At 69.0% G+C, this 114,234-nt stretch carries 105 protein-coding genes, 3 tRNA genes and 1 riboswitch (2 of these 109 running past the window's edge); of the genes, 50 read left to right on the forward strand and 58 right to left on the reverse strand.

What is annotated here, in order from left to right; all coding sequences use genetic code 11:
- The 7 genes from ACGFNV_RS32645 to ACGFNV_RS32675 all read right to left on the reverse strand — a co-directional run.
- Positions 1-991 carry the 5' portion of an FAD/NAD(P)-binding protein gene (locus ACGFNV_RS32645; protein ID WP_393627436.1) on the reverse strand. 977 nt of this gene lie to the left of the window's left edge, so the window shows 991 of its 1,968 coding nt (coding positions 1-991); it begins with the start codon at positions 989-991; its stop codon lies beyond the left edge, outside the window.
- 204 nt (positions 992-1,195) lie between these two features.
- Entirely contained in the window at positions 1,196-2,092 is an 897-nt protein-coding gene (locus ACGFNV_RS32650) for a prephenate dehydrogenase (protein ID WP_393627438.1), read from the reverse strand.
- Positions 2,092-3,009, reverse strand: a complete 918-nt coding sequence (locus tag ACGFNV_RS32655; protein ID WP_393627439.1) for a phytanoyl-CoA dioxygenase family protein — start codon at positions 3,007-3,009, stop codon at positions 2,092-2,094. The genes ACGFNV_RS32650 and ACGFNV_RS32655 overlap by 1 nt, the downstream gene beginning before the upstream one ends.
- A gap of 73 nt (positions 3,010-3,082) precedes the next feature.
- Positions 3,083-4,147, reverse strand: coding sequence for a 4-hydroxyphenylpyruvate dioxygenase (gene hppD, locus ACGFNV_RS32660; protein ID WP_393627441.1), 1,065 nt, complete (start codon positions 4,145-4,147; stop codon positions 3,083-3,085).
- Positions 4,144-5,427, reverse strand: coding sequence for a beta-ketoacyl-[acyl-carrier-protein] synthase family protein (locus ACGFNV_RS32665; RefSeq protein WP_393627443.1), 1,284 nt, complete (start codon positions 5,425-5,427; stop codon positions 4,144-4,146). Before ACGFNV_RS32665 ends, hppD begins: the two co-directional genes overlap by 4 nt.
- Entirely contained in the window at positions 5,424-7,073 is a 1,650-nt protein-coding gene (locus tag ACGFNV_RS32670; protein WP_393627445.1) for a class I adenylate-forming enzyme family protein, read from the reverse strand. Before ACGFNV_RS32670 ends, ACGFNV_RS32665 begins: the two co-directional genes overlap by 4 nt.
- Before the next feature lie 422 nt (positions 7,074-7,495).
- Positions 7,496-7,762: an acyl carrier protein gene (locus tag ACGFNV_RS32675; protein WP_133928072.1), complete on the reverse strand. Its 267-nt coding sequence runs from the start codon at positions 7,760-7,762 to the stop codon at positions 7,496-7,498.
- 18 nt (positions 7,763-7,780) lie between these two features.
- On the opposite strand from ACGFNV_RS32675, the gene ACGFNV_RS32680 reads away from it, so the two are divergent.
- The gene (locus tag ACGFNV_RS32680; protein WP_393627447.1) at positions 7,781-8,449 is read left to right on the forward strand and encodes a 4'-phosphopantetheinyl transferase family protein; all 669 of its coding nucleotides are present in this window, start codon (positions 7,781-7,783) and stop codon (positions 8,447-8,449) included.
- On the opposite strand, the gene ACGFNV_RS32685 is transcribed toward ACGFNV_RS32680, so the two are convergent.
- On the reverse strand, positions 8,390-9,877 hold the full coding sequence (locus tag ACGFNV_RS32685) for a class I adenylate-forming enzyme family protein (protein ID WP_393627449.1): 1,488 nt from the start codon (positions 9,875-9,877) through the stop codon (positions 8,390-8,392). The genes ACGFNV_RS32680 and ACGFNV_RS32685 overlap by 60 nt on opposite strands.
- Positions 9,878-10,090: 213 nt before the next feature.
- Positions 10,091-11,191 (reverse strand): alpha-hydroxy acid oxidase, encoded by a 1,101-nt coding sequence (locus ACGFNV_RS32690; protein ID WP_393627450.1) that lies wholly within the window; start codon positions 11,189-11,191, stop codon positions 10,091-10,093.
- A gap of 159 nt (positions 11,192-11,350) precedes the next feature.
- On the opposite strand from ACGFNV_RS32690, the gene ACGFNV_RS32695 reads away from it, so the two are divergent.
- The 9 genes from ACGFNV_RS32695 to ACGFNV_RS32735 all read left to right on the forward strand — a co-directional run bounded on the left by ACGFNV_RS32695 (position 11,351) and on the right by ACGFNV_RS32735 (position 18,732).
- Entirely contained in the window at positions 11,351-12,049 is a 699-nt protein-coding gene (locus ACGFNV_RS32695; protein ID WP_393627451.1) for a TetR/AcrR family transcriptional regulator, read from the forward strand.
- The gene (locus ACGFNV_RS32700; protein WP_393627453.1) at positions 12,039-12,989 is read left to right on the forward strand and encodes an alpha/beta hydrolase; all 951 of its coding nucleotides are present in this window, start codon (positions 12,039-12,041) and stop codon (positions 12,987-12,989) included. Before ACGFNV_RS32695 ends, ACGFNV_RS32700 begins: the two co-directional genes overlap by 11 nt.
- Positions 12,990-12,992: 3 nt before the next feature.
- The gene (locus tag ACGFNV_RS32705; protein WP_393627455.1) at positions 12,993-14,327 is read left to right on the forward strand and encodes a PLP-dependent aminotransferase family protein; all 1,335 of its coding nucleotides are present in this window, start codon (positions 12,993-12,995) and stop codon (positions 14,325-14,327) included.
- Between the two features lie 128 nt (positions 14,328-14,455).
- Complete coding sequence (locus ACGFNV_RS32710) at positions 14,456-15,058, forward strand: TIGR03086 family metal-binding protein (protein WP_393627457.1); 603 nt, start codon at positions 14,456-14,458, stop codon at positions 15,056-15,058.
- 25 nt (positions 15,059-15,083) lie between these two features.
- Positions 15,084-15,344, forward strand: coding sequence for a hypothetical protein (locus ACGFNV_RS32715; RefSeq protein WP_133928066.1), 261 nt, complete (start codon positions 15,084-15,086; stop codon positions 15,342-15,344).
- 59 nt (positions 15,345-15,403) lie between these two features.
- A complete protein-coding gene (locus tag ACGFNV_RS32720) occupies positions 15,404-16,378 on the forward strand; it encodes a hypothetical protein (RefSeq protein ID WP_393627459.1) in 975 nt (324 codons plus the stop codon).
- Positions 16,368-16,721 (forward strand): holo-ACP synthase, encoded by a 354-nt coding sequence (locus ACGFNV_RS32725; protein WP_393627461.1) that lies wholly within the window; start codon positions 16,368-16,370, stop codon positions 16,719-16,721. The genes ACGFNV_RS32720 and ACGFNV_RS32725 overlap by 11 nt, the downstream gene beginning before the upstream one ends.
- A complete protein-coding gene (locus tag ACGFNV_RS32730) occupies positions 16,718-17,143 on the forward strand; it encodes an acyl-CoA thioesterase (RefSeq protein ID WP_393627463.1) in 426 nt (141 codons plus the stop codon). Before ACGFNV_RS32725 ends, ACGFNV_RS32730 begins: the two co-directional genes overlap by 4 nt.
- On the forward strand, positions 17,140-18,732 hold the full coding sequence (locus tag ACGFNV_RS32735; protein ID WP_393627465.1) for an AMP-binding protein: 1,593 nt from the start codon (positions 17,140-17,142) through the stop codon (positions 18,730-18,732). Before ACGFNV_RS32730 ends, ACGFNV_RS32735 begins: the two co-directional genes overlap by 4 nt.
- A gap of 95 nt (positions 18,733-18,827) precedes the next feature.
- Here the strand turns inward: ACGFNV_RS32735 and ACGFNV_RS32740 are convergent.
- Positions 18,828-18,914: transfer RNA gene (locus ACGFNV_RS32740), tRNA-Leu, on the reverse strand.
- Positions 18,915-19,370: 456 nt separating this feature from the next.
- On the opposite strand from ACGFNV_RS32740, the gene ACGFNV_RS32745 reads away from it, so the two are divergent.
- The 6 genes from ACGFNV_RS32745 (at position 19,371) to pknB (ending at position 27,533) form a co-directional block, all read left to right on the forward strand.
- On the forward strand, positions 19,371-20,231 hold the full coding sequence (locus ACGFNV_RS32745; protein WP_393627467.1) for an FhaA domain-containing protein: 861 nt from the start codon (positions 19,371-19,373) through the stop codon (positions 20,229-20,231).
- A 10-nt stretch (positions 20,232-20,241) separates the two neighbouring features.
- Positions 20,242-20,754: an FHA domain-containing protein gene (locus tag ACGFNV_RS32750; protein WP_133928060.1), complete on the forward strand. Its 513-nt coding sequence runs from the start codon at positions 20,242-20,244 to the stop codon at positions 20,752-20,754.
- A 140-nt stretch (positions 20,755-20,894) separates the two neighbouring features.
- Positions 20,895-22,427, forward strand: a complete 1,533-nt coding sequence (locus tag ACGFNV_RS32755; RefSeq protein WP_393627469.1) for a Stp1/IreP family PP2C-type Ser/Thr phosphatase — start codon at positions 20,895-20,897, stop codon at positions 22,425-22,427.
- Positions 22,428-22,454: 27 nt separating this feature from the next.
- Entirely contained in the window at positions 22,455-23,894 is a 1,440-nt protein-coding gene (locus ACGFNV_RS32760; protein ID WP_393627470.1) for an FtsW/RodA/SpoVE family cell cycle protein, read from the forward strand.
- A complete protein-coding gene (locus ACGFNV_RS32765) occupies positions 23,891-25,366 on the forward strand; it encodes a penicillin-binding transpeptidase domain-containing protein (protein ID WP_393627472.1) in 1,476 nt (491 codons plus the stop codon). Before ACGFNV_RS32760 ends, ACGFNV_RS32765 begins: the two co-directional genes overlap by 4 nt.
- A gap of 169 nt (positions 25,367-25,535) precedes the next feature.
- Positions 25,536-27,533, forward strand: a complete 1,998-nt coding sequence (gene pknB, locus ACGFNV_RS32770) for a Stk1 family PASTA domain-containing Ser/Thr kinase (protein ID WP_393627474.1) — start codon at positions 25,536-25,538, stop codon at positions 27,531-27,533.
- 90 nt (positions 27,534-27,623) lie between these two features.
- On the opposite strand, the gene ACGFNV_RS32775 is transcribed toward pknB, so the two are convergent.
- The 6 genes from ACGFNV_RS32775 to ACGFNV_RS32800 are packed head-to-tail and all read right to left on the reverse strand — an operon-like array spanning position 27,624 to position 31,759.
- Entirely contained in the window at positions 27,624-28,367 is a 744-nt protein-coding gene (locus ACGFNV_RS32775) for a class E sortase (protein WP_393627475.1), read from the reverse strand.
- A 13-nt stretch (positions 28,368-28,380) separates the two neighbouring features.
- Entirely contained in the window at positions 28,381-29,424 is a 1,044-nt protein-coding gene (locus tag ACGFNV_RS32780) for a class E sortase (RefSeq protein ID WP_393627476.1), read from the reverse strand.
- Entirely contained in the window at positions 29,421-30,059 is a 639-nt protein-coding gene (locus ACGFNV_RS32785) for an aminodeoxychorismate/anthranilate synthase component II (RefSeq protein ID WP_393627478.1), read from the reverse strand. The genes ACGFNV_RS32780 and ACGFNV_RS32785 overlap by 4 nt, the downstream gene beginning before the upstream one ends.
- The gene (locus ACGFNV_RS32790) at positions 30,056-30,217 is read right to left on the reverse strand and encodes a hypothetical protein (RefSeq protein WP_393627480.1); all 162 of its coding nucleotides are present in this window, start codon (positions 30,215-30,217) and stop codon (positions 30,056-30,058) included. Before ACGFNV_RS32790 ends, ACGFNV_RS32785 begins: the two co-directional genes overlap by 4 nt.
- 52 nt (positions 30,218-30,269) lie before the next feature.
- Positions 30,270-30,959, reverse strand: a complete 690-nt coding sequence (locus tag ACGFNV_RS32795; protein WP_393627482.1) for a class E sortase — start codon at positions 30,957-30,959, stop codon at positions 30,270-30,272.
- A 20-nt stretch (positions 30,960-30,979) separates the two neighbouring features.
- A complete protein-coding gene (locus ACGFNV_RS32800; protein ID WP_393627484.1) occupies positions 30,980-31,759 on the reverse strand; it encodes a DUF881 domain-containing protein in 780 nt (259 codons plus the stop codon).
- A gap of 141 nt (positions 31,760-31,900) precedes the next feature.
- On the opposite strand from ACGFNV_RS32800, the gene crgA reads away from it, so the two are divergent.
- Positions 31,901-32,155: a cell division protein CrgA gene (gene crgA, locus ACGFNV_RS32805; RefSeq protein WP_133928049.1), complete on the forward strand. Its 255-nt coding sequence runs from the start codon at positions 31,901-31,903 to the stop codon at positions 32,153-32,155.
- A gap of 268 nt (positions 32,156-32,423) precedes the next feature.
- On the opposite strand, the gene ACGFNV_RS32810 is transcribed toward crgA, so the two are convergent.
- Positions 32,424-33,332: a rhomboid family intramembrane serine protease gene (locus tag ACGFNV_RS32810; protein WP_393627486.1), complete on the reverse strand. Its 909-nt coding sequence runs from the start codon at positions 33,330-33,332 to the stop codon at positions 32,424-32,426.
- Between the two features lie 107 nt (positions 33,333-33,439).
- A complete protein-coding gene (locus tag ACGFNV_RS32815; protein WP_133928047.1) occupies positions 33,440-33,973 on the reverse strand; it encodes a peptidylprolyl isomerase in 534 nt (177 codons plus the stop codon).
- Positions 33,974-34,287: 314 nt separating this feature from the next.
- Between ACGFNV_RS32815 and ACGFNV_RS32820 the strand changes: the two genes are divergently transcribed.
- On the forward strand, positions 34,288-34,992 hold the full coding sequence (locus ACGFNV_RS32820; protein ID WP_393627488.1) for a DUF5324 family protein: 705 nt from the start codon (positions 34,288-34,290) through the stop codon (positions 34,990-34,992).
- Between the two features lie 295 nt (positions 34,993-35,287).
- On the opposite strand, the gene ACGFNV_RS32825 is transcribed toward ACGFNV_RS32820, so the two are convergent.
- A tRNA-Ala gene (locus tag ACGFNV_RS32825) sits at positions 35,288-35,360 on the reverse strand.
- Between the two features lie 178 nt (positions 35,361-35,538).
- Here ACGFNV_RS32825 and ACGFNV_RS32830 point away from each other — a divergent pair.
- Together ACGFNV_RS32830 and ACGFNV_RS32835 are read left to right on the forward strand one after the other, a co-directional pair.
- Positions 35,539-36,087, forward strand: coding sequence for a helix-turn-helix domain-containing protein (locus ACGFNV_RS32830; RefSeq protein ID WP_393627490.1), 549 nt, complete (start codon positions 35,539-35,541; stop codon positions 36,085-36,087).
- A 193-nt stretch (positions 36,088-36,280) separates the two neighbouring features.
- Positions 36,281-37,795, forward strand: coding sequence for a protein kinase (locus ACGFNV_RS32835; protein ID WP_393627492.1), 1,515 nt, complete (start codon positions 36,281-36,283; stop codon positions 37,793-37,795).
- On the opposite strand, the gene ACGFNV_RS32840 is transcribed toward ACGFNV_RS32835, so the two are convergent.
- A complete protein-coding gene (locus tag ACGFNV_RS32840; protein ID WP_393627493.1) occupies positions 37,759-39,213 on the reverse strand; it encodes a hypothetical protein in 1,455 nt (484 codons plus the stop codon). The two genes, ACGFNV_RS32835 and ACGFNV_RS32840, sit on opposite strands and share 37 nt — an antisense overlap.
- 128 nt (positions 39,214-39,341) lie before the next feature.
- Positions 39,342-39,470, reverse strand: coding sequence for a DLW-39 family protein (locus ACGFNV_RS32845; RefSeq protein ID WP_003999697.1), 129 nt, complete (start codon positions 39,468-39,470; stop codon positions 39,342-39,344).
- 314 nt (positions 39,471-39,784) lie between these two features.
- On the opposite strand from ACGFNV_RS32845, the gene ACGFNV_RS32850 reads away from it, so the two are divergent.
- Together ACGFNV_RS32850 and ACGFNV_RS32855 are read left to right on the forward strand one after the other, a co-directional pair.
- Entirely contained in the window at positions 39,785-40,147 is a 363-nt protein-coding gene (locus ACGFNV_RS32850) for a DUF6344 domain-containing protein (protein WP_393627495.1), read from the forward strand.
- A gap of 90 nt (positions 40,148-40,237) precedes the next feature.
- The gene (locus ACGFNV_RS32855) at positions 40,238-40,459 is read left to right on the forward strand and encodes a hypothetical protein (RefSeq protein ID WP_393627497.1); all 222 of its coding nucleotides are present in this window, start codon (positions 40,238-40,240) and stop codon (positions 40,457-40,459) included.
- A gap of 119 nt (positions 40,460-40,578) precedes the next feature.
- On the opposite strand, the gene ACGFNV_RS32860 is transcribed toward ACGFNV_RS32855, so the two are convergent.
- The 9 genes from ACGFNV_RS32860 to dnaA all read right to left on the reverse strand — a co-directional run bounded on the left by ACGFNV_RS32860 (position 40,579) and on the right by dnaA (position 53,723).
- Positions 40,579-40,655 (reverse strand) — tRNA-Ile (locus tag ACGFNV_RS32860).
- 100 nt (positions 40,656-40,755) lie between these two features.
- Positions 40,756-41,553: a DUF3566 domain-containing protein gene (locus ACGFNV_RS32865; protein ID WP_393627498.1), complete on the reverse strand. Its 798-nt coding sequence runs from the start codon at positions 41,551-41,553 to the stop codon at positions 40,756-40,758.
- Between the two features lie 18 nt (positions 41,554-41,571).
- A complete protein-coding gene (gene gyrA, locus ACGFNV_RS32870) occupies positions 41,572-44,166 on the reverse strand; it encodes a DNA gyrase subunit A (protein WP_393627500.1) in 2,595 nt (864 codons plus the stop codon).
- Positions 44,167-44,208: 42 nt separating this feature from the next.
- Positions 44,209-46,269 (reverse strand): DNA topoisomerase (ATP-hydrolyzing) subunit B, encoded by a 2,061-nt coding sequence (gyrB, locus tag ACGFNV_RS32875; RefSeq protein ID WP_393627502.1) that lies wholly within the window; start codon positions 46,267-46,269, stop codon positions 44,209-44,211.
- A 409-nt stretch (positions 46,270-46,678) separates the two neighbouring features.
- Entirely contained in the window at positions 46,679-47,260 is a 582-nt protein-coding gene (locus ACGFNV_RS32880) for a DUF721 domain-containing protein (RefSeq protein WP_393627504.1), read from the reverse strand.
- On the reverse strand, positions 47,257-48,378 hold the full coding sequence (gene recF / locus ACGFNV_RS32885) for a DNA replication/repair protein RecF (RefSeq protein WP_393627506.1): 1,122 nt from the start codon (positions 48,376-48,378) through the stop codon (positions 47,257-47,259). The genes ACGFNV_RS32880 and recF overlap by 4 nt, the downstream gene beginning before the upstream one ends.
- A 70-nt stretch (positions 48,379-48,448) precedes the next feature.
- Positions 48,449-49,324, reverse strand: a complete 876-nt coding sequence (gene gnd, locus ACGFNV_RS32890; RefSeq protein ID WP_393627508.1) for a phosphogluconate dehydrogenase (NAD(+)-dependent, decarboxylating) — start codon at positions 49,322-49,324, stop codon at positions 48,449-48,451.
- 178 nt (positions 49,325-49,502) lie between these two features.
- Entirely contained in the window at positions 49,503-50,633 is a 1,131-nt protein-coding gene (dnaN, locus tag ACGFNV_RS32895; RefSeq protein ID WP_133928034.1) for a DNA polymerase III subunit beta, read from the reverse strand.
- 906 nt (positions 50,634-51,539) lie between these two features.
- Positions 51,540-53,723, reverse strand: coding sequence for a chromosomal replication initiator protein DnaA (dnaA, locus tag ACGFNV_RS32900; RefSeq protein WP_393627510.1), 2,184 nt, complete (start codon positions 53,721-53,723; stop codon positions 51,540-51,542).
- Positions 53,724-53,993: 270 nt separating this feature from the next.
- Here dnaA and rpmH point away from each other — a divergent pair, with 270 nt between their 5' ends.
- From rpmH to ACGFNV_RS32945, 9 genes are all read left to right on the forward strand, one after another.
- Complete coding sequence (gene rpmH, locus ACGFNV_RS32905) at positions 53,994-54,131, forward strand: 50S ribosomal protein L34 (protein ID WP_005482975.1); 138 nt, start codon at positions 53,994-53,996, stop codon at positions 54,129-54,131.
- Positions 54,132-54,151: 20 nt separating this feature from the next.
- Positions 54,152-54,523 (forward strand): ribonuclease P protein component, encoded by a 372-nt coding sequence (gene rnpA / locus ACGFNV_RS32910; RefSeq protein ID WP_389428374.1) that lies wholly within the window; start codon positions 54,152-54,154, stop codon positions 54,521-54,523.
- Positions 54,520-54,873 (forward strand): membrane protein insertion efficiency factor YidD, encoded by a 354-nt coding sequence (gene yidD, locus ACGFNV_RS32915; protein WP_133928030.1) that lies wholly within the window; start codon positions 54,520-54,522, stop codon positions 54,871-54,873. Before rnpA ends, yidD begins: the two co-directional genes overlap by 4 nt.
- 3 nt (positions 54,874-54,876) lie before the next feature.
- Complete coding sequence (gene yidC, locus ACGFNV_RS32920; RefSeq protein ID WP_393627513.1) at positions 54,877-56,163, forward strand: membrane protein insertase YidC; 1,287 nt, start codon at positions 54,877-54,879, stop codon at positions 56,161-56,163.
- 15 nt (positions 56,164-56,178) lie between these two features.
- Positions 56,179-56,691, forward strand: a complete 513-nt coding sequence (locus tag ACGFNV_RS32925) for a protein jag (protein WP_393627515.1) — start codon at positions 56,179-56,181, stop codon at positions 56,689-56,691.
- Between the two features lie 118 nt (positions 56,692-56,809).
- Entirely contained in the window at positions 56,810-57,526 is a 717-nt protein-coding gene (gene rsmG, locus ACGFNV_RS32930) for a 16S rRNA (guanine(527)-N(7))-methyltransferase RsmG (RefSeq protein ID WP_393627517.1), read from the forward strand.
- 265 nt (positions 57,527-57,791) lie between these two features.
- The gene (locus ACGFNV_RS32935) at positions 57,792-58,865 is read left to right on the forward strand and encodes a ParA family protein (RefSeq protein WP_393627776.1); all 1,074 of its coding nucleotides are present in this window, start codon (positions 57,792-57,794) and stop codon (positions 58,863-58,865) included.
- The gene (locus tag ACGFNV_RS32940; protein ID WP_393627519.1) at positions 58,862-59,962 is read left to right on the forward strand and encodes a ParB/RepB/Spo0J family partition protein; all 1,101 of its coding nucleotides are present in this window, start codon (positions 58,862-58,864) and stop codon (positions 59,960-59,962) included. Before ACGFNV_RS32935 ends, ACGFNV_RS32940 begins: the two co-directional genes overlap by 4 nt.
- Positions 59,963-60,285: 323 nt before the next feature.
- Positions 60,286-60,903 (forward strand): GNAT family N-acetyltransferase, encoded by a 618-nt coding sequence (locus tag ACGFNV_RS32945; protein ID WP_393627521.1) that lies wholly within the window; start codon positions 60,286-60,288, stop codon positions 60,901-60,903.
- 95 nt (positions 60,904-60,998) lie between these two features.
- On the opposite strand, the gene trxA is transcribed toward ACGFNV_RS32945, so the two are convergent.
- From trxA to ACGFNV_RS32980, 7 genes are all read right to left on the reverse strand, one after another.
- On the reverse strand, positions 60,999-61,331 hold the full coding sequence (gene trxA / locus ACGFNV_RS32950) for a thioredoxin (protein WP_393627522.1): 333 nt from the start codon (positions 61,329-61,331) through the stop codon (positions 60,999-61,001).
- 40 nt (positions 61,332-61,371) lie between these two features.
- A complete protein-coding gene (gene trxB, locus ACGFNV_RS32955; RefSeq protein ID WP_393627524.1) occupies positions 61,372-62,340 on the reverse strand; it encodes a thioredoxin-disulfide reductase in 969 nt (322 codons plus the stop codon).
- A gap of 167 nt (positions 62,341-62,507) precedes the next feature.
- Positions 62,508-63,446, reverse strand: a complete 939-nt coding sequence (locus tag ACGFNV_RS32960) for a hypothetical protein (RefSeq protein WP_393627526.1) — start codon at positions 63,444-63,446, stop codon at positions 62,508-62,510.
- Complete coding sequence (gene sigM, locus ACGFNV_RS32965; RefSeq protein WP_393627527.1) at positions 63,443-64,168, reverse strand: RNA polymerase sigma factor SigM; 726 nt, start codon at positions 64,166-64,168, stop codon at positions 63,443-63,445. The genes ACGFNV_RS32960 and sigM overlap by 4 nt, the downstream gene beginning before the upstream one ends.
- Positions 64,169-64,195: 27 nt before the next feature.
- Positions 64,196-65,914 (reverse strand): serine/threonine protein kinase, encoded by a 1,719-nt coding sequence (locus ACGFNV_RS32970; RefSeq protein ID WP_393627529.1) that lies wholly within the window; start codon positions 65,912-65,914, stop codon positions 64,196-64,198.
- A gap of 138 nt (positions 65,915-66,052) precedes the next feature.
- A complete protein-coding gene (gene murJ / locus ACGFNV_RS32975; protein WP_393627531.1) occupies positions 66,053-68,350 on the reverse strand; it encodes a murein biosynthesis integral membrane protein MurJ in 2,298 nt (765 codons plus the stop codon).
- Positions 68,351-68,395: 45 nt separating this feature from the next.
- Positions 68,396-70,783 carry a DUF6049 family protein gene (locus ACGFNV_RS32980; protein WP_393627533.1) on the reverse strand — a complete coding sequence of 796 codons (2,388 nt, stop codon included), beginning with the start codon at positions 70,781-70,783 and terminating at the stop codon, positions 68,396-68,398.
- Between the two features lie 277 nt (positions 70,784-71,060).
- Between ACGFNV_RS32980 and ACGFNV_RS32985 the strand changes: the two genes are divergently transcribed.
- On the forward strand, positions 71,061-72,524 hold the full coding sequence (locus ACGFNV_RS32985) for a CCA tRNA nucleotidyltransferase (RefSeq protein WP_393627535.1): 1,464 nt from the start codon (positions 71,061-71,063) through the stop codon (positions 72,522-72,524).
- A 111-nt stretch (positions 72,525-72,635) separates the two neighbouring features.
- Here the strand turns inward: ACGFNV_RS32985 and ACGFNV_RS32990 are convergent, their stop codons facing one another.
- The 4 genes from ACGFNV_RS32990 to ACGFNV_RS33005 all read right to left on the reverse strand — a co-directional run bounded on the left by ACGFNV_RS32990 (position 72,636) and on the right by ACGFNV_RS33005 (position 76,468).
- The gene (locus tag ACGFNV_RS32990) at positions 72,636-73,145 is read right to left on the reverse strand and encodes a hypothetical protein (RefSeq protein ID WP_393627537.1); all 510 of its coding nucleotides are present in this window, start codon (positions 73,143-73,145) and stop codon (positions 72,636-72,638) included.
- A 134-nt stretch (positions 73,146-73,279) separates the two neighbouring features.
- A complete protein-coding gene (locus ACGFNV_RS32995) occupies positions 73,280-74,542 on the reverse strand; it encodes an MFS transporter (protein WP_393627539.1) in 1,263 nt (420 codons plus the stop codon).
- A gap of 118 nt (positions 74,543-74,660) precedes the next feature.
- Complete coding sequence (locus ACGFNV_RS33000; protein ID WP_393627541.1) at positions 74,661-75,743, reverse strand: inositol-3-phosphate synthase; 1,083 nt, start codon at positions 75,741-75,743, stop codon at positions 74,661-74,663.
- A gap of 44 nt (positions 75,744-75,787) precedes the next feature.
- Positions 75,788-76,468, reverse strand: coding sequence for a PadR family transcriptional regulator (locus tag ACGFNV_RS33005; RefSeq protein ID WP_133928013.1), 681 nt, complete (start codon positions 76,466-76,468; stop codon positions 75,788-75,790).
- A gap of 372 nt (positions 76,469-76,840) precedes the next feature.
- Here ACGFNV_RS33005 and ACGFNV_RS33010 point away from each other — a divergent pair, with 372 nt between their 5' ends.
- Positions 76,841-79,546: a transglycosylase domain-containing protein gene (locus ACGFNV_RS33010; RefSeq protein WP_393627543.1), complete on the forward strand. Its 2,706-nt coding sequence runs from the start codon at positions 76,841-76,843 to the stop codon at positions 79,544-79,546.
- Positions 79,547-79,676: 130 nt separating this feature from the next.
- Positions 79,677-81,185 carry a glycosyltransferase family 87 protein gene (locus ACGFNV_RS33015; RefSeq protein WP_393627545.1) on the forward strand — a complete coding sequence of 503 codons (1,509 nt, stop codon included), beginning with the start codon at positions 79,677-79,679 and terminating at the stop codon, positions 81,183-81,185.
- A gap of 109 nt (positions 81,186-81,294) precedes the next feature.
- On the opposite strand, the gene ACGFNV_RS33020 is transcribed toward ACGFNV_RS33015, so the two are convergent.
- From ACGFNV_RS33020 to ACGFNV_RS33030, 3 genes are all read right to left on the reverse strand, one after another.
- On the reverse strand, positions 81,295-82,326 hold the full coding sequence (locus ACGFNV_RS33020) for an alanine racemase (protein WP_393627547.1): 1,032 nt from the start codon (positions 82,324-82,326) through the stop codon (positions 81,295-81,297).
- A gap of 73 nt (positions 82,327-82,399) precedes the next feature.
- On the reverse strand, positions 82,400-83,518 hold the full coding sequence (gene femX, locus ACGFNV_RS33025) for a peptidoglycan bridge formation glycyltransferase FemX (RefSeq protein ID WP_133928009.1): 1,119 nt from the start codon (positions 83,516-83,518) through the stop codon (positions 82,400-82,402).
- Between the two features lie 178 nt (positions 83,519-83,696).
- Entirely contained in the window at positions 83,697-84,011 is a 315-nt protein-coding gene (locus ACGFNV_RS33030) for a hypothetical protein (RefSeq protein ID WP_393627549.1), read from the reverse strand.
- A 287-nt stretch (positions 84,012-84,298) separates the two neighbouring features.
- Here ACGFNV_RS33030 and rpsF point away from each other — a divergent pair, with 287 nt between their 5' ends.
- The 4 genes from rpsF (at position 84,299) to rplI (ending at position 86,029) form a co-directional block, all read left to right on the forward strand.
- Positions 84,299-84,589, forward strand: coding sequence for a 30S ribosomal protein S6 (gene rpsF, locus ACGFNV_RS33035; RefSeq protein ID WP_004950685.1), 291 nt, complete (start codon positions 84,299-84,301; stop codon positions 84,587-84,589).
- A 69-nt stretch (positions 84,590-84,658) separates the two neighbouring features.
- Entirely contained in the window at positions 84,659-85,249 is a 591-nt protein-coding gene (locus ACGFNV_RS33040; protein ID WP_393627551.1) for a single-stranded DNA-binding protein, read from the forward strand.
- Between the two features lie 78 nt (positions 85,250-85,327).
- Entirely contained in the window at positions 85,328-85,564 is a 237-nt protein-coding gene (gene rpsR / locus ACGFNV_RS33045) for a 30S ribosomal protein S18 (protein ID WP_003949403.1), read from the forward strand.
- Positions 85,565-85,582: 18 nt separating this feature from the next.
- Positions 85,583-86,029 carry a 50S ribosomal protein L9 gene (gene rplI, locus ACGFNV_RS33050; protein WP_393627552.1) on the forward strand — a complete coding sequence of 149 codons (447 nt, stop codon included), beginning with the start codon at positions 85,583-85,585 and terminating at the stop codon, positions 86,027-86,029.
- Positions 86,030-86,133: 104 nt separating this feature from the next.
- On the opposite strand, the gene ACGFNV_RS33055 is transcribed toward rplI, so the two are convergent.
- The gene (locus ACGFNV_RS33055) at positions 86,134-87,471 is read right to left on the reverse strand and encodes an MATE family efflux transporter (RefSeq protein ID WP_393627554.1); all 1,338 of its coding nucleotides are present in this window, start codon (positions 87,469-87,471) and stop codon (positions 86,134-86,136) included.
- Between the two features lie 460 nt (positions 87,472-87,931).
- On the opposite strand from ACGFNV_RS33055, the gene dnaB reads away from it, so the two are divergent.
- Positions 87,932-89,410: a replicative DNA helicase gene (dnaB, locus tag ACGFNV_RS33060; protein ID WP_133928005.1), complete on the forward strand. Its 1,479-nt coding sequence runs from the start codon at positions 87,932-87,934 to the stop codon at positions 89,408-89,410.
- A gap of 11 nt (positions 89,411-89,421) precedes the next feature.
- Here the strand turns inward: dnaB and ACGFNV_RS33065 are convergent, their stop codons facing one another.
- Positions 89,422-90,744, reverse strand: a complete 1,323-nt coding sequence (locus ACGFNV_RS33065) for a phosphatase PAP2 family protein (RefSeq protein ID WP_393627777.1) — start codon at positions 90,742-90,744, stop codon at positions 89,422-89,424.
- 175 nt (positions 90,745-90,919) lie between these two features.
- Between ACGFNV_RS33065 and ACGFNV_RS33070 the strand changes: the two genes are divergently transcribed.
- Positions 90,920-92,305 carry a serine hydrolase domain-containing protein gene (locus tag ACGFNV_RS33070; RefSeq protein WP_393627556.1) on the forward strand — a complete coding sequence of 462 codons (1,386 nt, stop codon included), beginning with the start codon at positions 90,920-90,922 and terminating at the stop codon, positions 92,303-92,305.
- 71 nt (positions 92,306-92,376) lie between these two features.
- Here ACGFNV_RS33070 and ACGFNV_RS33075 read toward each other — a convergent pair whose 3' ends face one another.
- Together ACGFNV_RS33075 and ACGFNV_RS33080 are read right to left on the reverse strand one after the other, a co-directional pair.
- Positions 92,377-92,829, reverse strand: a complete 453-nt coding sequence (locus tag ACGFNV_RS33075; protein ID WP_393627558.1) for a GNAT family N-acetyltransferase — start codon at positions 92,827-92,829, stop codon at positions 92,377-92,379.
- A gap of 9 nt (positions 92,830-92,838) precedes the next feature.
- A complete protein-coding gene (locus ACGFNV_RS33080; protein WP_393627559.1) occupies positions 92,839-93,297 on the reverse strand; it encodes a MarR family winged helix-turn-helix transcriptional regulator in 459 nt (152 codons plus the stop codon).
- Between the two features lie 142 nt (positions 93,298-93,439).
- Between ACGFNV_RS33080 and ACGFNV_RS33085 the strand changes: the two genes are divergently transcribed.
- Positions 93,440-94,648 carry an MFS transporter gene (locus tag ACGFNV_RS33085; protein WP_393627561.1) on the forward strand — a complete coding sequence of 403 codons (1,209 nt, stop codon included), beginning with the start codon at positions 93,440-93,442 and terminating at the stop codon, positions 94,646-94,648.
- A gap of 78 nt (positions 94,649-94,726) precedes the next feature.
- Here ACGFNV_RS33085 and ACGFNV_RS33090 read toward each other — a convergent pair whose 3' ends face one another.
- Positions 94,727-95,593: a GNAT family N-acetyltransferase gene (locus tag ACGFNV_RS33090; RefSeq protein WP_393627563.1), complete on the reverse strand. Its 867-nt coding sequence runs from the start codon at positions 95,591-95,593 to the stop codon at positions 94,727-94,729.
- A gap of 185 nt (positions 95,594-95,778) precedes the next feature.
- On the opposite strand from ACGFNV_RS33090, the gene ACGFNV_RS33095 reads away from it, so the two are divergent.
- Together ACGFNV_RS33095 and ACGFNV_RS33100 are read left to right on the forward strand one after the other, a co-directional pair.
- Complete coding sequence (locus ACGFNV_RS33095) at positions 95,779-96,411, forward strand: HAD family hydrolase (protein ID WP_393627565.1); 633 nt, start codon at positions 95,779-95,781, stop codon at positions 96,409-96,411.
- A 407-nt stretch (positions 96,412-96,818) separates the two neighbouring features.
- The gene (locus ACGFNV_RS33100; protein ID WP_393627567.1) at positions 96,819-98,369 is read left to right on the forward strand and encodes a globin domain-containing protein; all 1,551 of its coding nucleotides are present in this window, start codon (positions 96,819-96,821) and stop codon (positions 98,367-98,369) included.
- A gap of 8 nt (positions 98,370-98,377) precedes the next feature.
- On the opposite strand, the gene ACGFNV_RS33105 is transcribed toward ACGFNV_RS33100, so the two are convergent.
- The 5 genes from ACGFNV_RS33105 to ACGFNV_RS33125 all read right to left on the reverse strand — a co-directional run bounded on the left by ACGFNV_RS33105 (position 98,378) and on the right by ACGFNV_RS33125 (position 102,186).
- Positions 98,378-98,860 carry an NUDIX hydrolase gene (locus ACGFNV_RS33105; protein WP_133927997.1) on the reverse strand — a complete coding sequence of 161 codons (483 nt, stop codon included), beginning with the start codon at positions 98,858-98,860 and terminating at the stop codon, positions 98,378-98,380.
- A 110-nt stretch (positions 98,861-98,970) separates the two neighbouring features.
- On the reverse strand, positions 98,971-99,876 hold the full coding sequence (locus tag ACGFNV_RS33110; protein ID WP_393627569.1) for a LysR family transcriptional regulator: 906 nt from the start codon (positions 99,874-99,876) through the stop codon (positions 98,971-98,973).
- 225 nt (positions 99,877-100,101) lie between these two features.
- Positions 100,102-101,313 (reverse strand): cystathionine gamma-lyase, encoded by a 1,212-nt coding sequence (locus tag ACGFNV_RS33115; RefSeq protein WP_393627571.1) that lies wholly within the window; start codon positions 101,311-101,313, stop codon positions 100,102-100,104.
- On the reverse strand, positions 101,310-101,801 hold the full coding sequence (locus tag ACGFNV_RS33120) for a low molecular weight protein-tyrosine-phosphatase (RefSeq protein WP_393627572.1): 492 nt from the start codon (positions 101,799-101,801) through the stop codon (positions 101,310-101,312). Before ACGFNV_RS33120 ends, ACGFNV_RS33115 begins: the two co-directional genes overlap by 4 nt.
- 7 nt (positions 101,802-101,808) lie before the next feature.
- A complete protein-coding gene (locus ACGFNV_RS33125; protein WP_393627573.1) occupies positions 101,809-102,186 on the reverse strand; it encodes a phage holin family protein in 378 nt (125 codons plus the stop codon).
- 48 nt (positions 102,187-102,234) lie between these two features.
- On the opposite strand from ACGFNV_RS33125, the gene ACGFNV_RS33130 reads away from it, so the two are divergent.
- From ACGFNV_RS33130 to ACGFNV_RS33145, 4 genes are all read left to right on the forward strand, one after another.
- Positions 102,235-102,552, forward strand: a complete 318-nt coding sequence (locus tag ACGFNV_RS33130) for a cupin domain-containing protein (protein ID WP_393627575.1) — start codon at positions 102,235-102,237, stop codon at positions 102,550-102,552.
- Between the two features lie 154 nt (positions 102,553-102,706).
- The gene (locus ACGFNV_RS33135) at positions 102,707-102,919 is read left to right on the forward strand and encodes a DUF5326 family protein (RefSeq protein WP_020271174.1); all 213 of its coding nucleotides are present in this window, start codon (positions 102,707-102,709) and stop codon (positions 102,917-102,919) included.
- Positions 102,920-103,116: 197 nt separating this feature from the next.
- Positions 103,117-103,980 carry an IclR family transcriptional regulator gene (locus ACGFNV_RS33140; protein ID WP_393627576.1) on the forward strand — a complete coding sequence of 288 codons (864 nt, stop codon included), beginning with the start codon at positions 103,117-103,119 and terminating at the stop codon, positions 103,978-103,980.
- Positions 103,981-104,079: 99 nt separating this feature from the next.
- Positions 104,080-104,517 carry an SsgA family sporulation/cell division regulator gene (locus ACGFNV_RS33145; RefSeq protein WP_037674817.1) on the forward strand — a complete coding sequence of 146 codons (438 nt, stop codon included), beginning with the start codon at positions 104,080-104,082 and terminating at the stop codon, positions 104,515-104,517.
- A 184-nt stretch (positions 104,518-104,701) separates the two neighbouring features.
- Here ACGFNV_RS33145 and ACGFNV_RS33150 read toward each other — a convergent pair whose 3' ends face one another.
- Positions 104,702-106,414 (reverse strand): YibE/F family protein, encoded by a 1,713-nt coding sequence (locus ACGFNV_RS33150; protein WP_393627577.1) that lies wholly within the window; start codon positions 106,412-106,414, stop codon positions 104,702-104,704.
- Positions 106,415-106,485: 71 nt separating this feature from the next.
- A riboswitch (TPP riboswitch) is annotated at positions 106,486-106,664 on the forward strand.
- Between ACGFNV_RS33150 and thiC the strand changes: the two genes are divergently transcribed.
- A complete protein-coding gene (gene thiC, locus ACGFNV_RS33155; RefSeq protein WP_393627578.1) occupies positions 106,657-108,441 on the forward strand; it encodes a phosphomethylpyrimidine synthase ThiC in 1,785 nt (594 codons plus the stop codon). Its footprint overlaps the riboswitch before it by 8 nt.
- A 69-nt stretch (positions 108,442-108,510) precedes the next feature.
- Here the strand turns inward: thiC and ACGFNV_RS33160 are convergent, their stop codons facing one another.
- The 3 genes from ACGFNV_RS33160 to ACGFNV_RS33170 all read right to left on the reverse strand — a co-directional run bounded on the left by ACGFNV_RS33160 (position 108,511) and on the right by ACGFNV_RS33170 (position 111,999).
- On the reverse strand, positions 108,511-109,383 hold the full coding sequence (locus ACGFNV_RS33160) for a hypothetical protein (RefSeq protein ID WP_393627580.1): 873 nt from the start codon (positions 109,381-109,383) through the stop codon (positions 108,511-108,513).
- Positions 109,384-109,576: 193 nt separating this feature from the next.
- Positions 109,577-110,662, reverse strand: a complete 1,086-nt coding sequence (locus ACGFNV_RS33165; protein ID WP_393627582.1) for a metallophosphoesterase — start codon at positions 110,660-110,662, stop codon at positions 109,577-109,579.
- Positions 110,663-110,886: 224 nt separating this feature from the next.
- Positions 110,887-111,999: a LacI family DNA-binding transcriptional regulator gene (locus tag ACGFNV_RS33170; RefSeq protein WP_393627584.1), complete on the reverse strand. Its 1,113-nt coding sequence runs from the start codon at positions 111,997-111,999 to the stop codon at positions 110,887-110,889.
- Between the two features lie 398 nt (positions 112,000-112,397).
- On the opposite strand from ACGFNV_RS33170, the gene hisC reads away from it, so the two are divergent.
- Together hisC and ACGFNV_RS33180 are read left to right on the forward strand one after the other, a co-directional pair.
- Positions 112,398-113,477 carry a histidinol-phosphate transaminase gene (hisC, locus tag ACGFNV_RS33175; RefSeq protein WP_393627586.1) on the forward strand — a complete coding sequence of 360 codons (1,080 nt, stop codon included), beginning with the start codon at positions 112,398-112,400 and terminating at the stop codon, positions 113,475-113,477.
- A gap of 177 nt (positions 113,478-113,654) precedes the next feature.
- Positions 113,655-114,234, forward strand: the start of a protein-coding gene (locus tag ACGFNV_RS33180; RefSeq protein ID WP_393627588.1) for a cytochrome ubiquinol oxidase subunit I. It continues 929 nt past the right edge of the window; the window shows 580 of its 1,509 coding nt (coding positions 1-580); its start codon is at positions 113,655-113,657; the stop codon falls past the right edge of the window.

A 114,234-nucleotide genomic window follows, 5' to 3' on the forward strand; every position in this document is an offset into this window, starting at 1 on the left:
CGCGGAAGTCGATCCCGCCCCGCCGCCGGGACCGCGCCCGCAGCTCCTCGATCGTCTCGGCGGTCAGCACGGCCGGTTCGTGCCGCCCGTGCGCGCCCTTCTGGTTCTCGCCCCGCGCGTGGAACGGCAGCCCCCGTCGGGAGCCGGCGACCATCCGGGGCTCACGACCGGACGGCACATAGACCAGCCGACCGCCCTGCCCCTCGCCCCGCCGCTCGAAGCGCCCGCCCCGCCCGAGCGTGAACAGCGCCATGTAGTCGAAGAAGTTGAGCCCGAGCCCGATCAGCGCGACCGTCTCGCCCGCCGCCACCTTCGTCAGGTCCACGTCCGCCGGATTGGCGGGCGGGACATGACCGAGCCCGCACCCCGCGGCGAAGGCGCCCAGCTCGCGCTGGCGTCGGGAGTGCCGTACCGGCAGGTGCCCCTGGGCGAGGACGACGACGTCGAGGCCCTTCACGGACGTGCCGTCGTCGAGCCGCACGCACTGGGTGCCGTCGGCCTCGTCGTCGAGCGCGACGGCGCGGGCGCGGTGCACGACGGTCGTCAGGCCGCTCGGCGCGGTCTTCGTGACCCGCTGGAAGACCCACTCCAGGTAGTGGCCGTAGAAGGACCGGGTGGGGTAGGAGTCGGGGCCGAGCGCGCGTGCCTCGCCGAGGACGCGTTCGTCGTGCTGCCGACCGTCCATGGGACCGATGAGGGTGAGGAAGCGCGCCCACTCGTACAGGCTCGGCCCGGGGACGAGTGCCCCCTCGATGCGCACGCTGTCGTCGGTGAACATCGTGACCTGGGAGGCCACCGTGTTCATCAGCAGGTGCTCGGACTGGTCGGTGCGCCACACCTGCCCGGCGCCCGGCGGATACGGGTCGACCACGTGCACGGTGATCGTGGTGTCGTCCGGGTCCGCCGCGGCGTTCGCACACAGCCGTTCGAGGACCGAGAGGCCGCGGGGCCCGGCACCGATCACGCAGACGTCGAGCCGTCGGCTGGTCATAGTCACTCTCTCCACTGGTTCGGAAGTCGTCGTGGGCCCGGTCGGCCGCCCGCCCGGTGACGGCCAGGGTCTTTCGTGCGGCTCAGGCTGGATCAGGGTGCGGGGTCGGGGCCCGGTCGCGTGCCGGGGCCCGCGAGCCCGGCATGCTCCGAACGAGAGGCGCTGAGGCACCGGCGCCTCAAGTCCCGGGGCCGCACCGGCGCCTCATGTCCCCGCGCCCGCACCGCTCAGGCTCAGGCCCTCGGGAGCCCGCCCCTGGATCAACCCGCGCCCGCGCACTCCGCGGGCCAGGGCGTCGTTGAGGTGGGCCCGGCCGGCGGGGCCGTGGGCCGACGGTGCCTCGGCCAGCTCCTTCAGCGCGTCCACGGCCGCGCCCAGCTCCAGCGCCAGATCCGTCAGCACCTCCGCGACCGCGGCCGCGTTGGAGCTGAGGATGTCCGTCCACAGGTCGGCGTCGCCCGCGGCGATCCGGGTGGCGTCGCGCAGGCCCTGCCCGGCGAGCTGGAGGTGGTCCTCGTCGCCGTGCAGCAGCCGGGCCGCGAGAAGACTCGCGACCAGGTGCGGGGTGTGCGAGACGAGGGCCACCGCCCGGTCGTGCTGGGAGGGTTCCATGACCACCGGCCGCGCCCCGCAGAGCTCGGCGAGTGCCGTGGCCCGGCCGACCGCCCGCTCACCGGCGCTCCCCGCCGGGGTCAGCACCCAGGGCCGGCCGTGGAACAGGTCGGCCTGGGCCGCGAGCGGGCCGGACTGCTCCCGGCCCGCCATCGGGTGCCCGCCCACGAAGCGGGCCAGGTCACAGCCCAGCTCCGCCGCCTCGGCCTGCGGTCGCACCTTGACGCTGGAGACGTCGGTGAAGTCGTGGGCGAGCCCCCGCACCTGCTGCTGGTGCAGGGACGTCGCCACATGCTGCGGTGGTACGGCGAGAACGGCCAGGTCCACCGGTGTGCGGGGCGCCCCCACCACCCCCGCGCCGAGGTCGGCCGCGGTGTGCGCCGCCTCGGGGTTCTCGTCGAGGAGGTAGGGGGTGATACCCCGGTCGCGCAGGGACAGGGCGATCGACGTACCGATCAGCCCCGTTCCGACCACCGCGACACTGCGCATCAGCGGGTGCGCCACAGCACGGGGAGAAACTCGGGGTCCGCGTAGTCCGGCATCCCCTGGGCGGTCTTGCGCACCACGACGTCGTGGTTGTACGACACCTCGGTGCCGTCGGAGCGGCGGAAGGGACGGTAGCGGTTCTCGCCGTCCTGGAGGTGGAAGGAGATGGCGCGGCGCGGCCGGTCGCTCACGTTGGCGCCGCTGCCGTGATAGGTGCGGCAGTGGTGGAAGCTGACGTGACCCTTGGGGATCTCCATCGGGATCTTGCGCACCTCGACACCGTTGTACGCGGCGTTCTCCTCCAGCATCTGGTCGAGTTCACTGCGGTCGCGCTCGGCGAAGTGCAGGGAGGTCGCGTCGTTGACGGCGGTCTCCTTCCAACGGTGGCTGCCGTCCACCATCGTGATGGTGCCCATCTCCTCACCGCAGTCGTGGAAGGGGATGAACGCGGTCAGCATCCGCTCGGAGGTGGAGGTGGCCCAGTAGTGCCGGTCGAAGTGCCAGGGCACGATGTTCGACTGTTCCCCGGCCACCGGCGGCTTGTAGATCAGGGTGGACTGGAACACCCGTATCTCCTCGGCCTCGGCGAGCCGCGCCGCCACCGCGCCGAGCAGCGGCTTGCGCAGGATCCGGCCGATGGTGTCGTCCTCGTAGTGGATGTAGTCGTTGTGCCGCTGCACCTTGCCGTGCCCGGGCTCCCAGTAGGCGAGCTTCGGCGGGCGCACCGGCAGGGTCCGGTCGCGGTGACCCGCGTAGAAACGCTCGCTGGCCGACTCCAGGAGGTCGACCTCCTCGTCGGTGAACAGCTTCTTGGACAGGTACCAGCCGTGCTCGAGGTAGAAGTCGACTTCCTCGTCGGTGGGCAGGAGCGCGCGCTCCTCGTCGGTCAGCGTGAACGGTGTGGTGTCCTGAACAGTCACGGTCTTCCTCAACTACTGCGTTCGCGGGCAGGAAAGGGCGGGGGTGCGAAGGCGTGGGATGCCGGCCCCGGCGTCAGGCCATCGCCTTCTCGCGGGCCACGGCCTCGTAGAGGGCCTTGATGTTGCCGCTGCCGAAGGTGCGGGCGCCGTGCCGGTCGATGACCTCCCAGAAGAAGGTCTTCCGCACGTGCATGGACTGGGTGAAGATCTGGAAGACCTGGCCCCAGTGGTCCTGGTCGACCAGGACGTTGGTGCGCCGCAGGTCCTCCATGCGCAGGTCGGGCTTGTCCAGACGCTCCGCCAGCTCGTCGTAGTAGGCGCCCGGCGTGTCCAGGAAGGTGACGCCGCGCTCCTCCATGGCCGGGACGGTGGCCACGATGTCGTCGGTGAGCAGGGCGAGATGCTGCACGCCGGCACCGCCGTGACGGGCCAGGAAGGTGTCGATCTGGCCGGGCTGACGGTCGGTCACGGGCTCGATCAGCGTGAAGGTGACCTTGCCGGACGGGCTCTGCACCACCTTGGAGTCCATGGCCTGCTCGCCGACCTCGATGAACTCCTCGAAGATCTGGTTGAACCCGAAGACCTTCTCGTAGAAGGCGACCGTCGGCCGCAGCTCGCCGGCCGGCAGGCAGATCGCCGCGTGGTCGACGGTGTGGAGCAGCTGCTCGCTCTCCTCGGGGTCGGCGGCGAAGATGTCCATCGTGCCGGGCAGGAAGTCGTCCCGGTCTCCGGTGCGCTGCACGAACCGGTGGGCGACGTCGCCGAAGCCGAGCACGGCGGCGGTGACGACCTCGGTGCCGCACCGGCTGTGCACGACGGGCTCCTCCACGGCGGTCGCGCCCCGCTCGACCGCCGTCTCGAACGCCTTGGCGGCGTCGGACACCTCGAAGGCGATGTTGGCCACGCCGTCGCCGTGCCGGGAGACGTACTGCGCCGCCGGGTGGTCCGGGGTCAGCGCGGACGTCAGCACGACGTCGATGCCGCCCTGGCGCAGCAGCAGGGACCGGCTGTCCGGCTGGCCCGTCTCGGGGCCCGCCTGGCCGCGTACCCGGAAGCCGAACGCGGTGCAGAGATAGAACGCGGACTGCTGGGCGTCGCCGACGTAGAACTCGACGTGGTCCACGGCTCCGATGTTCACGTGCTCTCTCCCTCTTGCTGTCGCTTGGTGCGGGTGCTGGCGGTGCCGAACAGCAGGCTGACGTTGTGGCCGCCGAAGGCGAACGAGTTGGAGACGGCGGCCTCGACCCGGGTGCGTCGCGCCTCGCCGCGCACATGGTCGAGGTCGCAGGCCGGGTCCACCTCGTCGAGGTTGTGGGTGGGCGGCAGCGTGCCGCGCGAGATGGCGAGGGCGCAGATGGCCGCCTCCACCGCGCCGGAGCCGCCGAGCAGATGCCCGGTCATGGACTTGGTGCTGCTCACGGCGGGCGAGCGGTCCCCGAACACGGCCCGTACGGCCTTGGTCTCGGCGACGTCGCCCAGCTTGGTGGCGGTGCCGTGCGCGTTGATGTAGCCGATGTCGTCGGGCGTCAGACCGCCCGTCGCGAGGGCCTTGCGCATGGCCTGGGCGGCGCCCTCGCCGCCCGGGCGCGGTGCGGTGGGCTTGAAGGCGTCGGTGGTGGCGCCCCAGCCGAGGAGGTCGGCGTAGCCCGCGGCGCCGCGGGCGTCCGCGTGCTCGGCGCGCTCGATGACCAGCACCCCGGCGCCCTCCGCCAGGACGAACCCGTTGCGGCGGCGGTCGAAGGGGCGGCTGGCCGCCTCCGGGTCCTCGTCCCAGCCGCTGGCCAGGGCTCGGGCGTGGGCGAACGCCAGCGCGGAGGTCGGGTTGAGCGGGGCCTCGGCGCCACCGCAGACCACCACGTCGGCCTCGCCGTACCGGATCAGCCGGGCGGCCTCCGCGACGGCGTGGGCACCGGCGGCGCAGGCCGTGGCGATGGCCGAACTCCAGCCCCGGATGCCGTGCTTGATGGCGATCCGGGCGGCCGCCATGTTCGGCAGCATGCCGGGCAGCAGGTAGGGGCTGACCGCCGTCGGGCCGCGCTGGACCCGCTCGTGGGTCTGCGCCTCGTACGTGGTCAGGCCGCCGGCGCCGCTGGAGACGACCACGGCGACCCGGTCCGGGTCGGCGTTCTCGCCGACCACGAGCCCCGCGTCGGCGAGGGCGTCGTCGGCGGCGGCCAGGGCCATCAGGGCGTAGCGGTCGACGAGCCGGCCCTCGCTGGGCGGCAGCACCTCCCGCGCCTCGATGTCGGGGGCGATGCCGGCGGTGCCCACGGTGCCGTCGAGGAGGTGCCCCTCCGGCGGCCGGCGCAGACCGGACTTGCCGTGGCACAACGCGTCGAAGGTGTCGGCGGCGCCGCGGCCGAGCGGGGTGAAGGTGCCGAGCCCCGTGATCACGGCACCCTGGTGTGCGGCGGTCATACGGCCACCTGCTTCGCGGAGGACTCCAGGCCGAGCAGCTCGCCGTCGAGGAAGCGCTGGCGCAGCACCAGCTTGCGGACCTTGCCGGTCGCGCCGAGCGGGATCCGGTCCGGGCTGACCACGACCACGCGCTCGACGGTGCGGGCGACGTGCGGGTCCAGTGCGGCGAGCACCTCCGCCGTGCGGTCGGCCTCCTGGTCCGCCTGCGGGTCCAGCATCAGCAGCACCGAGGTGACGACCCGGCCGTCCTTGGGCACGGCGACGACGGTGCACTCGAGCACGTCGGCGCAGTCGGCGAGGACGCGCTCCTCGCACAGCATGGTGTAGAGGCGGTGGCCTTCGCCCAGGTCGACGGCGTCCACGAGACGGTCGACGTGGTAGTAGTAGCCCTCCTCGTCGCGGAAGACGAGGTCGCCGGTGAGGAAGTAGCCGTCCCGGCGGGTGCGGTAGGTGGTCACCGAGTCGTTCCAGTAGCCCAGCGACAGCGTCGGCGCGTTGATCGCGAGCTGGCCGACCTCACCGACGCCGAGCTTCTCGCCGTCGTCGTCGACGACCGCCACGTCGGAGAAGGCGTGCGGCTTGCCGATGCAGCGGCCGTAGCGGCTGGTGTCGGGGGTGTGGGTGATGTGGAACTGGGAGTGCCCCATCTCCGAGGAGCCCAGGCCGTCCACGAAGAACGAGCCGCGGGTCTGCACCCGCCCCTGCGCGGTGACGGACTGCCGTGTACCGGTGGCGATGAGCTTGCGGATGTGCGCCTCGTGCGCGCAGTCCCCGGTGTTCCACCAGGTGCGCACGGAGTCCAGGTTGCGCTTGGACAGGTCCTCGCCGGCGAGTTCCGACCAGGTGGCGGCGAAGCCGAGGACGCTGGCCGGCTGCCAGGACTCGATGGCGTCGAGCACCAGGGAGCCGGTCTGCCGGGACACCACGGCCAGTTGGGCGCGGTTGGTCAGGGCGAGGTTCACGGCGATGACGGTGGCCGCGTGCGCCGACGGCAGCGCGCCCAGCATCCGGTCCAGGCCCTGCCCCTTGGGCAGCGACAGCCGGTGGCGGATGGCCGCGAACAGGCTGTGGTGGGAGTGGGTGACGGCCTTGGGCAGGCCGGTCGTACCGGAGGAGTGGGTGATGACCACGGGCTCGTTGCCGTGGTGCCGGTAGGGCTTGGGAGCCTCGGCGGGGTCGCCCTTGCCCAGGTCGACCGGGTCGGCGAGCAGCGGTGTGGTGTTGCCGGCCGAGGACAGCCCGTCCCAGTGCGGGACGTCGGCGATGATCCCGACGGCCCGCAGCCGCCTGATGTACTCGGCCGCCTGTTCGGCGGGCAGCCTGCCGTTGATGAGCGCGGGAATCGCGCCCAGGCGGGCGAGTGCCAGGTAGCTGAGGACCTGGTCGGCGCCGTCCGTCACCCAGACGGCGACCGGGTCCCGGGGCTTGACCCCGAGGGCGTGCAGCGCGGCGGCCCGGGCGGCGACACGCTCGCCGAGCTGGGCCAGGGTGAGCGCCTGCCAGGCCGGGTGGCCGTCCACCTCGGTGTCGAAGGTCAGGGTCGGAGTGTCGAGGCCGGTGCCCCGCTCGATCAGTGTGGTCAGCACGTTGCCCACGCCCAGCCGTTGATCGGCCGCGAGTTCCGCGCGCTCGTTCTTCGGGTTCATTCCCGGGGTCCCCTACTTTCGGGCCTTTGTGTCTCGGTCTTCGCGGCCGGCATGGCCGTCTCGGTGTCGCGTGCGGCGTCGCCGTCACGGACTTTTCACTGCGGGCATGGCGGTCTCGGTCGTCGCGTACGGCGCCGCCGTCTCGGACTCCTCGCGGCAGGCGCGGCCGTCTCAGCCACGCCGCGGACGACGTGGCCGTCTCGGACTCGCCACGCACGGCCTGGCCGACAGGGACGCGCCGCGAACGGCACGACCGTCACAGCCGCGCCGCGAACAGCTCGCCGCGTCGGACGCGCCGCGCGCTGCGCGTACGGCGTGTCCCGTCCCGGTCCTCGCGTTCGGCTTCACCGCCCCTCCCGCTCGCCGCCGGGGCGTACGAGCCGGGAGGGTGCGCGCAGGTCAGGCCGTTGCGGGCCGAGGGATCACTTGGCCGCGGCAGCGGCGGCGGCGGCCCGGTCGACGATCTCCTTGACGAGACCGGAGACGGTGAGGAGCGCGACGGTCTCCATCTCGTCCTCCTCGAACTTCACTCCGTACGTGTCCTCGACCTGGATGGCTATCTCGGCGACGGAGAGCGACTCCAGGTCCAGGCCGGCCGGGCCGAGCGGAGTCTCGCCGGTGACCTCGGAAACGTCGTAGTTCATGTTCTTCAGCGCCTCGATGATGAACTTCTCAACCTCAGCGGACATTTGATTGACTCCTGGTTCATGGATGGGCACCCGGGGCCGGCCCCGGACACGGTGACGGTGCTGTGGTGCACCACGGACGGGGACGAGCGCCGAACGGCACGCTCCCTGCTGCTGCGGAACGCGGCTGGAATGCTGGGCGTCCCGGAGTCCGAGGTATGGGTGGAGCACGAACCCGGCGGCCGCCCGTATCTCGGCGGGGCCGGTGCGAAGTTGCGCGTGAGCGTGGCCCACACGCGCGGAGCGCTGGCGATCGCCCTCACGGGCAGGGCTCCGGTGGGTGTCGATGTGGAAGGGGTACGAGAGCTACGCGCCGAGTCGATGGCCCGGGCGTGGCTTCATCCCGCAGAGGCGGCCTGGATCAGCGGGCTGCCCGAGCAGGAACGCTCAGTGGCTTTCCTGTGGTTGTGGACGCAGAAGGAAGCGGTCGGCAAGGCACTGGGCCGGGGACTGCGCGGCGGCGGCATGAGCCGTCGTATGCCACTTCCGGAGCACTGGCCTCCCGGCCCGCGCACTCCGTCGGTCCCTTGCCCCCTGCCCGACGTCGACGAAGTCGCGTCCTTCGCGGTCATGGTGGGTGATGGCCGCCATGTCGTCGGCGTCGCACTGCATGGTGACGCCGGGGACGGTTCAGACGGTGGCGGTGTCCGCGTCCAGGTGCGCCGGATCTCCTCCGGCGCCCGGACCTGAGTCGTCGGCCGAGGCGGCGGACCGCAGGGCGGCCCGGAGGATCTCGGCATTGCGCACCGGCTTGCCGGTGACGGTTCGTGGGATCTCTGCCAGGGCGTGCAGCGTGCGGGGCCGTTTGTACGGGGCGAGACGTGCCGCGAGCAGGGCGGCGAGGCCGTCGAAGACCTGCTGTTCCGCCACCGTCACGAAGGCCTCGATGCCGGTGCCCTGGACGACCACCGCGTCGGTGACCCCCGGCAGGGCGGTGAGGGCCTGCTCGACCTCGGCGAGGTCGACCTTCAGTCCGCCGATGGAGACCTGCGCGTCCAGTCTTCCGTGCACCGTGAGCAGGCCGGTGGCCTCGTCGAAGCTGCCCGCGTCCTTGGTGCGCAGCCACCCGTCGACGAAGCGGGTCGGGTCGGCCGTTCCCACGTACGGGGTGTCCGGCAGGCCCAGGAGGATCTGCCCGTCCTCGACGCGCACCTTCATGCCGGGGGCCGGGGTGAGACCGGGGCGATTGGTTCCGGAGAGGTCGGTGGCGATGACGCCGGCTTCGGTCATGCCGTACATGACGCCCAGATCCGCACCGTAGTTCCGGGTGAATCGTTCCCAAACATCCGTTCTGACCAGTTCGCCGCCGACGATCATCCGGCGCAGCTGGGGGAGACGGGGAGGCGTCTGGGGCGCGGTGAGGAGCGCCGCCTGCGAGGGGACACCGAGGATGGTGGTGGGCGCGTCGCCCGCGGCGACGGCCTTGAGGATCCCGTCGACCGTCTGGGTGCCGGGCAGGACGACCTCCGTGCCGGAGGCGAGTCCGTGCAGCAGTCCGCCGACGAGGCCGAGGACGTGGATGATCGAGGCCAGCACGACGGTGCGTTCGCCCCTGCGGGGAAAGCCGTCGAGCCGGGCGTAGCGGTCGAGTTCCTCGAGGAGGCTGCGGACCGTGCGGCCGATCACCTTTGAGGGGCCGGTCGATCCGGAGCTGAGCTGGAGCAGTGCGTGCGGCGAAGCGGCCGGGCGACCGCCGTGCAGCGGGGTGATGCGGGTGCTGACGTCGAAGAAGCCGCGCAGGCGCCCGGTGACTTCCTCGACCGGCTCGACGACCAGTTGCGGTGTGAGCCGTGCGACCGCCTTGCCCACCTCGTAGGTGGTCAAGCGGTGGTCCAGCAGCGCGACTTGGGCTCCTGTACGCCACCCCGCGAGCATGGCGACGATACAGGCCAGGGAAGGGGGCATCCGTACGGCGAGCGTGCCCCCTGTCACCAGGCCGGCGGCCCGCAGACGCTCCTGCTCGTCGGCGACGAGCCGGCGCAACTCCGCGAGACTCACGGGCCTGCCCAGGTGGAGCGCGGTTTTTCGGCCGTCCCCCTCGAGTAACAGATCGTCGATCCAGGCGCCTTCTGCACAGAGGGCCCTTTTCGGCACCGCGTCCCCCACTGAAATCCCCACCAATCAAAACCTTGGAACGGGCTTGCCGCCGTGTCGTTCCCCCTGTAGCGGCATGTTCATCGTTGCTCACTACCTGCGAGTAATCAAGCGAAGTTTTAGTGAGCTGTTGCACGTCTTCAGATGCCCGGAAAGCCGTTTCTGGGCACGCCGAATCGCCCATTCATCCCGCGATAAAAAGATGAATAGGAGGCGACCCGGCGGGTCGAATCTAATTCACTTCCGAGTAACCCCCGAGGGGCCGAAAAGCCGGACACGTGGAGCACCCATGAGGGCCATGACCTCTTCGAACTCCTCCAGGAGGGCACGGAGCACCGCGGTCGCGCCGGAGCTGCCGGAATGCGCGAGTCCCCAGAGAACGGGGCGCCCGACAAAAACGGAATCCGCGCCGAGACAGAGCGCCTTCGCAATATCGGCGCCATGCCGTACCGCACCGTCCAGGATCACCGGACATCGCCCGGAGACGACCTCGGCAATCTCAGGAAGCGCTTCCACGGCGGTCTGGGCGAAATCGAGCTGACGCCCCCCGTGATTGGATACAACAATGCCGTCGACCCCGTGTTTCAGGGCGAGCTCGGCGTCCTCTCCCGTGAGCAAGCCCTTCAATACGAGCGGCAGCGACGTGCGTTCCCGGAGCCAGGCCAGGTCCTCCCAGGTGATGGAGGCGTCGAACTGCTCCCGGGAATGCCGCGCGACGGCGGACTCGCCGGCCGCGTCGACATGGGAGGCCGCCATGACGGTGGGATCGACGTTCACCGCGCGTATACCCGCGGGAACGGCGAAGCCGTTGCGTGCGTCCCGCGGACGGTGGGCAACCCTCGGGGCATCGACGGTGAGCACCAGCGCGCGGTACCCGGCCGCCTCCGCCCTTCGAACAAGGTCGATCATCAGTTCGCGCCGTTTGAGCCAATAAAGCTGGAGCCACAGCGGGCCCGTCGCCTCCGCGGCGATGTCCTCCAGACTGCGGCTGGCGAACATGCTGACCGTGAAGAGCACACCGGCGTCTCCCGCGGCCCGTGCTGTCGCCAACTCCCCCTCGGAGTCGGCAAGTTGATGGTAGGCCATGGGCGCGATGCCCAGCGGTGCCGCCAGGTCGGCCCCCAGCAGCGAGGTGCGGGGATCGCACTCCGAGACGTCGACGAGACAGCGTGGCCTCAGTCGGATCCGGTCGAGGGCCTCGCGGCCCGCCGACAGCATGGACTCGGTTCCGCTGCCCCCCGCCAGGAAGTCCCACACCGGGCCGGAGAGCCGCTCTCTGGCCACCGCCTCGTACTCATGAAGCGCCAACGACACCACCGCGAACACCCCCGTGTTCATAGCTCGCTCTTGCGCGTTCGAACCGTGCTTCCCAACTAACCGCACGGGCGTACACTAACCGAACTCTCCCACATGTCCGCACGGTCGTCCACATAATGCTGTCACCGGCGTGTCGCGGCTGCGGACATCCCCCGACGGGAGGTAACGAGGAGGTGTTCCATGGCAAGGACAGGCACGGACGGACGCATCGAACGCGGCAACCAGACCCGGCGAGCGATCCTCCAACGAGCCGTCAGGATCGCGTCGATAGAGGGCCTCGAGGGCCTGTCGCTCGGTCGCCTCGCGGGCGAGCTCGACCTCAGCAAGAGCGGGGTGTTCGCCCTGTTCGGATCGAAGGAGGAGTTGCAGCTCGCCACCGTGCGCGCCGCCATCAAGGTCTTCATAGAGCACGTGGTGCAGCCGGCCCGCGACCTGCCCCCCGGCCTCCGCCGGCTCGAGTGTCTGTGCGGCAACTGGCTCGCCTACTCGGCGCAGCGCGTCTTCCCCGGCGGATGCTTCTTCTACTCGGTCTCGGCCGAGTACGACGCCCGCCAGGGCAAGGTGCACGACGCCGTGGCGAGCGCGCACGGCAACTGGTTCACCCTGGTGGAGCAGACGATCGACGAGGCCAAGGACGCCGGCGAGGTCTGCACGGCCACCGACTCCGCCCAGCTCGCCTTCGAGCTCGTCGCCCTCCTGGAAATGGCCAACGCCGAATCCGTGCTGCACGGAAACTTCACCTGTTACAGCAGGGCCGCCGACGGCATCGCCAGTCGGCTGCGCGGCGTCGCGACGGATCTGTCGCTGCTGCCCGACCCCCTTGAACCGCCCGTGACCGCAGAGCTCGCGGGCCTGGACCGGAGGCACCATGCCGTTTGATCCGCAGTTGCAGACCCTGTACGACCGGCGCGCGGCGGAGGGCGTCCGCCCGCTGTACACGATGACACTGGAGGAGGCGAGGGCGGCCGACCTCGCGGCCATCCAGGCCGAGGCGGGCACCCCCGAGCCGGTCCACGACGTGCTCGACCTCACGATCCCCGGCCCCGGCGGCGACCTGCCGGTGCGGGTGTACCGCCCGTCGGGCGAGGGCCCGCTGCCCGTGCTCGTCTACTTCTTCGGCGGCGGCTGGACCCTGGGCTCCCTGGACACGAGCGACGCGCTCTGCCGGAACCTGACCAACGCCGTCGGCTGCCTGACCGTCGCCGTCGGCTACCGCCTGGCCCCCGAGCACAAGTTCCCGGCCGCCCCCGAGGACTGCTTCGCGGGCGTACGGTGGGCCGCCGAGCACGCCGGCCGGTTCGGCGGGGACGCGAGCCGCCTGGCCGTCGCCGGTGACAGCGCCGGCGGCAACCTCGCCGCGGCCGTGACCCTCATGGCGCGGGACGCGGGCGGCCCGGACCTCCTCACCCAGCTGCTGGTCTACCCGAACACGGACTACCTGGCGGACACCCCGTCCCGGCGGGAGAACACCGACCCGCTGCTCTTCAACGACAAGTCGGTGCACTGGTACTGGGACAACTACCTCACCACCCAGGACGACGGCACCCACCCCCTGGCCTCCCCGCTGCGCGCCCCCGACCACTCCGGTCTGCCGCCCGCGCTGGTGATCACCGCCGAGTACGACCCGCTGCGCGACGAGGGCGAGAGCTACGCCGAGCGGCTGCGGGAGAGCGGAGTGCCCGCCGAGGCGACCCGCTACCCCGGGATGGCCCACGGCTTCTTCACCATGTCCGGCACGCTCGACGCGGCCCGCCGTGCCGTGGAGCAGGCCGCGGCACACCTGCGCACCGCCTTCGCCGACGCCACCACGAAGGGCTGACCCGTGACGGACACCACCGCCGCCCCGGCGCTCGCCCTGACGGACCTGCACGCCTCCCTCACCGACCCGGTGCTCGACGCGATGAACTTCCTGAACGAGGTCGTCGCCCGCTTCCCCGAGGCCCTCTCCTTCGCACCCGGGAGGCCCTCCGAGGGCACCTTCGAGACCGACGACCTCGCCCGCCACCTGCGCTCCTACACCGACCACCTGGAACAGGCGCGCGGCTGGTCGAAGGACAAGGTGCGCACCCACCTCTTCCAGTACGGGCGCACCAACGGCATCATCCACGAGCTCATCGCCCGCACCCTGGCCAACGACGAGCAGATCCACGTGCCCCCGGAGTCGATCGTCGTGACGACCGGCTGCCAGGAGGCCATGCTGCTCACCCTGCGGGCGCTGTTCGCCGCCGAGGAGGACACCCTCCTGGTCAGCTCGCCCTGCTACGTCGGCATCACCGGAGCGGCCCGTCTGCTCGACATCGCGACCCACCCCGTGCCGGAGGGCGCCGACGGCCCGGACCCGGAGGCGTTCCTCGCCGCGGCCCGCCGGCTGCGGCAGGAGGGCCGGCGGCCGCGCGCCGTGTACGTGGTGCCGGACTTCGCCAACCCGTCGGGCACGAGCATGACCCTGGCCGCACGCGAGCGGCTGTTGCAGGTCGCGGCGGAGGAGGACCTGCTGATCCTGGAGGACGATCCCTACGGGTTCTTCGTCCGCACCGGAGCCGCCCGCCCCACGCTGAAGTCGATGGACCGCGAACGCCGGGTGCTGCACCTGGGGTCGTTCGCCAAGACCGCGCTGCCCGGCGCCCGTGTCGGCTACGTCGTCGCCGACCAGGAGGTCGTCGGCCCCGACGGCAGGCGCTCCCTGCTCGCCGACGAGCTCTCCAAGATCAAGAGCATGACCACGGTCAACACCTCCGCGATCGGCCAGGCCGTCATCGGCGGACTGCTCGTGGAGTGCGACTGCCGGCTGCGCGAGGCCAACGCCGAGGCCATCGCCTACTACGCCACCAACCTGGCCACCCTGCTCGGTGAGCTGGAGCGGCACTTCCCCGAGGAGCGGCGCCGCGAGCTGGGCCTGAGCTGGAACGAGCCGACGGGCGGCTTCTTCCTCGTCGTCGACGTCCCGTTCGTCGCCGACACCAAGGCCCTCGAGGACTCCGCGCGCACGTTCGGCGTGCTGTGGACGCCGATGAGCGACTTCTACGCGCAGGGCGGCGGCGAGCACCGGCTCCGGCTCTCCTGCAGCGCCCTGACGCCCGACCAGATCGTCGAGGGCGTCCGCAGACTGGCGCGGTTCATCGAGTCCCGGGCCGCCGAGGCGGCCGGACGCCCCTGACGAAGCGGTACGACGCCGAGGGCCCGACCCGACCTCGGGCGGGCCCTTTTTTCCGTTCATGATCTCAAAACTGAACGCACGGTCGTGCTAATGTCTTGGGCCGGACAACCACTCGCGAAAGGGCCTGCATGGATATCCGGAAACTCGACCGGACGGCTGTGCTGGAGACCGTACGCCTCGTGCAGCAGGCCGACCCCACGGACTGGGACCTGCCGACACCCTGCGCCGGATGGACGCTCCGTCAGCTCGTGGCCCACATGGCGGGCCAGCACCACGGTTTCGCGGCGGCCGCCTCGGGAGGCGGTGACGACCTCGAAGTGTGGCAGCCGAGCGCACTCGGCGAGGACCCGTCGAAGACCTACCGGGACGCGGCCTGGACCGCCATCGACGCCTTCGCCCAACCCAGCGCCCTCACCCGGGAGTTCATACTCCCCGAGATCAGCACCGACCGGCGCTTCCCGGCCACGGTCGCGATCGGGTTCCACTTCCTGGACTACGTGGTCCACGGCTGGGACGTGGCCCGCACGCTCGGTGTGCCGCTGGACCTCGACGAGCAGACCGCCGAGGCCGCCCTCGCGTTCGCCCTGCGGGTGCCGGACGACGAACGCCGGCTCGTACCCGACCCCCTCTTCCGCCCCGCCCTGCCCGCGGCACCCGGGGCGAGCTCCCTCGACCTCGTCCTGACGACACTCGGCAGGTCACCCGACTGGTCCGCCGCGGCCGCTCTGTAGGCATCGACACGCACAGGGAGACACCTTGATCACCGAACTCAAGCAGCATGTCGCACGGCGCCTCAGTCTGACGGAGGAGGAGGTGTTCGCCGGGCAGCCGCTGTCGGCGGTCCTCGTCGCCTCCCCGACCGCGATCAACTCCGTCGACCTGCTGGACGCGTTCGCGGGCGCACTCGCGGACACCGGCTTCGACGAGGACGTCGAACTGCCGACGATGACCCTCGAGCACACCGCGGAGGACGTCGTCCAGGCCCTCGGCAAGCAGCTCGCGGCCAGCTCCTCCTGAACGGAAGTCCCTCCAGCACGGAAAGCTCCTCAGCTCCTCCTGAACGGAAGGCGAGACCCATGCTGATCATGACCGACATCGTCAAGGAACTACGCTCCGGGGCCACCATCACCGATGTGCTGCGCGCCCAGCAGAGCTACCACGAGCAGCGCCGCTGGTCGTCCGACGAACTCTTCGGCCGGCGCCGCCTCACGCGTCCCGGCGAGAGCGACAAGGCCGCCCTGTGGCACGCGGCCCGCGCCGAACTCACCACCCAGCCGGCCGGCATCCGACTCGCCGTGGAAGGCGTCAAACTCGCCAACGAGATCCGCGAGTCCAACCCGCTGGGCAGCGACGTCCTGCACATCGCCGCCGCCTGGTCGGCCCGCTACTGGCTGGAGGAGGAGGCCCACCACGAGATCTCCTTCGGGCGCCTGATGGAGATGGCCGGCATCGACCCGATCGAGGTCGAGGAGGTCGTCGAATGCCGCGGCCCCCTGCCCACCGACAACTACGCCCGGATCTGCATCCTCCAGGCCTGCGTGGAGATCGAGGCCTGTGTGTCGTACCAGCACGCGGCCCGCACCAGCGACGACGAGCTCGTGCACGACGTCTTCCACACGGTCATGAAGGACGAGGTGCAGCACCGGCAGTACTTCGCCGCCTTCGCCAAGGCCCTGCTCGAGTCCGGGGTCTACCCGGTCAAGGACGTCCTGTCGATGGCGTACACCTGGGTCCGCCCCGACGGCGGCGAGACCTTCGGCTCGGCCCGCAAGGCCCAGACCGAGCGACAGGGCCACGTCAACTGGTGGGAGCGGGTCCGGACCGACGACGAGGAGTTCGCCCTCCGCGACGACGCGCTGCACGAAGGGTCGGTGCACGCACGCAAGTTGAGCAGCGTGTTCGCGCTCGTACGGGAAGTCACCGGCATCGAGACCCGCTCCTACGAGGACCTGAAGCGTGCCTACTTCGCCAGCCTCCGGACGAACGATGTCGACCGGATTCGATCTGCAGTCAGTCGCGGAGCTCGCTCAGAGGCGGCACTTGCGGGATAGCGGGGCGGTCTTCACCGCGGGGGAGCGGGCGCACTGCCGCTCCCGTCCCGACCCGGACGCGTCCCTGGCGGGGCTGCTGTCGGCCAAGGAGGCCTTCATCAAGGCCCTCAGCTCGATGGCCCTCGACTCGGCGGAAGGCGCACCCGAGTGCACCTTCCCCGAGATCGAGATCGGCCACGGCCCCGCCGGGCAGCCCCGGCTGCGGCTGCACGGAGACGTCGCCCGCTGGTGCGAGGAGCGCAACATCTCGGCGGAGGTGTCGATCAGCCACACCGGCGGCATGGCCGGTGCCGTGGTCGTCCTGCTGGCCGAGCCGACGACGAGCGGAGGGCATCCCTCATGACAACCGTCACACCACCGGTCCTGGAGCACACCTGCGAAGTCGCCCTGCGCCCCAACGACTTCGACTGGGCCGGGCACCTGAACAACAGTGTCTACGTCCAGCTCCTGGAGACCGGCCGCTGGGAGTGGGGGCTGGCCCACGGCGTCGACGCCCGCGAGGACTCCGTGGTCGCCATGGTGCTCCAGCTCCAGCTGGACTACGTCCAGTCGGTCGACTGGGATCCGGTCGGCCGCCTCGTCGTCCGTACGTCCCTCGCCGACCGGTCGGCCTACAGCTTCACCCTGGCCCAGGACGTCGAACGGCCCGACGGCACGGTGGTGGCCCGGGGCCGGGTCCGCCTCGGCCTCGTGGACCGCCACACCCGGCGGATCCACCGGGTCAACCTGGACGCCATGCTCAAGCCCCCCGGGAGCGCCACATGACAGACATCACAGCCCCTGAGCCGCACACCACCCCGCCCCCCGCGCTCACCCTCCCCCACGCCCTCGCCGCCCAGGCCCACCGCTCCGACGCGACCGTGACCTTCGGCACCTCGGCCCGGCGGGAGACCCTGACCTACCCCGAGTTCGCGGAGCAGGTCGCCGCGGTGGCCGGCGGCTTCGCCGCGCAGGGGGTGGGTCCCGGGGACCGGGTGATGCTCCGCATCGGCAACTCACGCGAGAGCGTGCTGGCCCTGCTGGCGCTGATGCACCTGGGCGCGGTCCCCGTCTCCGTGAAGCCGCGCGTGCCGGGGGCGGTCGTGGAGCAGTACCTGGCAGCGGTGACCCGGCAGCAGCAGGCCCGCCACGCCTTCCGGATCGCCGGGCACGGCCTGACCGAACTCCAGCTGGACCCGCGCCCCGACCGGGCGCCCGAACCCGCGCCGGGAAACCCGGAGGACCTCGCGTTCGTCCAGTACACGAGCGGCTCCACCGGCATGCCCCGCCCGATCCCGCTCAGTCACCGCGCGGTCCTCGGCAACATCGAGGCCATCCGCCAGGTGTCCGGCATGCGGGCGGGCCACGTCGGCCTGATGGCGCTGCCGCTCCACCACGACATGGGCCTGATCGGCATCCTCACCGCGCTCGTCCAGGGCGCCGACGTGGTCCTCGAGGATCCCGGCACGTTCCTGCGCAGACCCATGGCGGCCCTGCGCCTCGTACGGGACGCCGAGCACGTCCACAGCGCCTTCCCCGACTTCATGCTGCGCTACCTGGCGGCACGGATCACGGAGGCGGCGGACAAGGAGGCCCCCGACCCCCAGCTGCTACGGGCCTGGGGCACCGTCTACTGCGGCGCGGAACCCATCCGCAGGGAATCGGTGCGCACGTTCCTCGACACCACCGCCCCCTGGGGCTTCGCCCCCTCGGCGCTGGTGTTCTGCTACGGCCTCGCCGAAGCGGTCCTGATGGCGACCTCGTACCGCCTGACCGACCTCGGCACGGGATTCCGTGGTCGGGGCCCGGTCGCCCACGCCTGCCTCGGCACCGCCGTGCCCGGCCTCGACCTGCGCGTCGTGGACGAGGCTGGCCGCGCCTGCGCCGACGCGGAGACCGGCCGTGTGCAGCTGCGCGGGGACACCCTGTTCAACGGGTACGACGGGGCCACCGACCACCGCACCACCTGGTTCGACACCGGCGACCTGGGCCGCCTGGACGCGGGCCTGCTCTACCTCAGCGGCCGGCGCTCCGACCGGGTCTCCGTCAACGGCACCAACGTGTTCGCCGCCGACGTGGAACAGGTGGCGGCGGCCGAACCGGGCGTCGCGGAGTGCGTCGTCCTCCCGCACGGCGCCTCGTTCGCCGTCGTAGTCGTACCGGAACGGGGCCTGCACATCGACACCGACCGCGTCGCGGCCCGCGTCGCCGCGGACTTCGCCGTCGCCCCGGAGAGCGTCGTCGAGGTCCCGCACAGCGCCGTCGTGCGCACCGCGAGCGGCAAACCGGCACGCACGTACATGGCGGCCCGACTCGAAGAAGGAGGACTGCTCCCGGGACCGCTCCCGCAGGTGGCGACGACCGCCCACCCCTGAGAGGTTCCTCACAGACAGAGACGGCCACAGGGAAACAGTGGGATCCCGACAAACCAGAACGGGCGGCATCGTGATCACGATGCCGCCCGTTCCGCTGGTGCGCGAGGGGGGAGTTGAACCCCCACGCCCTTGCGGGCACTGGAACCTGAATCCAGCGCGTCTGCCTATTCCGCCACCCGCGCATTGGGTGTGTCTTCCGGCTCCTTGCCCTGAGGGGCTGGCGCCTTCCGACACGCAGAACATTAGCACGCTGGACGGGGAGGATTCACATCGCTTGTTCGCCGCTCGCGGGCCCCCACGGAGACGCCGGAGCCCCCACCACGTATCAACGGGGGCCGGTTCACGTATCAACCTCGTACCGGTCCCGGCCATCTGCCCAGGAGCCGGACGAGGTCCACAGTCAGGTGCGGGACACTGGTCTGCGGCCCCCTCTACGATCCTGGGCAGAAGTACGTACGGCCGAGCTTCGGGGTAAGGGGTCGAGGAGAGCCTCGACACCCGGTCGACCGGGCCGACAGGGGGAACCACCCGATTCACCGGCGCGTGGATACGATCAGTAAGCAGTACCAGGCAAGAAGCAGTACGCAGGGCAGCAGAAGAAGCAGTACACAGGACGACAACGACCAGGGAGGTGCCTCATGGGAGTCCTGAAGAAGTTCGAGCAACGTCTCGAAGGTCTGGTCAACGGCACCTTCGCCAAGGTCTTCAAGTCCGAGGTCCAGCCGGTGGAGATCGCCGGCGCGCTGCAGCGCGAGTGCGACAACAACGCCACGATCTGGAACCGCGACCGCACGGTCGTCCCCAACGACTTCATCGTGGAACTGAGCACACCGGACTTCGAGCGGCTCAGCCCCTACTCCGGCCAGCTCGGCGACGAGCTCGCCGGCATGGTGCGCGACTACGCCAAGCAGCAGCGCTACACCTTCATGGGCACGATCAAGGTCAACCTGGAGAAGGCGGACGACCTCGACACCGGCCTGTACCGGGTGCGCAGCCGTACGCTCGCCTCCTCCACCAGCCAGAGCCCCGAGAGCGCCCCGGCGGCCGGCGGCGGACGCGGCAGCGGGTACGGCTACCCGCCGCAGGGCCAGCCCGCCCGGCCCGCCCCCGCGGCCGCTCCCCCCATGCCGTCCGCGCCGCCGGCCGGCGCCCGCCCCGGCGGGTACGGCTACCCGCAGCCCGCGGGCAACCAGCGGCCCCCGGCCGCGGCCGGCGGACGCACCCGTCACTGGATCGAGATCAACGGCACCCGCCACCAGATCTCCCGCGCGACGCTGGTGCTGGGCCGCAGCACCGACGCCGACGTGCGGATCGACGACCCCGGCGTCTCGCGCCGGCACTGTGAGATCCGGACCGGAACGCCCTCGACGATCCAGGATCTCGGGTCCACCAACGGCATCGTGGTGGACGGGCAGCACACCACCCGCGCTACGCTCCGCGACGGCTCGCGGATCGTCGTGGGCAGCACCACCATCATTTACCGGCAAGCCGAAGGGTGAAGCGGGGGCAATGTCAGAGCTGACCCTCACGGTGATGCGGCTGGGTTTCCTGGCCGTCCTGTGGCTGTTCGTGATCGTGGCCGTGCAGGTCATCCGCAGCGACCTGTTCGGTACGCGCGTCACCCAGCGCGGCGCGCGCCGGGAAGCCGCGCGCCCGCAGCAGCAGGCCGCCCGCCAGGCCCCGCCACCACAGCGCCAGCAGTCCGGCGGCGGCCGCCAGCGCCGCAACGCGCCCACCAAGCTGGTGGTGACCGAAGGCACCCTCACGGGCACCACGGTCGCGCTCCAGGGCCAGACCATCACGCTGGGCCGGGCGCACGACAGCACGATCGTGCTGGACGACGACTACGCCTCCAGCCGTCACGCCCGGATCTACCCGGACCGCGACGGCCAGTGGATCGTCGAGGACCTGGGCTCCACCAATGGCACATACCTCGACCGGAACCGGCTGACGACGCCCACGCCGATCGCGCCGGGCGCGCCGATCCGCATCGGCAAGACCGTCATCGAGCTTCGGAAGTAGTGCTACATCATGAGTGAGCGCGAGCGGAGCGAGCACGCAGCGGCGGCCGGCACCCCGGGCCCCGGCGCGCTCCCGACCGGAGGGTGGGCAGTGTGGCTCGACACGACCGGCTGTACCCGGAGCCGACTGGCGAGGTGCGCATGAGCCTGTCACTGCGCTTCGCCGCCGGATCGCACAAGGGCATGATCCGGGAGGGCAACGAGGACTCCGGTTACGCCGGTCCGCGCCTGCTCGCCATCGCCGACGGCATGGGCGGCGCCGCCGCCGGCGAGGTCGCCTCCTCCGAGGCGATCTCCACCATCGTCGCCCTCGACGACGACATCCCCGGCTCCGACGTCCTCACCTCGCTCGGCGTCGCGGTCCAGCGCGCCAACGACCAGCTGCGCTCCATGGTCGAGGAGGACCCCCAGCTCGAAGGCATGGGGACCACCCTCACCGCGCTGCTGTGGACGGGCCAGCGGCTGGGACTCGTACACGTCGGCGACTCGCGCGCCTACCTCCTGCGCGACGGCGTGCTCACCCAGATCACACAGGACCACACCTGGGTGCAGCGCCTCGTCGACGAGGGCCGCATCACCGAGGAGGAAGCCACCACCCACCCGCAGCGCTCCCTGCTGATGCGCGCGCTGGGCAGCGGCGACCACGTCGAACCCGACCTCTCCATCCGCGAGGTCCGCGCCGGCGACCGCTACCTGATCTGCTCCGACGGACTCTCCGGCGTCGTCTCCCACCAGACGCTCGAGGAGACCCTCGCCAGCTACCAGGGCCCGCAGGAGACCGTGGGGGAGCTCATCCAGCTCGCGCTGCGCGGCGGCGGCCCCGACAACATCACCGTCATCGTCGCGGACGTCCTCGACCTCGACACCGGCGACACCCTCGCCGGGCAGCTCTCCGACACCCCGGTCGTGGTCGGCGCCGTCGCCGAGAACCAGCTCCAGGTCAACGACAACGGCATCATGCAGACCCCCGCGGGCCGCGCCTCGGGCCTCGGCCGGCACGGCCACGGCGGCGGCGAGTTCGGCCCGCCCGGCTCCGGTGACACCACCGGCTACGTCCCCGCCGGCGGCTTCGGCGACTACGGCGACGACGACTTCGTCAAGCCCCGCAAGGGCCGCAGGTGGCTGAAGAGATCCTTCTACGGCATCCTCGCGCTCGCCGTCATCGGCGGCGGCCTCTACGGCGGCTGGCGCTGGACGCAGTCGCAGTACTACGTCGGCACCAAGGACGAGCACGTCGCGCTGTACCGGGGCATCAGCCAGGACCTGGCGTGGGTGTCGCTGTCGAAGGTCGAGAAGGACCACCCCGAGATCGAACTCAAGTACCTGCCGCAGTACCAGCAGAAGCTGGTCGAAGCCACGATCGCCGAGGGCGACCTCAAGAACGCCCAGAAGAAGATCACGGAGCTGTCCGTCCAGGCCTCGGCGTGCAAGAAGCAGGCCGAGCGCACCACCGCCGGGAACAAGAGCAACTCCAAGGCCGGCGAGGGCCAGGCCGGCGGCACCACGGGAACCACACCCGCCTCCCTCACGTCCAAGGCGTCACCGAGTCCCTCGGCGACATCTCCGTCCACGCCTCCGTCCCCGTCCGCGACCCCGACCGCGCCCACACCCAGCCCCGGCCCCACTCTCTCGGAGGAAGAGCAGAAGGTCGTCTCGCTGTGCGGTAAGCAGTAGGCAAGCCGTGAGAGGCCCCGTCACACGATGAGCAGTACTACCAACCCGTCGACGCACCACACGTCCACGATCGGCTCGATCGGCACACCGAGCCGACGCAACACCGAGCTCGCGCTCCTGGTGTTCGCCGTCGCCATCCCGGTGTTCGCCTACGCCAACGTGGGCCTCGCCATCAACGACGAGGTGCCGTCCGGCCTGCTGAGCTACGGGCTCGGCCTCGGCCTCCTGGCCGGCGTCGCCCATCTCGTCGTCCGCAAGTTCGCGCCGTACGCCGACCCGCTACTGCTGCCGCTGGCCACGCTGCTGAACGGGCTCGGTCTCGTCGTCATCTGGCGGCTCGACCAGTCCAAGCTGCTGCAGTCCATCCAGCAGGCCGGCACGGCCGCGCCACGGCAGCTGCTGTACACGGCGCTGGGCATCGCCCTGTTCATCGTGGTGCTGATCTTCCTCAAGGACCACCGCGTCCTGCAGCGCTACACCTACATCTCCATGGTCGGCGCGCTGTTCCTGCTGCTGCTGCCGCTGGTGCCGGGCCTCGGCCAGAACATCTACGGCGCCAAGATCTGGATCTCCGTCGCCGGTTTTTCCATCCAGCCCGGTGAGTTCGCGAAGATCGTCCTCGCGATCTTCTTCGCCGGCTACCTGATGGTGAAGCGCGACGCGCTCGCCCTGGCCAGCCGCCGCTTCATGGGCCTGTACCTGCCCCGCGGCCGTGACCTCGGCCCGATCCTGGTCGTCTGGTTCATCTCGATCCTGATCCTGGTCTTCGAGACCGACCTCGGTACGTCGCTGCTGTTCTTCGGAATGTTCGTCATCATGCTGTACGTCGCCACCGAGCGGACCAGCTGGATCGTCTTCGGTCTGCTGATGTCCGGCGCCGGCGCGGTCGGCGTGGCCAGCTTCGAACCGCACGTCCAGCAGCGTGTCCAGGCCTGGCTCGACCCGATGAAGGAGTACGCGCTCTCCCGGCAGGGCGTCGCCGGCCACTCCGAGCAGGCGATGCAGGCGCTGTGGGCGTTCGGCTCCGGCGGCACCCTCGGCACCGGCCTCGGCCAGGGCCACTCCGACCTCATCCGGTTTGCCGCCAACTCCGACTTCATCCTCGCCACCTTCGGCGAGGAACTGGGCCTGGCCGGCATCATGGCGCTCCTGCTGATCTACGGGCTGATCGTGGAGCGCGGCGTACGCACCGCCCTCGCCGCCCGCGACCCGTTCGGCAAGCTGCTCGCCATCGGCCTGTCCGGCGCCTTCGCCCTCCAGGTGTTCGTCGTCGCCGGCGGTGTGATGGGCCTCATCCCGCTGACCGGTATGACGATGCCGTTCCTGGCCTACGGCGGTTCCTCCGTGATCGCCAACTGGGCGCTCATCGGCATCCTCATCAGGATCAGCGACACCGCGCGCCGCCCGGCACCCGCTCCCGCCGCCAACCCCGACGCCGAGATGACCCAGGTGGTCCGCCCGTCATGAACAAGCCCCTGCGCCGGATCGCGATCTTCTGCGGCCTCCTGGTCATCACGCTGCTCCTCCGCGACAACTGGCTCCAGTACGTCAAGGCCGACACCCTGGCCACCGACACCGACAACCGCCGCGTGGCCATCGAGCGGTACGCCACCCCGCGCGGCGACATCATCGTCGGCGGCAAGGCCATCACCGGGCACACCACGACATCGGGCAGCGACTTCAAGTACAAGCGCACCTACAAGGACGGCGCGATGTGGGCGCCGGTCACGGGCTACGTCTCGCAGGCCTACGGCGCCACCCAGCTGGAGAACATCGAGGACGGCATCCTCACCGGCAACGACGACCGGCTCTTCTTCCGCAACACCCTCGACATGATCACGGGGAAGAAGAAGGAGGGCGGCAATGTCGTCACCACCCTCAACGCCGCCGCGCAGAAGGCCGCGTACGACGGCCTGAAGGTGCGCGGCAAGGGTGCCGCGGTCGCCATCGAACCGTCCACCGGCAAGATCCTCGCGCTGGCCTCCTACCCGTCGTACGACCCGTCCACGATCGCCGGCGGCGGCGCCTCGGACGAGAAGGCGTGGAAGGCCCTCGACAAGAAGAACAACCCCGACGACCCGTCGCTCAACCGGGCGCTGCGCGAGGTCTACCCGCCCGGCTCCACCTTCAAGGTGCTGACCGCGGCCGCCGCGCTGGAGAACGGCCTCTACACGAGCGCCGACCAGAAGACCCGGTCGCCGCTGCCGTGGACGATGCCGGGCACCACGACCCCGCTGAAGAACGAGGGGAACATCCCCTGCGAGAACGCCACCCTGCGCGTCGCCCTGCGGTACTCCTGCAACACCGTCTTCGGCAAGGTCGGCTCCGACCTCGGCAACGAGAAGATGCTGGAGGAGGCCAAGAAGTTCGGCTTCACCTCCGAGCAGTTCATCCCGGTCCGAGCCTCCGCCTCGGTCTTCTCCGACGACATGAACCCGTCGCAGACCGCGCTGTCCTCCATCGGCCAGTTCAACACCGCCGCGACCCCGCTGCAGATGGCCATGATCGCCTCCGCGGTCGCCAACGACGGCAAGCTGATGAAGCCGTACATGGTCGACGAGCTCCAGGCCCCGAACGTCGACACCCTCGAGAAGACTGACCCCGAGGAGATGAGCAGGCCGCTGTCGGAGAAGAACGCGCAGATCCTCCAGTCGATGATGGAGACCGTCGTCAAGGAGGGCACGGGCACCGCGGCGCAGATCGGCGGCGGGGTCACCGTGGGCGGCAAGACCGGTACCGCCCAGCACGGCGTCGACAACAGCGAGAAGCCGTACGCCTGGTTCATCTCCTACGCCAAGCTCAGCGACGGCAGCGCGCCGGTCGCCGTGGCCGTGGTCGTGGAGGACGACAAGGCCGTCCGAGACGACATCTCGGGTGGCGGTCTGGCAGCACCCATCGCGAAGAACGTGATGGAGGCGGTCATCAACAGCAAGAAGTGACCCCGATCACGTCCCCTTCACATCGGTGCACGTTGCGATACCGGTCCTGTATCGGGTGACGGGCTTGGCCAGGTCACACAGAGCCAGCCGGGTACGGTAGGCCCGGACGGCAGCCTCCGACCGCACACGTGTGCCGGTCGGGACCGACGGAGAGGGCTGGTAGGAAGCTATGGAAGAGCCGCGTCGCCTCGGCGGCCGGTACGAGCTGGGCCCGGTGCTCGGCCGTGGTGGCATGGCGGAGGTTTACCACGCGCATGACACCCGACTGGGACGCCAGGTGGCGGTGAAGACGCTGCGCGCGGACCTCGCGCGCGACCCGTCCTTCCAGGCCCGGTTCCGCCGGGAGGCCCAGTCGGCCGCCTCGCTCAACCATCCCGCGATCGTCGCGGTCTATGACACGGGCGAGGACTACATCGACAACGTGTCGATCCCGTACATCGTCATGGAGTACGTCGACGGCTCCACCCTCCGTGAGCTTCTTCACAGCGGCCGCAAGCTGCTGCCGGAGCGGTCCATGGAGATGACCATCGGCATCCTCCAGGGCCTGGAGTACGCCCACCGCAACGGCATCGTCCACCGCGACATCAAGCCGGCGAACGTCATGCTGACGCGCAACGGCCAGGTCAAGGTGATGGACTTCGGCATCGCCCGCGCCATGGGCGACTCCGGCATGACGATGACCCAGACCGCGGCCGTCATCGGCACCGCCCAGTACCTCTCCCCGGAGCAGGCCAAGGGCGAGCAGGTCGACGCCCGGTCCGACCTGTACTCGACGGGCTGTCTGCTCTACGAGCTGCTGACCGTCCGCCCGCCGTTCGTGGGCGACTCCCCGGTCGCGGTGGCCTACCAGCACGTACGGGAGGAGCCGCAGTCCCCCAGCGTCTTCGACCCCGAGATCACGCCCGAGATGGACGCGATCGTGCTGAAGGCGCTCGTCAAGGACCCGAACTACCGCTACCAGTCCGCCGACGAGATGCGCGCCGACATCGAGGCCTGCCTCGACGGCCAGCCCGTCGCGGCCACGGCGGCGATGGGCTCCGTCGGCTACGGCGGCTACCCCGACGACCAGCCGACGACGGCCCTGCGCTCCGACTCCGGCATGGGCGCCGGCGCCACCACCATGCTGCCGCCGATGCCCCCGGACGAGGGCGGCTACGGCTACGGCGACCGCTCCGACCGGCGCCGCCAGAAGAAGTCCAACACCTCGACGATCCTCCTGGTCGTCGCGGCCGCCCTGGTCCTGGTCGGCGCGATTCTGATCGGCAAGTGGGCCTTCAGCGGTGGCGGTGTGGCCAATGACACGGTGCCGGTGCCACAGTTCATTGGCGAGACGAAGACGAACGCCGAAAAGTTGGCCAAAAACGCCGAACTGACGCTCGTACCGACCGAGAAGCCCTGCGAGGACACACCCAAGGGCAGCATCTGCGACCAGGACCCGAAGGCCGGCACCGACGTCAAGAAGAACACCTCGGTCAACATCGTGGTCTCGACCGGCGCGCCCAAGGTCGCCGTGCCCACCGTCCTCGGCAAGACCCTGGACCAGGCGGAGTCGATCCTCGGGGACGACAAGTACCAGTTCAAGGTCGAGACGAAGGAAGAGGTCTCCACGGAGACCCCGGGCACCGTCACGGACCAGGACCCGGATCTCGGCACGGAGGTGGAGAAGGGGACCACGATCACCCTCACCATCGCCAAGGCCGAGGAGAAGGCCACCGTCCCCGACGTCCTCGGCCAGAGCTGTGAGCAGGCCAAGGCACAGATGACCCAGAACAACCTGGTCGGCAACTGCACCGAGGTGGAGACCCAGGACCCGAACCAGGACGGCAAGGTCGTCGCGACCACGCCCCAGGCCAACTCCCAGGCCGACAAGGGCTCCTCGGTCAACATCCAGGTCGGCAAGGTGAAGCAGAAGCAGCAGACGCAGGTCCCGAACATCCAGGGCCAGACCCTGGGGACCGTCAAGCAGCTGCTCCTTCAGGCCGGCCTGAAGGTCGGCAACGTCCAGGGCAGCAACGACGACAACGCCCTCGTCGTCGGCTCCGACCCGGGTCAGGGCCAGACGGTCGACCAGGGCACCGCGGTGAACCTGATCGCCGTGGGCGGCAACCAGAACAACGGCGGCAACAACAACGGCGGGAACGACGGCGGCGGCGGCATCTTCGGCTGACCCCGGCCTCCCCGGCCTCCCCGGCCTTGATGACGAGAGCCCCGGCACCCTTCGCAGGGTGCCGGGGCTCTCGTCGTGAACGCCGTGATGTCAGCTCAGTTCCTTCGGCGGGGTCCGCTCGCTGTCCACCTTCTGAACCCGCTCCAGCTCGCCCCAGACCACATACCGGTAGCGGCTCGTGTAGACCGGTGTGCAGGTCGTCAGGGTGATGTAGTGGCCGGCCTTCTTCTTGCCGGACTCCTCGGGGACCCCGGTGAGGACCTTGACGTTGTACTTCGAGGTCTCGGGCAGGATCGCGAAGACCTTGTAGACGTACCAGTCGTTCTTCGTCTCGAAGACGATCGGGTCGCCCTTCTCCAGCTTGTCGATGTTGTGGAACTTCGCGCCGTGACCGTCGCGGTGGGCGGCCAGGGTGAAGTTGCCGTCCTTGCCGCTGGTCGGCAGGGTCGCCTTGACGGGGTCGGTGTAGTAGCCGGCGACGCCGTCGTTGAGGATGTCGGTCGAGGTGCCCTTCTCGACCAGGACCTCGCCGTTCTTCATCGCGGGCACGTGCAGGAAGCCGATGCCGTTCTTGGTGTCCAGCGCGCCGGGACCGGAGTCGTGGGCCCAGGTGTCACGGACCTTTTCGCCCTGTTTGTCGGCCGCGCGGTCGGCGACGACGTTCGTCCACCACAGGGAGTAGACGACGAACAGGCCGAGCACCAGGCCCGCCGTGATGAGGAGTTCACCGAAGACACTGACCGCCATCGCGATCCGGCCGCCACGGCGCCGCGGTGCGGGCCGGGACGCGGACGCGTCGGTGTGCTCTGCGGTGCCGTCGGTGGTCGCTGCCACTGTTCATCTGCCCTTACTCGACTAGCGCATCCGGCTTGCCCTTGCTGCGCGGCCGTTCCTCGACCATCTTGCCCCAGACGATCAACCGGTACTTGCTGGTGAACTCCGGCGTGCACGTCGTCAGCGTGATGTAGCGGCCCGGCCCGGTGAAACCCGAACCCGGGGGGACGGGGTCGAGGACGCTCGTGTTGCTCGGCGGCGTCACGGGAAGCATCGACGCCGTCTTGTAGACGAAGTACTCGTCCTGTGTCTCGACGACGATCGCGTCACCCGGCTTGAGCCTGTTGATGTACCGGAACGGTTCGCCGTGCGTGTTGCGGTGCCCCGCGAGCCCGAAGTTGCCGGCCTTCGCGTCGGGCATCGCCGTCTTCAGCGGGTCCTCTCCGTAGTGCCCGACCATGCCCTTGTCGAGCACCTGCTTGTTGCTGACGCCCTCCGCGATCGGGACGACCACGTCCAGCTTGGGGATGTGCAGGATCGCGAAACCCTGACCCGGCGAGAACGTCCCGGGGTTGCGCGTGCCGTTCGCCCAGTCGTCCTGGAGCTTGTTCGCCTCACTGCCGGCCTGCGCGTGCGCCCGTACGTTCGTCCACCACAGCTGGTAGGTGACGAACAGCAGCATCAGCACACCGGTCGTGATGAACACCTCCCCGATGGCCCGACTGGCGACCACGGCGGGGCCCGGCTTGCGTGCCCGCGCCTGCCGACGAGCCTCCACACGGGAGAGGGGCGGCGCGTCCGCGGAGCGCGGTTTCTCCCCTTCGTCGCTCCGCGCCGACGCGTCCGACGCCTCCGAGGTGCCACCGTGCCGCCCACGACGGCGCTTGGCGGCCTTTCTACGGGCCGCCCGCCCACCCGGAGTGGTTCCGGTGGCAGACGACGAGGATGAGGCGCCAGAGGCGCTCATGGACTCGCCGCCGACCGTCTGTACCGGCGGCTGGGGTATCCGCAGCGCCACCGTCTCCTCGTCGGGGGGCGGGACGTACGGCGGAGCGCCGTACGGTTCGTACGGCGCTCCGCCGGAGGAGTCCTCGCGCTCCGGGCGCACTGGGATCACGCCGTGGCCCTGCCCACCACCGGGGCGAGCCCCGCCGACCTCGCCACCGCGCCCTCGTCGCCGCACTCCACCAGCCAGTTGGCCAGCATCCGGTGGCCGTGCTCCGTCAACACCGACTCGGGGTGGAACTGCACGCCCTCGACGGGAAGTTCCCGGTGCCGGAGACCCATGATGATCCCGTCGTGCGTACGGGCCGTGACCTCCAGCTCCGCTGGAACCGTGGCCGGCTCGGCCGCCAGGGAGTGGTAGCGCGTCGCCGTGAAGGGCGAGGGCAGCCCGGCGAAGACGCCCCTGCCCTCGTGCTCGACCAGGGAGGTCTTGCCGTGCAGCAGCTCCGGCGCCCGGTCGACGACACCGCCGTACGCCACCTGCATCGACTGCATGCCTAGGCAGACACCGAAGACCGGAACCCCGTTGGTGGCGCAGTGGTGCACCATCTCGACGCAGACACCCGCCTCCTCGGGGGTGCCGGGGCCCGGCGACAGCAGAACGCCGTCGAAGCCGTCCTGGGCGTGTGCCGTCGAGACCTCGTCGTTGCGCAGGACCTCACACTCGGCACCCAGCTGGTACAGGTACTGGACCAGGTTGAAGACGAAGCTGTCGTAGTTGTCGACGACGAGAATGCGAGCGCTCACTGGTTGTCCACCGTCACATCGTTGAAGGGCAGCAGCGGTTCGGCCCACGGAAAGACGTACTGGAACAGCACGTAGACCACGGCCAGCACCAGCATGATCGAGATCAGCGCCTTCAACCACGCGTTTCCCGGCAGATGCCGCCAGATCCAGCCGTACATGCCGTCCCTTCCGTCGCACCACGGCACCAGACTCACGCCGTACCGCACCAGACTAACGGCGCAGAGCCTCAGGTTCGCCTGCCTCCACAGGCTGTGTGGAGTCCAGGTGCGCCCAGACGATCAGCCGGTGACTGTGCCCCCACTCGGGATCGCACGTGGTCAACGTCAGATAGCGGCCTGGACGTGTGTACCCGGACTTACGTGGCACAGGGTCGATCACTTCAATGTCCGAGGGAACGGTTTTGTAGGGCCCTTTGTCGATCCGATACGTGAACCAGGTGCTGCCGTCGGTCAGCACCACCGCGTCACCCCGGCGCAGCCTGGGGAAGTCCTTGAAGGGGTCGCCATAGGTACGCCGGTGACCTGCGACGGAGAAGTTGCCCGGCTCACCGAGCCGCGCGGTCTTGGCGTAGTGGCCGAGGCCCTTCTTCAGGGTGCCGGTGGTGGTGCCCTCCAGAACCGGCTTGTTCCACGTGAAACCAAGACGTGGGATGTACATGATCGCGAAGGGTTCGCCGCTCCTGTACGCGGCTGTGACGCTCGGGGTGGCGCCGGGGGCGGCGGCGCTCGGTGCGGGCCGGGTGTCCTGCCGGGCCCACTGGTCCTGGAGGTCGTCGATCTGGTCGTCCATGACCCGGTCGGCCTGCACACCGGTCCAGAACAGCACGTAGACGACGAGGAGCACGATCAGGGCGCCGACGGTGATGCACAGTTCGCTGAACGTCCTGACGATCACGCGCACCGGCGGCTCCTGAAAGCGGGCTACTCCACGGGCTTCGCGTAGTGCAGGTCCACTGTGCCGGAGTAACCCGGCAGAGTCACCGTCCCGTCCTCAGTGACTTTCCAGCCGAGGCCGTAGACATTCACGTACACCATGTAGTTCTGGATCGCCGGGGAGTCGGCAAGCGCCTTCTGCATCGCCTCCGGGTCACCGACCGCCGTGATCTTGTACGGCGGTGAGTAGACGCGGCCCTGAAGGATCAGGGTGTTGCCGACGCAGCGCACCGCGCTGGTGGAGATCAGCCGCTGGTCCATGACCTTGATGCCCTTGGCGCCGCTCTTCCACAGGGCGTTCACCACGGCCTGGAGGTCCTGCTGGTGGATGACCAGGTAGTCGGGCTGCGGCTCGGGGTAGCCGGGGAGCTTGGCGGTGGCGTTCGGCGGGGCGTCGTTCAGCGTGACCGTGATCGCCTTGCCCTTCAGCTTCTGGGTGCCCGCCCTCTTCTCCAACTGCGCCAGCTTCTCGTCCTCGGCCTTGGTGCTGCCGTCGTCGGCCTCGGCGAGGGAGTCGACGTCGTCGCGCAGGGACGCGTTGGACTCGTCGAGTTGCCCGTTCTTGTGGCTGCGCTCCTGGATGAGGTCGGAGAGCTTCAGCAAGGACGTGTCCGTACGGATGTTGGTGCCCTTGGCCGTGTTGAAACTGGTGAAGAAGATGAGTCCGGCGAGAGCGAAGACGCCAGCCGTGAGCACCCGCACCGGTCGCAGGCGTCGACCGCGCGCGGGGCTGGATCCCGTTTCGGGGGAGTCGGCAGAATTGCTCAACGTACCCTTATCTCCTTCGGCGCCACGGAAGCACTACGCTAACGGACGCCCGGGGGAGCACTCAGTCTCCCCTTGTACGCTGCCCCGAGCCCGACCCAGTACCCTGCGCGGCCACGCAGCGCATCGACAGGAGAGACCCTCGTGCCGAAGTCACGTATCCGCAAGAAGGCCGACTACACGCCGCCGCCCGCCAAGCAGGCCGCGACCATCAAACTGAACAGCCGCGCCTGGGTCGCGCCGGTCATGTTGGCCATGTTTCTCATCGGGCTCGCCTGGATCGTCGTCTTCTATGTGACCGACGGTTCGCTGCCCATCGACAAGCTGGACAACTGGAACATCGTGGTGGGATTCGGCTTTATCGCAGCGGGATTCGGTGTCTCCACGCAGTGGAAGTAAGGGCGACCCGGCGGTGAACACAGCTCTGCCCAGGGCTATCCGCTGAGTTATCCACAGCCCAGGCAGAATTTCCACACCCGCCTGGGGAAAAGAACGACGATCTGTGGATAACTCATCGAGGGTTGACGCCGGTACGACTGACACACCGGTTGCCGCAAGACTGTGCGCCCCCTGCCTGACCTGCATAAACGCAAGTCAGCGACAGGGGGCACAGTTGTTCCCGCACAGTGTGCACAAGATCGGGCACGCGCTGTGGACAACAGCGCGCTCAGGTGAGCTGGGCGGTTCTCAGGAGCGTCATCACCACGACGGCCGCCAGCACCAGGGCACAGCTGCCGTACTGGAAGAGGACCCGCCGCTCGCGCGGGGCGTGGACCATGCCGTAGCCGATCACGACACCGGCCACCAGTCCGCCGATGTGGGCCTGCCAGGCGATGTTGCCGGCCCCGAAGGTGAAGATCAGGTTGATCACCAGCAGGGCGATGATCGGCCGCATGTCGTAGCGGAGGCGGCGCATCAGGACCGCGGTCGCGCCGAAGAGGCCGAAGATCGCGCCGGATGCGCCGAGCGAACCGCTGCTCGGGCTGGCCAGCACATACGTCAGGGCGCTGCCCGCGAGGCCCGAGACCAGGTAGAGCGCGAGATAGCGGACCCGGCCGAGGGCGGCTTCCAGTGGGCCGCCGAGCCACCACAGGCTGAGCATGTTGAAGGCGATGTGCCAGATGGCCTCGTGCGCGAACATCGAGGTGAACAACAGCCACCACTGGCCCTCGGCGACACCCTGCGTGGGGTTGAAGGGCGCCGGCGGCCACTGGCCGACCAGGACGAGGTCGTCCAGGAACGCCGGGCGGATCTGGCCGACGAGGAAGACCGCGAGGTTGATCCCGATGAGGATCTTGGTCAGGAGGCGGGGGTCGGCCGCGACGGTGCCGCCGGCCAGGGTGCGCGGCCGGGAGACGTCCGGAGCGTGCCCCGTACCGGATCCGTCGCGGACGCAGGACGGGCACTGGAAACCGACGGACGCGCTGACCATGCATTCGGGGCAGATCGGGCGCTCGCAGCGGGTGCAGCGGATGCCCGTCTCGCGCCCGGGGTGGCGGTAGCAGACGGGCGAGCTCTGGGCAGGCTGGGAGTCCTGGTCGTCCGGCCCCTTCGGACTGCCTGGCGCCTGGTCCATGAGATCCCCTAAGTCGTCGTACGCACGGCATTTGCCCCGCTCATCCTTACGGACGAGCGGGGCATTTGGTTCCCGTCGAGGTGCCTGGGCCCAGGCGGGTGCGAGGCTCAGCCCTGGCGGGTCTCCACGACGACCGACTCGATGACCACGTCGTTGAGCGGGCGGTCGGTGCGCGGGTTGGTCTGCGTGGTCGCGATGGAGTCGATGACCTTCTGGCTGGCCGCGTCGCTGACTTCGCCGAAGATGGTGTGCTTGCGGTTCAGCCAGGCCGTCGGGGAGACGGTGATGAAGAACTGCGAGCCGTTGGTGCCCGGGCCGGCGTTGGCCATGGCCAGCAGGTACGGCTTGTCGAAGCGCAGGTCCGGGTGGAACTCGTCCTCGAACTGGTAGCCGGGACCACCGGTGCCGTTGCCCAGCGGGTCACCGCCCTGGATCATGAATCCGCTGATCACCCGGTGGAAGACCGTGCCGTCGTACAGCTTGGCCGTGGACTTCTCACCGGTTTCCGGGTTGGTCCACTCACGCTGCCCCTGGGCGAGGTCGACGAAGTTCTTGACCGTCTTGGGGGCGTGGTCCGGGAAGAGCCGGACCTCGATGTCGCCGTGGTTGGTCTTCAGGGTGGCGTAGAGCTGCTCGGCCACGATCTGCCTTCCGTTGTCTTCCTGTGACCCCCTGATCCTCGCACGGTCCACGCCCCACGTCGCCCGGCGACCTCATCTGAGCGGATGTCGGACCGCATCCGGGCGGATTCCGAGCGGATGTCGGGGCGTGTGGCGTCCAGCTGCGGGCGCTGAGGGAGGATCCGTGGCATTGTCGACCACAAGCTCGCGTTGCCCCTTATTCAACGCTCATGACCCGGATGCCCGTCCTCGCATGCCCAAGCGTTCGTCGACAGGCATGATCCGTAAAAGGGTGGAAAGTCGAATTACCGTACGCCACCGAGGAGGAGGAACCCGTGACCCGCATCGAAAGCGTGCGCGCCGCGACCGGCTCGGCCAAGGACAGCGTGCTGCACGCCGCGGAAGTGGTGGCGCCCTACGCCGACACGGCCAAGGACAGGGCCGCGCACTACGCACACGAGGCACGCGTACGGCTCGCGCCCAAGGTGTCGCTGGCCGCCGACCAGGCTCGCGTCCAGTACGGCACGCATGTCGCGCCGCGTCTGGAGCAGGCCCGTTCGCATGTGCCGCCGAAGGTCGACCAGGCCGCCCAGGAAGCCGCCGCTCGCACCCGTGCCGCTGCCCGGCAGGCCGCCGAGTACTCCAAGCCGAGGATCGAGCAGGCCGTCGCCGTGGCCGTGCCCGTCGCGGACGAGGCCGCGACGCGCGGTGCGGCCGCATTGGCCGCACTGCGCGGTCATGTGACGGCCAAGGAGATCGAGAAGTTGGCCCGCAAGCACCAGCGGCGGGCGCGGGCGGGCCGGGCGGCGAAGATGCTGGCCGTCGTGGGCGCGCTCGCCGGTGGCGCCTTCGCCGCCTGGAAGTGGTGGGACAAGCAGGCCAACCCGGACTGGCTGGTCGAGCCCCCCGCGGCGACGGAGGTGCCCGAGGCCGGCGGGCTGACGTCGGTGGACGGCAGCGGCGACACGTCCGTGCTCGACCCCGAGGTCCGGGCGAAGCAGGCCGAGGACGAGGCAGCGGAGCGCGACGACCGCGACTGAGCCCGCCTGACGGTCGGGGTGCCACACAGCGCTGTGGGGCGGGAGACCCTCATGTCTCCCGCCCCACAGCGCTGTGTGTTTCACGTGGAACCAACGCATGGTTGTTTGCATCAGACCGGGTGGGAGCGCTACCACGCTTCCGCCACCTGCGGGGCTGACACAGGCATGCCACCGTTTGCACCAGTTTGCGCAAAGAATGACATCACCTTGCCGACTCCTTCGAGTGATGCACGTCACCCGGTACCGACAAAGGACCGGCCGGGCGCCGTGAGGCGCAACCGACCGGTCCGGGAAGTGGAGCCTAGGGGAGTCGAACCCCTGACATCTGCCATGCAAAGACAGCGCTCTACCAACTGAGCTAAGGCCCCGAAAGGAACGCCTCACCGGAGGATCCCCATACCGGTGGGCGCCGCAGACCAGAGTACCGGGTCGCCCCCGGTATCTCGCAAAATATGGGGGGTCCCCGCGGACGGCCACTCTCCGTAAGATGCTCGTCGTGGTTCGCTACAGCGAACCCGGTATTTGGGGAAGCGATGGGGAGACGCAATGGACGCCGCACAGCAGGAAGCGACCGCAAGAGCGCGGGAACTGCAGCGGAACTGGTACGGGGAGCCGTTGGGGGCGCTCTTCCGTAAGCTCATCGACGATCTTGGTCTCAACCAGGCTCGTCTCGCGGGGGTGCTGGGACTGTCCGCGCCGATGCTGTCGCAGCTGATGAGCGGTCAGCGGGCGAAGATCGGCAATCCGGCCGTGGTCCAGCGGGTGCAGCTGCTGCAGGACTTGGCCGGACAGGTCGCGGACGGCAGCGTGAGCGCCGCCGAGGCGACCGATCGCATGGACGAGATCAAGAGGTCACAGGGGGGATCGGTGCTGAGCAACACCACACAGACGACGAACAGTTCGGGGGCGCCCACGGTCAAGCGGGTGGTCCGCGAGATCCAGTCGCTGCTGCGCTCGGTGGCCGCCGCGGGCGACATCATCGAGGCCGCGGACACCCTGGCCCCGAGCCATCCGGAACTGGCCGAGTTCCTCAAGGTGTACGGCGCCGGCCGCACGTCGGACGCGGTCGCGCACTACCAGTCCCACCAGTCCTGAGCCCACGGCCCGGTCACCGAAGGGGGTTCGGCAACCGGGCCGACGGCAGGGGGTGCCGCCGGACCAGCGGCAGGGGGGGGGTGCCCGCGAGGGGCACGGGCGTATCACTCGTCAAGGGGGACTCGAGGGGTCGTAGCCCTCTCCATGGGGGAGGGAACGGGGGAGGCCCGAGGGGGAGGAGCAGCGCGCAGCCATGGGTGAGGTGTTCGCCGGCCGGTACGAACTGGCCGACCCGATCGGGCGCGGCGGAGTCGGTGCCGTCTGGCGCGCCTGGGACCACCGGCGCCGTCGCTATGTGGCCGCCAAGGTCCTCCAGCAGAGCGACGCCCACTCGTTGCTGCGCTTCGTGCGCGAGCAGGCGCTGCGGATCGACCACCCCCATGTGCTCGCGCCCGCCAGCTGGGCCGCCGACGACGACAAGGTCCTGTTCACCATGGACCTCGTCGCCGGCGGCTCACTGGTGCACCTGGTGGGCGACTACGGCCCGTTGCCGCCGATGTTCGTCTGCACCCTGCTGGACCAGTTGCTCGCCGGGCTCGCCGCGGTGCACGCCGAGGGCGTCGTCCACCGGGACATCAAGCCCGCCAATGTGCTGCTGGAGGCCACCGGCACCGGTCGGCCGCGGCTGCGGCTGTCCGACTTCGGCATCGCGATGCGGCTGGGCGAACCGCGGCTGACGGAGACCAACCTGGTGGTGGGGACGCCCGGTTATCTCGCGCCCGAGCAGATGATGGGGGCCGAACCGGACTTCCCCGCCGACCTGTTCGCCGTCGGCCTCGTCGCGCTCTACCTGCTGGAGGGCGCGAAGCCGGACGCCAAGGCGCTCGTCCAGTACTTCGCGGAGCACGGAACTCCCGCTGCGCCCAAGGGGATTCCGGAGCCGTTGTGGCAGCTCGTGGCGTCCTTGCTGCAACCCGATCCACAGGCCCGCTTCCGCACGGCCACGGGGGCCCGCAAGGCGCTGGCCGCCGCCGTGGAGCTGCTTCCCGAGCCCGGGCCCGACGACGAGCTGATCGAGATCTTCGACCAACTCGGGCCTCTGCCAGCAGGGTTCGGCCCCGAGGGGCCGCTGGGACGGGCGCCGGGGGTGGACCGCAGGGGGGCGACTCCTCCGGAGGGGACGCCGGTTGAGGGAACGCCTCCGGAGGGGACGCCGCCCGGGCGACCGGTCGGGGACACGACGGGCTCCCGGCCCGCCTCCGACGTCGTACCCGAGGATCCACGCAGAAGTGGGCCGCCGCGGGCCTCCGGGGCTTCACAACCGCCCGTGCCGTCCCAGCAGGCCACGCCCTCCACGCCCGCACAGCCGTCCACGCCCTCGCGGCCGCTCAGCATGTCGGACACCGGCAGCTTCCACCTGCCGCCTCCGCAGTCCTCCGTCTCCTCCCCCCGACCGGTACCGGCCCCTCAGCCGTCCGCCGTACGGCCACCCGCCGCCCCGGCGTACACACCGGCGCAGGCGGCGTACGAGGCGCCGGCCCATCACGCCTCTCACGACCCTCACGACCCCACCTACGCCTTGTCGACGCGCCCTGACACCGCCACGGCGTCGTACACGGCCCAGACCCCGCAGGCTCCCCTCCCGGCCCCGTACACGGCTCGCCACCGCGCCCGGCGGCCCGGACCGCCCGCCAGGGTCGCGGTCCCGCTGCTGCTGCTCGCGCTGGTCTGCTACGGCGTCGGGTTCTGGGCGCTGACGCGCATCTGAGCGGAGGCCCTGCGCCGGGCGGTCGCCATCCACACCCCGAGGACGACCAGGAGCGCGGTACCCGTACCGATGCCTCCGACGGCGAGCGCCCGCATCGCGGTGGTGTCACCGGCGGCGGGGCCCTCGGCCGCGGCCTGACGGTCCTGTGCCGTGATCTCGAAGACGTCCCGCGGCACGGACTGCCCCGCGTACGCGGGTCCGGGCTCCCCCGCCCCGGCGACCCGTACCCGCAGGGTCAGCCCGAACGGCCCGTCGCCGAAACGGTCGGCCACCTGCGCGGCCAGGTGGACGACGAGGTAGTAGGAGCCGGCGAACCGCATGCCCCGGACCTGGTCGCCGACGTCGTAGCGGTTGGCGTAGGCGACCGGCGGCACGGGGGCGAGCGAAGCCGACTTCTGTCGTCCGTCGTAGCCGACACCGGCGTCCTCGACGTGCGCGCGCACCGGGTTGTACAGCGCCATCTCCAGGGCGGCGACCGCGTAGCCGTCGCCCTGGGGCGCGCTGCCCAGCTCCGCGGTGGCGTGGAGCTGCCGGCCCCAGTCGACCGGCACCGCGTAGAAGAGGGTCTGCCCGGGCGTGATGTCGCTCTGCCAGACACCCTGGCCCACGGGGGTGGCGGTGCTGAAGCCGGCTCCGCCCGCGCGTTTCACGGGCTCACCGCTGAGGGGTGCGGGCGTGGCGGAGTCCCAGACCTCGGGCGCGCTGGTCGCGCCGGCCTGCCGGAGCGGCGGCTCGGAGACGGGGGCGAGCTCCAGATCCCAGTCGTCCGCGGAGGAGCCTGTGGAGGAGCCCTCGGAGGAGCCCGTGGAAGAGCCCTCGGAGGAGCCCGTGGAGGAGCCCGAGGAGGAGTCGGCCGATGAGCCGCCTGTCGTACGGAGCCGCTCGACGACCAGGTAATACGTGCCCGCTCCCTGGCACAGGCTCTTGCCCGGCGTCACCTCGCGCTCGCCCCAGGCCGCGATCGGATGGGGGCTGCGGGCGGCCCCGAGGGTCTGGCTCTCGATGGAACAGCTGTGGCTGTCGGCGTCCTGCAGGGTGACCTTGAGCCCGTCGGTGGCGGCGACGGTGGTGCCGGGGCGGGGGACGGCGGTGGCGGAGACGTACGCGTTCGAGGTGTCGTCGAGTTCGAGGCGGTAGTAGATCTTCCCGTCGGCCGGAAGGGTGCTCCGGTAGGTGCTGCCGGGGTCCAGGCGTTCGGCGTCGGTGGTGCTCGTCGCGCCCTCGACGGCCCGGGCGCCGTCGGCGAAGGCGTAGGCACCGGTGGTCGGTGGTCCGACGGCCAGAGCGCCGGGCGCGGGGAGTGCGACGGCGGCGCAGAGTACGGCACCGGCGACGATCACGCGCGGGGGCGCGAGCCGACGTCCGCGCCGTGCGCGCCGTTCTCCCGCGCGACGCCACGCCGTCGTACGCCGCCCCATCGCACGCCCCCTCGTCGCTGCCCGAACCGTGGCCCATCCTGCCTCGCGGGGCCGTACGACACCCCCGAGACGACGCAAAACCCCGACCGCGAGGCGGTCGGGGTCTGTTCAGATTCCGGTGTCGGGACTCACGAACCCGTGGGCACGGAGTCAGTCGCCTCCGTCCACAGATCCTGCTCGGCGCGATCCGCCTGGATCTGGCGGTACACGAGGAGCCCGCCGATGGCGGCCAGTGCGACCAGGAGCAGCTTCTTCACCGCGCGACCTCGTCTTTCCTTGACGTAGGGGACCTCTGGCGCCCGACTATACACACCGATCGATATCGATCGGTGACCTACGTCGATCGCCAACTACCGCTCGGTACGGCTCCGTAGAAGCGGATGTAGAGATTCCGACTGCGCACCGAGCGCCCCTTTCCCTCCGCTCTTTTATGCCTTTCTTCCCTCATAGGTCCATCCGAGTGGTGTTCATCCGAAGATCGACGCGCCACGGGCGTCGGTCCACCACTTCGCGCCCCTCATACACATCATGAGGAAAGTACGCAAATCGCCCAACCCGAAAGTGAGGGGTCATGGCCCAGAACCAGGTCATGAAGCTGTGGACCGCCATCGTCACCGCCTTCCTCGCGCTGTGCACCGCGCTCGGCCTCGTCACGACGGCCGCCGCCGCGGCCGTACAGCAGACCGGAACCGCGCGCAACAGGAGCGACGACAGCACGGCGCACGTGACACCACCGGCGATGACCCCCTGGACCTGGACCCATACCCGGGCCCTGCCCCCCACGATGAAGCAGCGCATCCGAGCCGAGGCCCACGGCAAGACGCCCAGCTGCCGCCACCGCCCCCTCGCCGACAGGGAAGCGGAAGCCACGCCCCAGAGCCTCCAACCCGCCTGCGACGCCCCGCCCAGGCCCGCCATCCCCCTCCAGCGCTGACACTCCCGCCTTACCAGCACCACCCAACGGCGAACTTGCGTACGCCCCAAGAGGCCCGGCCACTCCCCCAGGAGCGCCGGGCCTCTTGCCATGTCAGGCTTCAAGAGCACCCTTGCCGGTCACCACTGGGCCCAGGAAGAGGACCACGACCTGATCTTCTCCTCAGAGCACGGAGGAATGAGCGACCCGACGGGCTTCTCCCGGACCTTCGATCGCCTCGTGAAGCGGGCCGGCGTCCGCCGCATCACGGTCCGGCTCGCCCGGCACACCTGCGGCACCCTCCTGGGGGCGACAGCGAGCGGGAGGCTGTGACAATGCTCGCAGAGCTGCTGGAGGACCCACTCATCGGCTGCCCGCAGCCGATCGCCGCCGTTGGTGTCAACCACTGATGTCAAAAGACCCCCGGACCAATGGTCCGGGGGTCTTTTCGCTGGTGGGGCTAACAGGATTTGAACCTGTGGCCTCATCCTTATCAGGGATGCGCTCTAACCAACTGAGCTATAGCCCCGCCGCGCTCTGCGGTGTGTGTCCCGCGCGCTGACTCCTGAAGATTAGCGCACGACGTGGGCAGTCCCAAAATCGGTTGTCGGGGGACCGTCAGGCGACCCTCACTCGTCCTCGGCCAGCGTCAGCTCGACCCCGCCGACGAAGCCCGCGGAGAGGTTGTAGATGAACGCGCCGAGGGTCGCGAGGGCCGTCGCGAGGACGACGTCGATGACCGCGATGATCGACGTGAACATCAGCACATGGGGGAGGGAGAGGAACGACTGCAGGTCGAAGCCGTTCGACTCGTTGGAGCCGGTGGCCTCCGCGATCGTGCCGCCGACCGAGGAGAAGACACCCATCGCGTCCATGACCATCCACAGCACCGCCGCCGCGACGATCGTGCAGATGCCCAGCGCGATGGAGAGCAGGAAGCTGACCTTCATCACGGACCATGGGTCGGCCTTGGCCACCCGCAGACGCGCCTTGCGGACGCGGGGCGTGGTGCTCGCCCCCGTGCGCGGGCGGCGTACGGCACCGGAGGGGGCGGATGCCTGCGCCTGGTAGGCCTGCGGCGGGTGGTACGGCCCCGCGGCGGCGGCCTGCTGCGGGGAGCGCTCCCCCGGAAGCGGCGACGCGGGCGGCGCGGAGGCCGGCTGCGGCGCCGCGGGCCGGGCCTGCGGCTGTCCCTGCGCGCCGGCGCCCTTCTGCCGGGCCTGCGGACCTCGGGAGTCCGTCCCGGCTCCGCCCTGGGACCCCTGGGCGTCAGGCGACTGCGAGTCGGCCGCGGGTGCCTTGATCGCCTTCAGCTGGGTCGTGTGCGTATCCGTCGCACGCGCGGCGGAGCCACGGCCGCCGCCGTCCGTTTCCGTACCGTTGGAGGTACCGGAACCGGTCGACCCGGCGCCCGTGGCTCCGCTCACGATGACTCACTCCTCGTGCTACTCGGCCGAGGGCGCCTCACCCTCGTCCGTGCCGGTGGGCGCGACACTGTCGGCGGTCTCGTCGACGACCACATCGCCGTCGACCTCCTCCGCCTCACGTCCCGCCTCGGCGTTACGGGCGATGCCGACCACGGCATCGCGCTTGCCCAGGTTGATCAGTTGGACGCCCATGGTGTCACGGCCCGTCTCCCTGATCTCGTTGACTCGCGTACGAATCACACCGCCCGACAGCGTGATGGCGAGGATCTCATCGGTCTCCTCGACCACCAGCGCGCCGACGAGCGACCCGCGATCCTCGACGATCTTGGCGGCCTTGATACCGAGGCCGCCGCGACCCTGAACGCGGTAGTCGTCGACGGCAGTCCGCTTCGCGTACCCACCGTCTGTGGCAGTGAACACGAACGTACCGGGTCGAACAACATTCATCGAGAGCAGCTCGTCTCCCTCACGGAAACTCATGCCCTTGACACCGGAGGTGGCGCGACCCATGGGACGCAGCGACTCGTCCGTGGCGGTGAACCTGATCGACTGCGCCTTCTTGCTGATCAGAAGCAAGTCGTCGTCCGCCGAGACCAGTTCGGCTCCGATCAGTTCGTCATCGGAACCGTCCTCCCGCTCACGGAGGTTGATCGCGATCACACCGCCGGAACGAGGGGAATCGTAATCCTTCAGAGGCGTCTTCTTGACCAAGCCGGCCTTGGTGGCCAGGACCAGGTACGGCGCCGTCTCGTAGTCGCGGATCGCGCGGATCTCGGCGATCGCCTCGTCCGGCTGGAAGGCCAGCAGGTTGGCGACGTGCTGTCCACGCGCGTCACGGCCGGCGTCGGGGAGCTCGTACGCCTTCGCGCGGTACACGCGGCCCTTGTTGGTGAAGAACAGCAGCCAGTGGTGCGTGGTCGACACGAAGAAGTGGTCGACGATGTCGTCTTCCTTCAGCTTCGCGCCGCGTACGCCCTTGCCGCCGCGCTTCTGGGCGCGGTAGTCGTCGGTCTTCGTGCGTTTGATGTAGCCGCCGCGCGTGACCGTGACGACGATGTCCTCCTCGGCGATGAGGTCCTCGATGGACATGTCGCCGTCGTAGGGCACCAGCATCGTCTTGCGGTCGTCGCCGTACTTCTCGACGATCGCGGCGAGTTCCTCGCTGACGATGCCGCGCTGGCGGACCGGCGAGGCGAGGATCGCGTTGTACTCGGTGATCTTCGCCTGGAGCTCGTCGTGCTCCTGGACGATCTTCCGGCGCTCCAGGGCGGCCAGTCGCCGCAGCTGCATCTCGAGGATGGCGTTCGCCTGGATCTCGTCGATCTCCAGGAGCTCCATCAGGCCCCCGCGCGCGATCTCGACGGTGTCACTGCGCCGGATCAGCGCGATGACCTCGTCGATGGCGTCCAGGGCCTTCAGCAGGCCACGCAGGATGTGCGCCCGCTCCTCGGCCTTGCGCAGCCGGAAGCGCGTACGGCGGACGACGACCTCGATCTGGTGCGTCACCCAGTGGCGGATGAACGCGTCCAGCGAGAGCGTGCGCGGGACGCCGTCGACCAGCGCCAGCATGTTGGCGCCGAAGTTGGTCTGCAGGTCCGTGTGCTTGTACAGGTTGTTCAGGACGACCTTGGCGACCGCGTCGCGCTTCAGGACGATGACGAGCCGCTGGCCGGTGCGGGACGAGGTCTCGTCGCGGACGTCCGCGATGCCGCCGATCTTGCCGTCCTTCACCAGGTCGGCGATCTTCTGCGCGAGGTTGTCCGGGTTGACCTGGTACGGCAGTTCCGTCACCACCAGGCACTGGCGGTTCTGGATCTCCTCGACCTCGACGACCGCGCGCATGGTGATCGAGCCGCGGCCCGTGCGATAGGCCTCCTCGATGCCCTTGCGGCCGACGACGAGCGCGCCGGTCGGGAAGTCGGGGCCCTTGATGCGCTCCATGAGCGCGTCCAGCAGCTCCTCGTGCGAGACCTCGGGATTCTCCAGGTACCACTGGGCGCCGGCCGCCACCTCGCGCAGGTTGTGCGGCGGGATGTTGGTCGCCATACCGACCGCGATACCGGCCGAGCCGTTGATCAGCAGGTTCGGGAAGCGGGCCGGCAGGACGGTCGGCTCCTGGGAGCGGCCGTCGTAGTTGTCCGTGAAGTCGACGGTCTCCTCGTCGATGTCGCGGACCATCTCCATCGACAGCGGCGCCATCTTGCACTCGGTGTAGCGCATCGCCGCCGCCGGGTCGTTGCCCGGGGAGCCGAAGTTGCCGTTGGAGTCCACGAGCGGCATGCGCATCGCCCACGGCTGGGCGAGGCGGACCAGGGCGTCGTAGATCGAACTGTCGCCGTGGGGGTGGTAGTTGCCCATGACGTCGCCGACCACGCGCGCGCACTTGTAAAAGCCGCGCTCGGGACGGTAGCCGCCGTCGTACATGGCGTACAGGACGCGACGGTGCACGGGCTTGAGACCGTCACGGACGTCCGGCAACGCGCGGGAGACGATGACGGACATCGCGTAGTCGAGGTACGAGCGCTGCATCTCCGTCTCGAGCCCGACGGGCTCGACACGCTGGGCGATGACGCCGTCCGCTTCGGGCGTGACTGGAGTGTTCTCGTCGGCCATTGCTGGTGAAGATCCTTCCTGGTGCGGTCAGCTGAGACCGACTCAGATGTCGAGGAAGCGGACGTCCTTGGCGTTGCGCTGGATGAACGCGCGGCGGGCTTCGACGTCCTCGCCCATCAGGACCGAGAACAGGTCGTCGGCCTGGGCGGCGTCGTCGAGGGTGACCTGGCCGAGGACCCGGTGCTCCTGGTCCATCGTGGTCACGCGCAGCTCCTCGGCGTTCATCTCGCCGAGACCCTTGAAGCGCTGGATCGAGTCCTCGCGGATGCGCTTGCCGCGCTGGCGGCCCATCTCGATCAGTGCGTCGCGCTCGCGGTCCGAGTACGCGTACTCGATGTCGTCCCGGCCCCACTTGATCTTGTACAGCGGGGGACGGGACAGGTACACGTGACCGGCCTCGACCAGCGGGCGCATGAAGCGAAACAGGAAGGTCAGCAGCAGGGTGCTGATGTGCTGACCGTCGACGTCGGCGTCCGCCATCAGGATGATCTTGTGATAGCGGAGCTTCTCGATGTCGAAGTCCTCGTGGACTCCGGTACCGAAGGCGGAGATCAGCGCCTGGATCTCCTGGTTCTGCAGGATCTTGTCGATCCTGGCCTTCTCGACGTTCAGGATCTTGCCGCGGATCGGGAGGATCGCCTGGTACTCCGGGTTGCGGCCGGACTTGGCGGAACCGCCGGCGGAGTCACCCTCGACGATGAAGATCTCGCACTTGATGGGGTCGTTCGACTGGCAGTCGGAGAGCTTGCCCGGCAGGGACGCCGACTCCAGCAGGCCCTTGCGTCGCGTCAGGTCCCGGGCCTTGCGGGCCGCCACGCGCGCGGTGGCCGCCTGGATGCCCTTGCGGACGATGTCCGCCGCCTCGACCGGGTTGCGGTCCAGCCAGTCGTTGAGGTGCTCGTAGACCGCCTTCTGCACGAAGGTCTTGGCCTCCGTGTTGCCCAGCTTGGTCTTCGTCTGGCCCTCGAACTGGGGCTCGCTCAGCTTGACCGAGATGATCGCGGTCAGACCCTCGCGGATGTCGTCACCCGTGAGGTTGTCGTCCTTCTCCCGCAGCAGCTTCTTGTCGCGCGCGTACTTGTTGATCAGGTTCGTCAGCGCCGAGCGGAAGCCCTCTTCGTGCGTACCGCCCTCGTGCGTGTGGATGATGTTGGCGAAGGAGTAGACGCCCTCGGTGTAGCCGCCGTTCCACTGCATCGCGACCTCGAGGGACAGGCTGCGGTCCTTGTCCTCGGCCTCCAGGTCGATGACGGAGGGGTGCACCGCCTCTCCCTTGCGGGAGTTGAGGTACTTCACGAAGTCGACGATGCCGCCTTCGTAGTGGTACGTGACGGTCTTGACCTCGTCCTTCGTGTCCGCGCCCGCCTCGTCGGCACCGGTCACGGCCTTCGCCGACTCGCGCTCGTCAGTGAGTTTGATCGTCAAACCCTTGTTGAGGAACGCCATCTCCTGGAAGCGCCGCGAGAGCGTCTCGAAGGAGTAGTCGGTGGTCTCGAAGATGTCGCCGTCGGCCCAGAAGGTGACCGAGGTGCCGGTCTCCTCGATGGCCTCGTGCTTGGCGAGCGGGGCGGTCGGGACGCCCATCTTGTAGTCCTGCGTCCAGCGGTGACCGTCGGTCCGGACCTCGACGGAGACCTTGCTGGAAAGGGCGTTCACCACCGAGACGCCGACGCCGTGCAGACCACCGGAGACCGCGTAGCCGCCGCCACCGAACTTGCCGCCCGCGTGGAGCACGGTCAGCACTACCTCGAGGGCCGGCTTGCCCTCGGACGCGACGATGCCCACCGGGATGCCACGGCCGTTGTCGACGACGCGGACGCCGCCGTCGGCGAGGATCGTCACCTCGATCGTGTCCGCGTGCCCGGCCAGGGCCTCGTCGACGGAGTTGTCGACGACCTCGTACACGAGGTGGTGCAGGCCGCGCTCACCGGTGGAACCGATGTACATACCGGGTCGCTTGCGGACCGCGTCCAGACCCTCGAGGACGGTGATGGCGCTGGCGTCGTACGAGGCGGTGACCTCGCTGTTCGACGGGGTCACCGCGCCGTTGGCGCCGGCGTCGGTGGACGGGATGTTCTCGTTGGGGTTGCCGGAATCGGCCACGAAGCGCCCTTTCTGGCACAGCACGAGCCGGGCTCGTCGGCGGGTTGCCGGAGCGGCTGCGGCATGTTGCGTTGGTCAGCCTTGATCAGCGTTGCTCAGCTTTTCCCGGACGGTCCCCACGTTTGGGGCGGGATTGCCTTCCAGTCTACCGGTAGCGCCGACAGTGATGGGGGTTTGCCGGTACCTGAGTCCTGATGTGCCGCCCTCAACCGGTCTCGGACGGGTCCCGATATGTGGATGGGGGCTCCAAGAGGCTCACAGCGGCACTCAGCGCTTCCGGGTGCCAACCCGTTGCTACCCCCGGGTCAGGTCGCTTTCCGTACCTGCGTGCGAGGGTGCCGCGGACCCGTCGCGGTGGCATGACAAAGGCGCCGACGCCGCTTTCACGTCGGCGACAATGTGACAGAGTTCACCCGTAGGTGTCGCCGGGGCCCGTGCTTCCTGGGGCGCGCAGGGGGCCGTAGCGGCGGGCGGGGCCCCCGGGTCCGAGGACCTTGATCTGCTTCACCGCGCCGTGACCCAGGTCCTCGTTCAGGCGGGCGACGAGCGTCGGGGCCAGCAGGCGCAAGTTCGTCGCCCAGGCCGTGGAGTCGCAGCGCACCACCAGGACCCGCTCGTCCTCGTCGTACCGCTCCGGTACGCAGTGCTTGGCGACGTCCTCGCCGACGATCTCCGGCCAGCGGCCCATGACACCGCCCACCGCGGCCGGGGCCTCCCAGCCGCGCTCGGTGAGCAGCCGGTTGATCGCGGCACCGAGCGCCATGGGGTCTCGGCCGTCGGCGCGCGCGCCGGAGCGCAGGCCGCCCCCGCGCCGCGCCTGCTTCCGCTGCTGCGCCGCGTCCCCACGCGCGCGTGCCTGCTCCCGGGCCGCGCGCAGCGCCACACGCGCGAGGTCGACGCCGGAGGGTTCGGTTCCGGAAGGATCGGTGCCGGAGAGGCCGGGGCTGTTGGGGGTCCGGGCGGCCTTCGGGGCCGGTTCGTCGGAGCTCATACGCGCTCCACCGTCCCGTCGGCCACGGCGTACCGCGCCCCCGCCAGCACATGCGGTACGTCGTCGTCGACCGCGGCCGTCACCAGCACCTGCTCACCGGGGGCGACCAGCTCCGCCAGCCGCTCCCGACGCCGGGCGTCCAGCTCGGCGAAGACGTCGTCGAGGATCAGCACGGGCTCGTTGCCCTCGGCCCGCATCAGGTCGTACGAGGCCAGCCGCAGTGCCAGCGCGTAGGACCAGGACTCGCCGTGGGAGGCGTACCCCTTGGCCGGCAACTGACCGAGTTTGAGAAGCAAATCGTCCCGATGCGGCCCTGCGAGGGTGACGCCCCGCTCGATCTCCTGCTTGCGGACGTCGGCGAGCGCCGCGATGAGCTGGGCGTAGAGGTCCTCACGCGTGTGGGCCTCGCCGGGCGCGGACGGCTTGTACTCCAGGGCAACGGGGCCGCCGCCGGGCGCCAGCTGCTCGTAGGCCTTGTCGGCCAGCGGCTGGATCGCGGCGATCAGGTCGAGGCGCTGCGCGAGCAGTTCGGCGCCCACGCGCGCGAGGTGCTGGTCCCAGACGTCGAGGGTGGACAGATCCATGGAGCGGCCACCGTGCCGACGGGCCAGCGCGGCCGACTTCAGGAGGGTGTTGCGCTGCTTGAGCACCCGCTCGTAGTCGGAACGCACGCCCGCCATCCGCGGGGAGCGGGCGGTGATCAGCTCGTCCAGGAAGCGGCGCCGCTCTCCGGGGTCGCCCTTGACCAGGGCGAGGTCCTCGGGCGCGAAGAGCACGGTCCGCACGATCCCCAGCACATCACGAGGCCTGACCTGCGAGGACCTGTTGATACGGGCGCGGTTGGCCTTGCCGGGGTTCAGCTCCAGCTCGATGAGCTGCTGCCGCTCGCCCTGGCGGACCTGCGCGCGGACGACCGCGCGGTCGGCGCCCATGCGGACCAGGGGGGCGTCGGAGGCGACGCGGTGGCTGCCGAGGGTGGCGAGATAGCCGACGGCCTCGACCAGGTTCGTCTTGCCCTGTCCGTTGGGGCCGACGAAGGCGGTGACGCCCGGGTCGAGCGGGACCTCGACCCGGGCGTACGAGCGGAAGTCGGCCAGCGACAGGTGCGTGACGTGCATGGTCGGGTGCCGACCTCCCCCACAGTGCTCGGGTACGGATTGCCGGGTGACGTCTCGTCGACGTACCGGCTTACTTCTTCTCGACCGCGTGTCCGCCGAACTGGTTCCGCAGCGCGGCGATCATCTTCATCTGCGGCGAGTCGTCCTGGCGGGACGCGAACCGGGCGAACAGCGACGCGGTGATCGCCGGCAGCGGAACCGCGTGGTCTATGGCGGCTTCCACAGTCCAGCGTCCCTCGCCGGAGTCCTGTGCAAAACCCTTCAGCTTGTCCAGGTGCTCGTCCTCGTCGAGGGCGTTGACCGCGAGGTCGAGCAGCCAGGAGCGGATGACGGTGCCGTCCTGCCAGGAGCGGAAGACCTCGCGCACGTCCGTGACGGAGTCGACCTTCTCCAGGAGCTCCCAGCCCTCGGCGTAGGCCTGCATCATGGCGTACTCGATGCCGTTGTGGACCATCTTCGCGAAGTGGCCCGCGCCGACCTTTCCGGCGTGCACCGCGCCGAGGTCGCCCTTCGGCTTGAGGGCGTCGAAGATCGGCTGCGCCTTGGCGACGTTCTCCGCGTCGCCGCCGTACATCAGCGCGTACCCGTTCTCCAGGCCCCAGACGCCGCCGGAGACGCCGCAGTCGACGAAGCCTATGCCCTTGGCGGCCAGTTCCTCGGCGTGCTTCTCGTCGTCGGTCCAGCGGGAGTTGCCGCCGTCCACGACGACGTCACCGGGTTCGAGGAGCTCGGCGAGCTCGTCGATGGTCGACTGGGTGGCGGCGCCTGCCGGGACCATCACCCACACGACGCGCGGCCCCGTGAGGCTGTCCACAAGCTCTTGCAGGCTGTGGACATCCGCGAGTTCCGGGTTGCGGTCGTATCCGACGACGGTGTGGCCCGCGCGGCGGATCCGCTCGCGCATGTTGCCGCCCATCTTGCCGAGGCCGACGAGACCGAGCTCCATCAGTTGTGTTCCTTAGGTTCTTCGACGTGGCGTGAGGGCACGGACATCCGCGGCGGGTGCCGCGGCGCTTTCGTACCCGCGTCCGAGCCTAGACCCGGACGCTCGCTCACATCTGTGGGCATACGCGCTCAGACGTATGCCCCGACCTGCGGGTTCTCCGACGGACTCACTCAGCCGGTCAGCCGCTCAGCCGCACCGGCATGATCAGGTACTTGTAAGCCTCGTCCGCCTCCGCGTCCACCGCCGGCTTGCCGCTGAGCAGCGCGGGCTTAGTGGACGTCGTGAAGGACAGCTGGGCCACCGGGGAGTCGATGGCGCTCAGGCCGTCCAGCAGGAAGGTCGGGTTGAAGGCGATGGAGATGTCGTCGCCCTCCAGCTGGGCGTCGACCCTTTCCACAGCCTGTGCGTCGTCGCTGGAGCCGGCCTCCAGGATCAGCACGCCCTGCTCGAAGCTGAGCCGCACCGGGGTGTTCCGCTCGGCGACCAGGGCCACACGCTTGACGGCCTCCACGAAGGGGGCGGTCTCGATCACCGCGACGGAGTTGAACTCGGTCGGGAACAGCGTCCGGTACTTCGGGAGGTCGCCCTCCAGAAGACGCGTCGTCGTACGACGTCCGGCGCCCTCGAAGCCGATGAGGCCCTCGCCCGAGCCCGAGCCGGACAGCGCCAGGATCACGCTGTCGCCGTTGGTGAGCGCCTTGGCGGTGTCCTGGAGGGTCTTGGCGGGCACCAGGGCGACCGCGGAGACCTCCGGGTTCTCCGGCTTCCACAGGAACTCGCGGACCGCGAAGCGGTAGCGGTCGGTGGAGGCCAGCGTGACGGTGTCGCCCTCGATCTCGATGCGCACACCGGTCAGGACGGGCAGGGTGTCGTCACGGCCGGCGGCGATGGCGACCTGCTGCACGGCGGAGGCGAAGACCTCGCCGGGGACCGTGCCCGTGGCGTTCGGCATCTGAGGCAGCGCCGGGTACTCCTCCACAGGCAGGGTGTGGAGTGTGAACCGCGAGGAGCCGCAGACCACGGTCGCCCGTACACCGTCTGTGGAAATCTCCACCGGGCGGTTGGGAAGGGCGCGGCAGATGTCGGCCAGCAGACGGCCGGAGACGAGGACGGTGCCCTCCTCCTCGACCTCGGTCTCCACCGACACCCGCGCGGAGACCTCGTAGTCGAAGCTGGACAGGCTCAGCTGGCCGTCCTCGGCCTTCAGCAGCAGGCCGGCGAGGACAGGCGCCGGCGGACGGGCCGGGAGGCTGCGCGCCGCCCAGGCAACTGCCTCCGCGAGTACGTCGCGTTCCACCCGGATCTTCACTGTTGCCGCCTCCTGCTGTTGCCGGCGCTTCTCGCTCTGCCTGGCCTTCGTCGTCTGTCTCGGTGTCGCCGGTTCCCGTGGTGGGAAGGACACCGGGGAACAGTCTGACGCACCGCACTGACAGTAGGTGCCTCTCGGGGTCAAGTCGTGACGAGGGGCAGCCGGGCGCCGAAGAGCGAGTTGTGCACAGGACCCACTTCGAAACGGATTCCCAGCTCTCTCTAGTTGGGAGTAGTAGTAGGGGCTGTGGATACCGTGGATAACTATGTTTTCCCAGCTCAGAGCGGAAATTTTGTCCACGGGCCCTGTGGGTGGAGGCGGTGGACAACCCGGGGTGTCTGTGGAGAACAGAAAGTTCTGCACACCCCATGCACAGGTTGAGGCGAGTTCTCCCCAGCGCCGTCCCCAGCTTTACCCACCTTTCCCACAGGCCAACCCGGCAGCTTTGTGTGACGCCTTTCACTCGACACGGTGAGCAGGTGCGTCGCGTTGCCGAACAGTGGACAGGCATGTGGAGAAGCGGCCGATCGCTGGGGACAACTGCCCCCAGCCTGTGGGTTGCCCGTGGACAACTTGGTGCACAGCTTGTGGATCATCTCTTCGTCCACAGCCTGTGGAGATCCTTCGTCCACGAATCCACAACCACTTGACCTGGCCCTATGGCCCTTCGACAGGACGCCCTGTGGACACCGTATGGACAACTTCGCAGTCCCCAGGGTGTGGACGGGAAAAAGTCACCGAATCTGTGGAGAGTGGCCGTAACCCGGCAGCTATTCGAACAGTGGCTGTCCGCGCCATGACGAGGGGCGGCTCGGCTCAGCGAGCGCCCGGAGCGGCCCGGGACGACGAAGGGCGCCCCCGGGATGTCCTCCCGGGGGCGCCCTCAGCGGCTCGCGGCGGCTGCGGTCAGCCGGCCTTGATGCGGTTGGTGAGCTCGGTGACCTGGTTGTAGATGGAACGCCGCTCGGCCATCAGATTGCGGATCTTGCGGTCGGCGTGCATGACCGTCGTGTGGTCGCGGCCGCCGAACAGCGCACCGATCTTGGGCAACGACAGGTCCGTGAGCTCACGGCACAGGTACATGGCGATCTGGCGGGCGGTGACCAGGGCCCGCCCGCGCGAGGTCCCGCACAGGTCCTCGACCGTGAGACCGAAGTAGTCGGCGGTCGCGCTCATGATGGCCGTCGAGGTGATCTCGGGGGCCGAGTCCTCGCCGCCGGGGATGAGGTCCTTGAGGACGATCTCCGTCAGACCGAGGTCCACCGGCTGCCGGTTGAGCGACGCGAACGCCGTCACCCGGATCAGCGCGCCCTCCAGCTCGCGGATGTTGCGCGAGATCCGCGAGGCGATGAACTCCAGCACCTCCGGGGGGGCGTTGAGCTGCTCCTGGACCGCCTTCTTGCGCAGGATCGCGATGCGCGTCTCCAGCTCGGGCGGCTGCACGTCGGTGATCAGGCCCCACTCGAAACGGTTCCGCAGCCGGTCCTCCAGCGTCACCAGCTGCTTGGGCGGCCGGTCACTGCTGAGGACGATCTGCTTGTTGGCGTTGTGGAGCGTGTTGAAGGTGTGGAAGAACTCCTCCTGCGTCGACTCCTTGTCCGCCAGGAACTGGATGTCGTCGACGAGCAGGATGTCCATCTCGCGGTAGCGCTTGCGGAAGCTGTCGCCCTTGCCGTCGCGGATGGAGTTGATGAACTCGTTGGTGAACTCCTCCGAGCTCACGTACCGCACGCGCGTGCCCGGGTAGAGGCTCCGCGCGTAGTGTCCGATCGCGTGCAACAGGTGCGTCTTGCCCAGCCCGGACTCCCCGTAGATGAAGAGCGGGTTGTACGCCTTCGCCGGCGCCTCGGCGACGGCGACCGCGGCCGCGTGGGCGAAGCGGTTCGACGCGCCGATGACGAACGTGTCGAAGAGGTACTTGGGGTTCAGGCGCGCGGTCGGCTCACCGGGCCCGGTCGCCGGCGCGGGCTGCGCGGCCAGCGGGCCGGGCGCGCCGGTGGTGGGCAGGTTGGAGCCGACGGGGCCACCGCGGTGGACGTGCCCGGAACCGACCGGCGGCTCGGGCAGGTCACGGCGGCCGCCGTCGCGCTGGTCGTGACCCGCGCGGGAGGAGTCGTAGTCGGCTCGTGGCGAGTCGTAGTCCGGGCGGGACGGCTCGTACTCGGAGCGCTGCTGGTCGTACGGCGGGCGCTCCATGGACTTCGGGCGGTAGTCCTGCGCGGGCGGGCCGTACGTGTCCTGCGTGGGGGCTCCGTATGCGTCATGTCCCTGACCGCCATAGGAGTCCTGGCCGCGACCGCCGTACGACTCCTGCGACGGGGACGCGTACGGGTCGCGCTCCGGGAAGCCGAGCCGCTGCTGCTGCCAGCCGTACTCCTCCTGCGAAGCGCGCGGCCAGGCGCCGGGCTCGGGGCGCTGGTACTCCGAGGGGTAGGCCGGGCGGGCCGTCGGGAGCTGGTCCGCGCGCGCGGGGGGCTGGGGCTCGCCGTCGGGCATCTGTTCGCCGCGGCCCGGTCCGTGGTCGTCGGCGCGGTGACGACCGTAGCCGCCGTAAGGGGCGGAGGGGAGCTCGGTCTCCTCGTACCTCGGCTGGTCTTCGTACCTCGGCTGGTCTTCATAGCGCGGCTGGTCGTCGTAGCGCGGCTGCTCGTCGTACCTCGGCTGGCCCTCGTAGCGCGGCTGGGGACGGGCGGGCGGCGCCGGGGGATCGCCGGCGGAGTCGTCCACGGTGATCGCGATACGGATCGGGCGGCCGCACTCGCGGCTCAGGCTCTCGCTGACGATCGGGGCGAGGCGGCCCTCGAGGACGCCCTTCGCAAATTCGTTCGGTACGGCGAGCAGCGCGGTGTCCGCGACCAGCGCGAGCGGCTGACAGCGCCGGATCCAGTGCTCGTCCTTCGTCTCGACGCCCTGGCCTCGACCCTCACCGAGAAGCTGTTCCAGTACGCGTGGCCACACTGCGGCAAGATCGGCAGGTACGTCAGCCACAGGGCACGCTCTCTCGCAGGTCCCACGAACGTGTGGTGTGGGACGGGTCGGGATGTAAATCGGGTGGGGCAGGGATAAGGGAACGAATCGGAGTCCAGTCACGGTAGTCAGGGCGGCGGCTGCGGTTCAAGTTGTTGTCCCCAGCCTGTGGATAGTGTCTCTCCGTGATCCCTGGTTTGACCGGATGGCGTAGCCGCGCGTACCGTAACCAGGTCGAGTTGTCGATGGCTGCTGCCGCCTGCCTCCGATGGGCACAGATCGCGTCAGGTGATCGGAAAGCGGTGCACACGGGCGTAACGAGAGCTACTCGTGGGCGCACGGTGACAGCCAGGACGGCACCCCGCACTACCGATTTCTTTCTGGAGCCCCCGAGTGAGCAAGCGCACCTTCCAGCCGAACAACCGTCGTCGCGCGAAGACCCACGGCTTCCGCCTGCGGATGCGTACCCGTGCCGGCCGCGCGATTCTCGCGAACCGCCGCAGCAAGGGTCGCGCCAGCCTTTCCGCCTGATCTGATCAGGTCATGACGTCGTGCTGCCTACCGAGCATCGGCTGAGGCGGCGCGAAGACTTCGCGACCGCGGTACGACGGGGTCGCCGGGCAGGCCGCCCGCTCCTCGTCGTCCATCTTCGTAGCGGTGCCACGGACCCGCACGCGCCTGGGGAGAGCGCTCCCCCGACGCGTGCGGGTTTCGTCGTGAGCAAGGCCGTGGGCGGAGCGGTCGTACGCAACACCGTGAAGCGCCGGCTACGCCACCTGATGCGTGACCGAGTCGCCTTGTTCCCCCCCGGTAGCCTGGTAGTCGTACGAGCGCTGCCCGGTGCGGGTGACGCCGACCATGCACAGCTGGCCCAAGACCTGGATGCCGCCCTTCAGCGGCTACTGGGAGGGGGCGCGCGATGAAGTACCCGCTGCTGGCTCTGATCAAGCTCTACCAGTGGACGATCAGTCCACTGCTCGGGCCGGTCTGCAAGTACTACCCGTCGTGCTCCCACTACGGCTACACGGCCATCGACCGGCACGGCGCGATCAAGGGAACGGCACTGACCGCCTGGCGCATCCTTCGATGCAATCCGTGGTCGCTGGGCGGTGTGGACCATGTCCCGCCGCGCAAGCGCCCACGGTGGCACGAGATGCTGCGAGGCGCTTGGCGCGCACGCAGGGGCGGGCCCTCCGCCGCCGAAACGGCCACCGAGGCGCATGGTGCTTCGAGCCCGGCCGCAGAGACACCGTCCCATGCCCAAGGAGCATGATTAGTGGACACGATTGCCAGCCTCTTCAGCTTCATCACGACACCTGTCTCCTGGGTCATCGTCCAGTTCCACACGGTGTACGGCGCCATCTTCGGCCCCGACACCGGGTGGGCCTGGGGCCTGTCGATCGTGTCCCTGGTGATCCTGATCCGTATCTGCCTGATCCCGCTCTTCGTGAAGCAGATCAAGTCGACGCGGGCCATGCAGACGCTCCAGCCCGAGATGAAGAAGATCCAGGAGCGCTACAAGAACGACAAGGCGCGTCAGTCCGAAGAGATGATGAAGCTGTACAAGGAGACGGGTACCAACCCGCTCTCCTCGTGCCTTCCCATCCTGGCGCAGTCCCCGTTCTTCTTCGCCCTGTACCACGTGCTCAACGGCATCGCGACGGGCGACACCATCGGCGTGATCAACAAGAGCCTGCTGGAGAGCGCGCAGAAAGCGCACATCTTCGGGGCTCCGCTGGCCGCGAAGTTCACCGACAGCGCCTCGAAGGTCGAGTCGCTCGGCGCCTCGCTGACCGACGTCCGGGTCGTCACCGCGATCATGATCGTCCTGATGTCGGCGTCGCAGTTCTACACGCAGCGCCAGCTGATGACGAAGAACGTCGACACCACGGTGAAGACGCCGTTCATGCAGCAGCAGAAGATGCTGATGTACGTCTTCCCCGTCATGTTCGCCGTCTTCGGAATCAACTTCCCGGTCGGTGTCCTCGTCTACTGGCTGACCACCAACGTGTGGACCATGGGCCAGCAGATGTACGTCATCCGCAACAACCCGACCCCGGGATCCAAGGCTCAGGCCGCGTACCTGGAGCGCCTCGCCAAGCACGTCACCACCCACGGCAAGACGCGCAACCGGCGTGAGAAGGCCATCGTCAAGGCCATCGTGACCAAGGGCCGCGACCGCAACGAGCACGAGCGCAAGTTCATCAACGGCCTGAGCAAGGCGGGGCTCGCGGCGCAGACCGATGGCACCGTGGTGAAGAGCGAGGGCCAGGCTGCCGTCCAGACCGAGGACGGCACGGTGACCACGACCACCGCGACCGCCGCCAAGCGTCAGCAGCCCAAGCGGCAGTCCAAGTCGCAGCGCCAGTCCGGCACTGCGAAGGCGGCCGGCGAGACCGAGCCGAAGCCGTCGACGCCGCCGTCGCTGACCAAGTCCGAGCCGGAGGACGCCAAGCCCGCCGCCAAGAAGGCCGATGCGAAGCCCGGCGCCGGCGGTCGCAGCAAGGCCCAGTCCGGGCAGCGCAAGGGCCCGCAGCGCCCCAAGTCCCCGTCCAAGAAGTAAGAAGGAGCCCATCCCGTGACGGAAGGCACCACCTCCGCCGCCGCCGAGGGTGCAGACACCCTGACCCGCCTGGAGCAGGAGGGCGAGATCGCGGCGGACTACCTCGAGGGTCTGCTGGACATCGCCGATCTCGACGGCGACATCGACATGGACGTCGAGGCCGACCGCGCCTCTGTGTCGATCATCAGCGACTCGGGCAGCCGCGACCTGCAGAAGCTGGTCGGCCGGGACGGCGAGGTGCTGGAGGCGCTCCAGGAACTGACGCGCCTGGCTGTGCACCGGGAGACCGGTGACCGCAGCCGACTGATGCTGGACATCGCGGGCTATCGGGCCAAGAAGCGTGCCGAGCTCTCCGAGCTGGGTGCCAAGGCCGCGGCCGAGGCCAAGAGCACCGGCGAGCCCGTGAAGATGAGGCCGATGACGCCCTTCGAGCGCAAGGTCGTGCACGACGCGGTCAAGAACGCGGGCCTGCGCAGTGAGTCCGAGGGCGAGGAGCCGCAGCGGTTCGTCGTCGTGCTCCCCAACTGATTCGGTACGCACATCCCTCCGGCCCCGTCTGTTTCCCAGACGGGGCCGAATTTTGTCAGCCTGGTAGTTCTGGTGGTCGGTGCGCGAAGCGCCGATGCGGTACGGAAGGACGGTCCCCGTGACGGAGGCAGCGGAACTCCCCCCTGTGCCTGAGCAGGCGCGTGACGTGTTCGGCGATCGCTACGCCGATGCGGTCCGGTACGCCGAGCTCCTGGCCGAGGCCGGGGTGCAGCGGGGGCTCATCGGCCCGCGAGAGGTGCCTCGCCTGTGGGAGAGGCACCTGCTGAACTGCGCTGTGCTCTCCGAGGTCGTACCCGAGGGGGTGACCGTGTGCGACGTCGGTTCCGGGGCGGGGCTGCCCGGTATCCCTCTCGCCCTGGTGCGGGAGGACCTGAAGATCACGCTGCTGGAGCCGCTGCTGCGGCGCACGACCTTCCTGACCGAGGTGGTCGAGCTGCTGGGCCTGGACCATGTGACCGTAGTCCGCGGTCGCGCCGAGGAGGTCATGGGCAAGCTCACACCGGTCCATGTGGTGACGGCCCGCGCCGTGGCCCCGCTGGACCGGTTGGCCACCTGGGGCATTCCGCTTCTCAGGCCCTACGGGGAGATGCTCGCCCTCAAGGGAGACACCGCGGAGGAGGAGCTGAAGAGCGCGGCCACCGCGCTGAGCAAGCTCGGGGCGGTCGAGACGTCGATCCTTCAGGTCGGCGAGGGCGTCGTGGACCCGTTGTCCACCGTGGTCCGGGTGGAGGTCGGTGAGAGCCCAGGCGGTGTGCGCTTCGCTGCGAAGAGGGCCAAGGCGGCTCGTACCGGTCGTACGCGCCGCCGTCGCTGATCCGTCCTGACGACGAGCCGTACTCCACACAAGCTGCCAAACCTACCCATGTCGGAGTGTCGAGCCGGATCGGCCACTGCTGCTGTGCATCGTGTTTCACGTGAAACGTCGCTCACTGCTGCACGGCATCATCAGTCGTGGTCGCGCTGCGGCCGAACCCCGCGACCGTAAGCCTCTCGGTTCACTCGGAGAGGGTGTGGAGTTGTCCACAGAGGTGGATTTCTCCACAGAACACCAGGCCTCACTGGTTCACGACCCCGAAGACATGGGAGGCTCTGTTCATTGCGAGCCTGAAGTCGAGGAGAGTGAATCCTTGCGGTCCGACGCCAACATCGCGGGACCGATGACCGATCCGGTCCCCGGTCCCCGTACCGAGTCGATGGGGGAGGATGTTTCACGTGAAACACCGCCCCCGATGGACGACACTCCCATCGGTCGTGCTGCCCAACTGGCGGTCGAGGCTCTCGGCCGCGCCGGCGAGGGCCTGCCACGGCCCGAGCAGACGCGTGTCATCGTGGTCGCCAACCAGAAGGGCGGGGTGGGGAAGACCACAACGACCGTCAACCTTGCGGCCTCGCTGGCGCTGCACGGTGGCCGTGTCTTGGTGATCGACCTCGACCCTCAGGGCAACGCCTCCACGGCCCTGGGCATCGATCATCACGCCGATGTTCCGTCCATCTACGACGTGTTGATCGACAGCAAGCCGCTCGCGGAGGTCGTCCAGCCGGTCCCTGATGTCGAGGGTCTGTTCTGTGCCCCTGCCACGATCGATCTCGCCGGTGCGGAGATCGAGCTGGTGTCCCTGGTGGCACGGGAAAGCCGGCTGGAGAAAGCCATCCAGGCCTACGAACAGCCGCTGGACTACATTCTCATCGACTGCCCGCCCTCGCTCGGCCTCCTGACGGTCAATGCGTTGGTGGCGGGCCAGGAGGTCCTCATCCCGATCCAGTGCGAGTACTACGCACTGGAGGGCCTGGGCCAACTGCTCCGCAATGTCGACCTGGTGCGGGGGCACCTCAACCCCACACTGCATGTGTCGACCATCCTGCTCACCATGTACGACGGCCGGACGCGTCTCGCGTCCCAGGTCGCGGACGAGGTGCGCAGCCACTTCGGCGACGAGGTTCTGCGGACGAGCATTCCCCGCTCGGTGCGTATCTCCGAGGCGCCGAGCTATGGCCAGACGGTGTTGACATACGATCCAGGATCGAGTGGCGCCCTGTCCTATCTTGAGGCGGCACGAGAAATCGCGTTGAAGGGTGTCGGCGTCAGTTACGACGCGACGCACGCCCACATCGGCGCACAGAGCGACCCGAGCATGGTGGAGGGGATCCAGTGAGCGAGCGACGGAGGGGGTTGGGCCGTGGTCTTGGCGCACTGATCCCTGCTGCCCCGACCGAGAAGGCGCCGCCATCGACCGCGGTGGGGGGCGCTGCTTCAGCGTCGCCCGCGGCTGTCCCGGTGTTGGCGAGTGACCGGGGGGTGGCCGCGGCAAAGGTAGCCACGCTGCCGCCTGTTTCACGTGAAACAGAGCAAGCGTCGGTCAACGGCACCGGGGAGACGCCCGCGCCTCCCGTGGGGGCCCACTTCGCCGAGATCCCCCTCGACTCCATCTCGCCGAACCCGCGCCAGCCGCGTGAGGTCTTCGACGAGGACGCGCTCCAGGAGCTCATCACCTCCATCAAGGAGGTCGGTCTCCTCCAGCCCGTCGTCGTACGGCAACTGGCTTCCGGGCGCTACGAGCTCATCATGGGTGAGCGGCGTTGGCGGGCCTGCCGTGAGGCGGGTCTCGACGCGATCCCGGCGATCGTGCGGGCCACGGATGACGAGAAGCTGCTTCTGGACGCACTCCTGGAGAACCTGCACCGGGCTCAGCTGAACCCTCTGGAAGAGGCCGCCGCCTACGACCAGTTGCTGCAGGACTTCAACTGCACGCACGACCAGCTCGCCGACCGCATCGGCCGTTCCCGCCCGCAGGTCTCCAACACCCTGCGCCTGCTGAAGCTGTCGCCGGCCGTTCAGCGTCGGGTAGCCGCTGGAGTTCTCTCCGCGGGGCATGCGCGGGCACTGCTCTCCGTCGACGACTCGGAGGAGCAGGACCGGCTCGCGCACCGGATCGTGGCCGAGGGGCTCTCGGTGCGGGCGGTCGAGGAGATCGTGACGCTCATGGGTTCGCGGCCGCAGAAGGCTCAGCGCTCCAAGGGGCCGCGCGCGGGGGGCCGGGTCTCACCGGCGCTGTCCGATCTTGCCGGACGTCTCTCGGACCGCTTCGAGACTCGGGTGAAGGTCGACCTGGGCCAGAAGAAGGGCAAGATCACCGTCGAGTTCGCGTCCATGGATGACCTTGAGCGAATCCTCAGCACGCTTGCTCCCGGTGAGGGACCCGTCCTCCAGAGGAGCCTCCTGGACGGGGATTCCGAGGACGCAGAGGACTGAGAGCGATGGTCGGCCGGATCTGCGCTCGGTCGGCCTGAGAGCGGGCTGGGTCCGGTTCACGCCGGTGACAGCCCGCTCTTTGCATGGAGGCGGTGTCGATGGAATCGCATCGTCGATACGATGCGGTGAGGTATGGCGCATCCACCTGGCAGCATCTCCGAGTGAGAGGCAGGAGCCTTGCCCACGATGAGCCGGACCGGACTCGTGAGCGCCGCACTGGGGCTGGGGGCAGTCGGCGGGTTCGTCGGCAGTCTGCTCAGGGAACGGAGCGCTCTGACAGCCGCTCGCACTGCTGCGGGCGAAGGAAGCGAGGAACAGCCTTCATGGGGCGTCGGCTCGTACCGCTCACGCTGGACAACCTTCAGGACCTTCCCAACCGCTGTCGCACGTGCGTCTTCTGGGAGCTGGACCCAGTCAGCGGTGAGGCCGCGGTAAGGGCAGGCACGTCGGCGCTGGAGAAGGAAGCCTGGATCTCCGCCGTCCTCCTGGACTGGGGCTCGTGCGGGCGGGTCGTGTACGTCGATGAGGTCCCGGTCGGCTTTGTGCTCTACGCACCGCCTGCCTACGTCCCACGCTCGACGGCGTTCCCCACGAGTCCTGTGTCACCGGACGCGGTCCAGTTGATCACGGCGTTCATCATGCCGGGGTACCAGGGGCAGGGGCTGGGTCGGGTGATGGTCCAGACGGTCGCCAAGGATCTGCTGCGGCGGGGCTTCAAGGCCATCGAGGCCTTCGGCGACGCCCGCTGGAAGGAGCCGGCGTGTGTCCTTCCGGCAGACCATCTGCTGGCGGTGGGCTTCAAGACGGTTCGGCCGCACCCCACGTATCCCCGCCTGAGGCTGGAGCTGAGGACGACGCTCTCCTGGAAGGAAGACGTGGAGATGGCGCTGGACCGGCTGCTGGGGGCCGTGCAGAAGGAACCGGCCCTGCGGCCGCTGTGAGGATCCAGGCTCAGACAAGCGAATGGGCCAACCCTTCCGGGTTGGCCCATTCGTGTTTCACGTGAAACATGTCGCCGCCTCGGCGACCAAGAACGTCACTCGGCGATGAAGTCCCCGAGGTCGCGGACGATCGCGGCCTTCGGCTTGGCGCCGACGATGGTCTTCGCGACCTCGCCGTTGTGGTAGACGTTCAGCGTCGGGATCGACATGACGCCGTACTTGGCGGCCGTGCCCGGGTTCTCGTCGATGTTCAGCTTGACGATCTCGATCTTGTCGCCGTACTCGGCGGCAATCGCCTCGAGGGACGGAGCGATCTGGCGGCACGGACCGCACCAGGCGGCCCAGAAGTCCACCAGGACGGGCTTGTCGTTCTTGAGGACGTCCTGCTCGAAGGAGTCGTCGGTCACGTTCTTGAGGGTGCCGGCCACTGCGGGCTCCTTACTGGTTGGTGCGTGGGGCGGATGGGGGTCAGACAGAGGTCTTCTCGGGCTCGGCCTTCTCCTCGTCCGCGAGAGCGGCGAGGAAGCGCTCGGCGTCGAGGGCGGCGGAGCAGCCGGTGCCGGCCGCGGTGATCGCCTGACGGTAGGTGTGGTCGACCACGTCACCGGCGCCGAAGACACCGGTGAGGTTGGTGCGGGTCGACGGTGCCTCGACCTTCAGGTAGCCCTCCTCGTCGAGGTCCAGCTGGCCCTTGAACAGTTCGGTGCGAGGGTCGTGGCCGATCGCGATGAACAGGCCGGTCACCGGCAGGTCGGAGAGTTCACCGGTCTTGACGTTGCGCAGCTTCAGACCGGACAGCTTCTGGTCGCCCTGGACCTCGGCGACCTCGCTGTCCCAGACGAACGAGATCTTCGGGTCGGCGAAGGCGCGCTCCTGCATCGCCTTGGAGGCGCGCAGGGTGTCCCGGCGGTGGACGATCGTCACGGACTTGGCGAAGCGCGAGAGGAAGGTGGCCTCCTCCATCGCGGTGTCGCCGCCGCCGATGACGGCGATGTCCTGGTCCTTGAAGAAGAAGCCGTCACAGGTGGCGCACCAGGAGACGCCCCGGCCGGAGAGGGCGTCCTCGTTCGGCAGGCCGAGCTTGCGGTGCTGGGACCCGGTGGTGACGATGACGGCCTTCGCCTTGTGGACCGTACCGGCGGTGTCCGTGACCGTCTTGATCTCGCCGGCCAGGTCCGCGGAGACGACGTCGTCCGGGATGAGCTCGGCGCCGAAGCGCTCGGCCTGGGCGCGCATGTTGTCCATGAGCTCGGGGCCCATGATGCCGCTCTGGAAGCCGGGGAAGTTCTCCACCTCGGTCGTGTTCATCAGCGCACCACCCGCGGTGACGGCGCCCTCGAACACCAGCGGCTTCAGCGATGCTCGCGCGGTGTAGAGCGCCGCGGTGTAGCCGGCGGGCCCGGAGCCGATGATGATCACGTTACGGACGTCGCTCACGGCTTGATTCCTCGTCTCTGGTCTGCATCGGTCGACCGGTGGGAGCCTCTCTGAACTCTCACCCGACCCAACGGATCCTAAGGGGCGCGCATTCCCGGTGTGTCCGGGCACACGGCCAGGCGACACCGTACGGGATACCACGCGGCGCAGAGGCGATGCCCTGATGCTCAGGGACGTGTGTAGGAGTCCTTGAGAAGGATCTCTGCCTTGGTGGAGGACGGGTGCCCCACACAGGCGGATTCCACGATGTACGCCGTGACCCGGGTCGCGTCCGAGGTGTCGGGCAGGACGACGAGCAGAACGTCCTGCCCCTCGTACACGCCCTCCTGGGTGGCCAGCGCCTGGTCGTCCCGGCCGATGCCCTTCTGGATGCACGGGGGAACCGCGGGCTGCCTGAAAATCCTGGGGCTGGCGCTGTCGGGGCCACCCGCCACGCCCAGGTCCGGCGTGCGTGAGCCTCCCCCGGAGCGCTCGTCCTTCGCGAGGAGGCCCTCGACCTGCTTCTCCAGCTTTCCCTCGGAGAACGTGTCCGCGGCGGTGGTGTGTCGGCCTCCTGCCGCGGGGCCGGACGGGGATCCGCCCATCAACGAGGTCAGCAATACGGACCCGAGTCCCAGGGCAGCGGCCGTGAAGGCGGCGCCGAGCACCGCGACCTTGCGGCGCTTGCCTCGCAGACGGTTCTTGCGGCCTGGACCGGTGGTGGAGCCGCGGGCGTGGCCTGCCGGGCGGTCAGCTGCGGGCGATGTTTCACGTGAAACGCGCGCCCGGTCGTCGGTGTCGGAGATCGCCCGGGCCGTGTCGTCCCTGGCCGTGTCAGCCGGCATCGGCGCATCCAGGTGATCGGGAGCCGTGGCGTTCAGCAGGGCCTCGGCGGCGAGGGCCGCGTCGATACGGCCCGCGACATCGGCCGGCATGCGGGGCGGGCCGGGGACGGCGCCGAGCAGGCCCCGGATCTCCTCCAGGGAGGCGTGGACATCGGCGCACAGCTCACAGTCGTCCAGATGCTGCCGTAGGTCCGCGCTGCGGGACGGAGAGAGCAGGCCCTCGGTGAGGTCGGAGATCTCCGAGACGTCCGGGTGCCCGGCCGTGTCTGTCGTGGATGTCACGCTCGCCCACCTCCGCCCTTCACAGCAGCTGAATCGCTTGGCCCTGGATCACGGGGACCCGTGTCGTGCGGGCCCGCTGCGGGTGGGACGGATGTCCCCTGCGCCCGGTTCCGTCCCTGGCCCGGTTCTGTGCTCTCACCGGTGTTTTCCGGCCGCAGGTGGGTGAGCAGGGGGAGGAGTCTGGCTCTGCCCCGGGCGCAGCGGCTCTTCACCGTTCCGGTCGGGACGTCGAGCACGCGGGCCGCTTCGGCGACCGGGTAGCCCTGCATGTCCACCAGGACGAGGGCAGCCCGCTGGTCGGGCGGGAGGGTGCCGAGCGCTTCGAGGAGCTGGCGGTGCAGATCGTTGCGCTCCGCCGGGGCCGAGGCCGACTCGTGCGGCTCCAGAAGCTGCTCCAGCCGCTCGGTGTCGTCGACCGGCGAGGTCTTCCGGGAGGCGGCCTTGCGGGCGCGGTCGAGGCAGGCGTTCACCGTGATGCGGTGCAGCCACGTCGTGACGGCCGACTGGCCGCGGAAGGTGTGGGCGGCCCGGTAGGCGGAGACGAGGGCGTCCTGGACCGCGTCAGCGGCTTCCTCGCGGTCGCCCAGCGTACGCAGCGCCACCGCCCACAGCCGGTCGCGGTGTCGCCGCACGAGCTCACCGAAGGCGTCGGGGTCGCCCTCGACGTGGCGGGCGAGCAGATCCTGATCGCTCGTCTCGTCGTATCCGGCGCCTTCCGCCATCTGACCCCCTCCCCCTCCGGTGAGACGTCAGCCCGTGAACTTCACGTCGGTGATGGCCTGCTTGTATCCGGAGCTGCTGTAGCCGTCGGTCTGTGCCATCGGCACGGCCGTCACCCACAGCAGCACGTACTGCGTCTTCACCGACTTCGACGCCTTCACCTTGAGAGAGGTGCCGCTCGTGGTGGCGGTTCCGATCTCCTTCATCCCTTCGATCCCCGTCGACGGGGAGAGCGAGTCCGTGGCGTAGAGGTGAACCGTTGTGTAGTCGCCCGGGTACCGGAGCCCTATTGACGCGGCCGAGACCTGTTGGGACGAGCCGAGGTCGTAGACGATGCCCACGCCGGGCTTGTAGGGAGCCAGCTTCGGACCGGCGTTGTAGCGCTTGGTGCGCCAGAACGTGGAACTGTCCGAGTCATAGGTGTTCGCGACGTCCTCGGGCGCCTGGGCGTCCCCGCTCGCCACGTACTCCTGTGCGCCCTTGATGGGGAGCGTCTTGACCGGCTTGGGCTTCTTGCCGTTCTTGTCGTTCCCGTCGGTGGTCTGCGTCTGGTTGGTGTCGTCGGACTGCTTGGTCTGATCCATGAGCGCGTCCGCCAGCTGCCAACTGCCGAGTCCCAGTGCCGCGATGAGCAGTGCCGAGACGGCCCACTTCAGGGCCCTGCCGGTACGGCTCTGCAGCGGGGGCGGCGGCGCCTGCACCGGCTGGGTGGCACCGGAGTGCGGCGTGGAACGGCCGTAGGTGCCCTGCTGGTACGTGGTGCGCTGGTACTCGGGCGGCGCGGTGAACGCGGGCTCCGGCGGGCGGATGCGGGGCATCTCGCCGATCGCCTTCACCAGCTCCTCCGGAGTGGTGCACGGGGACTCGTGACGGGACGCCGTCGCGCCGTCGTTGGCGAGCGCCCGCATCGACAGCTCCGACAGGCCTCGATGGATGCCGGCACGCACCTGGTCCGGTGCGATCAGACCGACGTCCTTGGGGAGCCCGGACAGTCCGTAGGCGTCACTCTCGTACGGCCAGCGCTGGGTGAGCGCCGCGTACAGCAGAGCGCCGATCGCCTCGGTGTCGGTGCGCTGGGGCGTGTCGGAGCTGATGCCGCGCAGGGCGGCGTTCACGGCGAGACCGCGGATGCGCCACTGGCCGGTCGAGGCGCGCAGCACGGCGTTGGGGTTCAGACGGAGATGGGCCAGGCCCTCGCGGTGCGCGGCGGCCATGGCGGAGGCGATCTGACTGACCATCTGGTAGGCGTCGTGCGGCTCCATCGGACCGGAGGCGAGGAGCGTGCTCAGCTCGGTCGCGTCGGGCAGCCACTCATGGACGACGTAGACGAGGTCGTTCTCCTCGACTGCGTCCAGGACCTGGACGAAGCGGGGGTCGCCGAGCAGTGCCGAGGAGCGGGCCGCGGCCAGCACCGAACGCGCCCGCGTGTGGTCCGCGGGCAGGATGTGAACGCCGACGGCGCGACGGAGTTTCTCGTCGACCGCACGCCAACTGCTGAAACCGTCCAGACGGGTGACGCACTCCTCGAGGCGGTAGCGTCTGGCCAGTTTGTGGCCGCTGTGCAGCTCGGGCGGTGAGGCCTTCCCGGGACCCTGGGTCCCGCCACTCCCCTGTGCCTCGTCGATGTCCGTGTCCCGCTCCCGGTTCTGGGCCACCCCGTCGGCCGTGGACTGGTCCGCCTGTGCGGTCAGCGGCTTGTCGCCGCTGTTGTCTGCCACGTCGACGGCAGCCGTGCTCCGTTCCGCCACCGTCGTTCCTGCCTCCCCATCCAAATGCGCGCCGTTCGACATCCGTGCGCGCCGTCCGACGCCGAAACCAATTGTGCCCACAGTCCGCCGCTATGCACGACACGCGGTGGCGGACGATGGTTGTGCGCTTACCTCCTCTCAGCGGCCCAGCCGCCCGCGCACCGTGCCCACGAGCGAGTTGAGCTCCTCGATACGCATGCGGCGGGCCGCCAGGTAGAAGACCGCGAGGAGGACCGCACCACCGGCGATGAGCGCCGCGAAGGAGCCGAGGACGCCCTGGCCCAGCGTGTGTCCGATGCCGTAGCAGGCCGCGCCGCTGAGCAGCGCGGCGGGCACCGACGCGATGCTCAGCCGTGCGTAGGTCCGCAGGACGCGGGCGCCGTCCACGTCGCCTCCCAGGCGCTTGCGCAGGCGACGCCAGGCGACGCCGACGCCGATCAGGTAGGCGAGGCCGTACGAGGCGGCCATGCCGACCACGGCCCAGCGGGCCGGGAGCAGGAGGTAGCAGGCGCCGGAGGCGGCGGCGTTGACGGCCGCCACGATCACCGTGTTGTAGAACGGCGTCCGGGTGTCCTCGTAGGCGTAGAAGGCGCGCAGGACGACGTACTGCACGGAGTACGGGATCAGGCCGAGGCCGAACGCCATCAGCATGTATCCCATGTTGGTCGCCTCGCTGGTGCCCGAGGAACCGAAGATCAGGGTGCACATCGGGATGCCGAGGGACACGAAACCGAAGGAGATGGGCACGATCGCGACGGCCGTCGTGCGCAGGCCCTGGGAGATGTCGTCCCGGACGGCGCCCGAGTCGTCCTCGGCTGCCGAGCGCGAGATGCGCGGCAGCAGCGCGGCCATCAGGGAGACGGTGATGATGGCCTGGGGCAGGCCCCAGATCAGCTGGGCGTTGGCGTAGGCGGCGAAGCTGGTTCCCTCGACGTGGGACGCGGTACCGGCGGCGATGGACAGTTGCATGACCACGAGCGCGCCGGCCTGGTTGGCGAGGACGAACAGGATGGTCCACTTGGCGAGCATCGCGGCCTTGCCGAGACCGTGGCCCTTCCAGTCGAACCGCAGCCGCATCCGGAACCCGGTCTCGCGCAGGTACGGAATCATCGCGAGGGCCTGGACGACCAGACCGAGCAGAATGCCGACGCCGAGGAGACGCTGGCCCTCCGGCGGGATGTTCGTGACATTCATGCCGGAGTCCGCCGAGGTGCCGTACACCCAGATGAACATGCCCAGCGTCACGATGATGACGATGTTGTTCAGGACCGGGGTCCACATCATCGCGCCGAACTTCCCCCGGGCGTTGAGGACCTGCCCCATCACCACGTGGATGCCCATGAAGAAGATCGAGGGCAGGAAGTAGCGGGTGAAGGTGATGGCGACCTCGTTGGCCGCGGGGTTCTCGGCGACCGGGTTCGCCAGCATGCGGACCAGCAGCGGTGCGGCGAACATCGCGAGTCCCGTGAGCGCGGCCAGAGCCACCATCACGAGGGTCAGCAGACGGTTGGCGAAGGCCTCACCGCCGTCGTCGTCCTCCTTCATGGCGCGTACGAGCTGCGGCACGAAGACGGAGTTGAGGCCGCCGCCGACGGTCAGGATGTAGATCATGGTCGGCAGCTGGTACGCGACCTGGAAGGAGTCGCCGAGGAACCCGAGGCCCAGGGCCGACACGATCAGCGCGGAGCGGACGAAGCCGGTCAGACGGGAGACCATCGTGCCCGCCGCCATCACGGCGCTGGACTTCAGCAGCCCCGCCGCCTTGCCGCCCTTCTTGGCCGCCGGTGCGGGCGTCGGGGCGGGAGGCGCCTCGGGCTCGGGCGCCGCTGTCGGCACCTGGTACTGCGGTGGGCCCTGGTACTGCGGTGGTCCTTGATACGGCGACGGTCCCTGGCCCCCGGCCGGAGTCGCGGCAGGGCCGGGAACCGCCGGCGACTCCACCGACGGGTGCAGGCCACCCTGCGGCAGACCGCCCTGTTGCTGGTCCCGGAAGAGATGCGCGAAGGCGTCCGGCTCGTGGCGCTCCTCACCGGCCTGGCTGACCAGGTCGTCCACGCCCACGAACTGGGTGGTGCGGGGGTCGTCGCCGTACGGCAGGTACTGGGTGGGACCATCCGGCTCCGGCGCAGGGGTCTGCGCCCACACCTGCGGGTCCGGGGCGTACGGCGACTGCGGCGGCCGACCGTAGAGCGGCTGCTGCGGCTGGTACGTGCCCGGAGGCGGCGGGGGGTGCGCGGCACGGTCGTAGAGCGCCTCGGTGACCGGGTCCTGGGCGGAGAGGTCCTGTGCCTGGTAGGGGTCCTGGGTGTAGGCGTCCTGGAGGTACATGTCCGCGGGGTGCTGCGGCGGCACCTGGCCGTGCTCGGGCGGCGGGCCCTCGGGGTACCCCGAGCTGCCCGCGGCCTGGCCGCGGTCACCGTCGTACGGCGCGTTCATGGTTACCCCACCTCATCGTCCCCGGCCCACCGGGCCACGACATCCTCAACGGTCCACTCTCTCACCCGTGCCGGACGGGTCGGCGTTTTCCGCTGCGGTGTCCGGTGTCGGGTCACTCGGCTGCTCCGGGGCGCCTGCCCCGGACCGAGCGCCGGACTCTTCACTGAGACGGTCCATGGTCCCCGACGGGTTCTCCTGCCCGTCGGCCGTCTCATCGTCCTTGGCGTCCGGGCCGTCCTCCTCGGCCTCCCGGGCGCCGGCGCGTTTGCGCTGGGTGTACATCCGGAAGCCGGCGAGGACCAGCAGGAGGACACCGCCGCCGATGACCAGCATCACGGTCGCCGTGATCTCGGTGACCTTCACGTCGAAGGTGACGGCGTCACCGTAGGGCTGACCGTCCTGCGTGTACAGCTGCGCGATCACCGTCGCCCGGCCGTTGGCGTTGGCGGACGTGGTGAACTTCACCGTCTGGGCGTGGCCGCCGGAGACCGTGATCGGCTGCTCCTTGTAGTCGTCGCCGCCGATCTTGAGACGGGTGGGGTTCGTCGAGGTGAGCCGCAGCACGAGGTGGTCCACGCCTTGGACCAGGTTGTTCTGCACGGACACGGGGATCATGGCGCTGCGGCCGGAGAGCTTGGTCTCGGACTTTTCGACCAGCTTGACCTGCTCGGTCAGGTCGTCGAGATACGCCTCCACGCCCTGGCGGAAGGTGCTCGCCTCGGTGCTCCGCCCACGCCAGGACGTGGACATTTCTCGGTTGAGGGCCAGCCCGAAGGGGGTCACCACGCGCGATTTGTCGGTGAGGATCACCTGGAACCGGTTGAGCTTCGCCTGTGTGTTCGCGATCACACCGAAGGCGGACCGCGGCAGCTGCTGCTTGCGCAGCGCGGAGGGGTAGGCGTTCGGGACCTTCGTCGTGGCGCCAGGGTCCGGCTTGGCCTTGGCGGCCGCCGTGAGGTCCTGGGACTCCGACCAGGTGCTGTCCTGGAGCGCTGTCAGCGCCTCGGCCATCGCCTTCGCCTGGCTCGCGGTGGGCATGCGCTGCGGGGCGACGACGATGCTGCGCTGCTTGTGGGTCTGCAGGTCCAGCGCCAGGCTCTGTGCGAGGAACTGCTGCACGGCGAGCGTCGACGAGGACGCCTTCGTCAGGTCGCCCTGGAAGGCCGTGGACATCCGCGTGTCCGCGACCACCGCCGTCGTACCGCCTCCGATGGGGCGAGCCGCGGAGGGCGTGTACGTCAGGCCGCCCGTCTCATTGAGGCTGTCACCGCGCGCGATCACCTTGTCGGCGCCGGCGGAGGTGGCGACCTTGACGATCGACGGGTCGACGGCGCCGTCCACGGGCCAGGCGAAATCAGTGCTCGGCGTCACATGGAGGATCGTCCCCACGGTGGTGGCGGCGACGTCGGTGGCTTCCTTGAGCTGGCTCAGTGAACCGGTGACGTTCGTGCCGTTGTGGGCGAGGGAGGCCACATCCGGGTCGGCGAAGGGCAGCGCGACGACCTCCTTGCCCGCCACCGCCTTCTGCACCTCGTCGAGCCACCGCTTGGCGACTGCCTGGTGGGTGCCCACCGTGGTCGTGTCGCCCTCGCCTCGGACCCGGTAGCCGTCCACCATCGCGTCGACGGACGCCAGCAGGTCGGGGTCGATCACCCAGGTGACGTCGAGGTCCTTGCCCAGAGAGACCATTTGGTCCAGCCGGCCGCCGGGGGCGATCTCCTTGGCCAGGTCGTCGTCCGAGAACACTGGCGTCTGCTGCTCGTTGGACCCGGTCTCCGCCGTCATGTGCGCCGTGGCGATCAGTGGCCACAGCGCCGTGGTTTTCGTGCTCGTCTCCGCCTCGTCCGGCTGCCACGGTAGGAACGTGCGCTGGATGCCCAGCACCTGCTCCCACTGCTGAGCGGACGTCTGGCCGGAGAGCGAGACCCCGAGCGGGTAGACACCGTCCGCACCGAGGTCCAGCTTGTCGACCGGCACGGAGATGCTGAACGGCTCCGCGACACCGGGGGCGAGGTTGGAGAACTTCTCGACGTACTTGCCGCCCACCTCCGAGCCGTCGGCGCCAGGCATGTAGTCGGTGCGCTCGGCGGTGGAGTCGATCGCCGAGCGGGTGGGCAGGGCGGACCCCACCATCAGGCCCACGTGGGCGTCGGTGACCGCCTGCTTGCCCCTGTTCGTGACCGTGCCGGAGATGGTCAGGGTGTCCCCGTCGGTGGGGGCGCTGGGGCTGAGGGAGTCGACGGAGACGGCCACCGTGCCCGAACCCGAGGCATCGCGCACGGCGTCCTGGCCGGCGGCCTGCGCGGGCGAGGAGGCGGGCAGCTGGAGCAGACCGGCCAGCAGAGGCGCCCCGGCGAGCAGTGCTCCGGTGCGCCGCAGCCACCGGCGGGCAGGTGAGGGACTCATCCCCTGGAAGTCTGCCGCCTCGGCCACGCGTTCGCCCGTCCCTCGTCGTCGTCAGTGGTCGTCGGAATGTGCGTCCACGCATGGTAACGATGCGCGCTGAGGGGAAGTGCCGCGGTCTGCTCCACAAGATCGGGGAAGGCGGGCGGGCCGTCCCCTATATCCCCGTTTGAAGGGAGCGCCCCTGCGGCCGCCGCCCGCGTCGATCCTGTGTGGGTATGGGGGAGGTCTCTGCACCTTCTTCCTGGAGGCCCCGGCCCGTAATGGAGGCGCTGGCGGCGCGCCCGGGCACGTACCCTCTTCTGTTGTGCCGAACGCCAACGAAGACCTCAGTGCCCTGAGCCAGGTGCAGCACCGCGCGGTGAGTGAACTGCTGCGGGTCGCGCCTGTCGCCGACGACCTCGCCCGCCGCTTCCGGGAGGCCGGGTTCTCACTCGCCCTGGTCGGCGGCTCGGTCCGGGACGCACTGCTCGGCCGGCTCGGCAACGACCTGGACTTCACGACCGACGCCCGTCCCGAGGACGTCCTCAAGATCGTGCGGCCGTGGGCGGACGCCCTGTGGGAGGTCGGGATCGCGTTCGGCACGGTCGGCGCACACAAGGTTGCCCGCGTCGGAGACGTGGACCGAACCTTCCAGATCGAGGTGACCACGTACCGGTCGGAGGCCTACGACCGCACCTCGCGCAAGCCCGAGGTGTCCTACGGCGACTCGATCGAGCAGGACCTCGTCCGTCGTGACTTCACCGTGAACGCGATGGCCCTGGCGCTCCCGGAGAAGGAGTTCATCGACCCGCACGGCGGGCTGGGCGACCTCGCGGAGCGGGTGCTGCGCACTCCGGGCACTCCTGAGGAGTCCTTCTCCGACGACCCACTGCGGATGATGCGCGCCGCACGCTTCGCCGCCCAGCTCGACTTCGAGGTCGCCCCCGAGGTCGTCACCGCGATGAGCGAGATGGCCGGCCGTATCGAGATCGTCTCGGCGGAGCGGGTCCGGGACGAGCTGAACAAGCTGATTCTCTCCGCGAACCCCCGCAAGGGACTGGCCCTGCTGGCCGACACCGGGCTCGCCGACCATGTGCTGCCCGAGCTGCCCGCCCTGCGGCTGGAGAGCGACGAACATCACCGGCACAAGGACGTCTACGAGCACACCCTGATCGTCGTGGAGCAGGCGATCGCGCTGGAGGAGAACGGTCCCGACCTGACCCTCCGCCTGGCCGCCCTGCTGCACGACATCGGTAAGCCGCGCACCCGTCGCTTCGAGAAGGACGGCCGGGTCTCGTTCCACCACCACGAGGTGGTCGGGGCCAAGATGACCAAGAAGCGCATGACGGCGCTGAAGTACTCCAACGAGCTGGTGAAGGACGTCTCACGTCTGGTCGAACTCCACCTGCGCTTCCACGGGTACGGCACCGGTGAGTGGACGGACTCCGCGGTTCGTCGCTACGTCCGAGACGCCGGCCCGCTCCTCGACCGACTCCACAAGCTGACCCGCTCGGACTGCACGACGCGCAACAAGCGCAAGGCCGCCGCACTCTCCCGGGCGTACGACGGCCTGGAGGAGCGCATCGCCCAGCTCCAGGAACAGGAGGAGCTGGACGCGATCCGACCTGACCTCGACGGCAACCAGATCATGGAGATCCTGGGCGTCGGACCGGGACCGATGGTGGGCAAGGCGTACAAGCACATGCTGGAGCTGCGCCTGGAGAACGGCCCGATGGAGCGCGAGGTAGCGGAAGCGGCGCTCAAGGAGTGGTGGGCCGAGCAGGGCTGAGTACGCGAAACGGGGTCATGTTTCACGTGAAACATGACCCCGTGCAGGGTGCGCGAAGGGGCGGTGTTTCACGTGAAACACCGCCCCTTCGACGTCTGCTTACTCGTTCCCCTACTTGTCCTTCAGGCAGAGCAGGAAGTCACTGCCGTCGCCGCTCTCGGTGTAGGAGTACTGGAAGTCCTTGGCCTTCTCCGTGCACTTGGTCTCGGCAGTGGTCGCGGAGTAGTCGCCCTCGATCTTGGCGAGCACGACGTACTGAGCCTTCGAGGACTTGCAGTCGACGACCTCGAGGTCCGGGTTGTTGTCGTCGCTGCTGCCGCGGTGCATGCAGTCGCCGACCGATGCCGTGTTGGCGTCGTCGCGGCTGGATATGTAGCCGCCGATGGCCACACCGGCGACGGCGAGGACGATGACGACGTTCTTGATCAGCTTGAAGCTGACCTTGCGGCGGGGCTGCGCCGGCGGAACCGTGGCGTACGGCGCGGTGGCCTGTGGGTAGCCGGGCTGGCCGGGCTGCTGCGGGTAGCCACCCTGGGGCGGGTACGGGGCCTGGCCCTGAGGCTGGCCGTAGGGCTGCTGACCCTGAGCGAACGGGTTGCCCTGGGACGGCGGAGTAGACACTTGGGGGTCCCCCTAGAAACGTGGGTGCGCGCGAGAACGTCAGCCCGCGTTGCGCGAAGTAAGACGAACGTAAATTACAGGCCAGCACTGACAAGCCAGTAGCGGAGGGGAACTTCGTGGCATTGATGTGACACTTATCGTCGCTCAAACCGTGCCATACCCACAGCAACTGCCCCGTAGATAACGGCGACTGTGACCACCAGCGGCCCCGATCGGCCGTCCGGTGGCAGCATCAGCGCGGCGACCCCGGCGGCGCCGACGAAGGCGACGTTGAACAGCACGTCGTAAACCGAGAAGATCCGGCCACGAAAGCCGTCCTGCACGGAGAACTGGACGATGGTGTCCGTGGCGATCTTCGCGCCCTGGGTGGAGAGCCCCAGGACGAACGCCGCGACCATCAGCGGGACTTGGGCGAACGGCAGCCCCAGCGGGGGCACCAGGACGGCGGCCGCCGCCGCGCAGACGACGATCCAACGGCCCGGCCCGAGCCGCCTCGCGGCGGAGGGCGTGACGACGGCCGCCGCGAAGAAACCCGCGCCGGAGATGCCCACGGCCAGACCGAGCAGCCCCAGCCCCCCGTCCGCGTCGGTCGACCAGGCATACCGACAGAGCATCAGAACCATGACGGTCAGGGCGCCGTAGCAGAACCGCATCAGCGTCATCGAGGTGAGCGCCCAGGCGGCTTCCCGCCTCCTCGGTTCAGCGAGGTGCCGTACGCCGGCCACGAGGCCCTGCGCGGTGCCGGTGAGTGCCGCGGTCAGCCGGGGCGGTATCAACTCACGGTCGGGCCCAAGCAGTTCCGGTGCCATGCGCAGTGAGGCGAGCGCGGCGCACAGATAGAGAGCGGAGCCGAGCAGCACCACGGCGGCGTCGGAGTCCGAGCCCACGAGCCGCACGACGAAAGCGAGGCCCCCGCCCGCCGTCGCGGCGAGTGTGCCGGCCGTCGGGGACAAGGAGTTGGCCATCACCAGGCGCTCGGCGTCGACCACCCGGGGCAGCGCGGCGGACAGGCCCGCCAGGACGAAGCGGTTGACCGCGGTGACACACAGGGCGGAGATGTAGAAGAGCCAGTCCGGGACGTGACTGATCATCAAGGCGGCCGTCACGGAGGCCAGCAGGGCGCGCAGCAGGTTGCCGTACACGAAGACCTGGCGACGGCGCCAGCGGTCCAGCAGGACGCCGGCGAACGGGCCCACCAGCGAGTACGGAAGCAGCAGGACGGCCATCGCGGAGGCGATCGCCGTGGCCGAGGTCTGTTTCTCGGGGGAGAAGACGACGTACGTGGCGAGCCCGACCTGGTAGACGCCGTCGGCCCCTTGGGAGAGCAGCCGTACCGAGAGCAGACGCCGGAAGTCCCGGAAGCGCAGCAGGACGCGCAGATCACGGACGACGGACATGGGGCACAGCCTCACATACGGGGAGGGTCCCCGGGTCGTGCGACCCGGGGACCCTCGACAGCCCTGGCAGGAGCGTTTTCAGCGAGCCGTGTCGGCCTGCGCTCTGTGTTCTGTCGAGCTAGCGCTCGACCTCACCCTTGATGAACTTCTCGACGTTCTCGCGGGCCTCGTCGTCGAAGTACTGCACCGGCGGGGACTTCATGAAGTACGACGACGCCGACAGGATCGGACCGCCGATGCCGCGGTCCTTGGCGATCTTCGCTGCGCGCAGGGCGTCGATGATGACACCGGCGGAGTTCGGGGAGTCCCAGACCTCGAGCTTGTACTCCAGGTTCAGCGGGACGTCACCGAAGGCACGGCCCTCGAGGCGGACGTACGCCCACTTGCGGTCGTCGAGCCAGGCGACGTAGTCGGAGGGGCCGATGTGGACGTTCTTCTCGCCGAGATCCCGGTCGGGGATCTGGGAGGTGACGGCCTGCGTCTTGGAGATCTTCTTGGACTCCAGGCGATCACGCTCGAGCATGTTCTTGAAGTCCATGTTGCCGCCGACGTTCAGCTGCATCGTGCGGTCCAGGACGACGCCCCGGTCCTCGAACAGCTTCGCCATGACGCGGTGCGTGATGGTGGCGCCGACCTGGGACTTGATGTCGTCGCCGACGATCGGGACGCCCGCCTCGGTGAACTTGTCCGCCCACTCCTTGGTGCCGGCGATGAAGACCGGAAGGGCGTTGACGAAGGCGACCTTGGCGTCGATGGCGCACTGGGCGTAGAACTTCGCCGCGTCCTCGGAACCCACGGGCAGGTAGCAGACGAGCACGTCGACCTGCTTGTCCTTGAGGACCTGGACGACGTCGGCCGGCTCCTCGGCGGACTCCTCGATGGTCTCGCGGTAGTACTTGCCGAGGCCGTCGAGGGTGTGGCCGCGCTGGACGGTCACGCCGGTGTTCGGCACGTCGCAGATCTTGATCGTGTTGTTCTCGGACGCGCCGATGGCGTCCGCGAGGTCGAGGCCGACCTTCTTGGCGTCCACATCGAAGGCGGCGACGAATTCCACGTCACGGACGTGGTACTCACCGAACTGCACGTGCATGAGGCCCGGGACCTTGGACGCCGGGTCGGCGTCCTTGTAGTACTCGACTCCCTGCACCAGCGACGCGGCGCAGTTGCCCACGCCGACGATGGCTACGCGCACCGAACCCATTCTGGTTGCTCCCTGTGTGTACGAGTGAGGCCCTGGCAGGGGCCTCACGTGGCAGTGTCGCCGGGCGTATCCGGCCCGGGGGTGTCCCCGGGCCGGGGCAGGACGCCCGGCGCTCCCTCTGTGGTGTCACGAGTGGGTTCTCCATGGGCCGGACCCTTCAGGTCCCGGCCCGCCCGCTCGCTCTCGATGAGCTCGTTCAGCCAGCGCACTTCGCGCTCCACGGACTCCATCCCGTGGCGCTGGAGCTCAAGCGTGTAGTCGTCGAGGCGCTCCCGGGTGCGCGCCAGGGAGGCGCGCATCTTCTCCAGGCGCTCCTCCAGCCGACTGCGGCGGCCCTCGAGGACTCGCATACGGACGTCGCGCGAGGTCTGCCCGAAGAAGGCGAAGCGAGCGGCGAAGTGCTCGTCCTCGTACGCGTCGGGTCCGGTCTGCGAGAGCAGCTCCTCGAAGTGCTCCTTACCCTCCGCCGTCAACCGATAGACGATCTTGGCACGACGCCCTGCGAGTGGTGCTGCGAGGGCGTCCTCGGAGGTGTTCCCCGGCTCTTCGATCAACCAGCCATTGGCGAGCAGCGTCTTGAGGCAGGGGTACAGCGTTCCGTAGCTGAAGGCGCGGAACACACCCAGTGACGTGTTGAGTCGTTTGCGCAGCTCATAGCCGTGCATCGGGGACTCGCGGAGCAGGCCGAGTACGGCGAACTCGAGGATCCCGGAACGCCGGCTCATCGTCGCCTCCTCTCTGCCGCGGACGTACCGTGACGGTTTATCTCGCGCTGATGTATCGACTCGATACATCAAGACGATAGAACGGCCTTCCGGATGCGACAAGCGTGAAGATGGTGAACGGGATCACATCACCGATTCGTTGCAGGCGAGTTGCCTGATTTGGGGTGAACTTCTGGGCTCGGCGGGTTTTGGCGGTGCGTAGTCTGTGCGCCATGCACACCACCGGGAACCACGTGACGCATGGGGGCGTCGTCGTCCTAGGTGCAGTACGGATGAATGCGGAACCGACCACATCCGTACTTCGGGGGGACCGGAAACCAGCCGCCGTTTCCAGGCGCGCACGGGTGCGCCTGCCCGAGGAGTAGTCGTTCGATGAGCGAGCACCGTCGCAAACCGCCGCAGCCGCAGGGAGGCGGACGTGCCGCGGCCCGACGCGGCCAGTCCGGCTCGTCCTCCGGCCGCCGTGCGGCACCGCGAGGCGCCACCGGGTCGCCAGCCGACTCGTACGGGTCGGGATCCTACGAGTCGGGAGGCGAGGAGCCGTCGTACGGCGGCCGCGCCGAGGCCCGGCGTGCGGCACAGAGAAGCACGGGCGGTCGCCGCAGAGCGGCAGAGCCCGGCCGAGGGGGCCGTGGTGCCCCGACCGGACCCGGCCGCGGCAGAGGCCGTGCGGCCGTCCCCGCCAAGAAACGCCTCATCGACTATCCACGGGCCGGCAAGGACGGCTGGCGCCGCTGGATGCCCTCCTGGAAGCTCGTCTCCGGTCTGTGCATCGGCTTCATCGGCAGCCTGGTGGCCGTAGCGGGCATCGGCTACGCCATGGTGGGTGTCCCGGACATCGCGAAGACGGCCGAGGCGCAGAACAACGTCTTCTACTGGTCCGACGGTTCCGAGATGGTCTCCACCGGTGGTGAGACCAACCGTCAGATCGTCAACCTGTCGCAGATCCCCAAGGCGATGCAGTACGCGGTGATCTCGCAGGAGAACAAGACCTTCGAGACCGACAGCGGCATCGACCCGAAGGGCATCGCCCGCGCCGTGTTCAACATGGCCAGGGGCGGTCAGACGCAGGGTGGCTCCACCATCACCCAGCAGTACGTCAAGAACGCGATGCTGGACGACCAGTCGCAGACGATCTCCCGGAAGTTCAGGGAGATCCTCGTCTCGATCAAGGTCGGCGCCACGGTCCCCAAGGACAAGATCATGGCGGGGTACCTGAACTCCGCCTACTACGGCCGTGGGGCGTACGGGATCCAGGCCGCCGCTCGCGCGTACTTCAACAAGGACGCCATCGACCTCAACGAGGGCGAGTGCGCCTTCCTGTCGGCGATGCTCAAGGGCGCGACCTACTACGACCCGGCGGGTGCCACCTCCATCGACCCGGCCAACGCCACCCCTGACAAGAACCGCCGACGAGCCTTCAGCCAGATGCAGGACACTCTGGACAAGATGGTCGAGTACGGCCATCTCGACGCCGCGACGCGGGCCAAGTACACGGAACTCCCCAAGTGGCAGAGTCCGCGGTCGAACCGTGAGCTGAAGGGGCAGATCGGCTATCTCGTCGACCTGGCCAAGGCATACGTGATCAACAACAACATCATCAGTGCCGACAAGCTGCAGCAGGGCGGGTACTCGATCTACACGACCTTCGACAAGAAGAAGATCAAGGAGCTCGAGTCCTCGGTCACGAAGGTCCAGAAGGCCAACATCAAGCCCAAGTTGCGCCCGAAGACGGACACCCACGTCCAGTTCGGTGGCGCTTCGGTGGATCCGGCGACCGGTGCCATCAAGGCGATCTACGGCGGTGAGGACGCGACCAAGCACTTCACCAACAACGCCGACACCACCGGTGCCCAGGTCGGTTCGACGTTCAAGCCCTTCGTGCTCGCGGCCGCGATGACCTGGGGTGTGCGCGACCCCGACGGCCCCGAGACGCAGGCGCAGGACGAGCGGACCATCGTCTCCCCGAAGAGCCTGTTCAGCGGCAAGAACAAGCTCAAGATCGAGGAGTACAACAAGCAGGTCTGGAAGAACGAGAAGGGGGACGAGTGGCTTCAGACCAACGATGGTCAGGTGTCCTACGGCACTCCCCCCAATTACCAGATCGACCTGCGTGAGGCGATGCGCGAGTCGGTGAACTCGGCCTTCGTGCAGCTCGGCATGGACGTCGGTCTGGACAAGGTGAAGGAGGCCGCCATCAGCGCAGGCCTCAAGAAGAACAGCCTGGCCGGCGTCACCTACCCGTCCTTCTCCATCGGTATCTCCCAGCCCAGCGCGATCCGCATGGCGGGTGCGTACGCCACCTTCGCGGCCAGCGGCAAGCAGCGCGAGCCGTACTCCGTGGAGAAGGTCACGAGCAAGGACGGCACGGCCTACACGCACAAGGTCCAGACGGAGGACGCGTTCACCCCGAAGGTCGCCGACAACGTCACGGACGTGCTGAAGACGGTGGTCGAAAAGGGAACCGGCACCAGCGCCCAGCTCACCGGCCGGGAGGTCGCCGGCAAGACCGGTACGACCGACGGCAACAAGTCCGCCTGGTTCGTGGGCTACACCCCGCAGCTGTCCACGTCGATCACGATGTTCCGGTACGACGATGACGAGAGCAAGAAGAACCGGACGTTCTTGAAGATGTTCGGAACGGGTGGTCAGAAGAAGATCCACGGTGCCTCGTTCCCGGCCGAGATCTGGCACGACTACATGGAAGAGGCACTGCAGGGCGAACCCGCGGAGGATTTCCCGACTCCCGAGCCCATCGGTGAGGTGGTCAACGAGGCCCCGTCGCCGAGCCCCATCCCGACGCCGAGCAAGACCCAGGAGTCGAGTCCGACGCCCAGTCCCACGCCCAGCGAGACGCTGACCTCGCCCTCGCCGTCCCCCAGTGAGTCCTGCAACCGCTTCTTCGGGTGTCAGGACACCGGAGGCACGGACACGGGTGGCAACACCGACACCGGTGGCACGGACGGAGGGGTGAGCCCCTCTCCCACTCCCACGGATAGTGGCGCAGACGGGGGCGGCAACAGCAGAGGCAACGGCAACGGAGGCGGAGGCGGCCTCTTCGGAGGCCAGACCGGTTAGCCGGCCTAGCGCCCGACGCGGTGTTTCACGTGAAACATCGGGACGTTTCACGTGAAACAGGGGCCGCCACACCTTGCGAGGTGTGGCGGCCCTCGGCGTATTCCTAGACACGTACGGCAGGATGTGGCACATGCCCAGCGCAGAATCGACGCACGCGAGCGTGCACGAGCCGGATCAGGTGCGGCCGACCAGGGACGACGCGGTCGCCAGGGCCGGCAGTGAGGTGATCGGCGGTCCCATCGGACGGCGTGCCCTGCTCGGGGCGGACTGGTGGACCCCCGTACGGGTCGTCGCTCTCGTGGCGATCGGCATGTTCGCCCTCGGACTGGTCCAGAAGGCTCCCTGCTACAACGGCGGCTGGTTCTTCGGCGCCAGTTCGCAGTACACGCACGCCTGCTACTCGGACATCCCGCACCTCTACCAGGGGCGCGGCTTCGCCGACGGTCTGGTGCCGTACTTCGACAAGCTCCCCGGTGACATGCAGTACCTCGAGTACCCGGTGCTGACCGGTGTGTTCATGGAGGTCGCCGCCTGGCTGACGCCCGGCAGCGGCAGCATCCAGCACCAGGAGCAGTGGTACTGGATGGTCAACGCCGGGATGCTGATGGCATGCGCCGCCATCATCGCGGTCTGCGTGTCCCGCACCCAGGTCCGGCGCCCCTGGGACGGCCTGCTGGTCGCCCTGGCACCCGCCTTCGCGCTGACCGCCACGATCAACTGGGACCTGCTGGCGGTCGCCCTGACGGCCGCCGCCATGCTGATGTGGTCCCGGGGCCGTTCCCTGGCCTTCGGTGTCCTGCTGGGGCTCGCCACGGCCGCCAAGCTGTATCCCGTCTTCCTGCTCGGGCCGCTGTTCGTGCTGTGCTGGCGCGCGGGCAAGTGGCGGGACTTCGGCAAGGCCTTCGGTGGCGCGGCCGTCTCCTGGCTCGTGGTGAACCTGCCGGTGGCGTACTTCGCCTTCGATGGCTGGTCGAAGTTCTACACCTTCAGCCAGGAGCGGGGGGTCGACTTCGGGTCCTTCTGGCTGATCATCGCCCAGAACTCCTCCCACCCGCTCAGCACCGAGATGGTCAACACACTCGCCACCTCGTTGGTGCTGTTGTGCTGCGTGGGTATCGCGGTGCTCACCATCACCGCGCCGCGCAGGCCGCGCTTCGCGCAGCTGGCCTTCCTGATCGTCGCGGCGTTCATCCTCACCAACAAGGTCTACTCGCCGCAGTACGTCCTGTGGCTGGTCCCGCTGGCCGTGCTGGCCCGGCCGAAGTGGCGGGACATCCTGATCTGGCAGGCGTGCGAGGTCGCGTACTTCCTGGGGATCTGGATGTACCTCGCCTACACGACGAGCGGAGACGCCCACAAGGGCCTGCCGACCGACGGCTACCACTGGGCCATCGGCGCACACCTCCTCGGCACCCTCTACCTGTGCGTAATCATCGTGCGGGACATCCTCATGCCGGAGCGGGACGTGGTGCGCCGGACCGGTGAGGACGACCCCTCGGGCGGTGTGCTCGACGGCGCGGAGGACGTGTTCGTCCTCGGCCCGGCGGCCCGTCCGACGCAGCCCGCGGCCCATACCGAGGAGCCTCAGGTGGCGTGGGGAAGCCAGAACACGGGCCCCTCCGACGGCCGTTCGCTCTGAGCGAACAAGGTGCCGACGGCCCACCCGAGGCACGCGGGAGACGGCAAAGGCCGTACACGGAAGGGTCCGTGTACGGCCTCATCGGTTTTTCGGCGCTGAGCGCGGCCGCTCAGCGGTCCACGATCCGGTCGAACTGGGTGGTGGTGTGCCGCAGATGGGCCACGAGCTCCTCACCCACCTTCGGCTCCGGGGCGTCCGTGGGCACGAACAGGATGGACACCTGCATGTGCGGCGGCTCGGCGAACCAGCGCTGCTTGCCGTCCCAGACGAACGGAGAAAGGTTCCGGTTGACCGTGGCCAGGCCGGCCCGGGCGACGCCCTTGGCACGCGGCATGACGCCGTGCAGCGCCTTGGGGGCCTCCAGGCCCACCCCGTGCGACGTACCGCCGGCCACGACCACCAGATAGCCGTCCGAGGCCGCCTTCTGCTGGCGGTAGCCGAAGCGGTCGCCCTTGGCGACACGCGTGACGTCCAGGACGGCACCGCGGTACTCGGTGGCCTCGTGGTCCCCGAGCCACAGCCGCGTGCCGATACGGGCACGGAAGCGGGTCTGGGGGAACTGCTGCTGGAGCCGGGCGAGTTCGTCGGCCTTGAGATGGCTGACGAACATCGTGTGCAGCGGCAGGCGTGCCGCACGCAGCCGGTCCATCCAGCCGATGACCTCCTCGACGGCGTCCGAGCCGTCGGTGCGGTCCAGCGGCAGATGGATCGCGAAGCCCTCGAGACGGACGTTCTCTATGGCGGCGTGCAGCTGCGGCAGGTCCTGCTCGCTGATGCCGTGCCGCTTCATAGACGACATGACCTCGACCACCACACGGGCGCCCACAAGGCCGTACACACCGTCGATCGACGACACCGAGCGGATGACCCGGTCGGGCAGCGGCACGGGCTCCTCGCCCCGCCGGTAAGGCGTCAGCACCAGCAGGTCGCCACCGAACCAGTCCTTGATCCGCGCGGCCTCGTACGTCGTGCCCACGGCGAGAGTGTCCGAGCCCAGCCGTGTGGCCTCCTCCGCGAGGCGCTCGTGCCCGAAGCCGTAGCCGTTGCCCTTGCAGACAGGGACGAGGCCGGGGAACTGGTCCTGCACGTGCTTGTGATGCGCCCGCCAGCGCGCGGTGTCGACGTAGAGCGTGAGCGCCATGGCCGGACCTGGAACCTTTCTCGTGGTGGGGGGTGGTGTCGGGGGTGGTGGGTGGAAACGGACGACCGGAGACTCAGCGGCGTGACATGTAGATGTCGAGCGCCTTGTGGAGCAGCTTGTTCAGCGGGAAGTCCCACTCGCCGAGGTACTCGGCGGCCTGTCCGCCCGTGCCGACCTTGAACTGGATCAGGCCGAAGAGGTGGTCGCTCTCGTCGAGCGAGTCGGAGATGCCCCGCAGGTCGTAGACCGTGGCGCCGAGCGCGTAGGCGTCGCGCAGCATCCGCCACTGCATCGCGTTCGAGGGGCGGAACTCCCGGCCGATGTTGTCGGAGGCGCCGTAGGAGTACCAGACGTGCCCGCCGACGATCAGCATGGTCGCCGCCGACAGGTTCACACCGTTGTGGCGGGCGAAGTACAGCCGCATGCGGTTGGGGTCCTCGCTGTTGAGGGCCGTCCACATGCGCTGGAAGTACGACAGCGGGCGGGGCCGGAAGTGGTCGCGCACGGCCGTGATCTCGTACAGCCGCTGCCACTCCTCGAGGTCGTGGTAGCCCCCCTGGACGACTTCGACGCCGGCCTTCTCCGCCTTCTTGATGTTGCGGCGCCACAGCTGGTTGAAGTTCTTGTGCACCTCTTCCAGGGAGCGGTTCGCCAGCGGCACCTGATAGACGTAGCGCGGCTGGACGTCACCGAAGCCGGCCCCGCCGTCCTCGCCCTGCTGCCAGCCCATGCGGCGCAGCTTGTCGGCCACCTCGAAGGCACGCGGCTCGATGAAGTCGGCCTCGATGTCGCGCAGCCGCTTCACGTCGGGGTTCTGGATGCCCGCCTTGATGGACGTGGCCTCCCATCGCCGGATGATCACCGGCGGGCCCATCTTCACGGAGAACGCGCCCTGCTGCTTGAGGTGCGCGAGCATCGGTTCCAGCCACTCGGTCAGATTTGGCGCATACCAGTTGATGACCGGGCCCTCGGGCAGATAGGCGAGGTAGCGCTTGATCTTGGGCAGCTGGCGGTAGAGCACCAGACCCGCGCCCACCAGCTGACCGGTCTTGTCGAACCACCCGAGGTTCTCCGAACGCCACTCCGCCTTCACATCAGCCCAGGCCGGGACCTGCATGTGGCTCGCCGACGGCAGGCTCTGGATGTAGGCCAGATGCTGCTCTCGACTGATGGTCCTCAGGGTCAGGCTCATTCGGGGCGCTCCTCGGGCTGGTGTGTCCCCATGGGTTCAGGGGCTCCGGCTCTCGCGCGAAGCCTACTGCGCCCCGCGAGCGCCCCGACTGGGCGTACGGCACCTTCGCCCCGGCCTGTTGGCCGCCGGGGCGTTCCCACGGTGTTCGAAAAGGCGCCTGAGGGACGGCGCCCGCCGGTCAGCCGAACAGGCCGCCGAAGAGACCACCGTGTGCCATGCCGAGGAAGAAACCGACTCCGGACGCACCGAGACCCAGAACCAGACCGAAGCGCTCGCGCGTGGTCTCCGAGATCCACTGCCCGTAAGCGCCCGTCAGGATCCCCACCAGACCGGTCCAGGAGCTGAGCAGGTTGAGGTGGTCGAAGAAGCCGGTGACGAACGCGGTGATCCCGAGCACCAGGGTCACCGCGACCAGCGCGTCCTGGAGGGGGTGGGGCCTGTCGTCCGTGGCGAAGAGGGATCCGGCGGTGTTGGGTCGCAATGCCTGTGCCATAGGGCACCTCCTGCGGAAGGCGGCGCATCGTAGCGCCATACACACCCGATGTCGTACAGACTGACGGTCCCACCGGCCGGATTTCAACCGCAAGGCGCTGTGCGGGTACTCTGTACCGTCTGCACCGGTGTCTGCCCAGACAGGGCCAGGGAATCTCCCCAGGTCGAGCCGGGGACGCCGCTCGCGGCCCCCGATTGTCAGTGGTGGCCGATACCGTTGCGTACGCATAACAACCCTCCTGCCACGGAACGACCGTGGCCGCTGAGTCCAAAGGAGGTGGGTTCCACATGCGTCACTACGAGGTGATGGTCATCCTCGACCCCGATCTCGAGGAGCGTGCTGTCTCCCCGCTGATCGAGAACTTCCTCTCCGTCGTCCGTGAGGGCAACGGAAAGGTGGAGAAGGTCGACACCTGGGGCCGTCGTCGTCTCGCGTACGAGATCAAGAAGAAGCCTGAGGGCATCTACTCGGTCATCGACCTGCAGGCCGAGCCTGCGGTCGTGAAGGAGCTCGACCGCCAGATGAACCTGAACGAGTCGGTCCTCCGGACCAAGGTCCTCCGCCCCGAGACCCACTGAGCTCTCCCGCTCAGCTGATCCCGGGATTCGAGTAGTAAGCAGCCAGCAAACCCGCCGAGAGGTTCCCCCATGGCAGGCGAGACCGTCATCACGGTCATCGGCAATCTTGTCGATGACCCCGAGCTGCGCTTCACCCCCTCCGGTGCGGCGGTCGCGAAGTTCCGTGTCGCGTCCACTCCCCGCACCTTCGACCGCCAGACGAACGAGTGGAAGGACGGCGAGAGCCTCTTCCTGACCTGCTCGGTCTGGCGTCAGGCGGCGGAGAACGTCGCGGAGTCGCTCCAGCGAGGCATGCGCGTCGTCGTGCAGGGCCGGCTGAAGCAGCGGTCCTACGAGGACCGCGAGGGCGTCAAGCGCACGGTCTACGAGCTGGACGTCGAGGAAGTCGGCCCCAGCCTGCGCAACGCCACGGCCAAGGTCACCAAGACCACGGGCCGCGGTGGCCAGGGCGGTGGCGGTGGCTTCGGCGGCGGTGGCGGTGGCGGCCAGGGTGGCGGCGGCTGGGGCGGCGGCCCCGGTGGCGGCCAGCAGGGCGGCGGCGCTCCCGCCGACGACCCCTGGGCGACCGGCGCTCCCGCCGGTGGCAACCAGGGCGGTGGCGGCGGCTGGGGCGGAAGCTCCGGCGGTGGCGGCGGCTACTCGGACGAACCCCCCTTCTAGGCCTTGGGCCGGGTCTTCGGACCGGGCCGGTCGAAGGCGGGTCGTACCCCAACTTCTTGATCACACAGGAGAAACACCATGGCGAAGCCGCCTGTGCGCAAGCCGAAGAAAAAGGTCTGCGCTTTCTGCAAGGACAAGGTCACGTACGTGGACTACAAGGACACGAACATGCTGCGGAAGTTCATTTCCGACCGCGGCAAGATCCGTGCCCGCCGCGTGACCGGCAACTGCACGCAGCACCAGCGTGACGTCGCCACGGCCGTCAAGAACAGCCGTGAGATGGCGCTGCTGCCCTACACGTCCACCGCGCGATAAGGAAAGGGTGACCGACTCATGAAGATCATCCTTACCCACGAGGTCTCCGGCCTCGGTGCCGCGGGCGATGTCGTCGACGTCAAGGACGGCTACGCTCGCAACTTCCTGATCCCGCGGAAGTTCGCGATCCGCTGGACCAAGGGTGGCGAGAAGGACGTCGAGCAGATCCGTCGTGCTCGCAAGATCCACGAGATCCAGACCATCGAGCAGGCCAACGCTGTGAAGGCCCAGCTCGAGGGTGTGAAGGTCCGTCTGGCCGTTCGCTCCGGCGACGCCGGTCGTCTCTTCGGTTCCGTCACCCCGGCCGACGTCGCTTCGGCGATCAAGGCCTCCGGTGGTCCCGAGGTCGACAAGCGCCGCATCGAGCTCGGCGCGCCCATCAAGACCCTGGGCGCCCACGAGACGTCCGTGCGTCTGCACCCCGAGGTTGCCGCCAAGGTCAACATCGAGGTCGTCGCGGCCTGATCGCCGTGCTCGGCTTGAACCGCTGAGAAGGGGCCGCACCCGCTGGGGTGCGGCCCCTTACGCGTTGCTCCAGGGGCCGGGTGGCCATGTTTCACGTGAAACGCTCAGCGCGTCGCACCCGTCACCAGCCACCGTCCCGAGCGAGTTCGCATCCACAGGGTCAGCATGCGTATGGCCATCATCAACGTCATGGCCATCCAGAGAGCGGTCAGACCGCCGCCTGCGACAGGCACGAGCAGCGCGACAGGTGTGAAGACCGCGAGCGTGAGCAGCATCGCCCACGCCAGGTACGGCCCGTCGCCCGCGCCCATCAGAACGCCGTCCAGAACGAAGACGATGCCGCAGATCGGCTGGGACACGGCCACGATCACCAGAGCGGGAAGGGCGGTGTCCTTGACCAGGGGGTCGCTGGTGAACAGGGCCAGGAACACCGGCCGAGTGATCAGTACCAGGAGACCGAGGACGACTCCTACGGCGATGCCCCACTCCACCATTCGGCGGCCTACTGCGCGGGCGCCCTGGACGTCCTCGGCGCCGAGGTAGCGGCCGATGATGGCCTGCCCTGCGATGGCGATGGCGTCCAGTGCGAAGGCGAGCAGGCTCCACAGGGACAGGATGATCTGGTGGGCCGCGATATCGGCGTCCCCGAGGCGGGCAGCCACAGCCGTGGCGATCATCAGGATCGCCCGCAGGGAGAGCGTACGGACCAGCAGGGGTGCACCGGCCTGCGCGGAGGCCCGGATCCCGGCAGCGTCGGGGCGCAGCGAGGCACCGTGCCGACGGGCTCCCCGGACGACCACCACGAGGTAGACCGCGGCCATGCCGCACTGGGCGATGACGGTGCCCCAGGCGGAGCCTGCGATGCCGAGATCGGCACCGTAGACGAGAGCGGCGTTGAGAGCGGCGTTGGCGATGAAACCGGCGATGGCGACGTACAGCGGGGTCTTCGTGTCCTGCAGGCCGCGCAGCACGCCGGTCGCGGCGAGCACCACCAGCATGGCCGGGATGCCGAGGGACGAGATACGCAGATAAGTGGTCGCGTACGGAGCCGCCGTGTCCGAGGCGCCGAAGAGTTCCACGAGGGCGGGTGCGGTGGGCAGGACGACGGCGATGACAGCTGCGCCGAGCAGGAGCGCCAGCCAGATGCCGTCCATGCCCTGGCGTATGGCGGCCTGGAGCTCGCCGGCGCCCACTCGGCGTGCGACGGCCGCCGTGGTGGCGTACGCGAGGAACACGAAGACGCTCACGGCGGTCATGAGGAGGGCGGAGGCGACACCGAGGCCGGCGAGTTGCGCCGTGCCCAAGTGCCCCACGATCGCGCTGTCGGCCATGACGAACAGGGGCTCGGCGACCAGTGCGCCGAAGGCCGGGACGGCCAGTGCGACGATCTCTCGATCGTGCTGTCGCCGGGTGGCCTCGGGGGCCGCGGGAGCCTGTGTCATGACCACCAATCTAATCGTCCACAGGTAATGGATGCAAGCAGGTATTGTCTATTACATCCGTGCTGATCGTGTGTGCTCTCGCGCACTGTTCGAGGCGATCTTGGTCCGAGTGGGAAAGTTTTTCTTCTGCACAGCCGGTGGACGGCAAACTTGCAGGTCACGGCGGTGATGTCGGCGAAGGTGAAAGCTTGTTCACAGGGCTGTCCACCGGGTCGTGCACAGGTTTCGCGGAGTTCTCCACAGCATCGGGCCTGTCGTCCACATGGCCTGTGGATAACCAGATTGGCTGACGCTGCTCACGGGCCTACCGTTGTCCGGCGCCCCCTCCGTGCCGCCGGTCGTGAAACCGTCACAAAACCGGCGTGCTGCAACCGGAGAGGGGCCTCTCAGTTGTCAGTGCCGTGCCGTAGAACAGAGGGGCACGGCGAGGTCCGCTCGGCGGACGGGAGGAGGTGGCTCGGTGAGCATTTCCGAGCCCTTGGACGACCCGTGGGCCGACAGCGGTCCCGGTGATCGTCTGCCCGCCTCCCGTCGCCGCGGCGATGTGGGCCGAGGCCGCGGTGAGCAGCACGAGCGCGGCCGTGACGACGGGGAGTGGGAGAGCGGCGGCACGTCGTTCGAGCGTGTACCGCCACAGGATCTCGACGCCGAGCAGTCCGTCCTGGGCGGCATGCTCCTGTCCAAGGACGCCATCGCCGACGTCGTCGAGGTCATCAAGGGGCACGACTTCTACAAGCCCGCCCACGAGACGATCTTCCAGGCGATCCTCGACGTCTACGCGAAGGGTGAGCCGGCCGACCCCATCACGATCGCCGCCGAGCTGACCAAGCGCGGTGAGATCAACAAGGTCGGTGGAGCGTCGTATCTCCACACCCTCGTCCAGACCGTGCCGACGGCGGCGAACGCCGAGTACTACGCGGAGATCGTGCACGAGCGCGCGGTCCTGCGTCGGCTGGTCGAGGCGGGCACCCGCATCACCCAGATGGGATACGCGGCCGACGACGACGTCGACGAGATCGTCAACCGCGCCCAGGCCGAGATCTACGCGGTCACCGAGCAGCGCACCAGTGAGGACTACCTGCCGCTCGGCGACATCATGGAAGGCGCCCTCGACGAGATCGAGGCGATCGGCTCACGCAGCGGCGAGATGACCGGTGTGCCCACGGGGTTCACCGACCTCGACTCCCTCACCAACGGTCTGCACCCGGGCCAGATGATCGTCATCGCGGCCCGTCCCGCCATGGGTAAGTCCACGCTGGCGCTGGACTTCGCCCGTGCCGCGTCGATCAAGCACAACCTGCCCAGCGTCATCTTCTCCCTCGAAATGGGGCGCAACGAGATCGCGATGCGTCTGCTGTCCGCCGAGGCCCGGGTCGCCCTTCACCACATGCGGTCCGGCACGATGACGGACGAGGACTGGACGCGGTTGGCGCGCCGGATGCCCGAGGTGTCGTCCGCGCCGCTCTACATCGACGACTCCCCGAACCTGTCGATGATGGAGATCCGCGCGAAGTGCCGTCGGCTGAAGCAGCGCAACGACATCAAGCTCGTGATCATCGACTATCTGCAGCTGATGCAGGCCGGTGGTTCCAAGCGCTCCGAGAGCCGTCAGCAGGAGGTCTCGGACATGTCCCGTAACCTCAAGCTCCTGGCCAAGGAGCTGGAGGTCCCGGTGATCGCGCTCTCCCAGCTGAACCGTGGCCCCGAGCAGCGCACGGACAAGAAGCCGATGGTGTCCGACCTGCGTGAGTCCGGCTCCATCGAGCAGGACGCCGACATGGTGATCCTGCTGCACCGCGAGGACGCCTACGAGAAGGAGTCGCCGCGGGCCGGCGAGGCGGACATCATCGTGGGCAAGCACCGTAACGGTCCGACGGCCACGATCACCGTCGCCTTCCAGGGGCACTACTCGCGCTTCGTGGACATGGCGCAGACCTGATCCGGCCTGAGTCACGCTGGTTCGGGTTGCGGTTCCGGCTGGAGCACCGATGCGGCCTGCGGGTCCCACAGCCTGGTGGTCCGCAGGTAACCGTGGATCACCGAGGCCATCGCCAGAAGGAGAAGGGGTCCGAACACCCACGGATGTCGGGCCATCTCCATCGGCAGATAGCGATAGGACACCAGGAGCGCGGCGAAGACCGTGGTGCCGTACGCGACCAGCTGGACTCCTGACCGGTCCCAGCCCCGTGCGAGTGAGCGCATGGCGGCCTCGATGGTGAGCGCGAACACCACGCCGGCGATGAGGTCCGCGCCGTAGTGGTAGCCGAATCCCAGCGTTGCGCAGAGCGTGGCGATCAGCCAGAAAGCGCCCGCGAACCGCAGAAGACGTGGGCCCTTGCGGGAATGAATGAAGATCACGGTGGCCCATGCCGTGTGCAGGCTGGGCATGCAGTTGCGGGGGGTGATCTCGTCGTACGGCATCGGGTGCGGGGCGCTGATCGGCGGCAGCGTGTCCGGCCACAGGTTGGCTATCGCCCAGTGCCCGCCGCCGGTGCCGAAGGCTCCGTTGCCGTAGATGAAGACCGGTCCGACCACCGGGAAGATCATGTAGATAGCAGGCCCGACGAGGCCGATCGCCAGGAAGGTGCGCACCAGGTGATGGCTCGGGAAGCGGCGCTCGGCCGCCACGTTGCGCAGCTGGTACAGCGTGATGACGGCCGCGGCCACCGCGATCTGAGCGTAGACGAAGTTGAGAACATGGGGACCGATCGGATGGGTGGCCTCGACGATCCGGCCTGCCAGCCATGACGGGTCGCCCAGCGCGTGATCGGCGGTCACCACGTACTGGTCGAGCACCGCGGGGCGGGTCTTCGACGTGATGAGCAGCCAGGCGTCACCGGTCTTGCGGCCGGTCACCAGCAGCAGGCCCAGCCCGACGCCCTTCAGCAGCAGGACGCGTTCCCGGCCCGCGCGGCGCGTGATCGCGATGACCGCATAGCCCAGAATCACCCACAACGCGCCATTGCCGAAGCTCGTCTTGGCGTCGACCGCCCACCGCACCAGCAGGAAGACGGCATCGATGCCGATCGCGGCTCCGACCGCCACGAACCGTTGCCGCCAGGTGAGCACCACCATCATCAACGCCATACCGGCGTACAGCAGCGGTCCCGATTTGGGGGCGAACAGCACCTCTTGCGCCTGATTGGTGATCGGCCCCGGTAGGCCATAGCGGCGCGAGGCGATCTCCAGCGCGATGAGGAATCCGAGGGTCGTCACGCCTGCTATGGCCCAGAGTGTCGCCCGTGGTTGACGCCATGCGGAGGATGAAATTATGTATTTAATTCGCGAAAGCACCCGCGATGCTATGGATATCAATTAATTTGGCCGATTTGATAGGTATTAGTTAAATAGGTTTGAGATCGAACATGCTATCGGAGCGTTGCGAGTGGGTTTCGCGATCATGCGAAATGGGTTCGACGTGGACCGCGAGGCCGGGTGGACTGGGCCCATGACGACACCTCAGGGAGAGCTGCTGCCCGGCACGCGGCGGGCTCTGCTGCACCGGATCGCCGTGGCGCAGACCGAAGGGCGAGCACCGTCGCTGGTCGCGGCGGTCGTACGGAACGGGCGGGCCGTGTGGCACGGTGCGCGGACCTCGGTGGACGGGCACGGGCCGGACGAGAACGTGCAGTACCGCATCGGCTCCATCACCAAGACCTTCACCGCCGTCCTGGTGCTGCGGCTGCGTGACGAGGGCGTGCTCGACCTCGGTGACCCCGTTGAGAAGCATCTGCCGGGCACCGGCACGGGGGAAGCCACCATCGCCGAACTGCTCGCGCACACGGCCGGCCTGGCGGCCGAGTCACCCGAACCGTGGTGGGAGCGCACTCCGGGGTCGCTGCGCCCCGAACTGGCCGACGTACTCGGAGAGCAGCCCTTCCGGCACCCGGTCGGCCGACGGTTCCACTACTCGAACCCCGGCTACACGGTGCTCGGCGCTCTGGTCGAGCAGCTGAGGGGCGCCCCCTGGGAGGACGTCCTTAGGCGAGAAGTGCTCGAACCTCTGGGCCTGGATCGAACCAGCGCGCGACCCCGGGCGCCCCACGCCGGTGGCTGGGCCGTGCACCCCTGGGCCGACGCGCTGCTGCCGGAACCGGTGCAGGACCTGGGGCGGATGGCGCCGGCCGGTCAACTCTGGTCAACCACTGCTGACCTGGCACGCTTCGCGGCGTTCCTGGTGAACGGGGACGACCGTGTGCTGAGTGCCGAGTCGCTGGCCGAGATGCGCACGCCGGCCGCGCCGCCCGGGGTCGCGGATGTGGCGGCCGGTTACGCGTACTGCCTGGGGTTGGAGATCCGCCACCAGGAGGGGCGGACTCTGGTCGGTCACACGGGATCACTGCCGGGCTTCCTGGCGAACCTCACGATCAGTGTGGCGGACGACGTGGCGGCGGTCGTGCTCGCCAACTGCACGTCCGGTCCGCTGCTGTCCGCGGTGGGTGCCGATCTCGTGCGCATCGTCGCCGAGGCCGAGCCGCGGATCCCGGCGCCCTGGCGGCCGCTGCGCGAAGTCGATCCGGCCGTGCTGGAGTTGGCGGGGCAGTGGTACTGGGGGACGTCCGGCTTCGGACTGCGGCTGACAGCCGACGGGCTGGTCTCCTTGGAGCCGCTGTCGGGCAACGGCCGGCGTTCGCGGTTCCGGTCGAACGGGGACGGTACCTGGACGGGGCTGGAGGGCTACTACGCCGGAGAGCTTCTGCGGCCCGTACGGCGCCCCGACGGCTCCCTGAGCCATCTGGACCTCGGGTCGTTCGTCTTCACGCGTCAGCCGTACGAGGAGGGGGCTCCTGTGCCGGGTGGAGTCGACTCCGAGGGGTGGCGGGGGATCGGCTAGCCAAGAAGCATCGCCTTGTTTCACGTGAAACAAGGCGCTTCTCGGTGTGACCGCTGGGAGCGGAACATGTCTCAGAGCTGGAGCTTGAAGCCCACGTGGGAGGCCGTGAAACCGAGCCGCTCGTAGAAGCGGTGGGCATCGGTGCGCGTGTTGTCAGAGGTCAGCTGGACCAACTGGCAGTCCTGCCGTCGGGATTCCTCGACCGCCCACTCGACGAGCTGCGTCCCCAGACCGCTGCCACGCTCGTCGGCGTGGATGCGTACGCCTTCGACGATCGACCTGGTGGCGCCGCGCCGGGACAGCCCCGGAATGACCGTGAGCTGGAGCGTGCCCACCACGCGGCCCTCGCGGACCGCCACGACCAAGTGCTGGTTCGGGTCGGCGCGGAGCCGCTCGAGCGCGGTCAGGTACGGGGTGAGGTCGTCGGGCGACTCCCGCTGTGCGCCCAGCGGGTCGTCCGCCAGCATGGCGACGATTGCCGGGATGTCGTCGGACGTGGCGGCGCGTATTTCAAGATCTCCCATGGCCGCAGCCTATGCGGGCACGTTCAGTGACTCCACGACCCGTACGAGCGGGGCAAGCTCCGGGACCTTGGCCGCTGCGTCAAGCGCTTCGCGCAGGGCGGCGTCGTTGGTGGGTCTGGCCTCTGAGAGCAGCTTGAGGCCGGCCTCGGTGACGTTCGTGTAGATGCCGCGTCGGTCGGTGGGGCAGAGGTAGCGCGCGAGCAGGCCGCGGTCCTCGAGCCGGGTGACCAGCCGGGTGGTGGCGCTCTGGCTGAGGACGACCGCGTCGGCGACCTGCTTCATCTGCAGATGGCCCCCGTCACCGTCGTGCTGTCGGCTGAGCACGTCGAGCAAGGAGTACTCCCGGACGCTCAGGTCGTGCCCGGCCTGCAGGGCGCGCTCGAGGTGCGCCTCGATCCTCCCGTGCAGGAGCGAGAGGGCGCACCAGCCCTGGGCGAGGGCGGTGAGCGCGGGGTCCGTCGCTGTCATTGGCGTTTCCTCCGTCCCGGAGCGGCTCAACCAAGGATAGAGCAGGGAGGAGATAGTCGGCCTTTGCATGTAGTAGGCGTGTGCAAGTATTGTTGACGCACGCATAGCGCATCTGCAATTTTTTGGGAAGGGTGTCCCCCTCATGCCTCTCGCGCTTCTGGCCCTCGCGACAGGGGCCTTCGGGATCGGAACGACCGAGTTCGTGATCATGGGCTTGCTGCCCGAGGTCGCGGGTGACTTCGGGGTCTCCATCCCCACGGCCGGCTTCCTGGTGACGGGCTACGCGCTCGGCGTCATGTTCGGCGCGCCACTGATGACGGTGCTCGGCACCAAGGTCTCCCGCAAACGGATGCTGATGCTGCTGATGGGCCTGTTCATCGTCGGCAACCTGCTGTCCGCCCTCGCTCCCGCCTTCGCCGTCATGCTGATCGGCCGCGTGGTCGCCTCACTCGCCCACGGTGCCTTCTTCGGCATCGGCTCCGTCGTCGCCGCCGACCTGGTCGCACCGGACAGGAAGGCCGGCGCCATCTCGATGATGTTCACCGGCCTGACCGTCGCCAATGTGGTCGGCGTGCCGCTGGGCACCCTCGTCGGGCAACACGTGGGCTGGCGCGTGACCTTCGGCATCGTCGCCGCCCTCGGCGTCGTCGGCCTGGCCGGTGTCGCCAGGCTGGTCCCCGACATGCCGAAGCCGGAGGGCGTGTACCTGCGTCACGAACTGGCCGCCCTCAAGAACGTCCAGGTCCTGCTCGCCATGGCGATGACCGTGCTCGGCTTCGGCGGTGTCTTCGCGGCCATCACCTACATCACGCCGATGATGACCCATGTCACCGGTTTCGCGGGCGGCTCCGTCACCTGGCTGTTGGTTCTCCTCGGCCTCGGCATGGTCGGTGGCAACCTCGTCGGCGGCAGGTTCGCCGACCGCGCCCTGATGCCCATGCTGTACGTCGCGCTGAGCGCCCTGGCGGTCGTGCTGGCGCTCTTCACCCTCACCGCCCACGACAAGGTCCTCGCGGCCGTCACGATCGCCCTGATCGGTGCTCTGGGCTTCGCCACCGTCCCGCCGCTGCAGAAGCGCGTCCTCGACCAGGCGCACGGCGCCCCGACGCTGGCCTCCGCCGTGAACATCGGTGCCTTCAACCTGGGCAACGCCCTCGCTGCCTGGCTGGGCGGCCTCGTCATCGCGGCCGGCCTCGGCTACACCGCCCCGAACTGGGTCGGCGCGGTGCTGGCGACGGGCGCCCTGGTCCTCGCCGTCCTCTCGGCGGCCCTGGAGCGCCGTGACCGCACGCCCAGCGCCGTGGTCGCGGGAGGCGCCCCCGCCGAGCAGCGGGCAGCCGTCCACCACTGAAGCGACCCGCTCAGCGGCTCTTCGACAACATGGAAGCGCCGGCCCCTGAAAGGGGGCCGGCGTTCTCCATACCGGGCCTCAGCCCGCGGCCACCGTCAGCGGAGCGAACCGTCGGGTCCAGTCGCCGGGCAGCTCCGTGATGCCGTAGGTCATGACCGCGTTGAAGGCGACCGACGCCAGCCCGCGCTCCTTCGCCCATGCCAGCAGTTCTTCGTGCCGTACGTCGATGTCGGTGCGCAGCGGGCGGTCGGTGTGGGCGGCGAGGGAGGCGATGAGGGCCTTCGCGGTCTCCGTGTCCCGGGCGATCAGGGGGCCGACCACATGCGTGTCCATGTTGGGCCAGGCGCCCGTGTACCCGATGAGGCGGCCGTCCTCCTCGGCCACGCGCAGTTGGTCGGTGAAGGCGGGCAGCCGCGTGATGATGTGCGTGCGATCCGCGCCGAACACTTCCTCGTCGAGCCGGAGGATCGCGCTGAGATCCTCAGCGGTGGCGGCACGTGTGGACACCTGCGACTCCATTCCGCCGGAAGTGAAGCGCCCGTGCAGCATCTCCGCCCGGCCGGTCACCTTGAAGCCGAGCTCCTCGTAGAGGGGGAGCCCGTACGGCGTCGCATGCAATGTCAGAGGCGTGGTGCCCAGCGTCGAGACCACCTGGCGCATCAACCGGCGTCCGACGCCTTGGCGGGCATGCCGTTCAGCGACCAGCACCATGCCGATGGCGCCCAGGTCGGGACGGTCCGGTGGGCCGTACTGGGTGACGACGCAGGCGCAGACGAGGCCGCCAGCGGGGTCGTCGACGCCGTAGCCCCTCCCGGCTGTGAGGAGGAAGCCCCACTTGTGCTCCTCGCGCGGCCACCCCCGGTTCTCGGACAAGTCGGCGCAGGCGGTGAGATCGCGGAGCGTCAGACGGCGAATGGGGAGAGCGGGGAGGGAAGGAGTCGGCACGCCGGTCAGGCTGTCCGATGGCCGGCCTCGGCGTCCACCTGTTTGCGGGCCGACGTACGTGCTTTTGGCCATGTCGTGGTCAACCGCACAGGTTGAGGAGAGGGGCGCGGTGTTTCACGTGAAACATGGGCGAACGCCAGATCTCATCGAGGTGCTGACCGTAAGGGCCTTTAGCCTCACTGTTCATGACGAGACTTCATCTCTTCGACATGGACGGCACTCTGCTGCACGGTACGTCAGCGCCCGTGGAGATCTCGCGGCAACTGGGTCTGGAAGCGGAGACGGTGGCATTGGACCAAGCGATCTCGGCCGGGCTGATAGATCCGCCGCAGTATGCGGCGCAGGTGTATTCCCTGTGGGCGGAGCTCACCGAGGCACACGTGGTGGCGGCATTCGAAGCGGCGCCTTGGCTGGCCCGTATCCAGGAGGTCTGGGCGGAGATCAGACGCGCGGGGGACTACTGCGCGGTCGTGTCGCTCTCGCCTTCCTTCTTCGTGGAACGCCTCATGAGCTGGGGAGCCCACGCGGCCCACGGTTCACGCTTTCCCACCGTGCCGTTCACGGAGCCCATGGACCCGACCGGTGTGCTCAGCGCCGTGGCCAAGGTGCGCATCGCCGATGAGCTGTGCCGGGAGTTCGGGGTGACGCGGGCCGACTGCGTCGCGTACGGCGACTCGCTGTCGGATCTGGATCTCTTCGGTGCGGTGCCGGTTTCCGTCGCGGTGAATGCGGACAGCCATCTGACCGGGCTCGCGACGTACTCCTACATGGGTAAAGATCTGTGGGAAGCCTATGAATTGGTACGCCACGACCGGTAATTGCGGAATTGACCGTTCGCCCCTCGGTCAAAACGTGGTGAGGGCAGGGGGGACTTGTGTACGGAGCCCTGACCGGTAGGGTCGTGTCCGGTTCGTGTCCGGAGCGCGACGCGCCCACTGCGAGCCGGGAGCAAGGCAATGCAGCCTAACGGGACGGAGTGATCGAAGACCCGCGTTTTCGGGTATGCGGCTGGAGCGCCCCCCACGCGGTGGGATGCTGCGGTGAGCACTGCGGCCCTTGTCACACTCTCGCCTTACTTGTCCGTACGGAGCGGGAATACGGGTTCAATGTGGCCGTATCGGCCGCGACACCGAACGGGAAAGCAAGCCGTCTACGGGGGAAGGCAGGCGCTTCCGAACGTGGAAGTGCGCAGACCGACCGAAAGATGTTCGAGGCGAGGCACACCATGGACGCTCCGACCACCAGGTCGGCCGACAACGGCACGTCCGGCGGCGGAGGCGGCTGGTTCACGCCGCGCAAGCAGCCGGCCCCCGGCTCCGGACCCGAAACCGCCGAGGGCGGCCGTCTGGCCGCGATGCGCCCGGTGGGCAGGGCCACAGCGGGCGACGACCCGCCGACCGACGCCTCCGCGGAACCGGTGACGACCGCAGACCCCGAACCGCTCGCCTACGCGGATGGCACGGAGGCCTCCGCCCCGAGCGACGTCCCCACACCGCCCGTCACGCGCACCGGCGGTATACCGCCCGCCCCGGGCACAGGCGGGACGCAGCCGGAGCGAACAACAGCGGCCGCCCGGACCGCGACCCTCGCGCCGATCGACGCCCAGGCCGCCCCCGACGATCACCGCGTCCCCACGCAGCGGCCCGCCCCCGCCCAGCAGGCCTCACCGGACGCCATCCTCGTCCGCCGCACCATGGCCGAGGTCGCCTCAGTGGCCGACAAGGTCACGTCGTACTTCTACGCGCTGCTCTTCGTACGCCACCCCGATCTGCGCCCGCTCTTCCCGGCCGCGATGGACGCCCAGCGGGACCGGTTGCTCAAGGCCCTGCTCACCGCCGCCGAGCACATCGACAACACGCCCGTCCTCGTCGACTATCTGCAGAACCTCGGTCGGGGTCACCGCAAGTACGGCACCCGCCCCGAGCACTACCCGGCCGTCGGCGAGTGCCTCATCGGCGCCCTCAGCAAGTACGCGGGGTCCGTGTGGGACGCCGAGACCGAGGCCGCCTGGGTCCGGACGTACACGACGATCTCGCAGGTCATGATCGACGCTGCGGCCGCCGACGAACTGCGTGCACCGGCCTGGTGGCAGGCGGAGGTCGTCTCGCACGACCTCAGGACCTCCGACGTCGCGGTGGTCACGGTTCGCCCCGACCAGCCGTACCCCTTCCTCGCCGGTCAGTACGCGAGCCTGGAGACGCCCTGGTGGCCCCGGGTGTGGCGGCACTACTCCTTCGCCTCGGCGCCCCGCTCCGACGGACTGCTCACGTTCCATGTGAAGGCGATCCCCGCCGGCTGGGTCTCCAACACCCTCGTCCACCGCGCCCGGCCCGGCGACGTCATCCGTCTCGGCCCCCCGGCCGGTTCGATGACCGTGGACCACACCACCGACAACGGCCTCCTCTGTCTGGGCGGCGGCACCGGCATTGCCCCCATCAAGGCACTCGTCGAGGACGTGGCCGAGCACGGCGAGCGGCGATCGGTCGAGGTCTTCTACGGTGCCCGCACCGACCACGACCTCTACGACATCGACACGATGCTCAGGCTCAAGCAGTCCCACCCCTGGCTGGAGGTCCGCCCGGTGGTCGACCGGCACGGCCTGCTCCAGCTCCCCGACGCCATACGCACCCATGGCCCCTGGACCGAGTACGACGCCTATGTCTCCGGCCCGCCCGGCATGATCCGCAGCGGGGTGGACGCGCTGAGGGACAGCGGAATACCGCCCGAGCGCATTCGGCACGACTCGGTGGAGGAACTTGTCGTCACCCTGGACTGAGCAGTGTGTCAGCCCAGGTCGGGAGCGTGCATGGCCCGTACGCCCTCGATGTTGCCGTCCAGGTAGTGCCGCAATGACAGGGGCACGAGGTGGACGGAGGCGATGCCCACCCGGGTGAACGGCACCCTGACGATCTCGTACTCGCCGATCGGCTCGTCCACCTCCGGGCCGTGTCGTAGTGCCGGGTCCATGGACTCCAGACGGCAGACGAAGAAGTGCTGTACCTTCACGCCGGTCGCGCCGCCGTCCTCGCCGATGTGCTCGACGGTGTCGACGAAGCAGGGCACGACATCGGTGATCTTGGCGCCGAGCTCCTCGTACACCTCGCGGTGCAGGGCGTCGACGACGGTCGTGTCCCCCGGCTCGACCCCACCGCCGGGCGTGAGCCAGTAGGGATCCACACCAGGCTTGGTGCGTTTGATCAGGATCAGGTCATCGCCGTCCAGGAGGACGGCACGGGCGGTGCGCTTGACCACGGGTCGGACGGTCATGGGAGGAATGTGGCCCGGCTGGTTCCACGTGAAACATCGCGAAACGTCACCATCGGAGCTCACTGCGTGACGCCCGAAGCGCGAGGCGCATCACAAGCCGAGGACGGCGCTCAGCACCAGTCGCCCGCGGTCCGCAGCAGCCACTCGTGCGCCCGCGCGATGTGCGGCATCGCCAACGTTCCGGTGCGCACCGCCAGGAAGTACGTCCGCAGCGGCGGCACCGCCGGGTCGTGCAGCGTGACCACGTCCCCGCGTTCGAGAGCGTCCGCACACAGATAGCGCGGCAGCACCGCGAGACCGGCGCCCGCGCTCGCGCAGGCGAGAACCGCCCGGAGGTCGGGAACCACGACGGTGCCCGAGGCGGCCGGGTGGCAGTCGAAGACGGAGGCCCAGTAGCGGGAGACGAAGGGCAGCGACTCGTGAACCTCGACGACGGGGAGGTTCTCCAACGTGGGCACGCCCTCGCGGCGCGGCTTCCCGGCATGGATCCGCTCGTTCCAGAGCGGGGCTGCCACGAGTACATGCTCCTCGTCGCACAGCGGGGTCGCCGTGAGCAGGGCGCCGCGCGGCCGGGCGGTGCTGATGGCCAGGTCGTGGTGACCGGCGGCCAGCCCCTCCAGGGCCTCCTCGGCGGTGCCGAACGAGGCGCGCAGGGCGAATCCCTGTCCGTCCCCGCCGGTGAGCTCCGTCAGGGCGGGCAGCGCCCGTTCCGCGGTGAACTCGGGAGGCCCGGCCAGATGCAGGGTGCGGAGGGAGGACTCGTCGTCGAGGCCCGTCTCGGCGATTTCCACCAAGGCGTCGAGATGCGGCGCGGCCTTGTGGGCGAGTTCGTCCCCCATCGTCGTCGGTGTCACTCCGCGGGCCTGTCTGAGGAACAGGGGACGGCCCAGTTGCCGCTCCAGGGTGCGGATCTGCGAGGTGACGGCCGGCTGGGACAGGCCCAGCAAGGCGGCGGCACGGGTGAAGGAGCCGGCCCGGTGCACGGTGACGAAGGTGCGCAGCAAGGCGAGGTCCATGTACGCCTCCCCTCTCACAGCCCTTCTCCGGCCCCCGGCCGCGCACAACTATAAATAAGTCGATAGGTCTCTGTCGCTACTGTGATTGGACACTGACACAGAGTCAACTAGCCTGGTTCGCGCGGTTCTTCGCCCGCAGAACCGAGGACGGTCCGAGCCACGAGGGGGGAGGCTCGGACCGTCCGTCGCACGGCGTGGGACACCGACCAGGTGTCCGTAATCCGGTCACCGGGCCGACTGCTCCAGCGCGCGCAGCACATCCGCCACGAGATCCTCGGGATCCTCGGCCCCGACCGAGAAGCGGATGAACCCCTCCGGCACCGCGTCCCCGCCCCAGCGACCGCGCCGCTCAGCGGTGGAGCGCACCCCGCCGAAGCTCGTCGCGTCGTCCACGAGCCGCAACGCCTCCAGAAAGCGCTCGGCACGCGCGCGTGTGGGCAGCGTGAAGGAGACCACGCAGCCATAGCGCCGCATCTGCCGTGAGGCGATCTTGTGCGAGGGGTCGTCGGACAGCCCGGGGTAGCGCAGTCCGGTCACCTCGGGCCGCTCGCGCAGTGCCTCGGCGAGCCGGAGAGCGGTGGCGTTCTGCTGGTCGACCCGCAGCTGGAGCGTGGCGATCGACCGGTGCGCCAGCCATGCCTCCATGGGCCCCGGAATCGCCCCGACGATCTTTCGCCAGCGCCGTACGGCGGCCATGGTGCCGCTGTCGCGGGCAGTGACGTAGCCCAGGAGGACGTCGCCGTGCCCGGTGAGCTGCTTGGTGCCGCTGGCCACCGAGAAGTCGGCGCCGAGCTCCAGCGGGCGCTGCCCGAGCGGCGTCGCCAGGGTGTTGTCGACGGCCACCAGGGCGCCACGCGCGTGTGCCGCCCCGACGAGCCGTCGGATGTCACACACGTCGAGGCCGGGGTTGGAGGGTGACTCGATCCACAGCAGCCGGGCGCCGTCGAGGACGTCGAGCTGGGCGTCGCCGCCGGTCGGCGCGGTGCGCACCTCGATGCCGAATGCCTCCAGCTGGGCGCGGACCAGAGGCAGCACCTGGTAGCCGTCGCTGGGCAGGACGACCGCGTCCCCGGCGCGCAGCTGGGAGAAGAGCACCGACGAGATGGCGGCCATGCCGGAGGCGAACACGAGCGTCTCGACGCCGTCCCGCCCCGGCGCCTCCAGCTCACCGATGGCCCGCTCCAGATGGGTCCAGGTCGGGTTCTCGTCCCGCCCGTAGGCGTACCCGCCGGTCGGCTCGCCCGGCAGGTGGAAGTGGGCGGCGAACACCGGGCCGGGCAGGGTCGGCTCGTACTTGACGGCTTCGGGCAGCCCGGCCCGCACCGCACGCGTCCCCTCACCGCTGCCCGCCGAGCCGACGCCGACCGAATCGGATCCGGTGCCGACCGCGCCGGTGTCAACCGAATCGCCCCGCTCACCCGCAGCCGAATCGTTCATGCAGCCCGTCCCTCCACATGTTCGCTGACTGCGGCGAGCAGCCCGGTGCTCGCCGCCTCCACCATCTCAAGGCACTCCTCGAAGCCGTCCACGCCCCCGTAGTAGGGGTCGGGAACGTCGAGGTCGTCACCCGCGCCGGGGTCGTACGAGCGCAGCAACCGCACCTTGCGCGCGTCCTCCTCGGTGGGGGCGAGGCGTCGCAGTGCCTTGAGATGGCCGGAGTCCAAGGCGATCACGAGGTCGAGACGGGCGAACCAGGCCGACCGGAACTGCCGGGCGGTGTGCTCGCTGCCGTAGCCGTTGTCCTCGAGGACCGTCACGGTGCGCGGGTCGGCTCCGTCACCCTCGTGCCAGCCGCCCGTGCCGGCGCTGTCGACCTCGACCAGACCGTCGAGACCGGCCTCCTCCACGCGCGCGCGGAAGACGGACTCGGCCATCGGCGAGCGGCAGATGTTGCCGGTGCAGACGAAGCAGACGCGGTAGGTCATCGCTCGGTCAGTCCTCGTCGGGCAGGACGACGTGCAGCGCCCAGGAGACGATGGAGATGATCAGACCGCCCACGACCGCCGTCCAGAAGCCCTCGACGTGGAAGCTCAGGTCCAGCTTGTCGGCCAGCCACGAGGTGAGCATCAGCATCAGGGCGTTGACCACCAGGGTGATCAGTCCGAGCGTCAGGATGAACAGCGGGAAGGTCAGCACCTTCACGATCGGCTTGACGACGAAGTTCACCAGGCCGAAGAGAAGAGCGATGACTATCAGGGTGCCGATCTTCTTGCCCGTGCTGTCACCGGTCAGGGTGATCTTGTCCAGCAGCCATACCGCGACCGCCAGGGCACCCGCGTTGGCGATCGTCTTGACTACGAAATTCTTCATGTGTCTGATCGTGGCAGAAGAGATCGGTTACGAGTGTGGGCGAGTGTGATGAAAGCATTCCGGTTGGATGAACTGGAGGCGGAGAGAGCCGCCAACGACGGCGCTTACCTTCAGTTCCTGCGGGAACGCAACATGTCGGTCGGGCTGTACGCGCTCGACGCCGGCGAGCACGATCCCCAGACCCCGCACAAGCAGGACGAGGTGTACTTCGTCGTGAGCGGGCGGGCCGCGATCACCGTGGGCCTGGAGACCACGCAGGTGGCGCGGGGCAGCGTGGTGTACGTACCGGCAGGCGTCGCCCACAAGTTCCACCACATCAGTGAGGACCTGCGGGTCATGGTGGTGTTCTCTCCACCTGAGGCCTGACCCCGCGTCTCGGGGTTCCCTAGGGGATCGGTCAGGGGAGGACAAGGGGTGCCGGGCCCCCGCCGGCCCCCCTCGCGGACCTAGCATCGATCGCAGGACATCGGAACATCCGGCACCGCACGTGCCGGGCACCACAGAGATGAGGACGAGGGCGATGCGAGAGATCTTCACGGGACTGCCGTGGTGGGTGAAGTGGATCGCGGTGCCGGTCATCGCCCTGGTCGTGTTCGGCGGGCTGATAGCCAGCGTCGTCGGTTTCGTGATCGGCCTGCTCTTCAAGGTGCTGGTCTTCGTGGCCCTGGTCGGCGGACTGATCTACGTGGTGCGGAAGTTCACGTCGAGCTCGTCGTCACGCAGCGACTGGTGAGACGTACGGGCAACCGGTGACCGGTCACGGGAATCACCGGTTCCCCCGGGCGAGGGAAGTTTCCCGGACAGCCCGTCTGCACGCGGTGGCGGACGGTTAGAGTCCGGAACTCGACGCGGGTACGACCCCGCGGGCGGCGTACACCCCCCACCCGTGCTCTTGGTACGGGCTGCCCCCTCGCGCTTCGGGAGTGACCCTTGGCCACGGTAGACACCGCACTCTCACAACTCCACCCACCCCAGGGGCAACCGCGCCCCTCCGCACCCCCGGTGCAGCGCCGGGCCGCCACGGCACCCGGTGAGCCGACGCATTCGGCGACCACTCTGATCGGATCCGTCCAGCGGGCGATGCGGCTCCTGGAGTCCGTCGCTGGGCACCAGCACGGTGCTCCCGCCAAACAACTGGCGCGTGAGACCGGCCTCGCGCTCCCCACGGCCTACCACCTGCTGCGCACCCTCGTCCACGAGGGCTATCTGCGCCGCGAGAAGGGGCTGTTCTTCCTCGGCGAGGCTGCCGAGCGGTTGAGCAGCAGCGGGGCGGCGCAGAAACGTCGCAGCACGGTCAACGACGCGCTCGCGCGGTGGCGCGATTCGCTCGGTGTGCCTGTGTACTACGCGGTCTACCGCGAGGGCGAGATCGAGGTCATGTGCGTCTCCGACACCGTTGCCAATCCCGCGGTGGAGGAGTGGGCCGACTTCCGTGAGACCGGTCACGCGCATGCCGTCGGGCAGTGCCTCCTCTCCCAACTCGACGAGGACGCCCGCCGCGACCACCTCGACCGCTACCCGGTGACCTCCCTCACGCCCTACACGGTGCGTGACGGACACGCCCTGTTGCGCCGGTTGGAGCGCACACGACGGATGGAACCGGTGGTCGAGCGACAGGAGTACGCCCTGGGGACGGTGTGTGCCGCGATCCCGATCACACTGGGCAACACCGCGGCCACGGTGGCCATCTCCCTGCCCTCCCACCAGGCCGACCGGCTGTTCCCCGTGGTGCACCGTCTCCAGGACGAGATGGGGCAGCTCCTGGGGTCGCTCGCGCTCTCTATCAGTATCTGAAAACTCACTCCTTGTGATCTCCTGTGTACGTTCAGCAAGATGCCACCAAGTGTCAGGGGTTCATTCCCGGCCAGGTGACGGCATATGACAGGACAGGCGATGCGCGAGTCCGTACAGGCAGAGGTCATGATGAGCTTTCTCGTCTCCGAGGAGCTCTCATTCCGTATCCCGGTGGAACTGCGGTACGAGGCCTGCGATCCCTATGCCGTACGGCTGACCTTCCATCTGCCCGGTGATGCCCCGGTGACCTGGGCCTTCGGTCGCGAGCTGCTGATCGACGGGGTGGGGCGGCCGTGCGGTGAGGGCGATGTGCGGGTCTCGCCGGTGGAACAGGACTCGCTGGGCGAGGTCCTGATCCGGCTTCAGGTCGGCTGTGACCACGCGCTGTTCCGCTCGTCCACGGCGCCGCTCGTGGCTTTCCTGGACCGCACCGACAAGCTGGTGCCGCTGGGCCAGGAGGGCGCGCTCGGCGACTTCGACGCCCACCTCGACGAGGCTCTGGACCGCATCCTGGCGGAGGAGCAGAGCGCCGGCTGAAGGCCTGCGGCAGCGGCGGAGGCGGAACGCTTCAGCTGTGGGCGGGGGATGCGCAGGAACGCTTCTTCTTTCGCACCTGGCGCGTGGCGGCTGTGGCGGCTTCTTTCGGTGGACGCCCAGTGTGGTGCTTTCGGAGGAAGCGTGTTGCAGCGCCGGGTGGCGCCCGGCCCAGTGCTCGCCCGCCTCAGCGCTTGCGCCGCCGGCCGCGGGTGCCGCGTACCGGGATCGGCCCCGTGTCCGCGGTGGCCGGTACCGCCGACGCCAGTGCTGTCTCGCCCTGACGGTCGGCCGAGACGACCAGGGCCGCCAGGGCCGTGGTGACCGGCACCGACGCGACCAGCCCGATCGAGCCCACCAGCGTGCGCACGATCTCCTCCGCGACCAGCTCGCTGTTGGCGACCGTACCGACGCCGCTCTGCGCGATCGAGAAGAGCAGCAACAGGGGCAGCGCCGCGCCCGCGTAGGCGAGGACCAGCGTGTTGACGACCGAGGCGATGTGGTCGCGGCCGATGCGGATACCGGCGCGGTACAGCCCCCGCCAGCCCATCGCCGGATTGGCCTCGTGCAGCTCCCACACCGCGGACGTCTGGGTGACCGTCACGTCGTCGAGGACACCGAGCGAGCCGATGATCACGCCGGCCAGCAGCAGACCACTCATGTCGATCTCGGGGTACAGCCCGTGGATCAGACCGGTGCTGTCGTCGGTGTTCCCGGTGAGCGCGGCCCAGTCGATGAACACCGAACCGAGGATGCCGATCAGCAGCAGCGAGATCAGAGTGCCCAGGACGGCCACGGACGTACGGGCCGACAGCCCGTGGCACAGGTAGAGGGCGACCAGCATGATGGCGCTCGACCCCACCACGGCCACGACCAGCGGGTTCGAACCCTGCAGGATCGCTGGCAGGATGAAGAAGTTCAGCACCATGAAGCTGATGGCCAGCGCGACCAGCGCCATGACACCGCGCAGCCGTCCCACGACGACGACGGCGAGGGCGAAGATACCGGCGAGCACCGTCATCGGGAGGCGGCGGTTGACGTCGGTGACCGAGTACTGCAGGTCCTTCGGTGCCGAGGGCTCGTAGGCGACCACTACCTCCTGGCCCTCGTGCAACTGCCGTGACTGGTCCGGCTGGACGATCTCCGTGAACGTACGGCCCGTGTCGTCGCCGGTGTCGACACGGATCGTCGCCTTCTTGCAGGTGCCGTTCGCCTGCTGCTGGGCGGAGGCCCCCTCGGCTGTGGGGGCGCCGCCGGTCGGGGCGCCCCCCGAGGCGTTCACCGACTTGCAGCTCACGCTCTCGACCTCGGTGACCGTGGCTTGCTGGGTCTGCCGGTCGAAACCGACGCCGGTGCGCTCGTGCGCGGGGGCACCGCCGGGCCACAGTACGGCCAGCCCGACCACGACCGCCGCGGCGAACGGGATGAGGATCGCCGCGATGACCTTGCGCAGATGCTTGGAGACAGGTGCGGCGGGACCGTGGCTGTGACTGTGCGAGTGGCCATGACCGTTGCCGCCACCCTCGTGCCCGTGCCCGGGGTCGTGGCCGTCTCCACCACCGACGCCCGGCCCGCGGCCACCTTCGGAGCCGGGACCATGCCGATGCGCGTCACCGCCACCGGGACCGAGCCCTTGGCCGCCGCCGGGACCGAACCCCTGCCCGCCCCCAGGTCCATGTCCCGGGCCGCGGTCTCCCGGACCATGTTCGTGCCCGCCGGCGAAGTCGTAGTCCTGACCGATGCCGGGGCCGGACCCGCGGGCGTGTTCGTCACCGAACGCGGCTCGCTGATCGTGGCCGCCGCCGTAACCAGGCGCGTCCCCACGGCCGTTGCCGTTTCCGCTGCCAGGTCGGCGGGGCGGCTCGTTCGGCGGGAACGGGTACTGCTGTCTCGTGGTCACCGCCCGATCATCGCAAGAACGACCGAGGCCCACTGTTCACCGCGCCACAAAGGACGCTAGCGTGGAGGCACCTTTGCACACGCGGGAGCTCGGAGCACCGGGCTGAGAGGGCGCTGACCTCCGTCTTCGCGATGTTTCACGTGGAACAGCGTGATGTTTCCCATGAAACGCCGACCGACGGAAACCGCTGCGTCGACCGCCGAACCTGTTACCGGGTAATGCCGGCGTAGGGAGTAGGTCTCATGACCAACAAGGACGCGCGCACGCCTGCCTCCATGCAGTCCCCCAGCAGCGAGGAGGCCGGGAAGTCCATCGGCTGGCACAAGGCGTATGTCGAGGGCTCACGCCCCGATCTGCGGGTGCCGGTCCGTCAGGTGCACCTCACCAACGGGCAGACAGTCACGCTCTACGACACCTCGGGCCCGTACACCGATCCGCTGGCCGACACCGACGTCCGTAGGGGCCTGCCGCCACTGCGGGAGAACTGGATCATCTCCCGTGGCGACACGGCGGAGTACGCGGGCCGTCCCGTCCGTCCCGAGGACGACGGGGTCAAGCACACCTCCCCGCGTGGCGGACTGCGCAACCTCGACGCGGTGTTCCCGGGTCGGCCCCGACAGCCGCGCCGCAGCCGTGACGGCAAGGCAGTCACGCAGCTCGCCTACGCGCGCCGAGGCGAGGTCACGCCCGAGATGGAGTACGTGGCCATCAGGGAGAACGTTTCGCCCGAGGTGGTGCGCGAGGAGATCGCGGCGGGTCGCGCGGTGCTGCCGGCCAATGTGAACCACCCGGAGATCGAGCCGATGATCATCGGCAAGCGGTTCCTGGTGAAGGTCAACGCAAACATCGGCAACTCCGCGGTGACCTCCTCCATCGAGGAGGAGGTCGAGAAGATGACCTGGGCGACCCGTTGGGGCGCCGACACCGTCATGGACCTGTCCACCGGCCGCAACATCCACACCACCCGCGAGTGGGTGCTGCGCAACTCCCCCGTCCCCATCGGCACGGTCCCGCTCTACCAGGCCCTCGAGAAGGTCGACGGCAAGGCCGAGGAGCTGACCTGGGAGATCTACAAGGACACGGTCATCGAACAGGCGGAGCAGGGCGTGGACTACATGACGGTCCATGCGGGTGTCCGGCTGCCGTACGTCCCGCTCACCGCCAACCGCAAGACCGGCATCGTCTCTCGCGGTGGCTCGATCATGGCGGCCTGGTGCCTCGCGCACCACAGGGAGTCGTTCCTGTACGAGCACTTCGAGGAACTCTGCGAGATCCTCGCCGCCTATGACGTCACCTACTCGCTGGGCGACGGTCTGCGGCCGGGCTCGATCGCGGACGCCAACGACGAGGCGCAGTTCGCGGAGTTGCGCACACTCGGGGAACTCAACACGATCGCCAAGCGTTTCAACGTACAGACCATGATCGAGGGCCCGGGCCACGTCCCGATGCACAAGATCAAGGAGAACATCGACCTTCAGCAGGAGATCTGCGATGAAGCTCCGTTCTATACGCTCGGCCCGCTGACGACAGACGTCGCGCCCGCGTACGACCACATCACCTCCGGCATCGGTGCCGCGATGATCGCCTGGTGGGGCACAGCCATGCTCTGCTACGTCACGCCCAAGGAGCACTTGGGCCTGCCCAACCGTGACGACGTCAAGACCGGCGTCATCACCTACAAGATCGCCGCCCATGCGGCCGACCTCGCCAAGGGGCACCCCGGTGCGCAGGAGTGGGACGACGCGCTGTCCGACGCCCGCTTCGAGTTCCGGTGGGAGGACCAGTTCAACCTGGCCCTCGATCCGGACACGGCACGGGAGTTCCACGACGAGACACTGCCGGCCGAGCCCGCCAAGACGGCTCATTTCTGCTCGATGTGCGGGCCGAAGTTCTGCTCGATGAAGATCTCCCAGGACATCCGCCGCGAACACGGCGGTACCCGGACGGAGGTCGAGGAGGGCATGGCTCAGAAGTCGAAGGAGTTCGCGGCCGCGGGCAACCGCGTGTACCTGCCGCTGGCCGACTGACCCGCGTCCACCGACCGGTGTGACCCCGGTGTGGCTTGCGCTCCCCTGGGCGGGGGCGCAAGCCTGGGGTTACTCGGGCTGGTGCTCGGGGCCCCCGAAGTCCGGGCTGGTGTAGTCCGGGCTGGAGAAGCTCGGGCGGGGGCCGCGGTCTCCGTCGTCGGCGGGGCTGGTGAAGCCGGGACGGCCGTAACCGAGGTGCGGGATGCGGCCGGTCGGGGCCGGCGGGGCCGCGGGGTGCAGTGCGGCCGTGGTGTCGGGAGCGGCGGCGAGGGCGTCTCGCAGGAACGGCAGGATGCCGCGCTCCAGGAGTGCCTCGTGCCAGGCTTCCCTGGCCCGCGTCACCTCTTCTTCCAGTTCGCCGTACGGACCGGCCGTCGGCGAGGGGCGGTTGCGCAGTGCGGTGAGCAGCAGCCCGACGGTGGCGACGAGGATCGCGGCCGCGGTCATGGCGCCGAACACCCATCCGGCGGTCAACAGGGTCTGGGCGAACGCCGGCTCAGGATCGAGCATCTTCAGGATGTAACCCACCAGCAGGAAGATCGCCGCGGCGGTTCCGGCGAGGACGGGCGCCAGGACCGCGACGACGGCGACGGCGCCCGCGCCTGCGGTCTCGGCGACCTCACCCATGGTGGCGGCGAGCCCCATCGTGCTCGCGTCCGGCTCGGAGGAACCGGAGTCGCGGGCCGACGACGGGGTGGACGGCGCCGGACGGCGCAGTTCCTCGCGGACCTTCACATAGTGCTGGTACTCGGTCGCCGCGGCCGCCGTGATGAACGTGGTGGCGTTGAGCGCCATGGTGCGCAGCTGTTCGGGATTGAGCCGCTGTCCCACAGCGGCCAGTTCCGGGCGGTGTGGTGCGGAGCGCAGCGCCTCGTCGAGGATCCGCTCGTACTCCTGGCGGTCCTCGCTGTGCAGGTGCTGCGGAACGCTGTTCATGTGCATCCCCCGATGCTCCGTAGGGCTTGGGGCTCGCATGCCAACGAGCCGTCGGGCAGAAACGGAGGGGAGCCTGCTACGGATAAGGCGATGGTAGAGCGGTGACGGCACACGTTGACAGGGGGTTTGCCGAAATTGGCCCCTGGCCTGCGCCGTCGCCCGTCGTTCCGACGCCCGGGGACGCCTGCCCGGTGAAGGTTCAGTTATCCAGGGGAAGTTGCTGGACCAGCAGCTTTCCGGCCATGGTCACCCCGCCGTCCATCGCGATGGCCAGCCCGTCGGCGTAGACGTGCGGTCCCTCGACCACCGGACCGGCCGGGTCCTCGCCCTCCTCGGAGCCGACCTCGCCGAGCAGGTACGGAATGGGGCTGTGGCCGTGAACGATGCGGGTGCCGCCGTACATGTCGAGCAGGGAGCGCACGGCGTCGGCACCGCCCTCGTCGCGGAAGGAGAACCGCTTGGTGAACTTGCGGAACAGGTCCCACACCTCGTCCGCGTCGTTGCGGGTGAGCGTCTCGCGGATGGTGTCGTTGACCGCCTCGATCGAGTCGCCGTAGTCGAGGTAGGCGGTCGTGTCGGAGTGCACGAGCAGGTGGCCGTCGACCTCCTCGACGGCGTCGAGGCGGGCCATCCACTGCAGGTGGTGGTCCTGGAGACGGTCCATGTCGGACTTCTGGCCGCCGTTGAGCAGCCAGGCCGCCTGGAAGGTGGCGGTGCCCGCGCCGGAGTTGACGGGAGTGTCGCCGAACCGCTTGGCGCCGAGCAGCAGCAGCTCGTGGTTGCCCATGAGGGCCTTGCAGTAGCCGCCTGCCGCGGCGGCTTCGGCGGACAGCCGCATCACCAGGTCGATGACGCCGATGCCGTCGGGGCCGCGGTCGGTGAAGTCGCCGAGGAACCACAACCGGGCGGTGCCCGCGCTCCACTGGCCTGCGGCGTCGACCAGGCCCTTCTCCTGGAGGGCGGCCAAGAGCTCGTCCAGGTAGCCGTGCACGTCACCGACGACGTACAGGGGGCCCTGGCCGGTGGCGGTGGCCTGCGGGGCCGTGGCCGCCGCCGGGTCAACCGTCACCTGGAGCGTGTCACCCCGGTTGATGACCGGCAGATCGCGCTGTGTGGGGGTGTAACCCTCCGGGTGCTCCAACGGCTCCTCGACCGGGCGCACCGCTTCCTCCGGTTGCGCACTGTGGTCGTACGGACCGGTCTCGTGGACGTAAGCGGGCACCCGGAAGTCGCGCAACGTCGCCGTGCGCTCCACCTCGGGTCCCTGACCGGCCCCCTGAGTCATCAGACCCCTCCACCATCGCGCCGCATCTGCACCGCATCGGACTGCCTGGTCGCAGCGGCCCGCGGTGTCGTGGGCCCATCATAGGAATGCGGATCGCGCCGTGTGATGACCCAGGGGTGGTGAATCGGAGCGGGGCTCCCGTTCATCGCGGCTTTCGCCCCGATTGGGCCGGGCTTCGTCCACCCCGGGCACAGCATGCCCATGTTGTGGCCCACACCCTCGCGCTACTCCTCCTCGGGTGCCCGGGGCGGGCTGACCGTCGTCCGCGGCGGACGACGCTGGGACGAGGTACGCACGATCAGCTCGGTCGGTATCACCTGCTCGACCGGTTGGTCCGACTCGACCCCTTCGATCGCGTCGATGAGGAGCTGGACCACCGCCGTGCCGATGCGGCGCGGCTTGAGGGAGAGCGTGGTGATGGGCGGCTCGGTGTTGGCGTACACGGTGGACTCGCTGCAGCAGACCAGCAGCAGGTCGTCGGGGACGCGCAGACCGTAGCGGCGGGCGGCGGCGAGCAGGTCGGTGCCGTTGGGGTCGAACAGTCCGTAGACGGCGTCAGGGCGGTCGGGCCGGGCGAGCAGCCGGTCGGCGGCGACGGCGCCCGCGCACGGATCGTGTGCCGGGTAGGCCTCGTACACGGGATCCTGGCCCACACGCTCGCACCAGCGCAGGTAGGCGGTCGTCGACAGGTGGGTGTACGTGTCCGTCGTCGTCCCCGTCAGCAGGCCGATGCGGCGGGCTCCGGCGTCGGCCAGGTGGTCGAGGATGCCCAGGACGGCGGCCTCGTGGTCGTTGTCGACCCACGCCGTGACCGGGAGCGCGCCGGCCGGGCGGCCGTCGGAGACGACCGGTAACCCCTGGCGGACCAGTTCGCTGACGACCGGGTCATGGTCGGAGGGGTCGATGACGACCGTGCCGTCGAGGGCGACGTTCGACCACACGTCGTGGCGGGAGGTCGCCGGCAGGATGACCAGCGCGTAGCCCCGGGCGAGCGCGGCCGAGGTCGCGGCGCGGGCCATCTCGGCGAAGTACGCGAACTCGGTGAAGGTGAAAGGTTCATCCCCGTACGTCGTCACGGTCAGGCCGATGAGGCCCGACTTGCCGGTACGGAGGGTTCTGGCGGCCGCCGACGGGCGATAGCCCAGCCGGTCGGCGACCTCACGGACATGGCGTCGGGTGGCGTCGGGGAGCCGGCCCTTGCCGTTGAGGGCGTCGGAGACGGTCGTGATGGAGACCCCGGCGGCGGCGGCCACGTCCCTGATGCCCGCCCGGCCCGGCCGGCTGCCTCGGCGTGAGGTTTCCGCGCGGCTCACCTGGTGCTTCCCTGCTGCTGTCATGGCGAGCCGATAGTAGGGCTCATGCGGTGGGGTAGGGCGGACGCATATGCACGCGTTGACAGGCACGTTTCTGCATGGCTGAGGGGCCTCAATTGCCTTGGAAATGAAGGAAGTTGAACGTCTTAGGCGCAGTACGTGACGTGGTGGCACGCATGAGCCTGCCAACTCTCCGATGTTTCGAAGAGGTCTCAACTCACCTTGACGGGGGATGCGCGCCACGGAGTGAGCCACCGGCGCATAGATATATGTATGACGCGCCCCCTGATTGGTACGCCTTCGTACGGTGATGCCCCGGATGCCGAGGGGAGCGCGGTGATTGTCGTTCACCAGTACGCAGCGGCGCCCAATCCTCATAGGGTGAGCAGTATTGGAAGCCGGTGGTCATGAGGAGGACTGCGGTGAGCGAGACGAGCCCCAAGTTGCGCGCCGAGCTGGACGGGATCCCCACCTACAAGCCGGGCAAGCGCGCCGCGGCCGGCGGCCCGGTCGCCTACAAGCTGTCCTCCAACGAGAATCCCTACCCGCCGTTGCCCGGCGTCATGGAGACCGTGACGGCGGCGGCCTGCAACTTCAACCGCTACCCCGACATGGCGTGCACGGGCCTCATGAACGAGCTGTCCGAACGCTTCGCCGTCCCGCTCTCCCACCTGGCCACCGGCACCGGCTCGGTCGGCGTGGCCCAGCAGCTGATCCAGGCCACCTCCGGTCCCGGCGACGAGGTGATCTACGCCTGGCGGTCCTTCGAGGCGTACCCGATCATCACGCAGATCAGCGGCGCGACGTCGGTGCAGGTGCCGCTGACACCGGGTGATGTGCACGACCTGGACGCGATGGCGGCCGCGATCACCGACCGGACCCGGCTGATCTTCGTCTGCAACCCCAACAACCCCACGGGCACGGTCGTGAAGCGGGCCGAGCTGGAGCGGTTCCTGGACCGGGTGCCCGGCGATGTTCTGGTCGTCCTCGACGAGGCGTACCGGGAGTTCATCCGCGACCCCGAGGTGCCCGACGGCGTCGAGCTGTACCGGGAACGGCCCAACGTCTGCGTCCTGCGGACGTTCTCCAAGGCGTACGGCCTGGCCGGGCTGCGGGTGGGCTTCGCGATCGCCCATGAGCCGGTCGCTGCGGCACTGCGCAAGACGGCGGTGCCGTTCGGTGTGAGCCAACTCGCACAGGACGCGGCGATCGCCTCGCTGCGCGCGGAGGACGAGCTGATCGGGCGGGTCGGCTCCCTGGTGTGCGAGCGCACTCGTGTGGTCGAGGCGCTGCGTGCCCAGGGCTGGACGGTTCCCGAGACGCAGGCCAACTTCGTGTGGCTGCGGCTGGGGGAGCACACGGTTGACTTTGCTGCAGCCTGCGAGCAGGCAGGTGCTGTGATCAGGCCTTTCCCCGGTGAGGGTGTGCGGGTGACCATCGGGGAGACCGAGGGGAACGACATCTTCCTGAAGGCGGCGGAAGGGTTCCGAAAGGACCTGTAAGGCTCTCGAAGACGCCACGCTCACCGAGCTGCCGGGCTCTGCTTCGCGCGAACCGATCCCTGGGTCCCCTGTTTCACGTGAAACAGGGGACCCCCCTTTTGGGGCCGGAAACCGGTGTTGCATAATGGCTTGTGAATGTGAACGCATTCACAAGCGTCAGAAGTAAGGAGCGGCGACGTGGACCTGGCTTTGGCGCCGGAGACCCTGGCACGCTGGCAGTTCGGCATCACGACCGTCTACCACTTCCTGTTCGTCCCCCTGACGATCTCCCTGGCAGCGCTGACCGCGGGTCTCCAGACCGCCTGGGTGCGGACGAAGAAGGAGAAGTACCTCAGGGCGACGAAGTTCTGGGGCAAGCTCTTCCTGATCAACATCGCGATGGGTGTCGTCACCGGCATCGTGCAGGAGTTCCAGTTCGGTATGAACTGGTCGGACTACTCCCGCTTCGTCGGTGACATCTTCGGTGCCCCGCTCGCCTTCGAGGCTCTCATCGCCTTCTTCTTCGAGTCCACCTTCATCGGGCTGTGGATCTTCGGCTGGGACAAGCTCCCCCCGAAGATCCACCTGGCCTGCATATGGATGGTCTCCCTCGGCACGATCCTGTCGGCCTACTTCATCCTCGCGGCCAACTCGTGGATGCAGCACCCGGTCGGATACAGGATCAACAAGGAGAAGGGCAGGGCCGAGCTCACCGACTTCTGGGCCGTCCTGACTCAGAACACCGCCCTCAGCCAGGCGTTCCACACCCTCTCCGCGG

It is taken from the genome of Streptomyces sp. NPDC048751 (assembly GCF_043198595.1).
Taxonomy (GTDB): Bacteria; Actinomycetota; Actinomycetes; order Streptomycetales; family Streptomycetaceae; genus Streptomyces.

Bases quoted from the DNA above. Each gene is read 5' to 3' on its own strand.
- ACGFNV_RS32650 (WP_393627438.1), bottom strand. From the start codon at position 2,092: ATGCGCAGTGTCGCGGTGGTCGGAACGGGGCTGATCGGTACGTCGATC.
- ACGFNV_RS32665 (WP_393627443.1), bottom strand. From the start codon at position 5,427: ATGACCGCCGCACACCAGGGTGCCGTGATCACGGGGCTCGGCACCTTC.
- ACGFNV_RS32670 (WP_393627445.1), bottom strand. From the start codon at position 7,073: ATGAACCCGAAGAACGAGCGCGCGGAACTCGCGGCCGATCAACGGCTG.
- ACGFNV_RS32675 (WP_133928072.1), bottom strand. From the start codon at position 7,762: ATGTCCGCTGAGGTTGAGAAGTTCATCATCGAGGCGCTGAAGAACATG.
- ACGFNV_RS32680 (WP_393627447.1), top strand. From the start codon at position 7,781: ATGGATGGGCACCCGGGGCCGGCCCCGGACACGGTGACGGTGCTGTGG.
- ACGFNV_RS32690 (WP_393627450.1), bottom strand. From the start codon at position 11,191: ATGAACACGGGGGTGTTCGCGGTGGTGTCGTTGGCGCTTCATGAGTAC.
- ACGFNV_RS32695 (WP_393627451.1), top strand. From the start codon at position 11,351: ATGGCAAGGACAGGCACGGACGGACGCATCGAACGCGGCAACCAGACC.
- ACGFNV_RS32700 (WP_393627453.1), top strand. From the start codon at position 12,039: ATGCCGTTTGATCCGCAGTTGCAGACCCTGTACGACCGGCGCGCGGCG.
- ACGFNV_RS32710 (WP_393627457.1), top strand. From the start codon at position 14,456: ATGGATATCCGGAAACTCGACCGGACGGCTGTGCTGGAGACCGTACGC.
- ACGFNV_RS32720 (WP_393627459.1), top strand. From the start codon at position 15,404: ATGCTGATCATGACCGACATCGTCAAGGAACTACGCTCCGGGGCCACC.
- ACGFNV_RS32730 (WP_393627463.1), top strand. From the start codon at position 16,718: ATGACAACCGTCACACCACCGGTCCTGGAGCACACCTGCGAAGTCGCC.
- ACGFNV_RS32735 (WP_393627465.1), top strand. From the start codon at position 17,140: ATGACAGACATCACAGCCCCTGAGCCGCACACCACCCCGCCCCCCGCG.
- ACGFNV_RS32745 (WP_393627467.1), top strand. From the start codon at position 19,371: ATGGGAGTCCTGAAGAAGTTCGAGCAACGTCTCGAAGGTCTGGTCAAC.
- ACGFNV_RS32750 (WP_133928060.1), top strand. From the start codon at position 20,242: ATGTCAGAGCTGACCCTCACGGTGATGCGGCTGGGTTTCCTGGCCGTC.
- ACGFNV_RS32755 (WP_393627469.1), top strand. From the start codon at position 20,895: ATGAGCCTGTCACTGCGCTTCGCCGCCGGATCGCACAAGGGCATGATC.
- ACGFNV_RS32760 (WP_393627470.1), top strand. From the start codon at position 22,455: ATGAGCAGTACTACCAACCCGTCGACGCACCACACGTCCACGATCGGC.
- ACGFNV_RS32765 (WP_393627472.1), top strand. From the start codon at position 23,891: ATGAACAAGCCCCTGCGCCGGATCGCGATCTTCTGCGGCCTCCTGGTC.
- pknB (WP_393627474.1), top strand. From the start codon at position 25,536: ATGGAAGAGCCGCGTCGCCTCGGCGGCCGGTACGAGCTGGGCCCGGTG.
- ACGFNV_RS32790 (WP_393627480.1), bottom strand. From the start codon at position 30,217: ATGTACGGCTGGATCTGGCGGCATCTGCCGGGAAACGCGTGGTTGAAG.
- ACGFNV_RS32810 (WP_393627486.1), bottom strand. From the start codon at position 33,332: ATGGACCAGGCGCCAGGCAGTCCGAAGGGGCCGGACGACCAGGACTCC.
- ACGFNV_RS32830 (WP_393627490.1), top strand. From the start codon at position 35,539: ATGGACGCCGCACAGCAGGAAGCGACCGCAAGAGCGCGGGAACTGCAG.
- ACGFNV_RS32835 (WP_393627492.1), top strand. From the start codon at position 36,281: ATGGGTGAGGTGTTCGCCGGCCGGTACGAACTGGCCGACCCGATCGGG.
- ACGFNV_RS32840 (WP_393627493.1), bottom strand. From the start codon at position 39,213: ATGGGGCGGCGTACGACGGCGTGGCGTCGCGCGGGAGAACGGCGCGCA.
- ACGFNV_RS32850 (WP_393627495.1), top strand. From the start codon at position 39,785: ATGGCCCAGAACCAGGTCATGAAGCTGTGGACCGCCATCGTCACCGCC.
- ACGFNV_RS32855 (WP_393627497.1), top strand. From the start codon at position 40,238: ATGTCAGGCTTCAAGAGCACCCTTGCCGGTCACCACTGGGCCCAGGAA.
- gyrA (WP_393627500.1), bottom strand. From the start codon at position 44,166: ATGGCCGACGAGAACACTCCAGTCACGCCCGAAGCGGACGGCGTCATC.
- ACGFNV_RS32880 (WP_393627504.1), bottom strand. From the start codon at position 47,260: ATGAGCTCCGACGAACCGGCCCCGAAGGCCGCCCGGACCCCCAACAGC.
- recF (WP_393627506.1), bottom strand. From the start codon at position 48,378: ATGCACGTCACGCACCTGTCGCTGGCCGACTTCCGCTCGTACGCCCGG.
- gnd (WP_393627508.1), bottom strand. From the start codon at position 49,324: ATGGAGCTCGGTCTCGTCGGCCTCGGCAAGATGGGCGGCAACATGCGC.
- yidD (WP_133928030.1), top strand. From the start codon at position 54,520: ATGAAGTACCCGCTGCTGGCTCTGATCAAGCTCTACCAGTGGACGATC.
- ACGFNV_RS32935 (WP_393627776.1), top strand. From the start codon at position 57,792: ATGGGAGGCTCTGTTCATTGCGAGCCTGAAGTCGAGGAGAGTGAATCC.
- ACGFNV_RS32945 (WP_393627521.1), top strand. From the start codon at position 60,286: ATGGGGCGTCGGCTCGTACCGCTCACGCTGGACAACCTTCAGGACCTT.
- sigM (WP_393627527.1), bottom strand. From the start codon at position 64,168: ATGGCGGAAGGCGCCGGATACGACGAGACGAGCGATCAGGATCTGCTC.
- murJ (WP_393627531.1), bottom strand. From the start codon at position 68,350: ATGAACGCGCCGTACGACGGTGACCGCGGCCAGGCCGCGGGCAGCTCG.
- ACGFNV_RS32995 (WP_393627539.1), bottom strand. From the start codon at position 74,542: ATGTCCGTCGTCCGTGATCTGCGCGTCCTGCTGCGCTTCCGGGACTTC.
- ACGFNV_RS33000 (WP_393627541.1), bottom strand. From the start codon at position 75,743: ATGGGTTCGGTGCGCGTAGCCATCGTCGGCGTGGGCAACTGCGCCGCG.
- ACGFNV_RS33005 (WP_133928013.1), bottom strand. From the start codon at position 76,468: ATGAGCCGGCGTTCCGGGATCCTCGAGTTCGCCGTACTCGGCCTGCTC.
- ACGFNV_RS33010 (WP_393627543.1), top strand. From the start codon at position 76,841: ATGAGCGAGCACCGTCGCAAACCGCCGCAGCCGCAGGGAGGCGGACGT.
- ACGFNV_RS33015 (WP_393627545.1), top strand. From the start codon at position 79,677: ATGCCCAGCGCAGAATCGACGCACGCGAGCGTGCACGAGCCGGATCAG.
- ACGFNV_RS33020 (WP_393627547.1), bottom strand. From the start codon at position 82,326: ATGGCGCTCACGCTCTACGTCGACACCGCGCGCTGGCGGGCGCATCAC.
- femX (WP_133928009.1), bottom strand. From the start codon at position 83,518: ATGAGCCTGACCCTGAGGACCATCAGTCGAGAGCAGCATCTGGCCTAC.
- ACGFNV_RS33030 (WP_393627549.1), bottom strand. From the start codon at position 84,011: ATGGCACAGGCATTGCGACCCAACACCGCCGGATCCCTCTTCGCCACG.
- rpsF (WP_004950685.1), top strand. From the start codon at position 84,299: ATGCGTCACTACGAGGTGATGGTCATCCTCGACCCCGATCTCGAGGAG.
- ACGFNV_RS33040 (WP_393627551.1), top strand. From the start codon at position 84,659: ATGGCAGGCGAGACCGTCATCACGGTCATCGGCAATCTTGTCGATGAC.
- rpsR (WP_003949403.1), top strand. From the start codon at position 85,328: ATGGCGAAGCCGCCTGTGCGCAAGCCGAAGAAAAAGGTCTGCGCTTTC.
- rplI (WP_393627552.1), top strand. From the start codon at position 85,583: ATGAAGATCATCCTTACCCACGAGGTCTCCGGCCTCGGTGCCGCGGGC.
- ACGFNV_RS33055 (WP_393627554.1), bottom strand. From the start codon at position 87,471: ATGACACAGGCTCCCGCGGCCCCCGAGGCCACCCGGCGACAGCACGAT.
- ACGFNV_RS33070 (WP_393627556.1), top strand. From the start codon at position 90,920: ATGACGACACCTCAGGGAGAGCTGCTGCCCGGCACGCGGCGGGCTCTG.
- ACGFNV_RS33075 (WP_393627558.1), bottom strand. From the start codon at position 92,829: ATGGGAGATCTTGAAATACGCGCCGCCACGTCCGACGACATCCCGGCA.
- ACGFNV_RS33080 (WP_393627559.1), bottom strand. From the start codon at position 93,297: ATGACAGCGACGGACCCCGCGCTCACCGCCCTCGCCCAGGGCTGGTGC.
- ACGFNV_RS33085 (WP_393627561.1), top strand. From the start codon at position 93,440: ATGCCTCTCGCGCTTCTGGCCCTCGCGACAGGGGCCTTCGGGATCGGA.
- ACGFNV_RS33095 (WP_393627565.1), top strand. From the start codon at position 95,779: ATGACGAGACTTCATCTCTTCGACATGGACGGCACTCTGCTGCACGGT.
- ACGFNV_RS33100 (WP_393627567.1), top strand. From the start codon at position 96,819: ATGGACGCTCCGACCACCAGGTCGGCCGACAACGGCACGTCCGGCGGC.
- ACGFNV_RS33105 (WP_133927997.1), bottom strand. From the start codon at position 98,860: ATGACCGTCCGACCCGTGGTCAAGCGCACCGCCCGTGCCGTCCTCCTG.
- ACGFNV_RS33110 (WP_393627569.1), bottom strand. From the start codon at position 99,876: ATGGACCTCGCCTTGCTGCGCACCTTCGTCACCGTGCACCGGGCCGGC.
- ACGFNV_RS33115 (WP_393627571.1), bottom strand. From the start codon at position 101,313: ATGAACGATTCGGCTGCGGGTGAGCGGGGCGATTCGGTTGACACCGGC.
- ACGFNV_RS33120 (WP_393627572.1), bottom strand. From the start codon at position 101,801: ATGACCTACCGCGTCTGCTTCGTCTGCACCGGCAACATCTGCCGCTCG.
- ACGFNV_RS33125 (WP_393627573.1), bottom strand. From the start codon at position 102,186: ATGAAGAATTTCGTAGTCAAGACGATCGCCAACGCGGGTGCCCTGGCG.
- ACGFNV_RS33130 (WP_393627575.1), top strand. From the start codon at position 102,235: ATGAAAGCATTCCGGTTGGATGAACTGGAGGCGGAGAGAGCCGCCAAC.
- ACGFNV_RS33135 (WP_020271174.1), top strand. From the start codon at position 102,707: ATGCGAGAGATCTTCACGGGACTGCCGTGGTGGGTGAAGTGGATCGCG.
- ACGFNV_RS33145 (WP_037674817.1), top strand. From the start codon at position 104,080: ATGCGCGAGTCCGTACAGGCAGAGGTCATGATGAGCTTTCTCGTCTCC.
- thiC (WP_393627578.1), top strand. From the start codon at position 106,657: ATGACCAACAAGGACGCGCGCACGCCTGCCTCCATGCAGTCCCCCAGC.
- ACGFNV_RS33160 (WP_393627580.1), bottom strand. From the start codon at position 109,383: ATGCACATGAACAGCGTTCCGCAGCACCTGCACAGCGAGGACCGCCAG.
- ACGFNV_RS33165 (WP_393627582.1), bottom strand. From the start codon at position 110,662: ATGACTCAGGGGGCCGGTCAGGGACCCGAGGTGGAGCGCACGGCGACG.
- ACGFNV_RS33170 (WP_393627584.1), bottom strand. From the start codon at position 111,999: ATGACAGCAGCAGGGAAGCACCAGGTGAGCCGCGCGGAAACCTCACGC.